This is a genomic window from Flavobacterium micromati (assembly GCF_900129585.1).
In the GTDB taxonomy this organism is placed as follows: domain Bacteria; phylum Bacteroidota; class Bacteroidia; order Flavobacteriales; family Flavobacteriaceae; genus Flavobacterium; species Flavobacterium micromati.
Window position 1 is genome coordinate 230,686 of the sequence record NZ_FQWF01000003.1, and the last position, 91,516, is coordinate 322,201.

A 91,516-nucleotide genomic window follows, 5' to 3' on the forward strand; every position below is an offset into this window, starting at 1 on the left:
TTATGCGAATGGCTGATAAATTTGAAGGAAAAATAACCAAAGATAATGTGCAGCCTTTAATGATGCGTTCGCTTTACAGCATTGGGGAAATGCGCTTTGTGTTTCCTGATGCAGCGATTAAAGGTAGTGTAGATTATAAATCAGATAATGATTATAAAGCCAAAACACATGAAGATGCTTTGACGGTAAAACTTACTGCTGATGGACAAGAAAAAATAGTAACTCTGTTAGGTTCTAAAGGTAAAATTGGAGATTCTAAAACCGTGAAGATTGGGAATATTGACTACACTTTTTTCTATGGAAGTAAAACTTACATTTTGCCATTTAAAATAAAATTGAATGATTTTATTGCAGAGAAATATCCTGGTACGGAAAAAAGTTATTCCGCTTTTGAAAGTAAAGTTACCGTTCAAGATGAAAAATCATTTGATGCCAGAATTTACATGAACAATATTTTAGATCATCGAGGGTTTCGCTTTTTTCAAGCTAGTTTTGATCCAGATGAAAAGGGAACAGTACTTTCTGTAAACCATGATTTCTGGGGGACAACGTTAACGTACATTGGTTATTTTTTACTCTATTTCGCTATGATGGCTATTATGTTTACTAAGTATTCTCGTTTTGCGGATATTAAAAGAAAATTAGAAATTGTCAAAATAAAAAAGGCAAAACTATTGACCATTTTAATGTTGATATTTAGTTTTAGCAGTTTTGCACAGCAGCCAGAACACGATCATGCAGATCATGAAGGCCACGCACATACAGAAGCTGAAGTAGTTCCTGCGCCAGCACAAACCGCTCCTGCAGATGCAAAGCATTCGCAACATACTAAAAAAGTGCTAAGTCAAGATGAGTTAAATGCGTTAATCGAGAAATTTAAAGTACCGCAAACGCACGCATCAAAATTTGGACGACTGATAATTCAAGATGGTGGTGGAAGAATGAAACCAATTAATACCTTTTCATCGGAATTATTGCGTAAAGTAAGCCACGAGAATTCTTATAAAGGAATGAATTCAGATCAAGTTTTCTTGTCTATGACACAATATGCTGGATATTGGATAGAAATTCCTATTATTTACATGAAAAGCGGCAATGATAGCATTCGCAAAATTATAGGTGTTGACAGTAAAGCGAAATACGCTCCATTTGTTGCCTTTTTTGATGAAAAGGGAAATTACAAACTTTCAAAATATTTAGAAGAAGCCTTTAAGGCCGCAAATCCAAACCAGTTTGAAAAGGATTTCATAGAAACGGACAAGAAAGTAAATTTAATGGAATCAGCATTAAGTGGCCGAATTTTGAAAATATTTCCGCTTCCTAATGATAAAAATAATAAATGGGTTTCTTATTTAGAACTCAATGAATCTGGACTGAAAGGCATGGAAATGACGTACACTAAAAATGTCTTGCCATTATATTTTGGTTCTTTGGCCAATGCAGCTAAAACCGGTGATTACAAAACTGCTGATGAATTACTAGAAAGTGTAAACGGTTTTCAAAAACGTTTTGGTGAAAAGGTAAGACCAAGTGAGGAAAGAATCACATCAGAGGTAATGTATAACAAATATGATGTTTTCCAAAAATTACCATACTGGTACATTTTTGCTGCAATTCTAATGCTATTTTTTACCATTCTAAAGATATTTAAGGAAAGAAAATCACTCAATTACATCGTTAACTTTTTGCATGTTGTGATTTTCCTATTGTTCTTATTGCACACTTTTGCATTAATCGTAAGATGGTATATTTCAGGTCACGCTCCGTGGAGTGATGCTTATGAATCTATTATTTATGTAGCTTGGGCAACCATGTTTTTTGGTTTGGCTTTTGATATAAAGTCAAAACTTACAGTTGCATCATCTGCTTTTGTAACCGCTATGATTTTGGCGGCAGCCTACATGAACTGGATTGATCCTGAAATTGCAAACCTACAGCCAGTGCTAAACTCGTATTGGTTGATGATTCACGTGGCAGTAATTGTAGCGAGTTATGGACCGTTTGCCTTGGGAATGATTTTAGGTGCAGTGTCTTTGTTATTGATTATGTTTACCACTAAAGAAAACAAAGTCAAAATGGATTTGAACATTCGAGAAATTACGTATATCAATGAACTAGCGCTTACAATTGGTTTAATTATGTTAACCATTGGAAACTTTCTTGGCGGACAGTGGGCAAATGAAAGTTGGGGACGTTATTGGGGATGGGATCCGAAAGAGACTTGGGCTTTAATCAGTATTATGATTTATGCGTTTGTGATTCATGCTCGATTTGTTCCATCTTTAAGAGGGAAATGGATTTTTAACTTGATGAGTATGTTTGCTTTTATATCCATCTTGTTTACTTATTATGGAGTAAACTTTCATTTAGTAGGATTACATTCTTACGCAAGTGGAGAAGCACATTCGCTAAATTGGATTTGGTATTCAATAGCAGCAATTTCACTAATTGGTGCAATTTCATATCCGAAATATAAAAAATATTATAAAAAATAGAATTTACAATTAAATAAAAAAAGGTTCAACTTTACGGTTGAACCTTTTTTGCGTTGCAATTATTTTACTATTGTTTGATTCTTACCTAATTCATTGATTTTCAAAAGCAGTTAGTCAATCTAAAAGAAAAATAGTGGTAAATCTCATAAAAAAGACTTACGAAAAAAGTTTTTTTTATGTTTTAGAATTTAAACTTTTCCTAACGTGTACAACTGTTCCATTGTAGGACTTACACTTCCTCCAGCAGGTTCCAAAGTGATTCCAAAAGCTTCAGCTTCTTCTGCATTATTGACAGTAAATAGTTTTTGTTCGTTAGAGTCATATTTTTCAAGCAGTCCAATGCTTGTTGGAGTCAGCGGATTTAATTTCAACGCCCAAACTTGGTAAACCATTCCTTCCGGAGGTTTAGGTAATCCGGCAGCATCAATATAAACTACTTTTGTTTCTTGATTCCAATACACTTTTGCAAAAGACTCTGGCGCGACAGCTTGCCCTCCAAGTGAGACAACTGTATTTTTAATATCTCTAACAATTGCTAAAGTGGTTTCGCTACTTTTATTTTTTAGAATTAAGATTTTTAACTCTTTTTCTAATTTTGTTTTTTTAATAGTAGCATTTGCAACTTGTGAATTATTTTGATCTATTTGCATATATTGGAAACCAATGCCTGCAAGTAAAAGTACAGCAGCAGCCCAGCCTATATATTGAGACCAATTTGTAGTTGGTTTCATTTCTACGACTTTAGCATGTTTAAGCTCTAATTTTTCTTTAATTTTTTCAAAATTTGCAACAGAGTGAAATGGAGAAAAGCTTGATGAAAGCGCTACAATTGATTTTTCGATTGCTATGATTTCTTCATTTATCTCTGGGCTACTTTTGGACATGAAAGACACTTCTAGATTTTCAGTTTCACTGAGTAAACCGTAAACGTAAAGTTCTAAAATTCCTGATTCGATATATTCTTTTGTATCCATTATATTTTCAAATAATTACGTAGATCATTAATGCAATTTCTATTCTGAGTTTTCACTGTTCCTAAAGGAATTGCCAACTCGTCTGAAGCTTCTTGCTGTGTATATCCTTTAAAAAAAAGTAAATCTATTATTTGAATGCATTTTGGTTTTAGTCTTTTAACAAATTCGCCTAAACCTATAGTATCCACTTTGTCTGCGAGTTTAGAATTGTTTTCGAAGTGATTTACGAAATTATCAGTCGAAAGGTTTTTTTTACTATTATTAAAATCCTTAGATCGCAGTTTGTCAATAGATGTATTTCGGGCAATATTTAGTATCCAAGTGTAAAATCGTCCCTTACTATCATTGTAAGAGTCAATATTTTTCCAAATTTTAACAAAAACCTCTTGTAAGATATCTTCAGCCTCTTCTCTATTTTTAACTAAAACATTAATAACTGAAAATAAACTTTTAGAATACATATCATACAGATGTGTAAAAGCACGTTCATCTTTTTTATAAATTAATTCTAACAACTCTTCTTGACTCATATTTTTTTGTATATAATACAAACTTATACATTCTATTTTACATATAGAGTACTTTACTGTTGTTACAAATGAATTTTAAACTAGTGGGTTTTTGCGAGAAGTAAAAAAATGGGTTCAATAATTCGCATTTTAAATTTTACTCAAATCCAAAAAAGAAAAGTACTTGATCGTATCGGTAAAATAATAGAAGATACTTTTTATATAAATTCTGAAATTCATCCTCCCACAAATAATTTCTGACTATTAAAGGAACGAAAAACAGTTTGCAATTGAGTCGAGATTGCAAAATGAGTTTATAAGTTATATTTAATTGACTTAACACGTTTTACGCCATTTTTATCAAAAGCAAAATCATTTACACTTTTTAATCTTTTTTAAACCAATTTCTCAGTACATAAAACCAAATTGATTTTCCTAAATTTAAAAAGTTATATTTTAACAGACGTTTATTAAAATTAAATATTGATGAGACAAATAATTGTTTAATTTTAACAAAAAAATTGATATGAAAAATATAATAGCAATGGCGTCTTGCGCATTATTCTTATTCAGTTGCCAAAATCAAGCGCAACCTAAAAAATCCGACAATAATATGAGTGCAGAAAATGTAGTTAAAGAAACAATTTACCAGTATAAAGTAGAAGATTTATCAGGAGATACTTTTGACTTTGCTTCCTTAAAAGGTAAAAAAATAATGATTGTAAACACAGCTTCAAAATGTGGAAATACGCCACAATATAAAGACTTAGAAGCAACTTACAAAGAATACAAAGATAAAGGTTTTGTAATTGTTGGTTTTCCTGCAAATAATTTTATGTCTCAAGAGCCTGGAACTAATCAGGAAATTGCTGCTTTTTGTCAAAAAAATTATGGGGTAACATTCCCAATGATGGATAAAGTTTCAGTAAAGGGAGATGATATGTGTCCGATTTATCAATTTTTGACACAAAAATCTAAGAATGGATTGCAAGATTCAAAGGTAGATTGGAATTTTCAAAAATACTTAATCAACGAAAAAGGGGAATTAGAAAAAGTGATTTCGCCTCGCACTTCAATTACTGATCCAGAAGTAATGAATTGGATCAAAGCATAAAAAAGTAAAAGATTATAAAAAGCGATTTTCGGGAAACTGAAAATCGCTTTTTTTATGTGTTACTTTAATTCTATACTTTTAAAATTTTTCGTTTCTGAAAATTTCTGCTACTGCAGTTTCGTAATTCCGAATGCTTTGTGCTTTTTTAATCTTTTTCAAAACTTTATGAGGATCAGAAAAAGTAGCTGAAAAGTATTCCCATAAATGGTACATTTTCAACAAAATATGAGTTGATCCAGATAGAGATTCACTATAAATTGCGTACAAAGTATCATGGAATGCATTGAATAATTCAATTTTGTTTTCGGGATATTCCTCGGTATTATTTTTAATCATAGTTGGTAAAAACGGATCAGATATTAATCCGCGACCTATCATCCAATGATCAATTGATGGGAATCGCTGTTGCATTTCGTGGAATTTAGCCACTGATGTAATATCGCCATTGTAATACAATTTGTGTTTAGTATTATCAATACACTGCTGAAAAGCGTCAAGATGCACGCCGCCTTTATACAATTGTTTACCAATTCGGGCATGAATAGCGATATTCTTTATCGGATATTTATCTAAAATAGGAAGTGCGTCTAAAATTTCTTCAGTAGTTTCATAGCCCAAACGCATTTTCATCGATACAATTATATCCGATTCATTGTGCGCTCTTTCAAGGACGTGATTTATTTTTTCTGGATTGCTTATCAGTCCAGAACCCATTCCTGATTTAGTGACCATAGGATAAGGGCAACCTAAATTCCAGTTTAATTCTTTGTAGCCCAATTCACGAACATATTTAGCTACAAATAAAAATTCATCTGCATCGTTAGTAATCACTTGCGGGATCACTTCTAAATCGAGATTATTTTCAGGAAGCAAATCGCGTTCGTATGAAGCTTTGATAATCATTTTTCCATTCAACCTGATATATGGCGAATAAAAAGTATCGATTCCTCCAAAAAGTTTATTCTGAGCATTTCTAAAACGGAAGTCGGTAAATCCCTGTAAAGGAGAAGAAAGTAAGGTGTAGTCCATCAAAATTTTAATTGTGCAAATATAGGCTTCTTTTTGCAGTAAGATTTTTTAGAAATAATAAATTTTGGAAATTCTGCAGGCCTTGTCAAGTTTCCTGCAATGTCTTTTTTCCAAGTTCTCAAATTTGATTTTGGAAATTTGGCAATAGTATTTTCTTTCTCGTTAAACTTTATCTGATGTGATCCATTTAGTAACCGCTGGTGCGGCGTAATTATTCATTTGGAATAAAAGATCGTCAATATTATCGCTTACAATAAGCATTTTTTGATTAATTTCTTTCAAAAAACCTTTGTCAACCATTGTTTGCAGCATATTCAATAGCGAATCATAAAAACCATTTATGTTAAGAACCCCAATAGGTTTAGTGTGCAATCCAAGTTGAGCCCAAGTTAGCATTTCAAAAAGTTCTTCCAAAGTTCCAAAACCGCCTGGCAATGCAATTACGCCATCGCAAAGCGCATTCATTTTTGTTTTTCGTTCGTGCATGCTATCAACTAAAATTAATTCAGTTAGCTGCAAATGAGCAATTTCCTTCGATTTTAAGAAATTAGGCAAAACCCCAATGACTTTTCCGCCCTCATTCAAAGCTGCGTCAGCAACTGCTCCCATGAGTCCAACTCTTGCGCCTCCGTAAACAATTTCAATGCCTTGATTGGCAAGTGTTTTACCAACTAAAATTGCCTGCGATGTAAAGATTTCTTCTGTTCCAAGACTGGAACCGCAAAACACTGTTATTCTTTTCATTTGTACTTTTTTGTAAATAATGTTTAAAGTTAGAATTTTTACAACATTCCCAATCAGTTATTATTTGAGGTACTAAAGTATTTACTCTGAATTTGAACTTGATAAATTATTAGGTTTTATAACTATTTGAGTGCTTTTGTGATTCATTTTCCAAGAATGCACAAAAACAAAACAAAATATTCTTGCGCTTTTTATCAAACTAAAGTGACTAAAAGCTTTGCGAATTTGTGACTTAGCGGCAAGAAGAATATTTTATATGTGTTTAAAATTTTTCTTTTCGTATTTTTAAACCCTCAATATTGTTAGTAGAAAAAATTATTCTAATATCAACTGCATAAAAACCGAATCGAGCCAGCGATCAAATTTATAACCTGATTCTTTAATAATTCCAACGGTTTTAAAACCAAATTTTTCATGAAATTCTACACTACTTTGATTTTCAGCATCAATAACTGCCACCATAGTATGTAGCTTCTGGTTTTTCGCAAGTTTGATCAGTTCTGCAAGTAATAATTTGCCAATTCCGTTGCCGTGATATTTCTCATTTACATAAACAGAATGTTCAACGGTAAATTTATAAGCTTCGCGAAAACGAAACTCACTATACATTCCAAAACCAATAACAATTCCTTCTGATTCCGCAACAATAACAGGAAAACCTTTGGCTAATTTGTCTTCTAAGATTAATTTTTGTTGTTCTATTGTTCGTATATTGTAGTCGTACAATGCAGTAGAGTGTAAAATATTGTAATTAATTATATCTAAAATTGCGGGAGTATCTTCTATTTTATAAGCTCGTAATTTGATTTCCATTTGCTGTTTATTTGTTTCAAAAATAATAAAAAACAACTAAAACTAAAGGAAAAAGCATTGCAAGTTTGTAACTTTGTATTTCAGAAAAATGATACAATGATTTACCCAAAAATACCTTTAGCGCAAAGCATAATCGAAATTTGTTTGGCCAAAGGAATTACCACAATAATTATTTCTCCCGGTTCTAGAAATGCTCCTTTAACGATAGGTTTTGTTAACAATCCAGCTTTTCAATGTTATAGTATTGCTGATGAACGTTCGGCTGCTTTTTTCGGAATGGGAATAGCGCAACAAACTAGAAAACCTGTGGTTTTAGTTTGTACTTCGGGATCTGCTTTACTGAATTATTATCCTGCTTTTGCGGAAGCTTTTTACAGTCAGATTCCGTTAATCGTAATTTCAGCAGATCGTCCGCAAAGCAAAATTGACATTGGCGACGGCCAAACCATTCGTCAAGAAAATGTTTTTGAAAACCACTCTTTGTATAACGCAAACTTACTAGCAGATGTCTCTGTTGAAAATGATGTAAAAATCAATGACGCGATAAACATTTCTATTACAAAAAAAGGACCTGTTCACATTAATGCTCCTTTTGAAGAACCTCTTTACGAAATTGTTTCAGAGCTTTCTGTAAATGTAAATAATATTGCTTTCGCAAAAGATACGCAGGAAATTTCCATTCAAGATCTTGCTCAATATGCGAGTATTTGGAATCAATCAACTAAAAAAATGATTTTAGTTGGTGTTAATGATCTTAATAGTATTGATCAAGAAATTAGTAACGCTTTTGCAGAAGATGAATCGGTTGTTGTGATGACAGAAACAACATCTAACTTGCATCACGATACGTTCATCAATAATATAGATACGATAATAACCCCTTTTTCAACTGATGATTTTGAATATTTTCAACCAGAAATACTTGTCACTTTTGGGGGAATGATTGTTTCCAAGCGAATCAAAGCATTCCTGCGAAAATACAAACCAAAACACCATTGGCATATTGATACGCTCAGAGCTTACGACACTTTTGGTGCATTGACTCATCATTTTGAATTGGGACCAAATACTTTTTTCAAAGCTTTTTTACCATTAACAACAGTAATTAGCAGTGATTATTTCGTTAAGATGGATGCTGTAAAACAATTGCGATTAGCAAAACACGAAATCTACTTGTCGAAAATTCCTTTTTCTGATTTTGTGGTTTTTGAGAAAGTAATTCAAAGTTTACCAGAAAATAGTCAGTTGCAAATCAGCAATAGTTCAGCCATCAGATATGCACAATTAATTGATATTAATCCGTTAATCGAAGTATATTGTAATCGTGGAACGAGCGGAATTGATGGTAGTACATCGACTGCAATTGGCGCGGCTGTTGCCAATAAAAAACAAACAGTTTTCATCACTGGTGATATTAGTTTTCTATACGATAGCAATGCTTTATGGAATAGTTACATCCCTAGAAACTTTAAAATCATTCTAATAAATAATGGTGGTGGTGGTATTTTTAGAATTTTGCCTGGACATGAAGAAAGTCCTGTTTTTAATACCTTTTTTGAAACTTCCCATTGTTTGACAGCCGAACATTTGGCAAAAATGTATGGTTTTGATTATTCAATCGCTAGCAACGAAACGAGTTTAACTAGCAGCTTGACGACTTTATATGCTCAAAATGAAAGACCTTGTATTTTAGAAATTTTCACGCCGACATTAAAAAATGATAGTATTTTGCTACAGTATTTTAGGGAGTTGGTGTAGATGGTAATTATCTAATAAAGAGCACGATTGTAATTAATAGGGCAGCTGAATTACTGACATTATGCAATCAGTTCAATTAGTACTGAAATTCTATAATAAAATCCTCCAAAAGACAAATAGTAGCTTCCGTTCATTTTTACTACCTTTTTATGTGATTTTTTATTGGGAACTAAATTAATATCCTATTTTAGTCTTTTTCAAATTCCATAAGTTTTTTTTCATGAAAATAAAGGTTATTATTGTTGATGATGAATTGCATGCTCGTAGTTTTCTAAGAAAATTTTGTGAGCGTTATTATAATGAAAGTATTGAAGTACTTGATGAATGCAATTCAGTAGAAAGTGCCGTTAGATCTATAAAAAAAAATCAGCCTGATTTAGTTTTTTTGGATATTGCTATGCCTGACGAGAATGGATTTGAATTACTAAAGTATTTTGATAAAATCAACTTCGAGATAATTTTTACCACTGCGTACAAAGAATTTGCCATTCAAGCTATAAGAAATAGTGCTTTGGATTATTTAGTTAAACCTATTAATAATGAAGATTTTCAAGTAGCAATTTCTCGTTTTGAATTTAAAAAAGACACTAAAATTGATTTTGATCGATTTAAATTGCTAACAGATAACATCAATAACCAGTTTGTAGATAAGCAAAGAATTGTGTTTCCCACTAAAAATGGTTTTGAAGTAATTCAGGCCAACACTATTGTTTACTGTAAATCTGATGGTTCTTACACAAGTATTCATACCATTGAAAAAGAACATTTTACCTCTAAAACGTTTAAGGAAGTTTGCGAAATACTTGTAGAATCGCACTATATTAAAGTCCATAGAAGTTTCTTAATAAACAAAAATTATATCAAAGGATTTAAAACAGATGACTATAATTTAGAAATGATTACCGGTCATATTATTCCTGTTTCGGATGCATTATTTACAAAAAAGAAGCTAATCGATGCCATTACGAATTAGGTTTTCACTTTGCTTTTTGTTTCTGGCGTTTCAATCTTTGTTAGCACAATATTTCCCTTCAAAAAATTATTCTACAACAGACGGTTTGCCTAATAATGCCGTACGCGCTCTTTTTTTAGATTCAAAAAGTGTATTGTGGATTGGTACAGAAAATGGAGTTGCTATAATGGAAAACGGATCTTTTTTAACTATAGATGAATCAAATGGACTAGGGCATAATAGCTGTTGGGATATTTCTCAAGATGCTAATGGAAAGATGTGGTTTGCGAGTTACGGCGGTGGAGTAAGCAAATATGACGGAAAGAAATTCACCGTTTTTACTACTAAAAATGGTCTACCAGCGGATAAAACTAGAAAAGTATTTCCTTTTAAAAATAAAATGTATGTTGGTACAGAGCAAGGCGTTTCTATTATCGATATCAATAGCCATAAAGTAGTCACGCCAAAAGTTCCCGCTCACAAGGAGGATTTTATTTGTATTTCCTTTTTTGAATATAAAAATGAAGTTTATTTCACATCTATTTTTGAGGGATTATTTAAAATAGATGAATCTGGCAAAACACCGCAGATTATCTCAATTAAGCGGCACGAAAAATCATATTGTTTGGGTCTTTTTGGAACCACTTTATATACCGCTAATGATGGTTTTCTTAGTAAGTTTGATATTCAAAATATTGCGAATGGTAATTGGACTTCTTCTAAATTCGGAAAATCAGTAGTTTGGCAATTTGCGCAAGATAAACGAAATAGTATTTATGCAGCAGCTTGGGGAATTTTCAGCCCTGATGGCGGACTATATCGAATTTTGGATGATGAAATGATTGATGTTTCTGATTTTTATGGAATTGATTCGAAAGTTATCTTGAATGTGGTTTATGATAAAAGCAAAGATATTTTATATGTAGGTTCTAATGACAAAGGAGTTTACGAAGTTCGATTAGATCAAATGATTGATTATAATTCCTTTAAAGGAAAATCAATTATAGATTTTGAAGTATTTAACGATCAAAAGCTTATTTTACATAACAGAGGAATTTCTTTTTTAGATTCGAAAGGAGCGATTTTAAAAACAGTTTTACGTTCTGATTTTAAGAACAGCGAACTTTCTTTCCTTAAAAAAGGGAAAAATAGTGTAAGCAAACAAGGTGTTGAATCCAGAGATTTTGAATTAAATTTTAACATTCCTGCTGATGCGATTGAGTTTTATGAAATGGTAAAGCATAAAAATTCGATCTGGGTTAGCAGTAATATTGGGATCTTTGAAATAAACCAACACGGAAAAATAATTGCGTACATTCCTAAGCATAGTTTGAAATTTGGATTTACTACTAACGATAAATTCATTGAAACCATTACTTATGCAGGAGTCCGAGTGTATGATGACATATATAATTTAAAAGGCAAGCATTATTCAAAGTTCGAAAAAAATACTCCGCAATACATTGTTAAAATTCTGAATAACAATAATAAAACCTATTTGCTTTCTGTGTTTAATGGACTATATGTGTTTCATAACAATCAATTTCAATCGTATTTAGCTGACGGAATTTGGAAAGAGAAAAAATTCAAACACATCACTGTTAATGAAAAAGGGCAGCTAATTTTGGCAGCCGAATTCGGGAATGTTTTTATAGTGGACGACAAAAAATCATTTGAAATTTTAAAAACTATTGCTAAAAAAGACTTGGTTGGAAATACAATTCTATTTCTCGAAGCCTACAAAGATTTCATCCTTATTGGAACTGAAAAGGGCTTAAATATTTATCACAACGGAATAATTAGATTAATTGATAAAGAACAAGGTCTAAAAGATGGTGCGGTTACAACCTCTCAGATTTTTGAAAATCAATTGTGGTTGGGTACTAAAAATGGCTATTATGTTGTTGATTTAGATAAAGTGGTACAGGAACAAATTACAGTTGATGCCATCGGTATTAGCAGTTTGGCAATTAATGGTATTGCACTGCCAAAAGAAAAATACAGGTGGTTTCAATATGCATCTAATAAGTTAGTTTGCGATTATAAAAATAATTCATTTGCTATTAATTTTATTCCAAAAGGACACCTATTTCCCAATAAATTAAAGTATCGTTATCGTCTAAAAAGTAGTAACCGTTGGAGTCCGTATAGTGATAAAACGAATTTGTATTTATCGTATTTGCCTTATGGGAATTACACAATTGAAGTAGAAGTTTTTGATTCGAATGCCGGTAAAGCCACTATTTTTAAGTTGTTGAATATTCAAATTCAGCCGCCATTTTGGTTGACTTGGTGGTTTATTGTGTTGTTTTGCATAGTAATAATTTGCTTTTTGGTTACAATTATTTTACGGTACAAGTTTAAAGCCAAAGAAAAGGCTCGAATCGAAAAACGTATTGCAGAGACGGAGTCGGACGTTTTATTGAATCAAATGAACCCGCATTTTATGTTCAATGCTATTAATACGATTCAACATTTTATTATCAGCAATGATGTCGATAGTTCGCTCAATTTTGTCAGCAAATTATCGGGATTGATGCGTCAAACTTTAGAAAATTCATTAGAAAAGAGAATAACTATTGCCGAAGAAATTAATTACCTCAAAGGCTATATCCAAATTGAAAATATGCGATTTGGTAATCGTATTGCGGTTGATTTTCAAATCGACCCCAACATTGATTGTAGTTTATACAAAATTCCCACCATGACGCTACAACCTTTTGTAGAAAATGTGTTTGTTCACGCCTTCAACGACAATTCACAAGATCCCAAGTTACAGCTTTCTTTTCAAATGAAAACTAATGCAGTAATGGTATGTAAAATCATCGATAATGGTAAAGGGAGTGCATCCTTTACAAAAGTAAAACTTCATAAATCGAAAGGTATTTCATTAACAAAAGAACGGTTGTCACTACTGCAACCTGAAATAGAGAATCCTATCACAATTGAATACTCCGAAACTCAAGGAACAACGGTTTATATTTTGTTAGCTATTTAAAAATTGAGTATTTTAAGAAAGCTCTTGCCAAGATTTGGTAAGAGCTTTTTTAGTTTAAAAACCACAAAAGGGGTTTTGTAAGATAAAAAGGGGTTTTGGTAAGATAAGTAATTGTAAAAAGTATTAGTTTATATTTTTGAAGAACAATTAACCAATCAAAAAATTAAACCCTATGTCAAATTTTTATTGTGAATACTGCGGAACAAAAAGTTCCAGTATATCGAGTTTAACAGGAAGTTCCTGCAGCCGACATCCACTTGGAGGTAATAAAGGCAGGCACAAATTATATGAAGGAAGTGAAAAATCAAAATACAGCTGTAAGTATTGCGGAACCTCATCTTCCTCCATTTCAAGTCTAACAGGAAATTCATGTTCAAGACATCCGAACGGGAGTAATAAAGGGAAACACGCAGCGGCGTTGTAATTACATAAGTTTTCTGAATATAATTTATTTTGTTAACCAAAAGCACATCAATTATGAATGATCAAAATTTTGTTTCAAAGTTTGAAAGAATATATGAAAATACTAATGTTGCATTACAAAATGTTGACACTGCATTCGAAAATTATAATTCTATTTTTTCCCAAGTTGATTATACAGTAGATAAGATAGGAATGATAATCCTTCAAGCTAAAGAAATTGAAAAATCGATAAAAATTATGGATTGTCAAGTTGAAATAATGTGTAAAGAATTTGACATGAGAATCGAAAAATGTAAAATTCAAGCAAATTTAATACAAAATGTTCTGCCGAGCTTTTCTAATACTACAAATTCGATTTTGAATGAAATATTGAATATGGATAGTTATAGTAACGATCATAATTATATAAGACATAGGTCAGAATTAATTGGAACTTTACGGAGCACATCTGATAATATTACTAATATGGTAATAACTTTTATGTCAATTTAAAAAAAAAGGTTATGAGTTATACAATACAAGAGAAACTTAAGGGTTTAAGGACGGACATTGATTTGATAGAAAAGGAAATAATTATTATTTCTGAATTGGCTGCTGAAGTTTCAGAAAAATTTCAAGGTTTAGCAAATAATATTCAAAATTTATCGGGTATTGTCGGTTTTTTTGCAGGTAGAAAAGCTGGAGGTGCTACTAATTTAATTGGAGGAGCTATTGGATTCTTTGGGGATATCTATGCTGGGATGAAACATGATGAGGCACTTGCTAAATTAGCTCCGAAAAAGTTAGCCTTATCAAGAGCAAAGTTGGAAACAATTACAAATTTTCGAGATTTACTTGATAATAATAGTGAAAATTATTGGAAATTATTCCTTGTAGAAGCTAACAGACAATACAATACTGATCAGCAAGATGAATTTGTTATGCTTTATGGTGAATCGTGCAACGATGCATTCTACCTCTTTGTTATGAACTTTTATCTGATTCAGGTTTGTGATTATATGTTAGAACAATTTAAATCTTGGGGATGGTCAAACGGAAAAAATGACAGCACCACTGCTGTAAAACCAAATAAAACCTATGTATTAGAAGAGATTGTAACAAATGTAATTTTGCCTAACACCAGTTTTCTCGAAGCTGTGTCAAGTAAAGAGTCAAGTGGCGGAATTTGGTTAATGTCTCAACACGAATCTCTTTTCGCAGTTTTATTGCAAAAAATAGTAAGTGAAGCAGAGAATGATGACGCAAATAATAAAAAAAGGGTAGCCAATAAAAAATCTTTTATTGCTTTAAAAAAAGATTTAAAAGCAATGAAAAATATTGAAAACGAAGATCCTGCTATCTGGTTAAAAGGAAATAAAGTTTATCAACAAGCCAACTCCGTGTGCAAAATTACTTCAATAAATCACTATTTATTTAAATATTTTTTTATTGGAATATTTTGCTTTTTATTATTGCCAATTACGGAAATATTAGATTACGATTTATCATACATATATCAAAAAGTCGTTGAGAAATTAATATTGGCTTTATTTGTAGCATTAATTTTGAGTGGTGTAGCAAGAATTTTACTTTGGGCTAAAGAAAGCGATGATGGAAGTAAATCAATCTATTACTACATATTTTATTTATTTATTTCTGTTTTCACTCTCGGTTTGATGCCTATTTTAATTTTTAGATATCAGAAAAAAGAAAAAAATTATGGTATATTTTTAGTTCAATTAAACGGAACAATAAATAGTTGATTAAGCGGATAATCTGTAGAGTTAAAAAAACAATTGTCTTCAATCGAAGATTTAAATGAAAACGAACAAGAGCACATTGAAGAGTATCAGGAACTTCTAATAGATGGTAGTATATCTGATAAAGAAAGAAAAATGTTAAACAGAATGGCTACTAGGCTAGCTATTCCAGAGGAAAGAGTGAGTGAATTGGAAACCATTTACACTTAAACTATTTCTTTTTTTAGAGAAAAGATTAAATTAGTTAAGCCTTTAACACTAATAGTTAAAGGCTTTTGTTGTTCAATAGACAGAACGAGGCGTTCATCACTTTAAAATAGGTGTTAACAAAGTGTTTAATGAAAATGGAAAGAGTTGTTTTATTTTTGTGTTCCAAATCATAAGGTGTTTTGCTGCTGTTTTAAAAAAAATAATAGCGACAATTCAATCTTATTCAAATCACACAACTATGCTACCACTAAAAAAAGGTCTTAAAGTTATTTCATTTACATTAAGGATTTCAGCTGTAATATTGCTAATCTCTTTTGGAGTATTTTGGCTTTTGGATATACTATTCTCAAACATAAATTATCAGAATGAAGGACCATATTGGCTAGCTTGTATCTTTATTATTTTTGGAACCTATAGCTTTTTATGGAAGCAAATTATCAGGTTTACTGGATTTAATGAAATCATAGAATTAGAAAATTAAAAGTAAAACTACTTTTTTTGATATACTATTTTCCTTGTTCGTTGAGTGGGATAAATTCTTATTTAAATTTTTGGGTCTGAAAGCTCGATAACTGAAATAAAATTATTATTTATCAGTATAAGAGAAAAATTAATTGAGAAGTACATATCCAATTTGATAGAGAAATGTGGTGTAAATTAAAAAATTCGGCTTTTCTCTCTATAATAGTTACTAAGCGGCAATTTTTGTGCTGACAATCCATCCAACAAATTAAAATAAATGTGCAAAAGTATTATTGAAGATTTAAATGATGTCTATAAAAAAAGCGTTTGCCCAAGCAAACGCTTTTTAGTTTTATAACTATAATTTTTATCTAATCGGCACTGGAAAAACAGCCAAACTAGAATGTCCGAATTCATCAACGCTCTGTACGGCGAAGAAAAAATTATCTTTGGAATAAGGGATTTCTGCTTTTATGTCTTTTACAAAAATTGTTTTTTCCCAGTGAGATGATGCTGTTTCTCTAATCAAAATATTATAACCATAAACTGGTTTGCCGGCTGGAGCTGTCCAGAGTAAAGTCGAAAAATTAGTCAAGTCTTTTACTTCAATTCCTACGTTTGTTGGCGTTTTTGGTGACCAAGCCAAATTACTGAAAGTAGCCAAATTAGAACAAGTTACTTTTTTCATATATTCGAAATCCATAAATTCAGGTAAATCGCCGAATTGTACGCTATTTTCTTTTCGAACGTCTTGATGTTGGTGATTGTAGTTTTCATTCATTTCGCAAAAACGAATCGCCGTAAACCCATTTTGACTAAAAGGAGTATGATCGCCGCCTCGTAAAAAACGATCGTTGCGATATACCAAATTGATGTCTAATTGTTCTACATATTGATTGGTAACCGTTTTTATATATCGCGCTAATTGTCTTGACGGACTGTCGTTATCGCGATTAGTTGACTTACGCATTTTGGATTCGGCTTCTGTTTCCAGATACGGAATAGTTTCGCTAAAAACACGAACTTGGGTGTTGTCTCTAAGTAAAGTTCCGCTAGACAAACTGTTTCCTATCATGTCATTATTGATCATAGCGACTACATTCCATTTTCCTTCTTTCGCAACATCCGCTAAATGTTTTGCGCCATATAGTCCTTGCTCTTCGCCCACTACGGCAACAAAAATCAAGGTGAATGGAAATTCTCTTTTGCTCATAATTCTGGCAAGTTCCATCATTGCTGCAACTCCAGAAGCATCATCATTTGCACCAGGAGCATCAATTTTAGAATCCATTACATCCGAAGCACGAGAATCTAAATGTCCGCTAATTATTAAAACTCGATCATCTGTAGCATCAGTTCCTTTTAAAGTGGCCATTACATTCCCAAGCTGGGTATCAGCAGCAATACGGCGTCCATCAGCTTTTATCGTAAAGAAATCAATTTTAGAGGTCAATCTTCCATTAGATTCAAGCGCGTATTTGTCAAACTCTGATTTAACCCAGCGTTGTGCTGCTCCAATTCCACGAGTATTGCTCTTAGTGTCGCTCAATGTATGTCTCGTTCCAAAAGTTACGAGTTTACGAACAGTGGCTTCCATGTTTTCCGATTTCACTTCAGAAATCATTTTTTTTATTTCGGGATCATCAACGGTGGTTTGCGCAATAGTAAATTGGGAATTTAAGAGTAATAGAAATAAACAGACGAGTGAAGTTGTTTTCATTTAAGTTTTTTTTAGTTGCCCAAAGTTAATAAAAAATGATAATAAACTTTCTCAGGTACAGGATTTAGCATTTGTTGAGCATTTAAATTTAAAAGGTATTTTTTTTAGGTTTTTTATTAGAGTCCAAGAGAAGCAATCATGCGTTTTAGGTCCAGCTAATGCATACAGTTAAACAAAATTTGCTTTCTATCAAAATTTTGTGTTCCTAAGAAAGAACCATCAAATACAAAAGCAAAACTTATCTGTTTTTCTATTTCTTCTACGGATTTAAAAACTACCTTATTTGTTTTCAATATTTATTTAAGGAAAGCGTTGTAAAAATAAGTTTTCTATTGCAGCCCCGATAGAAGCAAGTATCCTGCGCTTTTGGGCGCAGATACTGCGAATAGCGGGAGAGAAAGTGAGCTGAATGACAAATTTTCTGCTCCTAAAAATGAAAAATCAATTTGAATATTCAAAACTTATGAGAATTTGCATATTTTGCTTTTCAAAATGGTATAACTCAAATACCGTAATCAATTTTTGAGTTATTTATTCCAAAACTTTTTTTACTCTTGCAACAGTGTCCAGTTTTGACAAAGTCAATCTTACAATACTATCTTCTTCGGCCAGTAAATCATGCGGAATATTAGCATCTAGAGAGATTAAATCTCCTGTTTTCAATGTCATTTTCTCACCTTCTGCACCAAAAGTTATCCATCCTTGATGAATTTCTACGGTGATAGGATAGCCTGCTTTATGTTCTTTCATCAACTGACCTTTTCGAAACAATATTCTAATCTCCTTTGATGTTTCTGTTTCCATCATGACATCAATGGCAACTTTATCTTCATTGTACTCGAGTTCTTTTCTTAGGGAGGCTGTTTTCATTATCAATATTTTTAGTAATTTTTAAATATTTTTTAATAATGCGAAGGTCAAGAAAATATGGTTCTAGCAATATAATTGATGCAAGCTTCGCTACTTTTAAAGATAGGTTTTTATAACGCTAAAGTAAAATTATTCGTCAATTAAATCTTTGTACCTTTGCATTTGATAAAGTTAGAAATGACTAAGAATTTAAGAAAATGATTGAAATAGGAAAATACAATACGCTTACCATTTTACGGGATACCAAAGTGGGTTTGTTTTTGGGAAATCCCGAGCAAGATCCTGAGGGAATTCACGATATTTTATTACCCAATAAATATGTACCAAATGATTTTGAAATAGGCGAGGAGCTCATCGTTTTCGTATATTTAGACCATGAAGAAAGACCTGTTGCTACAACTCTAGAACCTTATATATTGCTGAATGAATTTGCACTTTTGCGTGTGAATTATACCAATCAAGTGGGTGCTTTTATGGATTGGGGAATGGAAAAAGATATTTTAGTTCCGTTCAAAGAGCAGGCGCGTCCTATGGAAAAGGGAAAACGCTATTTAGTGTACCTCTACATGGACGAACAAACAAATCGATTAGTTGCTTCAAGTAAAACCAATCAGTTTCTTAAAAATGAAGAGCTGACTGTAGAAAAAGGCGAAGAAGTTGATTTGATAGTTTCGCATATTACTGAAATTGGAATTAATGTAATCATAAACGAAAAGTATAAAGGACTGATGTATAAGGATGAAGTTTATGATGACGCCATTCGTACGGGCGACCGAATGCGAGGTTACATTAAAACGATTCGTCCCGATAATAAAATTGATGTCGCATTGCAAATTCAAGGTTATGAAAGTATTGAACCAAATGCAGATAAAATATTAGAGGAACTTAGAGCCAGCAGAGGTTTTTTGAGATTGACTGATAATTCACATCCAGAGGATATTAAAACGGTTTTGAAAATGAGTAAAAAAACGTTTAAAAAAGCGGTTGGTGCTCTTTATAGGGAAAAATTAATCGAAATTAAGGAAGACGGAATTTATTTGGTAAAAGAATAAAAAAAGAAAGACTAATCGGAAACGGTTAGTCTTTCTCCCTTTAATGCTAGTTTAGAATAGTTTATCCTAACCGCAAAAAAAATCAAATTAAAAGTTTTTTGTCATCAAATTTTAAACCAACTGTCGTTTCGTTATGCATCTAAGTTCACAGTTAACCAATGGTTTTTTTTATTTATTGAAAGTTTATTTTCTAAAAATAATTTTATTAATGTTTCGCTTTTGCAACAACAAGAAAAATAAATCTTTTACTTCAACCGTAGGTGTTACTTTTTAGAAATTGCTAAAATGGCAATTGATTTTTTCGTTAACTCGGTTTTAAACGTTCTTGCAATCTTATGATTAATTAGCATCGTCGAAAAAGGAGCGACATCATTTTTAATTGTACTCAATGCATTCTTCTTTTAGGTTAATAAATCGTTTTAGGATCACCAGTTAATAACATAAATAAATTCTATTTATCTTATTAACCTGTATTAAAGTTAATAACAAATACAATAGACGACTGTTAAAATTTTCATTTTATATTGATTTTTAACATTCAAAACCCTTTCATCAGAGAAGGATTACCGTAAGGATTGTGTGCAAGAATAGCTATAGTGCAAAAAATGATTTATTTTTACGGTAAAATAATTTAAAGCTATAATAATGGATTGGATTACCGCTAAAGAATACGAAGATATCACTTATAAAAAGTGCAATGGCGTGGCTAGAATCGCTTTTAATAGACCCGATGTACGCAATGCTTTTCGTCCAAAAACAACTGCCGAACTTTATAACGCTTTCTATGATGCTCAGGAAGATACGTCTATAGGTGTTGTTTTGTTATCTGCAGAAGGACCTTCTTCTAAGGATGGCATTTATTCTTTTTGTAGCGGTGGCGATCAAAACGCACGTGGACATCAAGGATACGTAGGCGATGACGGCCAGCACCGATTGAATATTCTCGAGGTGCAACGACTAATTCGCTTTATGCCAAAGGTTGTAATTGCAGTTGTTCCTGGTTGGGCTGTAGGTGGCGGACATAGTTTGCATGTAGTTTGTGATTTAACTTTAGCCAGTAAGGAACATGCTATTTTTAAACAAACAGATGCGGACGTTACTAGTTTTGATGGAGGTTATGGTTCTGCTTATTTAGCTAAAATGGTGGGCCAAAAGAAAGCAAGAGAGATCTTTTTTTTAGGTCGGAATTATTCTGCACAAGAGGCCATGGATATGGGAATGGTTAATGCGGTAATTCCGCATGACGAATTAGAGGACACAGCTTACGAATGGGCTCAGGAAATTTTACAAAAATCTCCAATGGCAATCAAAATGCTAAAATTTGCAATGAATCTTACAGACGACGGAATGGTAGGACAACAAGTATTTGCTGGAGAAGCAACACGATTAGCTTATATGACTGAAGAAGCTAAAGAAGGTAGAAACGCCTTTTTAGAGAAAAGAAAACCGAATTTTGAGAAAAAGTGGCTGCCTTAAGGTAGTGGTCAGTGGTCAGTATTTAGTGATCAGCGGCAGAGGTCAGTGTTCAGGGATCAGTTGCAGAGGTCAGAAAAGTTAGTGGTCAGTGGCAAGTATATAGTGATTAATTTATGCTATACAAATTAATTAAATAGTTCTAATCACTGCAATAAAATCAAACGATACAAAATAAATTAGCGCTTTTGTGCCTTAACGGCAAAATTACAACCTACCGTTGCTCATAAAACGAAAAAATTTGTCTTAGCAGTAAAAATAAAACTATTAAATGGAAAATTTTACAAACGAAACGATTGATACAACCCAACTTCCGAAATTTGAAGAAGTTATTTTCACACCGCTTCATTCGAAGTATTTTACGGTGGTTGTAATCAATTTGGTAATAATTATTGCAATATTAATGTTGGTTCCCACTGTGTTCTCTTTCTTCAGACCTGAACTGTTCTCGGGGAGATTGTGGTTAATTATTGGTGCAATACTTCCTGTAGTTTTTATTTGGATAACAACATTTTCAATATTAGGATATAAAAGAAAAGGCTTTGCTTTTAGAGAGCATGACGTGCTGTATAAAAGTGGCGTAATCGCAACAAATACAATCGTAATTCCTTACAATAGAGTCCAGCATGTAGCTTTACATGAAGGACTAATTTCGCGTTATTTAGGTTTAGCCAAAGTAGAAATTTTTACCGCTGGTGGAAGTTCGAGCGATCTTGAAATACCTGGAATTGATAAAGAACAAGCCGAAAAGATTAAGCAATTATTAATGGGTAAAATTCAAAAACAATTGTAATGAGTACTGATTTTAGTTTGCCTCAAAGACAATCCGTTGTTGGGATTTGGGTTTTGTTTTTTTACTCACTTCAGCGCTATGGTCGCGCATTTTGGCCTATAATTTTAATTTACGCTTTTAGATTTAATGAGGTAAATAAAATTTATTTAGTTCTTTCATTAGTCGCCGTATTTACTGCGATTGGAATCATTTCTTATTTGAAATACCTAAACTTTACATTTGCTTTAGATTCTGAAAATAAAGAATTTATTATTAATGAAGGCATTATTAATAAAACTAAGACCGCGATTCAGCTCAATAAAATCCAACAAGTAAATATCAATCAATCATTTATTCAACGATTAATAGGTGTTTACGAACTTAATGTTGATACAGCAGGAAGTAATAAAAAGGAAGGTGCTATAAAAGCTATTTCCCATAAATTAGCTTTAGAGTTGAAATCGCGTTTATTAGACAACGACCTGAAATCAAGTTATATCAATAGTGAACTTATTTCTGAGGACGACTCTACAGCTGAATCTGTCGATGTTCTACAGCCTTTTCTAAAAATCAGTTTTTTAAGTTTGTTGAAAGTTGGTATCACTTCTAACTATGGACGAAGTATTGCATTATTGCTATTGTTTTTTAGTACTATTTACGAGAATTTTTTAAAGTTTGGAGATGATGATGATGTTTACAAAGAGAAATTTGGAGATTACATCGATCAAAATCTAGTATTGCAATCGATACTTTTGTTCATTTTTTGGTTGATTTTTATTGTTTTAATTGTCAATATTTTTCGAACAATTTACAAGTATTATAATTATGTTATAGTTCGGCAAAATGGATCTTTACTACTATCCTTTGGATTAATAAGCACTAAAAGCACTATTTTAAAACCTGAAAAAGTTCAAATCGTCGTTAGTTCAAGAAATTTTTTCCAAAAGAAAATGGAAATTTTAGAACTAAAAATTAAACAAGCAACAAGTGGTGAAAAAGAACAAAGTAGTTCAGCCATAGAAATTCCTGGATGCAGTGAAGCGGAAGGAAATGAGATTTTAAATTTATTATACCAAAAGATTCCTACCAAAGGTTTAATGTTGAAACCCAATTGGCGTAAACTTATTTTTTCAATATTTCTAACAATAGGATTACCTTTGTTCGCGTTCATCGCAATTGGATCTTATATTGATTCTTCTATTTTTGATTATGCTTTTTTGGCTCCAATTTATGTGATTTGTATTGGATTAATTCAATATTTTAAATTTGTAAATAATAGATTATTCATTAACAAAGATTTCATTATTAAGCAAAGCGGGGCTTGGGACGTGAAAAAGGAAATAATTAAACCCAGCAAAATTCAAGCGGTTTCAACTTCACAACTTTTTTGGCATAAAAAATTAAATATAGGGTCGGTAATATTGCATACTGCTGGTGGAGATATTGCTTTTCAATTAGGAGATTATATCGTATTAAAGCAGTACATCAATAAATGGTTGTATGAAATCGAAACTTCTGATAGCAATTGGATGTAGTTTCAAAAAAACTAAAAAAGAAAATTTACCATAAAGATTAAAATATAAATAAAAAGAAATGAAACATTGGATTGAAGCAGCTCGATTAAGAACATTGCCATTATCGGTATCGGGAATAATTGTTGGAAGTATGTACGCGTTGGCAAATCCAACAGAAAATATCTTGACACCAACAGAAGTTTTTAATTGGCGACTTTTTGGTTTTGCTATTTTAACTACGTTAGGTTTACAAATACTTTCAAATTTTGCAAATGATTACGGCGACGGTTTGAAAGGAACAGATAATGATGATAGAGTAGGTCCAAAACGGACTATTCAAAGCGGTGTAATTTCTCCAAAAGAGATGAAGCGCGCCATAATTATGACTTCATTTTTGACGTTGCTTTCTGCTATTTTATTAATTTATTATGCTTTTGCCGATACAAATATCGTTTATTCATTGTTCTTCTTAGTGCTTGGTATTTTAGCGATTGTTTCAGCAATACGTTACACAGTGGGCGATACAGCTTATGGATATAAAGGATTTGGCGATTTATTTGTCTTTATATTTTTTGGGTTGGTAAGTACTTTAGGAGTCAATTTTTTATATTCAAAACAGTTAGACGCTATATTATTTTTGCCAGCAATTGCAATAGGATTATTGAGTGTTGGCGTTTTAAATTTGAATAACATGCGAGACGAAGCATCGGATAGAAAATCTAATAAAAATACGATTGTTGTTAAAATTGGTGGAGCTAAAGCAAAAAAATACCATTACTTTCTTATCATTTCAGCAATGATTTTGATCGTTTTATTTGCAGTATTGAGTGATTTTAACTTTGATCAATACCTGTTTTTACTGGCTTACATTCCTTTGACTAAACATTTAATTACCGTTAGTAAAAATCAAGAGCCTAGATTGTTAGATCCTGAATTAAAAAAATTAGCGTTGAGCACCTTTGCACTTTCAATTTTGCTGGCACTCTGTATGATTTACTTTTTTTCGGATCTGATTGTAAATACAGTGATGGGCGGAAGATAAAGTAGTTTGCGACAGAAAGAAAAATTTAAAAATGGAATTTACTTTTAATATCGACATAATTTTTGAAATTAATTATTTCTCCAAGCTTTTATGAAGACTTATAAACGAATTAAAATCAAATTACATTAAAAAATCTGCAAATCTGCGGTGAAATTTTGCTTATCGCTAAATTCAATAACATTTAACAAAACACAAAAACATGAAAATAACTTTCTACGGTCATGCTTCATTAGGAATTGAAATTGGTGGTAAGCACATTTTAGTTGATCCTTATATTACTGCTAATCCAAAAGCGGCTCACATTGATATAAGTAGCTTAAAAGCTGATTATATCTTGCTTACGCACGCACACGGCGATCACATTCTTGATGTTGAGACAATTGCTGGTAGAACGAATGCAGTAATTGTTTCTAATGCTGAAATTGCTGGTTATTATGCGTCAAAAGGCTTTCAATCTCATCCCATGAATCATGGTGGGAGTTGGAATTTTGATTTTGGAAAAGTAAAATATGTGAATGCTATTCACTCCAGTTCGTTTCCTGATGGAAGTTATGGAGGCAATCCCGGTGGTTTTGTGATTGAGGGCGAACACAAGAATATATACATTGCTGGCGATACGGCGCTAACAATGGACATGAAACTGATTCCCCTGCGTACAAAACTTGATTTGGCTATCCTGCCAATAGGAGATAATTTTACAATGGATGTTGAGGATGCAATTATCGCTTCGGATTTCTTAGAATGTGATAAAATTCTTGGTTACCACTTTGATACTTTTGGGTACATCGAAATCGATCACGAGGATTCCATTCGTAAATTTTTCAATAAAGGAAAAGATTTAATGTTACTAGAAATAGGGAATTCGATTGAGTTGTAATTTTTTTTTGGAGCTATTCCAGCTCCCGACGCTTTGGGACGTTTCAATCTTTTATAAAGCTTCCAGCCTTTAGCAGGCTGGGAGCTTTATAAAAGGATTTCCACTTTAAACGGAGTTCACTGAATACCAAATAAATGAAATTGTAGTGAAGTAATCTGGGATAAAAATCTCGTTAATCAACAACATGAATATTAAAAAAGAAATTTTTCTATTATTTACAGCAATAGTATTTCAGTCTAGTTTTGCGCAAAAAGACGGTTATTGGGACAAGACACGAGCGACAACCGAAGAAATTACGGTTTCTGCTCGGGACAGAATTATAATAAAAACGCAAGATTTTCCGGAAGGAACTACAGAGGTCGTTTTTAGAATTACACTTTTAGACAAAAACCAGCAAATGGCAAATAGCTTAGTGTCGGTTTTAAAAGCAATTCCAGATCCCACAGGAATCAGCCAAGGTTCAGCAGGAGCGGTTTTTATTCTATCAAAAATTTCTGGAGATGATAAATGCAAATACGCGGTATTTTCCAACGAAAATTTGGCAAATAGCTACAAACAAAATGGAAAAACAGATGCTGCTTGCTTAATTCAAGACGCGCCTGTAAGTAAAGATGCAAAGTTACTTTCAGCAGATAAATCTCCTTGCATGAAACTAAATGCAGCAAATTTATGGTTTGGTTTTGAAAGCAAGAATTGGATCATGAATCAAAAAGTCGTTCTTGAAGTTGTGCCATGGGTGGATAACAAATTGAGTCGGGGTTGGACTGCTGAAAATAGAAAGTTAATTATTGATCAATGTAGAACATCCAACTTAGCTCAGAAAATGAGCAATTCAGATGATTTTTGCGTTTGCATTCTCGACAAAATCCAATCAAAGTACAGTTTTAAGGAATTCCAAAAATTATTGGCTTTGGAGCGTGCTAAAGCGTTTAAAGATTTTGGCGATAGTTGTTTTGGCGAAAGCAATCTCTCAAAAAGTATTTATGATGATCTGCGCAAACAAGCTTCAAGTTTAAATAGGAAAGGAAAGTACGGTGAAGCTATTAAAAATTTTATAACGATAATTAATGACGGAAAAGCAACTGCTTTGGATTATAATGCGATTGGTGAGAATTATCTTTTAACGAAGCAATATGGAAAAGCGATTAAATTCCTTAAAGCAGGCGAGAAGCTTGACGATACAGAGTTGTTGCTTAAATTAAATTTGGCACACGCCCATTTATTGAATGATGATTATGCTTTGGCGAAAGCGATTTACAAAGAATACCAATCTCAAAATGTTACCGATAGCTTGAGTTGGACGCAGAAAATAAAACAAGATTTTGGACTGTTTAAAAAAGTGGGAATCCAAAATAAAGATTTTGAGCGGATTTTGCGGATTTTTGATTGACGTTTTTTTTAGTGCTTAGTTTTTAGTTCTTAGTCCTCAGTCCTCAGTTTTAGTCCTTAGTTGTCAGTCCGTAATATTTTTTTTGGAAATGAGACTTAGATCTTATTCAAAACTCTTAGACCACTATTTAAAAACCTTTACGAATCCTTTAAAATTTTTATTAATTTTTGTGGTTTAAAAAAATATGAAAGCAACTTATCATAAATACATTCTTAATTTCAAGCGCCCCTCTGGTACTTCACGTGGGGTAATGAATACAAAAGAAACCTGGTTTATTATTTTAGAACAAGACGGAAAAAAAGGAATAGGCGAGTGCGGTATTCTGCGAGGATTGAGTATTGACGATCGACCTGATTATGAAGAAAAATTACAGTGGACTTGTGCTAATATTCATCTTGGTAAAGACTTGCTCTGGGAGGCATTATTAGAGTTTCCATCAATTCAATTTGGAGTCGAAATGGCGTTTCAATCTGTAGCAAGTGAGACTCCTTTTTTGTTGTTCCCTTCGGAGTTTACTGATGGTAAAAAATCAATGGAAATCAATGGTTTAGTTTGGATGGGTGATGAGGCTTTTATGAAGGAACAAATTGAAGAAAAACTAGCGGAAGGTTTTCGTTGTATCAAACTCAAAATAGGAGCTATAGATTTTGATAAAGAACTGCACTTGTTGCGGTTTATTAGGCGGCATTTTACTCCGGAACAAGTCGAAATTCGGGTTGATGCGAATGGTGCTTTTAATTTAGATTTAGCTTTAAATAAAATAACGCAATTAACTGAATTTGAGTTACATAGTATTGAACAACCTGTTGCGAAAAACAATACTAACACTATGGCAGAGTTGTGTAAATTGAGTCCTTTACCTATTGCTTTGGATGAGGAATTAATCGGCGTATTTAATGAAGAAGATAAAGAGAAATTATTAGTAAAAATCAAGCCTAAATACATCATTTTAAAACCCAGTTTTGTAGGTGGCTATCGTGGAACACAACAGTGGATTTCAGTGGCTGAAAAGCACAAAATAGGTTGGTGGATTACCTCAGCTTTAGAAAGTAATATCGGTCTGAATGCAATTGCACAATGGACATTTTTACAACGGAATTTAATGCCGCAAGGACTAGGCACGGGCGGACTTTACACAAACAATTTTGATTGTCCTTTGGTTGTTTTGGATGGGGAATTGTGGTATGAAAAAAAATTGAAATGGGAGTTTGATTTTGAGTTCAAATAGTGGTAATCATGGTTTTAACAATGATATAATTTAATGGTAATTAGCGAATTTTAATTGCGTCAGTTTTCTCATTGATGATTTAGGTTTTACAAGCAAATTGCAATGTAGAGAATAAAATAATAAATTTTTAGCTAGATGGGAAAATTCAGTGCTCATAAAATTTCGTTTTATTTGCTTAGTAAAAGATTAATTACAAATTTTTATTTTAAAGGGCAAGATTTGGATTTTTGTAGTACAACAACGAACATTTACTGCAAATTATTTAAGTATTAAAAAATAATTAATACTATTCATGTTTTGAATTTACATTTAAAAAGAATTAAAATTTGTCAGGTTGAGCACAACATCATGATTGTAATGAAATACCAAACGTTGCTTGTAAATCGAACGTAATCTTGACTGCGCTCGATTTGACAAAAACATGACAGTAATTTCATAGACTATTTGGCATAATACAAGGCTCTAATTTAAAATTACAATTTATAAATAAAAAAAAGGATAGCATTTTGCTATCCTCTAACTGTTTTGAATTACGGTAAAGTCTTAAAATTACTCAAGTCTTGAACATTGTGAATACTGTTATCAATCGATTTTTCTGTTTTTTTAGTGACAACGTTGGTAATCGCAAGTTGAAGCAAAGTACCTAAGACTTTTTTAAAAATATTAGGCGTTGATCCTAGTAAAACTTTTTTTGTCAAATATCCTGTTCCAATTCCAACAATATTGCTAACAACACTTCCTTTAAAGTCAGCTGTGCTAGTCAACTGATTAAAGGAGCGTTTCAATATATTTATTGGTTTTAAATGCTCATATGTATTACGATATTGCTCTTTTAGCAGGTCTAATTGTCCCGCTTGTTGCATTTTCAATAATTGTATGGCTTCTTGTAAAGTTTCGGTGTGATTGATGTTGTTCATACTAATTTTTTTTAAGCATTCTAACAATAATAAAATTTCGGATAGGGGTTTTAAGTGCCTTATCTTTTACGATATATAAAATAATTGCAACGAGTAAATAGAAACTGGAAACGATAAAAAAACCATAGTATGCTTTCCCTAGAAATTCTCCCACCCACAACGATAAACCGATGTTGAATAAAAATGCAAATAAAACAAAAACAATAGAAACCACTATCCGAGAAAGCAGTGATGATGTCACATCAGCGGCCTTATCGACTGCTTGCAGCTTCATCAGTTCAACTGTTGTCCTAGTATATTCTTCTGCTTTTTCAAAAAGCATTTCTATTGTTGATGTGTTATTTTCCATCTTAAAAATATTGTGCACTTATCTTAAAATTAGTCAATTGAAAAATAAATTAGCTATTTTTAAATTCATTTTTAGCATCATTGAATTGCGATTTACTTTCAGAAACGAAATCTTCACCCTGGCTTTTTGCCTCCTTGAATTTAGATTTTCCTTCTGCAACTATATTTTCTCCATCTTTCCAAAGCTTTTCATACTTATTAGTAATAGATCCTAAAAGAGTGTCAAGTTTATCTTTTAACTCATCTGCATAATCATTACTCTTGTCCATTATTTTTTTGCGTGTGTCGTCGCCTTTGTCAGGAGCAAAAAGAACTCCTAATAACGCTCCTATAGCTACTCCACCCAAGACTCCTAAAATTATTTTATCTGATTTCATAATGTTATTTATTAATTGTTGATTAAATTAAACGCTTCTACCAGAAATTAATCTGAAAAGAATTGCAATTACTGCAATAACAAGAAGCACGTGAATAATAGATCCTAGGCTAAAAGCGAAAAATCCGATCGCCCAAAAAATTACAAGAATGACTGCGATTGTATAAAGTAAATTTCCCATGTTGTTTGTTTTTAATGGTTATTAATATAGAAATTGTCGTTAATATTTAAATTTTTCTGCCTTGTATTACTCTAAAAAGTATAGCGATTAATGCTATGACTAATAATATATGAATGATCGAACCCACACTATAGGCAAAAAATCCAATTGCCCAAAAAATCACTAAGATTACGGCAATAGTATAAAGTAGATTACTCATGATTTCTAGTTTTAATGAATAACTTCACTTAGTTTAGTCTCAAACCGATGTATGCGCTTAAAACACTATTTTTAGCATCCGATGAGAAAAAAGCATTGTCTTTTCCTAATTTTGTTAATCCGTAATTATAACGAACTCCAAAGTTTAATGCATCTAAATCGATTCCAAGGCCACCAGCTAGTCCAGCATCAAACTTGTTGAAATCATTAGTATCTAATTCTCTTTGTGAAGATCCAAAATTGGAATCATTAGTTGTTCTACCACTTACCATATAAGCTGCGTACGGACCAACGTGGATATTAAAGTTTTCAGTAACGTTCATTACTAATAGTATAGGGACTTCAATATAGTTTACATTAAATTTTGCCGTTCCTTGTGCAAATGCATTGTTGTAAACAAGTTCTGCTCCTTTAGTCGTATAACTAATCTCTGGCTGAATTGCTATACTATTTGTTATCGGAAACTTTGCATATAGTCCAGCATTAAAACCAGTAAGCACATTGTTATCATCTACATTGTCTGTGTAAAGATTTGAAAAGTTAAGACCACCTTTGAAACCAAACGAAGCCACTTTATCTTGGGCTTGAGCACTGGTGAAAGTAAATAGGCTCATTAAAGCAGCTGCGAAAATTAAATTTTTTGATTTTTTCATTTTTGTTATTTTTTTGTAGATTTATTACGTTACAAATATCTACATCTTACATAGGGTTTTTGTTACAACACTTTTTTATAATGTTACAAGATTCACACATGAGGTATTATTGTTTCCTGTTTGCTATAACAAAGCCATTTGTCAATGATTATTAAAAGGGCTGATCTTTTAAAAACAGCCTTAGTATTTATTTATTATCTACCGTAAAATTTTTCAGCGAGCGACCTAAATCGTCCATATCGCGGTTGTATTCTTTTTTAAATGTTTCCCAATCGTCGCTCGCCTCATTCTTATAAGTATTAACCTTTTCTTTAATTTCTCGGTTTTTTTGTTCCAAATCATTAATTTTTTTAGCGTATTGCTCGTCCATCGATTTTCCTGTTCTTTTCATCTGCATTTTAAGATCAATAATTCGTTTTTCATTTTGTTCGACTGTAGCGTTGGTACTTTCTTTAAATGATTGCCATTCTTGTTCTGTTGCTGTTTTTCTAGCATTGGCTAATTCTGTTTTGGCCTCATCTAAATCAGTTTTGGCCTCATCAACATTTTCCCGTGCTTCTGCTTCTTTTTTAGTTGAATCTTGACAACTTGTTATAAATGTGGTTGCTAATAAGGCAACCGATGCAAATTTTAAAAATGATTTTTTCATGATAATTAATTTTGTTTAATATTATTTTACTGTTTTATTAGATCGATTTTAAGCTAGCAGAATGGTATTTATTATTTCTAGATCTTTTAATTTTGAAGACTAACCAATTAAAAGTAGAAAATTTTATTACAAAGCTCATTCGCATTTTTATAAATTGTTTCAGAACTTTTTACACTTTTCGCTTCATTTATAGCTAAATTCAGACTACTCAAACTGTTCCCCACAACAGTTTAAAATGAGTAGTCTAAGATTTTAGCAAATTTATTTTTAAGCATAGTTCCTTTTATTCATGTTTAAGACCATATTTAATAATGATATTTTTTAGTGACTGAGCATAATCCACCAAAGCTTTATTATTTATGTCGGGGCTATTATCAACCGGAATTGCTAATGGTGTTTCGTCTAAATATTTTATAAGTTCTGGATACTCATTTCGTATCATTGTGGTGATTTCTAAAATTTCTTGGTTTAATTGTTCCTCTGTTTTCATAGTAATTATTTTTTGTGGATAAATGTAGTTAGTGTTTCCAAAAACGCTCTACAGAACTATTCCTTGTTTAAATTAGTGACATAAAGGATCCTTTTTCGATTGGACTCACAAAGAATCATTTTCGACTCCAATTTTAAGTTCTTTTTTCATTTCAATTTCTTCTAAATCAGCTTGTTCATCTTGTTTTTTTTCTTCTCCTTTCTTCTTTTTCTTGAAATAACCTCGCAATAAAAAGTTATTCTTTGCCGCTTCAATTACTTCATTCATTCCTTTCGTTGCAGTTTTTACATTCGTTAATGATGAATCGATTACTTTTCCCAAACGCTGATCACTAACTAATTTTGAAAGTGCTCCCTTTCCATCGTTCATTTTTGTTGTGAATTTTTTAAATTCCTCTGTGCTATTTTCAAGGTTTAAAGCTGTTTTTTTAATGCTATTACCAAATTGCTCATCAGAAACTAATTTAGATAATGCACCATTTCCGTTATTCATATTATAACTAAATGTGGCCAGTTCAGTTGAAATTATGGCCGCATTATCGACGCTTTTTTTTACGCTTACCAACAAATCATCCATTTCTACCGATTCTTTTGACACTATATTATCATTATCCTCGACAACTATTTTTGAAATTTTTCCTGCTGAGATCGTTAAAACTTTATCACCCATCAAACCATCAGAACTTATGCTGGCAATGGCGTCCTTCTTAATGAATTTACGCACTTCATCTTTTATTACTAGTTTAATAACTACCGAAGAATCAGTGAGAAATTCTATTCCGTCAATTGTTCCAATATTAATTCCCGATAAACGTACGTTGTTGCCAACTTCGAGCCCGTTAACTGATTTAAATTTTGAATTCAATTCAAATGTAGATCCAAACAGATTTTTTTGTTTTCCAATAAAATATATCGTGCCTATAAATAACACTAAACCTATAATTACAAACATTCCCAGTTTCCACTGGTATCCAGTTTCTTGTTTCATTTTCTTATTATTAAAAATTTATAGAAAAAAAGATCGAACCCATTCATCATCGCTTTTTTCTAATTCATCGTACGTTCCTTCGGCATAAATCACGCCGTCTCTTATTATCATCAGTCGGTTCCCTGTAAATTTGGCGCAAGCCATATCATGTGTAATTATGATTGATGTAGTTTTATACTTTTTTTGAATCTCTACTACTAACTCGCTTATTTCCCTTGAGGTGATTGTATCTAATCCAGTTGTAGGTTCATCGTATAAAATGATTTCGGGTTTAAGAATTAAAGTTCGTGCAAGACCAATTCTCTTGCGCATACCGCCTGATAATTCAGATGGCATTTTATCAATAGCTTCGATTAAACCAACGCTTTCAAGAATATCCTTAATTTGCTCCTCAACTTCATTATTTGAAAGCTCTACTGAATGACGTTTTAAAACAAAACCTAAATTATCTCTAACACTCATCGAATCGTATAAAGCAGCATTTTGAAAAAGAAAACCAATACGAACTCTTGTTTTGTTCAACTCGGTATTATCTAGTTTGGTTATATCAGTACCAAAAACATTAATTTCTCCTTTATCAACTTGGATAAGACCAACAATACATTTGATAGTAATTGATTTTCCTGAACCTGACTTTCCTAAAATAACAAGGTTTTCGCCTTTTTTCACAGTAAGATTTACTCCTTTTAACACTTCATTTTTCCCAAATGATAGATGTAAGTCCTTAATTTCGATAACAGGAATAGTCGCTTTTGCAACAGCAGCATTTTTATTGTTTGTAATTACATTTTCCATATTATATTAATAGATCCGTTAATTGCACTGCAATCATATCAATAATGAATATGCTAAGTGATGCTGTAACTACAGCAGAATTTGCCGCTTTTCCAACGCTTTCAGTTCCATTTGCCGCATTGAAACCTTTATAGCAACCAATCATTCCTATAAAAAATCCAAAGAAGAAGGTTTTAATAGTAGCCGGAAAAATATCTGAGAACTTAATCGATTGTAAAACTTCGGCTAAATAACGATATAGACTAACTTCACTGTGAATATTCATCCCCATATAACCGCCTAAAATACCAACGGCATCAGCGTAAAATACAAGTATAGGAATCATTAATGTAGTTGCTAATATTCTAGTCACTACTAGATATTTAAACGGATTTATGGCCGAAACTTCCATAGCATCAATTTGCTCGGTAACCTTCATTGAGCCTAGTTCAGCACCAATTCCTGACGAAACTTTACCTGCGCAAATTAGTGCGGTGATAACCGGAGCTATTTCCCTAATAAGCGATAATGCGACCATGCTAGGAAGCCATGACTCTGCGCCAAACTTAGCAAGCGTAGGTCTTGATTGCAACGTAAGTACTAAACCCATTATAAAACCTGTAATAGTAACTAACGGCAACGACTTATAACCTATAATGTAACATTGTTTAACAAATTCCTTCATTTCGTAAGGAGGTTGAATCGCTTCTTTAAAAAAACGAAGTGAAAACAAGGTAACATTCCCCACATCCTCGCCGATTTCCTTGAAGTACTGAATTAAATTTTCTTTTTTTTCAACAAATGTTGTATTCATTTAGAAATCAATATTTAATTTATTTTTACATTTTACTAAACTATTTATCGTTATGGTTGTCAATCATGACTTTACGCTTTGTTATTTCCATTTATAAAAATAATTCGATTACAGGTTTTTGACAAAGACATAACAGTTTTTATTTCTGGCAAAAGCATACCTCAACCTGCAAATTATTTTATTAATGAATGCTTTTCGAGCTTAATAATCCTCGCGACACTTACTCTAGACCAATTTAAAACTGCACTATTTTAATGCTCTTAAATTTGTAAACTATCAATAAGTACGATGGCCGCTAAAAATTTTTTGTCGTTAATATGATTTGTTTTGCTGGTTGCTGCGTATTTTGGTCATTTTCGGCTGTAATAAATATTTTTACTGGTTTAAAAGAAGTGACCGTTTCAAATTTAGCTTTGAGTTTAGATGATATAAATCCTTTGTCGCTCTCTATTTGACCTATGTTTTTATAAATACGATCCTCTGTTTCGACCCAAACCAGATAAACTTTTTTAGCTGGTTGCAGGCGATTAACCTCGGCAAGATTTGAGATGCTAATACTTATAGCGTAATTATTATTATTATCTTTTTTTAGAGATACGTTACCTTGTGCGGCTGGAACAACGGTTGATTCTTCAAAAGGAATATTTTTTTCACATGCAAAACAAATTGCAACTAATGCTATCAAAGCAGTAATTCTACTGAGCTGTTTTAAAAAAGAGCGTAATGATTGATTCATAATTATTCACATTAAATCCTCCTCAAAATTAAATCTTAAAGCAGTAAGAAATGTTACATCAAAAAAAGTATAATTTATATTATTTACACATCGATTATTCCTTTTGTATTGCGAATATTTTAAAGATTAAAAATCCACTTTATCTCATAAACTTTTGATGATTGCGCTATTTTAGTTTACGAGTGTTAACGATTATTGTTATTAACGTTTGGCAAATATTATTGTAAGCTGTAAATTTTAGTCAACCACCGTATATAAAAAAGGGCCGTTGTTCCCAACAGCCCTCAACTAACTAAATAAAAACCAAACCTAACTTTCTTATTTTAGTAACTCATTTTCAGTTCTACCCTTCTATTTTTTGCTCTACCTAAAACTGTTGAATTTGTTGCAATAGGTTTGGTTTCTCCAAAACCTATGGCGGTAATCCTAGTTTCAGCAATTCCTTTTTGGGTCAAATATTCTTTTACTGATTCCGTGCGTTTTTGAGATAATTCTAGATTTAAAGCATCGCTACCGTTGCTATCAGCATGTCCTTCAATTGTTAAATTGGACGCATCGTACTTATTGATTATAGCTAATAATTCATCGAGTTGAACTAATGAACCTACCTTTAATTTAGCGCTGTTATTTTCAAAGAAAATTTTACTTCCTAAATAAGTAATTCTTTCAATATCTTTTTTTGCAATTTCAGGACATCCTTTATTTTCTATTGTTCCTTTTTCGGTAGGACAGCGATCATCATTATCAGCTACTCCATCTCCATCTTCATCAGGACAGCCATTTAAGCTTGCAGAACCAGCAACATCAGGACAATTATCAATTCCATTTTCAACACCGTCATTATCAGTATCCATTGGACATCCGGTCGCATCAACTTTTGTTCCTGATTTTGTATCTGGACATTTATCAGCTGAATCAGTTACGCCATCTTTATCCAGGTCTGGACACCCATTCAAAGAGGCTAAACCTGCAACATCTGGACACTTATCTAAATAATCAGCTACTCCATCTTTATCTTTGTCAAGCGGACAACCATTTTCATCCACACTTACACCAGCAGGTGTATTAGCACAAATATCTTTGCGATCTCCCACGCCATCATTATCTGCATCTTTTTTATCGCCTAAATTAAAAGTTAGCCCTGCCATATGCGACAAATACGCATCTTTTTTCCCGTTATCATCAATACCATCTCTCCGATCTTTATTTGAAAAACTGAAAGTTTCTTGCAAATTTAAAGTTATAACATCAGTTAATCTGATATTGATACCACCACCAACAGTAGGAAGCGCATAATCAATTAGATCTTTGTCAAAACTTAAATCTTTATCAAACAAAATTGCGCCAACTCCTGCAAATACGTATGGTCTCAATATTGATTCTGATCCCGTCATATTAAATCTCAAATTTAATGCTACTGCATTAAAATCAGTGTTGAAGCTTCTTGCAGTACCATCGTTATAGCCTATTGTTCCTTTGGATGCCAAAAAATTTAAATCAAAGTAACGACCTAAGTATCTGGAAACAGAAATTCCTCCAAAGCCGTAATATGCTTTATCAGTTTTATAAAAATTGTTTCCAAGATCACCTTGATACTGGGTGACACCGCCGTGAAGACCAATATTCCATTTTTTATCTTCGGTTTGACCTTGCGTTAGGAGTGTAAATGCTAAGCATGAACACAATAAAATAATTTTTTTCATCGTTTGTCTTTTTATAGTTTAATCTAGATTCAATAAGTATGAGTTACGTTTTTAAATAATAATTTTATTCTAAATATCTTCGTAACTTCCAAGCCATTGTTTCATGGTCTAACATCAATCTAGTGAGGAAATCTGCTGTTCCAGTATCTTTATTGTCCTCTTCACTACTATCAACATCTTTGCGCATTTGAACAATCATAGTTTCATGATCAGCAATTAATTCTTTTAGCATATCTTTTTGCTCAGGATATTCATTTGGAGACTCCTTAATTACCGTTAGATCAGCAAATTCTTTTAGGGTTCCAATAGTTTTTCCACCTAATTTTCCAATACGTTCGGCAGTTTCATCTATTGCTTTTTCTAATTTTTTATATTGCCCTTCAAACAAAAGGTGAAATTCCATAAAACTTGGTCCATAAACATTCCAATGGAATTTTCTTAATTTTACGTACAAAGTCATTTGATTTGCTAAAGCAGAACTTAACATTGAGATACCATTTTTTAAATGCGCTTCCGTAATTCCAATTTTTACTTTCATAATTAATAATTTTTCAATTTATATTATTTTTAAAGTGACCATTTACATTTGTGCGTATTTAAAATCTCATCACAGAAGTAAATTTCTCAACAAAGGTCATTTGAATAGGCTACAAAAGCATTATATTATTATATAAATAAGTTGCAATATTCACATGTATTTCTTATTAAAAAACTTAAAATCAATGAGTTAATAAAATAATAATTCGCTGATAGTCTTATCATAAACCCATCAAACAAATAAGCGTTTAAAATTGCTTTTTAAAAGCTTAATTATTTAACTAGCCAAAAAATTATCTGGTACTAAAATTTACTTTTATATATTGGATAATCAGTATATCCTTTTGAGTCAGCAGTGTAAAAAGTTTCTTCATCGAGATTGTCAGCTAAAGGCAAATTGTTTTTGAAACGATTCACCAAATCTGGATTATTGATAAAAGGTCTAGCAAAAGCTACTAAATCAGCTAATCCACTTTCCAAATCTGTTTCTGCACGATCGATATCATAGCCACCAGAGAGAATTAGATTATTTTTAAAATTATCCCGAATCACCTTTTTTATTTCAAGTGGAACTTCTGGCGCACCCATGGCGGAATGATCAACTAGATGGATATAAGCAATATCAAGTTTATTCAATTCTCTAGATAAATAATCATACGTTTCTTGAATTTCAGAATAATGCGGCATATCACTTGCCACACCGTAAGGAGAGAGACGAATACCTGTTTTATCTTTTCCAATTGCGTGTGCAACCGCTTCTACAGTTTCTAGTACAAATTTGCAACGGTTTTCGATACTTCCCCCGTATTCGTCAGTTCTAATGTTACTTATTGGTGAAATAAACTGTTCTAGTAAATATCCATTTGCACCGTGCAATTCTACACCGTCGAAATTAGCAAATAAAGCATTTTTTGCGGCAGAAATATATTCGGTTTTAGCATGAATTATATCTTGCAAACTCATTTCATTTGGTACAATAAATTCTTGTAACCCCTTTTCATCGGTGTACATTTCTCCAGCAGCTTTTAGTTGAGAAGGCGCAAAAATCGTTGCATCTTTAGGCATATTCAAAGGATGGCTTATTCGACCACAATGCATCAACTGCACAAATATTTTACCCTCTTTTTCATGAACTGCATGAGTAGTTTTTTTCCAGCCTTCGACTTGTTCAGCATTAAAAATCCCAGGTATTCTGGGATATCCTAAACCATTTGCTGATGGCGAAGTGCCTTCGGTAATAATTAAACCAGCTGCTGATCGTTGTTGATAATATTGAGCCATTAACTCATTAGGAATATTATCAATAGCGCGCGATCTAGTCATGGGAGCCATCACTATACTATTTTTTAGTTCGATGTTGCCTATTTTTTTTGGTGTAAAAAGTTTGTCAGTTTTCATATTTTCAAAATTAAATTTATGTTATTTTAATCTCGTTTTGCAAAACTATTGATCTTATAAAGAATAGCGAAGAGGTTCAAATTATCACAACAATTATACGTGCTCTATAAAAAAAAAAATGGTAGCTCAAAAACTGCACTACCATTTTACTTTATTGATTTTTACATTGGATCCGAAAGTCCGCTGACGCGAATTAATTTCTTATTCACAAATTCGTGTATGCCTAACTCTGATAATTCTCTCCCGTAACCTGAATTTTTAGTTCCGCCAAATGGCAAATCGGCTTGTGTCCATGTAGGATGATTTATAAAAACCATACCAGCATCTATCTTACTTGCAATACTCTCCCCTCGATTTATATCTTGCGTGAAAATAGAACAACCTAAACCGTAATCAGAATCATTTGCTAGAGCAATAGCCTCTGCTTCATCTTTTACTCTATAAAAAGAGGCAACAGGCCCAAAAATCTCTTCATGATAAGCCAGAATTCCTGGTTTTAAGTCGGTTAATATTGTTGGTTCTACAAAAGCTCCTATTCTATCAGACCGTGTTCCGCCTATTAAAATCGTAGCACCAGCATCTACTGATTCTCTAATTTGATCAATAATATGTACAGCTGCTTCTTCGCTACTCATTGGACCCAGTTCAGTTTTTGGATCCATTGGATCACCTACGATGAGGTTTTCCATTTTTTCTGTAAATTTTTCAAGGAATTCATCAGCAATAGCTTCAACTGCAATAAATCGTTTTGAAGCCACACAACATTCGCCATTGTTGTTAATACGTCCTATAACAGCCCACTCAACTGCTTTATCAATATCAGCATCTTCAAGTATAATAAAAGCATCATTACCGCCTAATTCGAGTACTGATTTTTTTAAATATTTTCCAGCTTCGGCGGCAAAAGAAGCTCCTGCGGCCTCGCTTCCAGTCAATGCAACGCCTTTTATCCTTTTATCTGAAACTAATGCCGAGGCTCTCTCTCCTGATATATATAAATTAGTATATAGTCCATTTGGCGCGCCAGCCAGCGTAAATAAATCTTCAATCGCAGCAGCGCATTGCGGAACCATAGAAGCATGTTTTACAAGAACCGTATTTCCTACCATAAGGTTTGGCGCCGCAAATCGAGCCACTTGGTAGAAAGGAAAATTCCAAGGTTCCACCCCAAAAATAACACCTAAAGGACTATTACGAACGTAAGCACTCCCAAATTCGGGATCTAAATGTTTATCGGCTAAAAACTCTTCGGCATTTGTTGCATAATAATCAAAAATAGCCGCACTTAATTCAATTTCGCCTTCGGCTTGAGCAATTAATTTACCCATTTCTAAGGTGATAGTTGCAGCTAACTTTTCTTTGTGCTCTCGCAGCAATGAAGCCACCTTATGCAAGATCTCGGCACGTGGTTTATAAGTTGTTTGTTTCCAAGTTGAAAATGTTTTCTCTGATTGTGCTATTAACACATCAATTGTTGTATCTGTCATTTCGTCAAATGTTTGTACAACTTTATTTGTAAAAGGATTAACGGTTTGAATAGCCATTTTTTTGTTTTTAAATGAATTAATAAAACGTATTGCTAATGCTATTTTCAATTTATTTAATTGAAAATACTGTAATTCTGTTTTGCACGCGGCAAATTAATGCAGCATGGAAAATTGTTTTAGAATAAAAAAGCGATGTTACAAAGTTCAACTTAATTAGAACAAAGAATTTATACAATCTCTTTTAGTAGTTGTAATATTCACATATTAACTTGATAAAAATGGTAATGATACCTTTACTACATGATAGAATTATTAGCGGTACAGACTTCTAATAATTTCGATTTTTAATTGCGGTCTCGTTTAATTGGGATTTAAAACAGATTGATAATTGGAATATTATGAGTCGCTCAATAACAAAATTTGATCAACCGCTCGAAAAATAATTTTATTTTATAGGGGTCTTATAAATGTTTTAAAATCAATAAATTAATTTTTAGAGAAATCATTTTAATCGTACAAAGGGAAGTGATTTGTAGGCAACTGTAAAAAGTTCATACAACTTGATTATCTTCAATTCAAAAATTGTGATTATAAATGTAAAAATTAAAAAATAGCAAATTCAGGAATTTTATGGATTAAAATAGCTGGTTTTGAAATGAGCTAACTACATGAAATTTTGATTTCGAAAATTTGAAGTAATGATAAGTATTAACAATTAGAACGTAAAGAAAAATTAATTTCAACTATAATTCTTTGTCTACTAAATGTTGTTAATTAGTAAACTCCCTAATTTTATTTAAAAGTAGTTGCGTATCTAAAGGTTTTGCTATGTAGTCATTCATTCCTAAACTTTGACATTTTCCTAAATCAACTGTTGTTACATCTGCAGTTAATGCTATTATTGGCGTTGTTATTTTCATCGTTTCACGAATATATTTTGTTGCGTCATACCCATTCATCGTTGGCATTTGCAGATCCATCAGGATAATATCATAGGTTGATTTTTGTAACATTTCGATCGCAATTTGACCATTACTAGCAATATCATATTCTAATTTAAAATCACTCAAGATCGTTTTCATTAATAGCTGATTTATAATTACATCTTCAACAATTAAAACCTTTACATTATTCAAAGCACATTGTAATTGTTCTGCATTAATTACTTTTTGATCTATAATTGTAGTTTTTTGAAAGGGTAGAGTGAAACGAAAAGTAGTTCCAATATCAATTTTACTTTTTACTCTAATGTTTCCTCCCTGAGCGGTCACTAATTGTTTTACTATTGCTAGTCCTAATCCTGTTCCACCGTGTATTCCTGCAGTTTGATTGTTAGCTTGTTGAAAGTTTTCAAATATCAAATCGATATTCTCTTTTGGAATTCCTATTCCAGTATCTGTGATTATGAATTCAATTATTACTTTGTCTTCATCTTCAAAAACTAGATCAGTGCTAACAGTTATTCTACCGTCACTGGTAAATTTTAATGAATTACTTACTAAGTTTAAAATTATTTGTTGCAATCGAACTAAATCACCTGAAAGAATCTCTGGAATATTTCTATCGAAATGTGTTATTAATTTTAAATTTTTCTCCTCAATTCTTGTCTGAAATAATTTCAACATAAGCGCAATTGCCTCTGTAATTTTGAATGGTTTTTTTTCAAAAATCATTTTTCCTGCATCAACCTTGGCTAAATCGAGTATGTCATTTATTAAAGCAATTAATGTATCTCCACTTACTTTTATGGCGTTAAGGAATTCTATTTGCTTCTCTGATAAAGCAGTTCGCAGCAGTACGGCGGTGAATCCAATAATAGCATTCATAGGCGTGCGAATTTCATGACTCATATTAGACAGAAATTGTTGCTTTGCTATAGTTGCACTTTGGGCAGTGACCGCAGCTTCCTCTGCTATTTGAGTCGCAGTTTCTGCTATTGTTTTTGCTTCAATAAGTTCTGCTTCAAATCTTTTTTGATCTGTAATATCTCTGGTAACAAATACTAGACCTTGAACTGTTCCTTTGTCATCTTTATAAACCGAACCATTAAGCAAAACGTCAGTCAATTTACCGTTTATGTGACGTAATTGTAGCGGAGCATTAGTGACTAAACCATTAGCGAGTACTTCTTGATATGCGCCAAATGCTTTCTTGGGTTCCGAAAAATAACTAAAATAATTTGAACCTTTTAATTTTTGACGTGTTTGTCCCGTGCTGTTGATCATGGCATTATTCATGTCAGTAATTTGGCCTTCACTATTTACCGTTGTCAACGGATCAAGACTTGCTTCGATTAAACTCAAAGAAAACTTTTCTTTGATGTAGTAATGAGAACGATCAGTGATGTCTTCGATAGCAAGAAGGATTAGTTGCTCACTGCTCGATTTTTGAATAATTAGATGCGCATTTAACAACATTATTTTTTCACCTATCCCCGAAAATGTTTGTGTCACTTCAAAATTTTCAAAACTTGTATTATCAAAAATGATTTCATGCAACACCTCGCGAAGTTTTTTTATGTTCCATTGTTTATCCCCCAAATCAAATAGGATTTTCCCTTCAGTTTGCTCTTTGTTAACTTGGAATTTTTTGTAAAACGATTTATTTGCTGAAATTACCTTAAAATTCTTGTTCAAAACAAGCATCGGCTCGTGAATAGTTGCGATAATAGCCTCCGAATATTTGTAGGATTCTATTAATAAACCATGCCGTTTTTGCAATTCTTGGTTGGTACATATCAGTTCCTCATTAGTAGCCTCAATTTCCTCTTTTGATGTTTCTAATTCTTCGTTTAAAATTTGAAATTCTTCATTTGACGATACAATTTCTTCGTTTGCCGCTTGTAATTCCTGATAGAGATTTTCTTGCGTTTCAAAAATTGAAATCATCTCAGCTCTCACATTACTGAGCTCATCAGTGAGTTTTTTTATTTTTAAATCTTTGAGTGTGGTACTACTCTTTCTACTTAAATTAGCATTATTAAAATTTTCAAATTCCTCCTGGGGTTTGAATACAATTAGTAACAATGGTTCATCCCATTGAATTGATAGTAAACTCACTTCAAAAGACAGTAATCGTAAAACCGATTGCACTTTTATTTCAAAACCTGTTTTAATAACTTTTTGCTTTGTTTCAAAAACAGTTGTTATTGCGTTTCTGAGTTCAAAAGCAAACTCTGGTCTGGCCATTTTTAAAATATTAAGACTCGCTTTTCCAGTTGAATGTTCAAGATAAGAGGCTATATCACCCCTAAATTGCAGAATTTCCATGTCCTTATTAATAACCGCACAAGCGGGCATATAACTTGCCAATAAAGTGGAATCAATTGCGTTTTCAATATTTTCCTGACTTACACTGAGAATTTTAGAAGTAAGACTTATTTTTTTATTAGTAAGGTTAGATCGATTAAAACGTGGTATTAATTCAGGTATTTTTTTTACAGCTAGATTATTTTTTCGGGAATAAATTTTAAAATTATCATTAATTAATGTAAAAAGGGGAGAGGATGTGCCAATACTTTCGGATTTTCCTAACATTAAATATCCCGTATTTTGCAATGCAAAATGTAACGAAGAAAAAACTTTTTTTTGTGCAACTGCATCAAAGTATATAAGGAGATTACAGCAGCTAACAAAATCCATTCTAGAGAAGGGAGGGTCATGCAAAATATTATGAGGCGCAAAAACACACATTTCCCTAACTTCCTTTACGATCTGGTACGTATCGTCAGTTTTTGTAAAATAACGACTTAAATATTTTTTAGGGACAGTTTTAACTTCACTTTCATAATAGTTTGCAGCTCGCGCAGCTGTAATTGCTTTTTCACTTAAATCTGTTGCAAAAATTTGAACGGGAATTCTAGTAGCAGTTTCCCGCTGGATTTCGGCAATAATCATTGCGATAGAATAGGCTTCCTGTCCTGTAGAGCACGCTGGCACCCAAATTCTTAGTGATTCATCGTCATTCTTGCTTTTGAGAATTTTTGATAGAATGTTGATTTTTAAATATTTAAAAGCATCTTTTTCCCTAAAAAAACTTGTGACATTGATCAAAAGATCGGTGTATAGAATTTCAACCTCATTATTTTTTTTCGCTAAAAGCGATACGTATTCGGGTATGGTTTCGATTCCATATTGTTTCATTTTATGAATAATCCTTCTTTTGATCGTAGGTAATTTATAATGGCTAAAATCTACCCCCGTTTCTCTTACTAGCAATTCAAATATCAAATCTAAATTACCTTTCTGGTTTATGTCTGCAACTTCATTTTCATCGCTTTCATTTTCGTCACTTTTGTAGTCAATACTCTCATTTTCAAAACCTTCAATTTCGGTACTTTTATTATCTATGCTTTCATTATCGGTTTTTTTGTTAGAAGGCATTCCTACTTTGCTTATTTTAACGATTTCTTGAGCAATAAGATCTGGAGATAAAATAAAATCTACACTGCCAGATGAAATGGCTGAATTAGGCATACTTGTAGCTTTTGCAGTTTCATCTTGTGCAAAAGTTACACCACCAGCATCTTTTATTGCTTTGAGTCCAATCATGCCGTCATTTGCGTAACCAGAAAGTACGATTCCAATTACGTCTTCATGATGCGTTTCGGCTAATGTGGAAAAGAGAATATCAATAGAAAGGGTAGGACTATTTTTCTTAATGCGTGGAAGCAGTTGAATGTGACCATTTACAACTTTAATTATTTTATTTGGTGGAATAACATAAACGGTGTTAGGTTCCATTTTTTCCATATTATCAATTTGCTCAACTTTCATTTGGGTAATCTTTGAAAGAATTGGAGTCAATAAGCTTTTATGGTTTGGACTCAAGTGCTGCACATAAATAAAAGCCATTCCAGTATCAGTAGGTAAATTTTTTAATAGTAAACTAAAAGCTTCTAAACCTCCTGCTGATGCACCAATAGCAACTACAGTAAACGGATGTTGACTACTTTTTTCATGAACTATTGCTTCAGAAGCAACTTTTTTTGCAGATGGTTTCATGATATGAAAACTATTTTTTAGTTTTTGATTTAAAAAATAAAGTAAAACTGGATTTATAATTATTATTTATTAGAGAAAAGTAGTAATTGATTTTACATGCGATCCATATACCAATTCAATTCTTTCTCCATTTTTTGATATTTAAAAATACCGCTGATTATTTGTTGCATTCGAAAAAAAGCAGTTTCACTTTTTACGACATAGTCTAATGCTTTATGGTGCAGGCAATTTACAGCGACTTCAATCTTATCTTGGGATGATAACATAATTACTGGAATGTCATTATTAATTTCTTTTATTCTATCTAAAGTTTCAAGACCATCCATTGCGGTAGATATTATTCCATCTAGACGGTAATCTAATATTATCACATCAGGATTACTAGGTAAGTTTGCAACGCAGAGTTCTCCTGTTGAATATGTTTCAACTATAAAATCAGCATTTTCTAAAAATAGAATTTCTAGCGACTTCAAAAATAAGGCGTCATCGTCTACTAAAAATAATTTTATTTTATTTTCATTATTCATTATATGGTGATTTTAATTTTTTGTAATTCTTGTTGTAACTCTTCACACGCCTGCAAACAAACTTTTTCTAATTGCAAAACTAAATTATTAATTTCATCAATGTCTCCTCCAGCAATAGATAAATCTTGGATTTTCTTGGTTAATATTTTATGATCATTGCTCATTCCTACAATTGCGAAAGACGGTATGATTTTGTGCGCAGAAGCATTCAATGTAATCCAGTTTTTTGAAATTAAATTTTGCTTTATTGAATTAATTAAAACCGGAGTTTGAGACAAATATAATTCAATCATTTGAATCATTAAATTAGGATTTGACTTGGTTATTTTTTTTAAATACGTAAGATCGATACAGTTAACTTTTTCAACTAAGATTTGTTTTTCTTGAGCATTATTTTTTCTCTTTACTTTATGTTGAGGTTTTTTGACAACTTCTATTATTTTACTAAAAAGAATGCGCTCATCAATAGGTTTAGCTAGATAATCGTCCATTCCTACTTCTTTGCATTTTTCAAGATCAACAGTTGTAACATCAGCGGTGAGAGCAATTATAGGAATTTTCGAGTTTAATTTATTGCGTATGTGTTCTGTAGCTTCAAATCCATTCATAATGGGCATTTGTAAATCCATCAGTACAACATCAAATTGATTTTCTTTTAATTTTTGTACCGCTATCTTGCCATTTTCGGCGCATTCATATTGAAATCCAAAATCATCAAGAAGCGTTTTCATCAACAATTGATTTAATGGTATATCTTCTACGATTAATACATTTATATTTTTTACTATAATCTCAGTTTCCATGTTATGTTTTTCGATTTCGGTTTCGATCTTGGTTTTTTCAAAAGGAAGTGTAAAACTAAAAGTAGAGCCGCTACCTTCGTCGCTTTTTACATTGATTTGTCCACACTGAGGCTCTACTAATTGTTTAACAATAGCTAGGCCTAATCCAGTACCGCCATATAATCTTGAGGTGTGACTTGAAGCTTGTTGAAAATTTTCAAAGATATTTTCTAAACGATCTTCAGGAATACCAATTCCTGTGTCAGTAACTGCAAATTGTATAATAACTTTTTCGGCATCATCATACACTAATTGCGCGCTCACGACAATTTTACCTTTTAAAGTAAATTTTACCGCATTACTTACTAAATTTAAAATAACTTGATGCAGGCGCAAAGGATCACCAATAAGAAATTCCGGAATTTTGTTATCGTATTCCCTTCTCAATATTAAATTTTTTTCTTGTATTTTGGCTTCAAATAAATTTAGCATTGATGAAATAGATGATCTCATATTGAAAGCTATTTTCTCAAATGTCATTTGACCAGCATCAACTTTAGCTAAATCTAGAATATCATTTATAAGCACAATCATTGCATCTCCACTCATTTTTATTGCTTCGAGATATTCGGTCTGTTTTTCTGTTAAATCAGTTTTTAAAACCACTTTTGTAAATCCAATAATTGCATTCATGGGAGTCCGAATTTCATGACTCATATTAGACAAAAATTGCTGTTTTGCTTGAACAGCATTTTCGGCGATGGTTTTCGCTTCCTCAGCTATCTCTGTAGCTAATTCTGCAAAAACTCTTGCTTCGATAAGTTCCGTTGCAATTCTTTTTTGCTCTGTAATATCTCTGGCTACAACTACTACACCTACCACTTTTCCATCTTCATTTTTATAAACCGATCCGTTGAATAGTACATCAGTAAGTTTGCCATTTTTGTGACGAAGGGTAAGCGGAGAATCATTTACAGATCCTTTTTCGAAAACTTTGCGATATACTTCCTGCGCTTTTTGTTTCTCTGTAAAATAATTAAAAAAATCAGAATTAGTCAGCGCTCCTCTTGATATACCAGTATTATTTACAAATGCTTCATTCATATTAGTAATTTTTCCTTTAGTGTTGATTGTCACTAAAGGATCTCGGCTTGCTTCAATTAAACTTAAATTGTATTGTGAATCTAGCGTTGCAGTTATATTTAGTTCTTTTAGTTCTTTACTTTCAATTTTCCATTTTTCTTTTTCCTCATTTCGTGATGCAAGTTCTTTATTAATTTTTATTAATTCATTAGCACGTTTCTCTTTTTCGTCAATCTGAAAAGCTAATTCTTTATTTGCTATTATCAATTCGGCAGCTCTTTTTTCCTTTTCACTATTTTGAAAAGCCAGCTCTTCGTTTGCGAGAAGCAGCTCGTTAGCAATTTTTTCTTTCGCTTTGCTTTCACTAAGTAGTTTTATGTTAATGACTAATAATTCCTCCGCTCGTTTTTCTTTTTCATTGTTTTGAAATTTAAGTTCTTTGTTGGCAACTGCCAACTCAGATGTTCTTTTTTCTTTTTCTTCATTTTGAAGTGCAACCTTATTATTAGCAATTTGTAAATCTAATGCCCACTTTTGCTTGTCAATAGTTCTAGCCACAACGACTACTCCTTGTACTTTTCCAAGCGGATCTTTATAAACAGCACCATTGAAAAGTACATCTGTAAGATTACCATTTTTGTGTTGGAGCGTAAGCGCAAAATCTTCTATTGCATTGTTTTCAAAAACGTAATTATAAACGTCCTGTGCTTTTTGTTTGTCTGTGAAAAGATCCACAAAATGGGAACCATTTAGTATTGTCCGGGTATAACCCGTAACATTTACTAAAGCTTCATTCATATCCATTATTTTTCCTTCGCTGTCTATTGTTATTAATGGATCAAGACTTGCCTCAATCAAGCTATGAGAATATTGCGCTGCTAATTTTTGGGCCGTAGAATCTGTTGCTTCTGTAAAAAAACCATGCGAAATTCCCTCTTCATCTTTATAAATCGAAGCACTGTAAATAACATCTTTTAATTTACCGTTTTTGTGTTTGACCGTGAAAGGGTAATTTTCTATGAATCCGTTTTCAAAAACATGTTTCCACTCTTTTTTAACTTGCACTTGTTCCATAAAATGATCTGAGAATGAAGAACCAATGATAGCGTCACGTTCAATTCCAATATTTTGGATCGATGCTTCATTTATATCTATGATTTTTCCTTCGGCGCTTATAGTGATGAAAGATCCTTTAGTGTCTTCCATTATTTCTTCGGATGTACTAATATCTTTGTTTTTCATTATTCCTTAATATTCCCAATTTCTTCGATTGGATTACGTCTTTTGTCTTTTAACTTTTTAAAATGGGAAGGAGAAAGTCCTGTTACTTTCTTGAATTGACTTGATAAATGTGCTACACTACTGTAATTCATTTTCCAAGCAATCTCCGTTATATTAAGTTCGCCGTAAATAATGAGTTCTTTTATGCGTTCTGTTTTGTGAGAAATTATAAATTGCTCTATTGTAGTTCCTTGGACTTCTGAAAATAAATTAGATAAATACGTGTAATCATGATTTAATCTTTGACTTAAATGATCCGAAAAATTGATTTTAATAGGTTCAATGGAGTGGTGAACCATTTCAATAATTACATTTTTAATTTTTTCGATCAACATTGATTTCTTATCATCCATCAATTCAAGACCTGAATCTAGCAGAGCTGCTTTCAAAATATGTCTTTGATCCACAGACATATTTTCCATGATTTCGACTTCTCCTAAATCAACAACCACGAAGTGAAGTTTAAGCTTTTTTAACTCTTCTTTGACCGCCATCTTGCAGCGGTTGCTTACCATGTATTTTATATATAGCTTCAATTGGTATCAGTTTATGGGTTAATTAAAATTAAATATACACTTTATAAAATTAATTTTAACAATTGTTAACCTTTTGTGAAAACATTATCAAATAGAAGTGTATTGCCAAAACGTGAATACACTATTAATTATACCTATTAAAGTAAAATTTTGATGAAAAAAAAAACGATTTTTTATTTGCTGTAAAGACAAAAAGCCACGGATTTTTTACAAAATTATACTTTAGATCTGCCGTATTGCGGAAAAAGGCCTTTTTATGTTCACTTCTTTTTCCCTCATATAATTAAATTTTCAAATTTTTATTTTCAAATTTAATACGAACTATTTTGCAAATTGGATAGATAAGAACTTTTTTTTGAATTAATTTCCTATAACAATACTTAAAAATTCAATTTTTGGGATTTATTGTATCATTTGCAAAACCAATATTTTTAGTTAATCAATTTTTAAAAATGGCAATTTTCAAATTAATATTTAGAAAGACGAGAAAAACATTTGCTAAACAAAAACTTTTAGAAATTACTATCTCAAATTATTAAATAATATTTTTTAGTATATTTTTATATTAACGTTTTATCTTACATTAAAAATTTGTTTAAAAATGTAAATGGTTCAATATCTTTGAATTATAAATATAAAAGTTTAAAATTTTTAAAAGATATTATTCAGAGTAAGAAGCGATAAACAATTCCCACTTAATTATTTAATTTAGTGGAAAAGTATTAATCCAATCTAATGATTTTATAGAGGACACTTTATTTTCCGAATTCATAATCACTCTAAGTTCTTTATTTGCTACTTTTTTAGAATATGATGCTTTATATCTAAAAATGGTTGATTGATCAGTATTATTTTTATATGCTTCAACTAATTCTAGATCTATAAAAGATCCGTAATATTGACGAAAACGCGTACACGTTTTTGATAAACTGGCTTCAGTGGTGTTTTTAAGTACTGATTCGGTTGCTTCATCAGGCGTGAACGCCTTGAATTTTGAAGTATTGCAGGTCATCAGCACTCTTTTTCCTAACTCGTAAGCTTTTGTTTTTTGCACATCATTAATATCAGCTGGGGCTAACTTTGACATTTTTGTCACTGAAGATTCATTTGTTTTTCCTAAAATATTTTTGGATTTACAGCCGATTAGAAGAAGAATACTTATTACAATAATTAACTTTTTCATGTGTAGATAATATTTAATTTTTATTGGTCCTGATAACAATTGAGAGAAATTCGCATATCTTCATCGGTGTTTGCGACCAAATCTAGTTCATGCTCATTTCATAATCTATTTTATTTTAAGTAGGATATTAGGGTCAGGACAATTTTGTAAATAGTACTCTTGATTTTTATTGCTACAAACCCCAGGATAGTCACCAGAAATATGTTCCATTTCTCTAATAATTTGGAAATGTAAATGCGGTGCGTAATCTCCGTTCACGGTAGCATCTCCAAGAGTTGCAATTTGTTGACCTTTATTTATTGGGGTTCCTATTTTTAATGTACGTAAGCTTTCAACTGATAAATGACCATAAAGTGTGTAAAACTTTTGTTTTTCTATAATATGTTCTAAAATGATTGTTGGTCCATAATCTCCTAAACCAATATTATTATTGAAGCTATGAATAATACCTTCGACTGCCGCTAAAACTGGCGTTCCTGCTTTAATCCATAAATCTAAACCAATATGAATGTTACGTTCATTTGTTTTGGTTTCATTAAAGATGGTACTCCTCTTATATAAATTTCTAATTTCAAAATATCCTCCAAAAGCTACTTTTGCATTATGTTTTGCTAAATAATTTTCAATATAATTTTCAAAATCAGTTGCGTTCTCAAGTTTAAGATTTTTTAAATCTTCGTTCGTAACTGATAAATTCAAAGGTACATAGTGCTTATAATCTATTGTCGCGTCTATCACTTTTACGTTTTCAATTTCGTGTAAGATTGTTTCTAATACTTTCATTTTTTCCTTTAATTTTTTTTTAAACATTAAATTTAAATAAAAAATGCCAGCATAAAAAATTTTACGCTGGCATTATAACATGAACTTTACAATTATTTCACAATGGTGGAAAGTTAAGAATAATTAAAATAAACAAAAGATTACAATTTATTCATATCAATTGCATTTATTTTAAAAAATCACTTTACTTTAGTACATACTTGGATACTTTGCGGGATTTACCTCGTTTATCATTTCGTAAACTTTCTCATAAATATCTTCGGCTGATGGTTTAGAAAAATAATCACCATCGGTACCATACGCGGGTCTATGCTCTTTTGCGGTCAATGTCTGCGGCTTGCTGTCTAAATACTTGTAAGCATCTTGTTGCTCTATAATTTGCTGTAAAATGAAAGCCGAAGCACCACCAGGCACATCTTCATCAATCACTAAAAGTCTATTGGTTTTCGCTACACTTTTTACTATATCTTGATTTTTATCAAATGGAAGTAATGATTGTATATCAATAACCTCACAATCAATACCAATTTCCATTAATTCTTTGGCCGCCTGTTGAACTAATCGCAACGTTGAACCGTAAGAAACTAATGTGATGTCCGATCCTTCTTTTAAGGTTTCCACTACGCCAATAGGAGTTTTAAATTCTCCATAATTTAAAGGCATTTTCTCTTTTAAACGGTAGCCATTCAAACATTCAATCACTAAAGCAGGTTCATCGCATTCTAGTAAACTATTATAAAAACCAGCAGCTTGTGTCATATTTCTCGGGACTAAAACATGAATTCCTCTAATAGCATTGATAATCATTCCCATGGGAGATCCCGAGTGCCAGATTCCTTCTAAACGATGACCCCGTGTACGAATGATAAGTGGTGCTTTTTGTTTACCAAGGGTTCTATATTGTAATGTGGCTAAGTCATCACTCATAATTTGGATTGCGTATAATAAATAATCCAAATACTGAATTTCAGCAATTGGGCGCAGACCTCTCAAAGCTAATCCTATTCCTTGGCCTAAAATGGTTGCTTCCCGAATACCAACATCAGCAACGCGGAGCTCTCCATATTTTTCCTGCATTCCTTCCAATCCTTGATTGACGTCGCCAATTGCTCCAGCATCCTCACCAAAAATTAAGGTTTCAGGGTATTTTGTAAAAATAGCATCAAAATTGTCGCGCAAAATCATTCGGCCATCGGTATCTTCTTTGGCATCATCTGCATATTGAGGAGCAACCTTTTGAACAGAAAAAACATTTAAATCGGTTTCAGAAAATAAGTTGCTACTAAAATTCTTCTGCGTTTTTTGAGTGTAATTTTTAATCCATTGAGAAAGTTCAGTTTTACTTGATTCATTTATGATTAGTCGCAAAACTTTTCGCGCAGTGATCAGAATTTCTTTTTTTATCGGTGCTTTGATTGCAGTCAATTCTGCTGCTAGTTTTAGAATTGCTTCTTTATTATCGCTGCTAGTTGCAATTTTTTGTAAAACTGAAATTAATTCTTTTTGTTCTATTGTGATAGGATCTAGGAAAGCATTCCAAGCGGCCTTTTTTCCTTCTAAAACATCTTTTTTAGCTTGTGCATCGATAGCATCTAGTTCTTCAGGAGATGCTATATTTATAGCAATCATCCACAATCGCATTTGACGAACACAATCAAATTCTTTTTCCCATGCTAATCTATTTCCATCCTTGTAACGCTCATGTGATCCAGAACTAGAATGTCCCTGTGGTTGCGTTAATTCATCAACATGGATTAAAACGGGAATATGATTTTCTCGCGCAATGTCAGCTGCTTTCTCGTAAGTAGCAACTAATGCAGCGTAGTCCCAGCCTTTTACATTTAAGATTTCATAACCGTTTGTATCCTCTTCTTTTTGATATCCTTTTAGTATTTCTGATATATTTTCTTTAGTGGTTTGATGTCTTGCATGCACTGAAATTCCGTACTCATCATCCCAAACACTCATTACCATAGGCACTTGTAAAACTCCGGCAGCATTTATTGTTTCAAAAAACAACCCTTCGGATGTGCTAGCATTTCCTATTGTTCCCCACGCAATTTCATTACCTTCATTAGAAAAGTTAGCTGCATTTGGTATTCCTGTAACCTGTCTGTATATTTTTGAAGCTTGCGCAAGTCCTAACAATCTGGGCATTTGGCCAGCTGTAGGAGAAATATCTGCACTTGAGTTTTTTTGTTGTGTTAAATTTTTCCAAGAACCATCTGCATTTAAGCTATGTGTGGCAAAGTGTCCGCCCATTTGTCTTCCGGCTGACATTGGTTCTTGTACAATATCGGTGTGGCCATATAATCCGGCAAAAAACTGCTGAATATTTAATTCACCTATTGCCATCATAAAAGTTTGATCACGGTAATAACCAGAACGGAAATCACCGTTTTGAAAGGCTTTGGCCATTGCTAATTGTGGCACTTCTTTTCCATCCCCAAAAATTCCAAATTTTGCTTTCCCAGTTAGTACTTCCTTGCGTCCAAGTAGGCTGCATTCGCGACTTACCATAGCAGTAGTGTAATCCTTTAAAACTTCGACTTTGAAATCTTCAAATGTCAGCGCAGAGGTGGTTTTTTCTTTTATCATAATTGAAAGTGTAGCTTTATGGCACAAATTTACTTAAAAAGTACCTATTTTCATAGTTCAATGTAAAAATAGAATTAAAAATTTGTATTTTATTCTGAGTAAATGAACTTTATTTTTTTACTTAATGTAATTTTTACTGCGTTTAATTATCAATAATACAATATCTAAGTTATTTTACAAGAGATTAAAACCATTTTCGATTAAAAAGATTAATTAACGTCCTTGGCGAAAAAGTAAAAATAAAACGAATTTTTTCGTTATAATTATTTTGCGAAATTTCCCATCCGTTACTTGAATATACTGGAAAGTAGAGTTCAAAATAATCAGTCACCAAATTGAGACGAATACCGCTATCATAGACAAATTTAGTATTATTGCCTCCATTTTTTAGCATACCAACATCGCCATAAACCTCAATCCAATTCCAGATGCTGTAACTCGCATTAAAACTTGTAATCCATCGATTCGCAAATGGAGTGGCAATTTTGGATTTGAAACCACCTTCAGCGATAATATATTGCTGGCTAAAAAGTCCAGAACTCTCTGATCTACCTAAATAATTGTAATCAAAAAGATAATCTGTTGGTCGGTCAAGCGCAAAACTAAAAAAATCAGATTGCGTTCTATTGTATAAAAAATTTCCAGCGTAAAGTCGTAAATTAAGTTGACGATTGTCTTCAAAAAGCCTGCGGTACTCAATTTCTCCCGTTACTTTTCCGAAATTTCCTGAAATTTGAACGTTAGAAACAAAGTTAAAGTGATTTGTTACCTCCGTTTTTGTATTAATATATCTCGCATCAAATACCGAATAATTTGCTGGAGAATTATCTAAAATAAACGCACTTTGTTCTCTGTTTACAATTATTTGTCTAAATGAAAATAATTGTTTGCGATTGTCTCTAAAATTTGGCTCTCTAATACGCAACTGTATAGACGGATTCAATCTCAAGTAGGAAGCATCTTGAGCGTAATGAAAATAGGAGCCACTTATAGAATATCTAGCGTTATAAAAAGTGCTGTTTCTAATATTTTGATTGACTGCAAATACAGCCGATCCAGATAAATTATTTGATTTAGTAGAGTAGGAGGGGTTGATGTCATAAATAAATGGTTTCTCCAATATTGTTTTATTATGCAATCTAATTCCTGGTGTTAGACCATCATACAAATTGTAATAAAAGGAAGGTACATATAAAACTTGATTGTAATATGGATCTTCCAGATCTTTCATAAAAACAAACTTAATAGGACGATTATTAGGAAAAAACCCTTCTAGTTTTTTCCAGTTGTTCCGTAAGTTGTATTCTGGAACTTCATTCTTTAAATTGAGGACAAGCTTATCAATATTGTTTCTAGGAATTGTAAAAGTACTGTCACATTCTTCAATATCGAGCCATTGCTTGTAAACGATGACGCCTTTATTTGTACCATAAATAGGAACAGGAATTGGCGCAGCTGTTCGATTTATGACCGAAAAAGTGATGCTATCTTTAGTTTTTGTAACATTAGAAAATTTATAATCAATGATTGTTCTTGAGTTAATAATGCTACTAAAAAACCAATTGATATTTTTACTGGTATTCGCTCTTAAAATAGATTCAAAGTCTGTTCTTGAAACTTGTACCTGTTGATTTTTTTTATAAAATTCTTGTATGCTATTTGCAACAGCATTATTTTGTAAATAATCATCTAGAAATCGTAGACTTGACCCTGCACGATATTTACTTGCAATTTGTTCGTTGAATTTTATCAAGCTATTTTTTGGATCGCCCAGAGCTTGGTCTAGATTTCTTCTCGCCATCAACATATAAAAATAACTGTATTGACTATTAAAATCAATATTAGCCAAATTGAAACTTTTTAGTAATCTAATTTTAGAGGCACTTCCAATCATTTTAGTGTCTGGATGATGCTCGTCAATATATTTCATCATTGCATAAACCTGAATACCATCATAAATCCAATTGTCTTTTCTTGGGTTCAAATGTAAACTTGTTTTCAAAAATTCGTTCAAATAGGTTTTTAAAAATTTTATTTCGTAGATAAATTCATCAGGAAACGGACTTAAAAATGATGGCAACTGATTGAGTCCATAAAAGGGATTTCGTTCATAATTGACTTGAGAAATAACTAATTTTTCATAAGGATAATCACCGATCAAATTTTTAGAGAAATTTACAACTCGGTCTATAATAATTGCTTTCTGAATTTCATCTAATTTATTGTCTTTCAAATCAGTTTCGACCTCGAGCTCTTCATTTTTATAGCTTACAAAATCAGATTTTGGCGCTATTATTAAACTAAAGTCAGTTCTGTTCTTACCAGATAATCGATAATTAGTAAAACCATCAATTGCGGCAGATTTTTCACTCGCTAAATCTGATGTAGCTGCTAGTGACGCAGGGATTTTTAAGTCTATTTCAAAATCGGAAATACCATTTGCAATATCGTCCAGATTGTTGTTACTATTTTTAACGAAAGCGTTATTTTCATAACGGGCCGGCATAAGATACCAGTTTTTTAAGTGAAAACTTCCGTTTGATGCGTAACCATATCTCGTAAATTTATCGCTAGGTATTTTTATTTTATAGTTAAGAGTAAACGTTAGCTGCTGTTTTGGAAGTAGTTGCTCATTTAATTGGACGATAACTAAATCAGGATTTTTTTCTGGTCTTTGCCAAATTAATAATCGCTGATCGGGAGTTGTAATATTTAGATTATTGGTACTTCCTCGCTCAGATTCTTTCGCTAAGTGGAAACCACGATAAAATTCGTCTGAAAAGCGTTTGGCTAGTGGAGTATTTTTAACCGAATATGCATTATTCCAGTCATTCAGTATAATAGTTTTTAAAGTATCATCAGACTGGTTAAAAAACGTAATTTCTTGCTGAACACTCAGTGTGTTTTTAGTTGGGTTTAATTCCACATCCATTTTAATGCTGTGCTGCGCATATTGTTTCGTGGAGGAAATAAAAACAATAATAAAAAAGCCAAATTTATATAATACTTTCAAAAAAAGAGGATTAGGATTGTAAATACTAAATGTACTTATTATTCGACACAAATGAAAAATCCGAATGTTAAAAAAAGCTGTCGGTTTAGACAGCTTTTATTTAAAAATTGGGGGATAGATCGTATTTTTTGTAAAATTTGTTGATAATTTCGACAACTTCATCTTCAGTATCAACAATCTTAAATAAATTTAAATCATTAGCACTTACAGTACATTCTTTTTCCACTAGGACTGTTTTTATCCAATCCATTAACCCTGACCAAAAACTTGTTCCCACTAAAATAATAGGAAATCGTGCCACTTTTTTAGTTTGAATTAAAGTTATGGCTTCAAACAATTCGTCCATTGTGCCAAAACCTCCTGGCATTACCACGAAACCTTGCGAATATTTGACAAGCATTACTTTTCGAACGAAGAAATAATCAAAGTTCAAGTTTTTATCTTTGTCAATATATGGATTGAAATGTTGTTCAAAAGGCAATTCAATATTCAGGCCTACAGATGTTCCGCCACCTAAATGTGCTCCTTTATTCGCCGCTTCCATAATTCCAGGTCCACCACCTGTAATCACACCATAGCCCGCTTTACTGATTTTAAAGGCAATTTTTTCAGCTAATAAATAATTTGGACTATCGGGTTTTGTTCGAGCCGAACCAAAAATACTTACGCAAGGTCCTATGCGTCCCATACTCTCGTAACCATTAACAAATTCGGCCATAATTTTAAAAATCGCCCAGCTGTCATTCGTACGAATTTCGTTCCAAGTCTTTTGCTTTAAGCGATCTTGGATCACTCTATCCTCATCATTATCAAAATCTTCTAATCTCATGTTCTAATATATCTTTTAATTTTATTTTTTTTTTTGGAGCTTCATCCTGTTTTCCGTTTCAATCTTTTGAGCTATTGGTTTTTTTTCTAGGAAATTACAAGAGCTTCCTTTGGTCGCTTTGTACTTTCAAGAAAAAATTACCACTAGTTCAAAAGGATTTTCACTGCAATCAGGGCTAAAACCAATCTACTAAAGTACTTCTTTTTTTTGCAATGTCGCTGTGTGATTTTGTAAAATTAGTGCTTATTTCTTTTTTTTAAATACAATCACAATTCTATAATGTTTTAGCAAAATCATTTGAATCAAGTACAGTATTAGAATTGTTTGTAATTAGTAAGATAAATTAATGATTTTATCCTCTTGCATTTTTTATCTGGCAATAAAAAAGTTGGATTAATTGCCTCAGATAATGGATTATGTGTTAGTTTAAAGCAAGATTTATTGCACAGTGTATAGGAGGTCGCTTTGGAAGGTTTAAAGTAAAAACTATTTATCCCTACATGTCCTCGATAAATTAAAAAATGAAGTTCTAAAAAATTATAAAAATGAGACTGATGTTACAACTTTGTTAAACTAGCAAACTGCAAAAATAGATTCAATACATTTGATAAAAAATTCACATTATGAAAAATTTAATACTAATTATTTTCTTTAGTTTTTTTACCAACGCTATATGTGCTCAAGAAACAAAGAAAAACCAAAAAGCAGTGATAAAAACGAATATTGAGTGTGATCATTGCAAAGAATGTGAAACTTGTGGAGGGAATTTTCGGTCTAATATGCTAAAAATAAAGGGTGTAAAGATGTATGAACTTGATGAAAAGAATATGACGATCACTGTTTTTTACAATACCCAAAAAACAAATTTGGAGACTATCAAAGGTGCTATTTCCAAAATGGGCTATGACGCTGACGAAATTAAAGCTGATGCTACAGGATTGGGTCAACTAGACGATTGCTGCAAAAAAGTATAGATGTAAAGTTAGATTTAAGAATAAACGAATGCGCGATTTTTGATATAAAAAGTAACTGATTACTCATGAATGATATTTAAAGATTTACAAAGATTAGTAAATACTTTGTGAGTATTTTTTTATATAAAAATCTTTTTAAGTAAATGAAATCACTAAATACCGTCACTTGACCTTGTTCACTAAATCTAAAAATAATATCCCAATAACCTAGTCAACGACATGATGTAAATCTAGCAATGTGATTTTTATTGCTACATTTTAATTCTACGTCATTTTGTTCCCAAATTCTTTTATAATGTAATGCTCTAATTCAAGCATTACATTGTGGAGATCATGTTTTATTCTGAGATCAGGAATTCTATACACTCTTAATTGTAAGGAGCAAAGATAATCTTCTCTTTGCTGGTCGTATTCTTCTTTTGTATTGTGACAGGAACCGTCGATTTCGACAACTAGTCCAAGGGTTTTGACGTAAAAATCAACAATATAATTACCTATAATTCTTTGTCGATCAAAATCTATATTCCAAAATTTTCCTTTATGAACTTGTAACCAAAAAATTATTTCTGATAAAACTCCTGCTTTTCTTAATGCTCGAGCTCTCGTTTTTAGTTTAATGTTATATGGTAAGTTTGTAACGAAATTTCGATAGATGGGATTAGTGTTAATGTAAGCTGTGATTTGGTAATCGTTTTCCATAAGTTGCTTTTTTCACGAGACAAATTTTTTATTTTAGTGTGGGTAGTAGTTGTGAGTGAATTTAGGGAAAAAATAGGAATATTTTGTTGTTGAAAGAGAAAAACCACCCCGCCCTACGGGCACCCCTCCAGCGGAGGGGAGGTTAGAACGGGTATTTTTGAGAATAATTTAATTATTTAATAGCGAAAAAACCACCCCGCCCTACGGGCACCCCTCCAGCGGAGGGGAGGTTTGAACGGGTATTTTTGAGAATAATTTAATTATTTATCAGCGAAAAAACCACCCGCCCTACGGGCACTCCTCCAGCGGAGGGGAGGTTTGAAGGGGTGTTTTAGGAATTATTTAATTATTTGACAGCGAAGAAACCACCCCGCCCTACGGGCACCCCTCCAGCGGAGGGGAGGTTTGAAAGATTGTTTTTAGGAATTATTTAATTATTTGACAGCGAAGAAACTACCAAGCCCTAATGGCACTGCTCCAGCGGAGGGGAGGTTATGCTAATTCTTTTTTTAGAAACTGCGCTGTGTAACTTTTTTTGCTTTTAGCGACTTCTTCCGGAGTTCCTTTAGCTATTAGTTGTCCGCCGCCTTTTCCGCCTTCTGGGCCTATGTCAATAATGTAATCCGCTAGTTTAATAACGTCCATATTATGTTCAATAATCAGGATTGTGTTTCCTTTATCAACTAACTTATTAATCACTTCCATCAAAACTCTAATGTCTTCAAAATGCAATCCTGTAGTGGGTTCATCGAGAATATAGAAAGTATTTCCCGTATCTTTTTTGCTTAATTCTCCTGCTAGTTTGATGCGTTGTGCTTCACCACCAGATAGCGTTGTGCTTTGTTGACCTAGTGTAATATATCCCAAACCCACATCCTGAATTGTTTTTACCTTTCGGTAAATCTTCGGAATCAATTCAAAGAAAGGGACAGCTTCATCAACGGTCATGTTCAATATATCAGAAATTGATTTTCCTTTGTACCGAATTTCTAATGTTTCTCGATTAAAACGTTTTCCTTGGCAGGTTTCGCATTCGACATAGACATCAGGTAGAAAGTTCATTTCGATAGTACGAACACCTGAACCTTCGCAGGTTTCACATCGCCCGCCTTTTACATTAAAACTAAAACGTCCTGCCTTGTAACCCCGAATCATACTCTCTGAGGTCATCGTAAACAGATTTCTAATTTCAGTAAAAACTTCGGTATATGTAGCGGGATTTGAGCGTGGTGTGCGACCAATTGGACTTTGGTCAATATCAATAACTTTATCGATATGTTCCAATCCTTCAATTTTTTTGTACGGCTTAGGTTTTTTGACGCCATTAAAATAATAAGCGTTCAAAATAGGGTATAGCGTTTCATTAATCAACGTTGATTTTCCACTTCCGGAAACTCCTGTAACGCAAATCATTTTGCCCAAAGGCAACTCAATCGATACATTTTTTAGGTTATTTCCTGTTGCTCCAGTTAGTTTTAAAAACTTGCCGTTTCCTTCTCTGCGTTTCTTTGGAATTTCAATTTTCATTTCGCCATTCATATACATTGCTGTAATGGTATGGTGTTTTAGGATTTCGGCGGGCGTTCCTTTACTGATGATTTCACCACCATATTTGCCTGCTTTTGGTCCAATATCGATCACATAATCAGCACGTTCAATCATGTCTTTGTCATGTTCCACTACAATAACTGAGTTTCCTAAGTCCCGCAATTGCTCGAGCGAATGAATTAATTTTTCATTATCTCTTTGGTGCAAACCGATACTTGGTTCATCCAAAATATACAAAACGCCAACTAGCTGCGAGCCGATTTGAGTCGCTAAACGGATGCGTTGTGCTTCACCACCAGAAAGTGATTTTGAACTTCGGCTTAAAGCCAAATAATCCAAACCTACGTTCATCAAGAAATTCAATCTATCTTTAATTTCTTTGATTACTTCGGTCGCAATGCGTTTTTGTTTATCAGATAAATGATTGTCAAGGTCATTGAACCAAGCCGTCAAATCCGAAATGTCCATATCGCACAATTCGGTTATATTTTTTTCGTTTATTTTGAAAAATAATGCTTCTTTTTTTAGACGAGAACCTTCACAAACAGGACATTTAATCTCGTCCATAAATTCCTTAGCCCATCGCTTTATGGAAGTGGAATTACTTTCATCAAACTGATTTTTGATAAAATGTGATATTCCTTCAAAATCAATTTTGTAATCGCGAGCAACGCCTAAATCTTTCGAATTAATTGTAAATTTTTCTTTTCCACCATTCAAAATCATTTCCATCGCTTCGGTGGGAATTTTTTCGATAGCATCTGTTAATTTAAAATCATATTTTTCTCCTATGATTTCAAGTTGCTTGAAAATCCAAGAGCTTTTATATTCGCCCAAAGGCGCAAAACCACCTGCCTTAATTGTCATTTTCGGATTTGGAACAATCTTTTTAACATTGATTTCATTTACAGTTCCTAGACCGTTGCAATGATCGCAAGCGCCTTTTGGAGAGTTGAAAGAAAATAAATTGGGTTCTGGATTCTGATATGAAATTCCAGTGGTTGGACACATTAAATTCCGACTGAAATAACGCACTTCATTGGAGTCTTGGTCCAGAACCATCAATACATTCTCACCGTGATGCATGGCAGTATTAATGCTTTCCGATAGTCGTTTTTCGTTTTCCAGACTATTATCAATGACCATTCTGTCCACTACAATTTCAATATCGTGTGTTTTATAACGGTCCAACTTCATTCCAAGAGTAATATCTAAAATCGCATTATTCACACGAACTTTTAGAAAACCTTGCTTGGCAATTTGCTGAAAAAGTTCGGCATAATGTCCTTTTCGGGCTCTAATAACAGGCGCTAAAATGTTGATTCGTTTTCCTGTAAAATCTCGTATAATTAAATCTTTGATTTGCTCGTCAGAGTAGGAGACCATTTTATCTCCAGTATTGTAACTATATGCATCTGCTCCACGCGCGTAGAGCAAACGCAGAAAATCATAAATTTCGGTAATTGTTCCCACAGTAGAACGAGGGCTTTTGCTAGTTGTTTTTTGTTCAATGGCAATTACTGGCGAAAGCCCATCAATTTTATCAACATCGGGACGTTCTAAACCACCCAGAAACTGCCTTGCATAAGCCGAAAATGTTTCCACGTAACGACGTTGACCTTCAGCATAAATAGTATCAAAAGCGAGAGAGGATTTTCCAGAGCCTGAAAGGCCAGTGATTACAACTAATTTTTCACGAGGAATGGAAACATCTATATTTTTAAGATTGTGAACGCGAGCACCTTGAACTTCAATAGTATTGTCTTTGTCTAACATAATTTTTTGCAAAAACGCAAAGTTACTATTTTGATTTGTTCTATAGTTACAACAGTTTAAAAGTTTATGTTAAAGATTAATGCGAATTAGGTTGGATCATAAGTCCATAAACGTTTATTTTTGAGAAAAATGTTGTTATGAAATGAGCATAACCTAGATTTGGTCGCAAACACCGATGAAGATATGCGAATTCCATATTCCAATAAAAAACAAATATTATCAAAATATGAAAACAAGGATTGGAATTTTAGGAGTAGGCGGCGTGGGAGGTTATTTTGGAGGTCTATTGGCAAAAGCATATTCCAAATCCAGTTCTGTAGAAATTATATTTATCGCAAGGGGTGAAACGCAAAAAACAATCTCAAAAAACGGGTTAAAAATTGTAACGGATAATGATGAAATAGTCGTTTTTCCAGATGTAGTTTCTAATGATCCGCAAGTAATAGGAAAGTTGGATTTTTTAATTTGCGCAACAAAAACGTATGATATTGAGGAAAGTTTATTTTCGATAAAAAAATGTATCACAAAAAATACAGTAATTCTCCCCTTGTACAATGGCGTAGATGCACCAGAGCGCATTAGTGTTTTGTTTCCTGAAAATGAAGTTCTGCAAGGATGTGTTTATATTGTTGCAATGATTGTTTCTGCTGGTGTGATAAAAAAAATTGGAACCTACGAGAAACTATTTTTTGGTTCCCCAACTGCACCAATTTCTATTTTAAATAAATTGCAATCCATTTTTGCGAACGCGGGAATCGAGAGTTATTTGGTTGAAAATATTGAAGAAACTGTTTGGGAAAAATTTGTTTTCATATCTGCATTGGCTTCAGCGACTTGCTATTTAGATCAAAATATTGGTGAAATTTTAAATGATAAAAAAAGCAGATTGTTTTATGTTGATTTATTAAATGAAATCACAATGCTTGCTGCCGTAAAAGGATTGAATTTGCCGCAAGATATCGTAATGCAAAGTATCCAGAAACTCGAAAAGTCACCACTTGATGCAACATCTTCGATGCATAGAGATTTAATAGCAGCAAGTAAAATAGAATTGGCTTCATTAACAGAATTTGTTGTCAATGAAGGATTAAATTATGAGGTTGAAACTCCAACTTATCAAATGGTGTTGGACAAATTGACTCTTATTTAACGATGATGTTTTATTGGTATGAAATGCAATCGTTAACAGTTTAACGTTTTATTTTTCAAATAAGATTTTGTTTTTAAAAATATTGAAAGTTAAGATGTTGTCTGGTTTTGCTTTTATGCGATAATGGCATTGTAAAAAAATATATAAGTTGGTTTGGACCTTTTAAAAATTTAAAATTATTTAGATTTTTAATTAGAATTATTTCCCAATACAAAAATTCGCAAATATATTTCCCAGTAATTCATCATTACTCACTTGCCCTGTAATCGTGCCAAATTGATACAACGCTTCCTTAATATCTAGCGCCATTAAGTCGCTAGAAAGATTGGTCTCTAAACCAAATTTCACTTTCGTGATTTCATCTAAGGCTTTTAGTAAGGAATCGTAATGTCTGGTATTTGTCACAATTGTTTCGTTATTGCGCAAAGCGCCGGTATTGACAAATGATAGTAATTTATCTTTAAGATCTTCAATACCAATATTCTCTTTGGCAGAAATTAGTAAAATATTTGGGATTTGAGATTGGAGATTTTCAATTTGGTCCTCTGAGAATAAATCCTTTTTATTACCGATAATGATTAATGGTTTCAACGGAAATTGGTTCTTAATTTTCTCAATTTCTAGCTGCACTTGCTTTACATTTTCAGCGTTTAATGTTCCTCCTTTTGGCGTAAGCGGACTCAAATACACAACCACTTGTGCTTGCTCGATTTTTTCAAATGTTTTACGAATACCAATGCTTTCTACAACATCTTGGGTTTCTCGAATTCCAGCCGTATCTATAAATCGGAATCCAATACCGCCAATAACCAGTTCATCTTCAATCGTATCACGGGTTGTGCCCGCGATTTCCGAAACTATGGCGCGTTCCTCATTTAACAAAGCATTCAAAAGCGTTGATTTTCCTACGTTTGGTTCGCCTACAATAGCAACGGGTATTCCGTTTTTAATAACATTTCCTACGGCAAATGAATCGATTAAACGTTTTAAAACAAACTCAATTCGGTTTAATAATTCATGGAATTGAGTTCTATCAGCAAATTCTACATCTTCTTCTGCAAAGTCCAGCTCGAGTTCGATCAACGAAGCAAAATTCAATAATTCTTCCCGCAGTTTCGCAATTTCATTCGAGAAACCACCACGCATTTGCTGCATCGCGATTTGGTGCGAGGCTTCATTATCTGACGAAATTAAATCGGCAACGGCTTCTGCTTGTGATAAATCTAGTTTACCGTTCAGGAAAGCGCGTAGCGTAAATTCGCCTGGATCAGCCATTCGACAACCCTTCCTTAGAAGTAATTGTATGATTTGTTGTTGAATATAGGGAGAGCCATGACACGAAATTTCTATAGTATTTTCACCAGTATAGGAATTTGGCGCTTTAAAAATAGAAACTAAGACTTCGTCCAAAGTTTTAGCCGCATCCATAATATGACCCAAATGCAAAGTATGTGTTTTTTGAGTTGTTAACACTTTATTTTTGATGGATTTAAAAACAGTGTTTCCTATAGCAATGGCCTGTTGTCCTGAAATCCGAATTACGGCTATAGCTCCCGCTCCAGAAGGCGTTGCAAGTGCAACTATTGAATCATTAGGTATCATATTTATTTTTCAATTTTATACAAAAGTAACTAAAATAGCTATGGCCACAAGCATGAAATTAGGAAAGCATTTGTTTTCTGATCTGACTGAAAAGTACGCTAAATGATAATTATCATATTACTTTATTTTAAATTTTGTAATTTTATCTAAGCATTAAGTTCTAAAACAATAAACATGTCAAAAAAAATATTGTTTCCCACCGATTTTTCAGTCGCATCAAAAAATGCATTTATTTATGCCTTGCAATTGGCTGATAGTATTAACGCTGAAATAGTAACTATTCACGTTTATGAACCCCCACAAGCTCATTTTGTAAATGCAGTTGCCTACTTGCATGAGATTTATGATGTAACTGAACTTGCTACATTTGAAAATTATAGAGATGAGGTTCCTGCTCTTAGAACCGTTGCCGAAGTTAATAACTTAGGTCACATCAAAATGAGTCACGTTTTAATTGCTGGAGACACCGTTTCTCAAATCAGAAAAATGGCAGAAAATGATTATTTTGATATTGTGATTATGGGAACTAAAGGCGGAACCAGTTTTAGAGAATCGGTTTTTGGTACGGTTGCCACCAAAGTTATGAATGAGGTAAAATCATTAATTCTAGTAATTCCAGCAGATTGTAATTATCAAGCAATTAAAAAAATATTGTTTTTGACACAATACAAATCAGTAGACACTGAATCTTTTAAAAAAATAGTATCTTTTTCTAAAACAGTCAACGCCCATTTAGATTGCTTACGGATAATTTCTTCACATGATAATGAGGCTATTGATGCTAGAGAAGATTGGAAACAATTAGCAGATTCGGAAACTGTTAACTTTCACTTAATTGAAGGTAGTGATACTGAGGGATTGACTTTAGAATTTATAAAATCAAATGCAATTAACTTAGTTTCGATGCACGTTTATCATAAGAATTTTTTCGAAAAATTTTTTGAAACCAGTATTTCTAAGAAATTAGCACTTCACATAAACATTCCACTTCTAGCCATTCACGAATAATACATGATTTCAAAATTAATTTTAAACTAGTTAGAGATTAACTTGAATTTCACCAAATAAATTTACACCATTTAATATTTCGATAAGATGAAAAAAATATTGTTTCCAACTGATTTTTCCGATACTGCTACAAATGCTTTTGTGCACGCATTGGAATTTGCAAAAAAGGTAAATGGTGAAATTGTTTTATTACACACATTTAATTTACCAATTTATGACAACCAATTTTTCCCTGAAAATTATGCATTAATTTATGAGTCGCTCGAGCTTTCGCAATTTGAAATGTTTAAAAATGAAATTCCAAAACTGCGCGCCATCGCCGAAGAACGCAATTTGGGTTCGATCAAATTATCGCACCGATTATTAGACGGTGATCTATTGCCTAATATAAAAAAATCGATCAAAGATGATGCTATCGATTTTGTTGTCATGGGAACTTCAGGTACTACCGGATGGGAAGCATTTTTCATTGGTACGAATGCAGGCTCTGTAATTTCTGGAATTAGTGTACCAATGTTATGCGTTCCAATAAAAGCGAAATTTGAGAAAATAAAAATTTTAGGATTTACCACTCGTTTCAGACCCAAAGATAAAAAAGCACTGAAGATGGTATTGAAAATTGCTAAAAAATCAAATGCTAAAGTTAAATGTCTTTATGTAAAAACAGATGAATCAGATGTCTCGGCCCAAACAATAGCGCAGTGGGAAGAGGAATTTGCTGCTGAACCTGTAGATTTCTACGTTGTTCAAAACGATGATGTAGAAGCGGTAATTATAGATTTTGTTATGTACAAAGAAGTTGATATTTTGACTATGCTTACTTATAAAAGAGGTTTTTTTGACAGCATATTTAATCCAAGTTTGACAAAAAAAATCGCAACGCACAATGAAATTCCTATTTTAGCAATTCCTATTGAATAGAATTGTTTTTGTGATTTAAAATTACAATTCCAATGATTTTTGTCGGTGTAATTTCCATAGACTTTTGCACGCGATTTTGCTTACATTTGTATTTCATCAATTTGGACAATGGAAATTTACAAAACAAAAAAAGACGCTTATTCAGTTCAATTAAATACAATTATTAAAAAGTACAATAGCGTGAGCTTTTTAAGGCTTATCTCGATTGTACTTTTTTTTGTTAGCATCTATTATTATCTTAAAACAAGTTCAATTTTATTTACTGCATTGTCTGTATTACTATTTGTTAGCTTTTTAATTTTAATGCGTGTGCATTCCAAATTACTTTTTAAAAAGCAAGTCAGCCAAGCTTTAGTACACATTAACGATAACGAGATTTCGTATCTAGAGCGAGAGAAAATTCCATTTGAAAACGGACAAGAATTCATTAATTTCCAGCATCCTTATGCCTACGATTTAGATATTTTTGGAGAACATTCGTTGTTTCAAAATGTGAATAGGACGGCCACTTTTATTGGTAAAAAAATATTAGCAGAGAAAATGTTAAGGCTTTCGCCAAATGACGAAATTCTTAAAAATCACGAAGCGGTAAAAGAGTTGACGATAAAATTTGACTGGCGTCAAGAGTTTCTGGCTTTCGCTAAAATAAGTAATGATAGTCAATCCAATTATCAAACTCTTCTAAAATGGAGTAGGTACAACAGCACACCTTTATCTCCATTTACTGTCTTTCTTTCCTATTTTTTACCCGCAGCCTTTATTGGTGTTTTGATTGGTTATATTGTTACTTCCAACTTTACTCTTATCACGATTTTAACCTACTTATTTGTTTTAAATCTTATTGTTTTGGGTCGGTTTATGAAGCGAATTCAGTTTGAAATTGCTAATTCTTCAAACATTGATAAAACAATTGCACAATACAGTTTGCTGTTAAGAAAAATTGAAGACGAAACATTTGTATCTGAAAAATTGATCAATTTACAGCAAAAACTGACTTACAAAAAGGAGAATGCTAGTGTACATTTTAAGAAATTATCGTCTTTATTTTCAAGTATGGATACCATTAGTAATCTAGTAACAGCTGTGCTTTTTAATGGTACTTTTTTATATAATCTTCATGTTTTTAAATCATTAATTCAGTGGAAAAATGATCACGCAGATACATTAGAAATTTGGCTGGAAGTAATTGGAGAACTTGAAATGCTGAATAGTCTGGCCAACATGGCTTATAACAATCCAGCTTATGTATATCCAACATTAAACGATAATTTCAAAATTGATTTTGCTGATTTAAGTCATCCATTACTAAATGAAAACACAAGAATAGGAAATGATGTGCGTTTTTATCCTGAATCTTTTATGATCTTGACCGGTTCTAATATGTCGGGAAAAAGTACTTTTTTAAGAAGCTTGGGAATTAATATGGTCTTGACAGGAATGGGTTCGCCTGTTTGCGCAAGTCATGCAAATGTGCATCCTTTGCCGGTATTAGTGTCGATGCGTTTATCCGATTCATTATCTGACAGCGAATCGTATTTCTTTGCTGAAATTAAACGCTTAAAGCAAATTATGGACGAATTGGAAAGCCAACCCGCATTTGTATTATTAGATGAAATTTTGCGCGGGACAAATTCTGATGACAAACGTAATGGAACAATCGAAGTAGTCAAAAAAATAATTGCTAAAAAAGCAATTGGAGCCATTGCAACTCATGATATTGAAGTTTGCTTAACAACAAATGAATACCCAGAAGTTTTAACAAACAAATGCTTTGAAGTTGAAATTATCAATAATGATCTACACTTTGATTACAAATTAAGAGATGGAATTTGTAAAAATAGAAGTGCGACTTTTTTAATGAAAAAAATGGGAGTGATTTAGGGGAACGAGGTTTGAGGTACGAGGGTTGAGGTACAAGGTACGAGGTTTGAAGTACGAGGTACGAGATTTGAAGTACGAGGTAAAAGATATGAAGTAAGAGGTACGAGGTTTGAAGTACGAGGTTAGAAATAATTGAGATGATAGAAAAAACACTTTTTTATTTACTCCAATTGTCACGCTGGAAGCGTCTCTGCTCTCTAGACTTATTACATTTGTCACGCTGGAAGCGTCTCAATGCTCGAGATCTACTCCCATTGGCACGCTAGAAACTTCTCATTCTGCGGGAAGGACTCCAATTGTCACGATGGAAGCGTCTCAATCCTCGAGATCTACTCCAATTGTCACGCTGGAAGCGTCTCAATATGCGAGAGCTACTCCATTTGTCACGCTGGGAGCGTCTCTGCTCTCTAGACTTATTACATTTATCACGCTGGAATGCTCCCCCAAACTTTACTCCATTTGTCACGCTGGAAGCGTCGCTGCTCCCCAAACTTATTACATTTGTCACGCTCGGATGCTCCCCCAAACTTACTCCATTTGTCACGCTGGAAGCGTCTCACTTCGCGCGCGCAACCAAATCGAGACCCTGCACCAATAAAAAGAAAAGATAAAAATTTCGGAAATATTTTGACTTCAAAATAAATACAATTGATATAAAATGTAGTTCATAATTATCAAAAAAAAGCCGTTTTGAGAAATCAAAACGGCTTCTTTAGTATAAAAATGGTTTGGTTAATAGCGTATTTTATAAAAAAATTAATCAATTATAAGCCTAGTTATTCAGCATTACTGGCATAACTAGCATGGTAACTGTTTCACCTTCTTCTAATCCATCTACTGGAGTTAGAATTCCAGCTCTATTAGGCAATGACATTTCAAGCATAATCATGTCTGACTGTAAGTTGGTCAACATCTCTGTCAAGAAACGGGAGTTATAACCTATTTGCATATCGTCGCCTTGATAATCACAAGTCAATCTTTCTTCCGCTTTATTTGAATAGTCAATATCTTCAGCAGAAACATTCAATTCAGCACCAGCGATTTTCAAACGAATTTGGTGTGTTGTTTTATTCGAAAAAATAGCCACACGACGCACAGAACTCAAAAATTGAGAACGTTCAATCATTAATTTATTAGGGTTTTCTTTTGGAATTACCGCTTCATAATTTGGATATTTTCCGTCAATCAAGCGACACATCAAAATATAATTTTCAAAAGAAAAAGTAGCATTTGAATCGTTATATTCAATTTTTACTTCTGTTTCAGATGATGTTAAAATATTTTTTAAAATAGTCAAAGGCTTTTTTGGCATAATAAAATCGGCCACTTGAGATGCTGTAACATCAGTTCTTGCATATTTAACTAATTTATGTGCATCTGTTGCGACAAAAATTAATCCTTGTGGAGAAAACTGAAAGAATACACCTGACATTACTGGTCGTAAGTCGTCATTTCCGGCAGCAAAAATTGTTTTGCTTATCGCTGTTGCCAAAACGCCAGCAGGAACAAGCGTTACCGATGGATCTTCTAAATTTACTGATTTCGGGAATTCATCGCCAGGAGCATACGCTAAAGCATACTTACCTGAATTTGAACTAATTTCTATCGTGCTATTTTCTTCAACTGTAAATGTCAACGGTTGCTCAGGAAAAGTTTTTAGGATTTCAAGAAGCAGTTTTGCAGGAACGGCAACGCTACCTTTGCTTTGCGAGTCAATATTTAAAGTAGCTGACATTGTTGTCTCCAAATCAGAAGCTGAAACGGTCAATACATTTTGGTCTAAATCAAATAAAAAGTTATCTAGAATAGGCAAAGTATTACTGCTGTTGATAACATTTCCTAAAACTTGCAATTGCTTCAACAAGTACGAACTCGATATAATAAATTTCATTTTTTTTGTTTTATTTTTTAACGTATTATTCTCATTCCGAAAATCGATACATTTTACAAATATATTGTAAACTATTCGAGTTTCGAAACTTTTTTATTAACATCTACTTGCTGTATTTTCTTTTGCGAATAAAAGTAAACATTGCCCCAAAAAGTAGTAAAATCAATATTGGCAGACCGATAGTTATCATTTGAGTGCGAGTGTAATTTTGATAGACTTTTTCTTTATCCAATAAAGGCAAATCTAAATCTTTTCCACGAATGTTAATAAGTCCAGTGTCATCTAGTAAATAATTAACGCAATTCATCAAGAAATCTTTGTTGTCATATAGGTTTCCAGATCGTTGGTCATATCCTAATTCTACTGGTTGCATGTTTTTGTCCAATTGATTTTTGATCAAATCACCATCAGCAATTACAATCATTTTGTTATTTATTCCTGAAGCTTTGTAAGTTTGATAATCAAATGGTAAAACCCTATTTTCAAACATAGAGCGGAACGAGCCTTCTAATAATACTGCCATTGGAAAGTTTCCATTTTTTAGATAGTCGCTCGCAGCAGTTTCCTCTGAAACACTGTTCAAATTTATTTCCGCAGGAGTTCCTATCTTTTTAGAATAAGGTGACGATTGCAGCAGAATCGTTTTCTGGATTCCGTTTTTTAAAGTATCTATCGGATTAGCAAAGTCAAATTTGATTCCGCCTAAATTTTTTACTATCGGATGAGCACTGCTTGGATAAACTTGCGGTGCAAATTTCCAATTAAATTGCTGGTACTGTGTCGCGCTTCCTTGCTCTCCTGTAGCTAATTTTATTGGACTTCCTTGCTCGTCTTTGATAATATCAGGATTGATTCTAATACCATATTTAAAAAACATATCATTCAAATTCAAATCTCTTGGATACGCTAATGTGCTGCCAGATGAATTGTACAAGCTATCCATTTCAGCTGAGACTTGGTCTATCAGCCACAACGTTTTACCGCCGTTAATAATAAATTGATCTAAAACCTGTTTTTCAGCATCTGAGAAATTTTCTGTTGGTTTTGCAATGACGGCTAAATCATATTTTTCTAAAGCTTGTAAGGTTACAGCAGGATTTTTAGCGACAGAATCTAATGTAAAAGGGCCAATAAAGTAACTTTCTCGAACTTGCAATAAAAATTTTGCCATCAAAATATCCTGTAACTCTCCATTTCCTTTGATTATTGCAATTTTCTTTTGCTTTGCTTTAGTAATTTTATTTAAGCCTTCAGCAATTGAATATTCAAGATGTTGAACAGACCCAACTACTTTGTCAGTAGTAGAAGCGCCCATAATATTTTTTAATAAGGGAATGTTGACTTCCTTATTGTTGTAAACTGCAATTGCCCAAGGGAAAACCATCTCTTGTGATTGTTTTCCTTTATCATCAACTGTTATGTTGATAGGAGTTAAACCCTTGCTATACAACTCTTTTATCTGATCCATGCTTTCGTCTTTGTTTTCCAATGGATTTACAAATTCGAAAATTATGTTTTTGTTATACGCCTGAAATTCTTCCAGCAATTGTTTCGTTTCCTGCTGCAACCTTTTGAATTCAGCTGGCAAATTCCCTTGCATATAGACCTTTATAAACAGAGGATTTTCAACCTGCTTGATAATATTTAAAGACGTTGTTGAAAGCGTATATCTTTTATCTTTTGTCAAATCAAATCGATGAAAAAAGGAGTTCCCGATTAGGTTTATAATCAATAAAACAGCAATAATAATTACAACTGATTTTAAGTTATTTTTTTTAGCTGTTTTCATTACGATTTAAATGATTTTAGATTATAAACTGTAAACGAAAGAAATACTACCGAAATACTGACAAAATAGATAATATCTCTAGTATCTATAACACCTCGGCTCATACTTTTATAATGATCTTGCATTCCTAAAGCCGAAATAACAGTCGAAAATGAAGGTAAAACAGTAGCCAAACCCTCAAAACCAAAATACAGAAAAAAGCATAAAAACACAGCAACTATAAAAGCAACAATTTGATTTTCGGATAGCGTAGAAGTGAAGATTCCAATAGCAGAATAGCCTGAAATTAAAAATAATAATCCAAAATAAGAACCAATAGTGCTTCCCATATCGATATTTCCCTCCGGCAATCCCAAACCGTAAATGACCCAAACATAAATGAACGTTGGAATAATTGCCATAATGATTAAAAGTAGGGCTCCAAGAAATTTTCCGCTAACAATTTGCCAAATACTCAGTGGTTTTGTCAATAACAATTCAAGTGTTCCTTGTTTTTTTTCATCAGAGAAACTGCGCATCGTTACAGCAGGAATCAAGAAAATTAGAATCCAAGGTGCAAGCGTAAAAAACGGAGTCAGATCAGCAAAACCGGTATTTAAAATATTGTATTCACCTTCAAAAACCCATAAAAACAAGCCGTTGATGATGAGAAAAATGGCGATAACCAAATAACCTATTGGCGAACCGAAAAAGGATTTTATTTCTCGTAATATTATTGATTTCATATTTAATTTTTTTGCCGCAAAAGCGCAAAGACATAATTTTTTTCTTATTTAATACTTGCGAGTTTATCCACACTCCAAGCTTCAGGTTTATCATTGAACAACTTTTTTGTAAAACTCCAAACTTCATTAAAAAGTTCCGAATTTCTATAATTTTCCAAATCATTTTCGGTTTCCCAATAACTATAAGTAAAGAAAATACTTTTGTTGTTTTTATCTTGATACAATTCTAGAAAACGATTTCCAGCCGCATTTCTTATTTTATTTTTTACTAATTCGAAGTTTTCTAAAAAAGCAGGAATCTTTTCCTCGTGAAAACTCATTTTAACTATTCGTATAAACATTATGATTTAAGATTTAGGATTGCTGATTCTTGATTTCAGATTTTAAAAGTACAAATTGAAAATTTTCTCTTAATTGAAATTTGCCACATATTTTACATGTAATTAAATCTCCCATTGTCAAGTCAATTCTATCGGATTGATAGTTTTTTAAAAAGAAATTAAAACGATGAATTTTGTTTCCAAAATCCTTTGAAAGAAAGTTGATCAGAAAAGATAAAATATATTTAACAATGAATAAAGGAATGAGTATTAAGGATATGATCGACCAAATAGTTATATTGAATTCGCATTCACTTTCAAAATGTTTATCATAATCAAAATTAGTAAAGTCTAAATTATTTTGTATTACAAAATCATGTAACAAATAATAATTATCATCACCAAACAAAAACAAATCATTTGCAATTTTTGATTTGGTGTTTATTTTTTTTTCTCCAGATTCTTTGCAAAGTAATTGATACACTTCTCGATAATTCTGCCTCAAATTTTTAAAACTTATGTTTATAATTGTTTTCATGTAATCTGCTTTTTATATCTGAAATCTTCAATCGTTAATCTTCAATCTAAAATCAAAAACTCTCAGCGAAACAATATAGTAATAATCGATTTATGATTCAACCCAAGCAAGCTAGAAGCTGATCCCACTGTGGAAGGATTGCTCCTAAAAACGGCAATTTCAAGAAAACCTGCTTCATTGAAAATAGCTAATTTTTCTCCTTCATACGATTTGATAGGATATTTTTCAGAGGTTGCGATCGCCGAATAATTGGGTAGTATAGTTTTTATATTTTTTGTTTTTAATTCAATTTCATAAGGTCTTCCTTTTGCAATTTGGATAAAATATTCTTTTGTAATGTTGGTAACTAAATTACCAAAATGATCTATATATATTACATTTCCTTTTAAGGAATTTCCATCTTCGGCGGCTATTGCTTGAAAAGAAGTTACTTGTTTTAGCGTATTAATTTCTCTACCAATAATATTCATTAAACCGCCTCTTGCAAGGTGACATGCTACTTTTACAAAAACATCAAGATCAGCTGAACCAGTTAGCAAACGATCGTGAATAGTAATAACCACGATTTTTTGTGGAAGAATCTTTTGCGAAAGCATACTTAAAATGCCATTATCAGCCGCAATAAAATAATGATCATTCCATTGCATAACTATGTGCTGGTTCTCTTTATTAGATTCCATATCCACGCCAATGATGTGAACAGTTCCTTTTGGGAAACTAGAATAGGCAGCGCTGATGATATAACTTGCTTCAGCAATATTGAACGGATCAATTTCATGCGATATATCAATAATTTGTACCTCAGAATATTCCGATATAATTTTCCCTTTCAACGCACCTACAAAGTGGTCTTTCAAGCCGTAATCTGTAGTTAGCGTAATTATTGACATAAATTTGTTTATAACTATAGTATTGTGTAAACTTAAATTTCATTAATTTTGAGAAGTGCAAATCTAATAATAGTAAATTCAAAAAAAGCAAAAAAGACATTACAAATTAAAATTAATACCACAATCAACATAAACAGTATTACTTTCAAAAATAGAAATATTTAATTTAAAACAACATCATTTGAACGAAAGGATAATTGAGCTCATAGACATCGCTCCAAAAGAATTTTGGGGTGCTCAAGACACTCATCTTGAATCGATAAAAAAATATTATCCCAAACTTAAAATTGTCGCCCGAGGAACAACCCTAAAAGCTTTTGGTGAAAAGGAAGTTTTAGACGAGTTCGAAAAACGTTTTCAGCGCTTAATGCTCCATTTTACACGCTATAATAATATTGATAGTAATGTTATTGAACGCGTAATTCTTGGTGACGCACAAGAAGAAAAGAAGTTCCATGGTCATGACAAAATTTTAGTGCACGGCGTGGGTGGCAAAATTATAAAGGCTATGACGCCCAATCAGCAGTTGCTGGTTGACAACATCGAAAAAAATGATATGGTTTTTGCTGTAGGTCCAGCTGGAACTGGCAAAACCTACACTGGAGTTGCAATGGCTGTTAAAGCACTCAAGGAAAAACAAGTCAAACGTATTATTTTAACTCGTCCGGCAGTAGAGGCAGGGGAGAACCTTGGTTTTCTTCCCGGCGACATGAAAGAAAAATTAGATCCTTATATGCAGCCTTTATATGATGCTTTGCGCGATATGTTGCCAAATGAAAAATTAGAGGATTACATTTTGAAAGGAATTATCCAAATCGCTCCATTGGCATTCATGCGCGGAAGAACCCTCGATCATGCGTTTGTAATTTTAGATGAAGCTCAAAATACAACCCATTCCCAAATGAAAATGTTTTTGACTCGTATGGGGAAAAGCGCTAAGTTTATGATTACCGGTGATCCAGGTCAAGTCGATTTGCCACGAAGAACTATTTCTGGACTCAAAGAAGCACTATTAGTATTAAAAGATGTCGAGGGCATAGGGATAATATATTTAGATGATAAAGATATTGTTCGCCACCGCTTAGTCAAAAAAGTGATTGACGCTTATAAACAAATTGAAAATAATGATTAAACAAAAAAGGCTTTGCAAGAAGCCTTTTTTGTTGAAATAAATTTATATAATTGCAACTTTTAAGATTGTGATAGAATGTTATTCTGTCATATCAGAAAAATTTGTTAAAAATTGTATTACAAAAAATTAAATGATTCTAAAAGAAAATATTAAAGTAATAATCACCGATTTAGATGGAACACTGCTGAATTCTAATCATAAGATTTCAGCATACACGAAAGCTATTTTTCAAGAATTACACCGTCAAAATTTTATAATAATTGTTGCAACTGGTCGTCATCATTTAGATGCAAAACCTCTTGTGTCAAGCTTGGAAATTCCACTTTATTTAGTAACGTCTAATGGTGCTCGCATACATTCTCCCAATAATGAGCTTCTTTTCTCTTTTGATATGGACAGCGACACCGTCAAATCTGTTTTATCTTTAGAAATTGATCCAGAAATTACTACGGTTTTATTCAGGGAAAATATTTGGCAAACGAATAAAAATAATGAAAAATTAAATGAGTTCCAACCTGAAGTAAACTACCATGCTGAAGTGGTTGATTTTACAATTTTGGAGGATTTTAGTGCCATAAAAGTATTTTTTACTCACCATGATCATCAAATATTATTGGCTTTACGAAATCAAATTTTAGAAAATCATTTAGATGTTTTTAACCACGCTTTTAGTCTCCCATTCTGCTTAGAATTCATGGATAAAGCAGTTGATAAAAGTTTTGCAATTGCTAAAATTTTAGAACTTGAGAATTTTACTTTTCAGCAGTCCATTTCTTTTGGCGATGGATTTAACGACGAAAAAATGTTAAAAGCAACGGGAAAGGCATTAATAATGGGAAATGCGCCTCAAAGTTTAAAGGATGAGTTGCCGCATCTTGAAATTATTTTATCAAATGATGAAGATGGAGTCGCTAAATATCTTTCTGAAAAAATAATTCAGGATACCAAATAGCCAAATCAAAAAAAATAAAAAATAAATATGTACAAGAAAGTAATCTTATCCTTTTGTGTTTTCTTTTCAATAGTTGTAAATAGTCAATCCTTAAAGTTAGAGGAAATAATGAAAGGCAACTCATTTATTGGCGAACAGCCAGAAAATGAAAGATGGTCTGTGGATGGTCAAAAAGTATATTTTGATTGGAATCCAAATAATGATTTAGCATCAAGTACGTATTATTGGAAAAAAGGGATGACAAAACCTGAACTTGTTTCGCCTATTGAAGCGGCTTTTTCAAAATTGGATTTTAAAAAAACGTCTAATCCTGATTTATTTTACTACATCGATAAAGGTAGATTATTCTCGTATTTCCCTAAAAATAATTTATCCAAAAAGTTGTTCCAGCAAAGCAATCCTATTTCTAATTTACAGATAGGTTTTGATGCTGGAGTAATTTACTTTAGACAAAACGATAATTTATTTCAATTTAACACAAATGAGGGATCAATTATCCAACTTACAAATTTTAAAAAAGGAAAATCTGACGAAGTTGCAAAGGAAAAAGAGTCGTTTTTAAAAACCCAGCAACAAGAATTGTTTCAATTTGTAAGAGATCAAGAGGCGTTAAAAAAATGGAATTTGGCTAAAGAAAAAATAACAAAATCTGATTTCCCAAAATCTTATTTTTATGGAAAAGACAATTTAAGTAATCTGAAAGTTGATCCAAAAGGGAAATACATAACCTTTAGATTAACAGAAGATTTCGAACGAAAAAGTGAAAAGATGGAACGTTTCATCACCGCTGACGGTTACAATAAAATTGAAGATACTAAACCTAAAGTCTCCATCACAAATTTAATACCAACCAAATTTGGTATCTACAGTGTTGCAAAGGACTCTGTTTCTTTTGTGAATTTTTCGACGCTAAGCCATATTCAGGATGTGCCAAAATATTTAGAATTATATGAAAAATCGAAAATAGCTGAGAAAAAAGATAAATTAATTGTAGTTCAAGAACCTGTTTATAATGAAAATGGAACTTATGCTGTTTCTGAAATTAGAAGTCAAGATAACAAAGATCGATGGATTGTCACTTTGAATTTAGAAAATGGCACTTTTCAAGAAATAGAATATCAGCACGATGAAGCATGGATTGGCGGCCCAGGAATTCCTTCTAGCTCTTTCGGTCGTGGAACCCTAGGTTTTCTAAGTGATAATGAAACTGTTTATTTTCAATCAGAAGCAACTGGATATTCTCATTTGTACACTTACAATTTAAAGTCAAAAAAGAAAACACAACTGACCAGAGGAGAATGGGAGGTGCGAGATGTAAATTTGGCAAAAGACAAAAAATCATTTTACCTAACAACCAATACAACGCATGCTGGAAACAGAAACTTTTATAAACTAAACTTGTCAACTTTGATTTTAGAACCACTTTTAATAAAAGATGGTGCTCATGAAGTGAGTTTGTCTCCAGATGAAAGCAATTTGCTGGTACGATATTCATATAAAAATCAGCCATGGGAATTATATATTGGCGATAATAAAAACAATCCAAATCTAAACCAAATAACATTTTCCACAACTGAAAGTTTTAAGTCCTACAAGTGGCGAGAGCCAGAAGTAATTAGTTTTACAGGGCAAGACGGAACCAAGGTGAATGCTCGATTGTATAAACCAGAATCTAGTAATTCTAATAAAGCGGCAATTCTTTTTGTTCATGGTGCAGGTTATTTACAAAATGCTCATAATTATTGGAGCAGTTACCACCGAGAGTATATGTTTCATAATTTATTAGTTGATTTGGGCTACACTGTTTTAGATATTGATTATCGAGGTAGCGATGGTTATGGACGAAATTTTAGAACAGGAATTTATCGTTTCATGGGAGGCAAAGATTTAACAGATCAAATTGATGGTAAAAATTATCTTATTCAAAATCACGGGATAGACACTTCAAGAGTTGGAATTTATGGCGGATCGTATGGAGGATTTATTACACTTATGGGAATGTTAACGACTCCAAAAGAATTCGCATCTGGCGCTGCATTGCGTTCCGTGACTGATTGGGCGCATTACAATCACGGCTACACGGGCAATATTCTTAATTTTCCTGAAACCGATCCTGATGCGTACAAAAAAAGTTCACCTATATATTTTGCTGATAATTTGCAAGGAAATTTATTGATGCTTCACGGAATGGTAGATGATAATGTAGAATACAAAGACATTGTTCGTATGTCACAACGTTTTATTGAATTAGGAAAGAAAAACTGGAGTCTTTCTGCATACCCTGTTGAAGCACATGGTTTTAAAGAAACGTATTCTTGGGTTGATGAATATAGCCGAATCTTAGATTTATTTAATAGTACACTGCTTAAAAAGTAACCTAATTTTGACAGGAAAAAGAAGTAGATATATCGCAGATTCGGTGATTTCTTAGTAGTAACTTTAATTTTATTAGCTTTTTGCTAAAATACTTTACAAAAAGAAATTAAATTCGTTCGACAGCGCGTATTAACGTATATTAGAATCTGTAAATCTGCGGTGAAAAAGATGATTCGTTCTTTCTGAATAATGCTAAACAATTTTGTGTAGCGTTTTAAAACAACCTATTTTTGCAAAAACAACAACACAACAACTACGAAAAATGAATAGTACAATAACGACAACCGACTTTAATTTCCCCAATCAAAAATCAATTTACAGAGGCAAAGTAAGAGAAGTTTACAATATCGACGACAATCTTTTAGTTATGGTTGCCACCGATAGACTTTCGGCATTTGACGTTGTTTTACCAAAAGGGATTCCGTATAAAGGTCAAATCCTAAACCAGATTGCGACAAGGTTTATGGAACTGACCGAGGATATTGTACCAAACTGGTTAGTTGCAACACCTGATCCTAATGTCGCTGTTGGCCATTTGTGCGAGCCTTTCAAAGTTGAAATGGTAATTCGCGGTTATCTTTCTGGTCATGCGGCGCGGGAATACGCTCAGGGTAAAAGAGAAATATGTGGTGTAAAAATGCCTGATTATCTAAAGGAAAATGATAAATTTCCAGAACCAATCATAACACCAACAACCAAAGCCGCTAATGGCAGCCATGATGCTGATATTTCTCGCGAGGAAATTTTATCTCAAGGAATTGTCACTGAAGAAAATTATGTTGTTTTGGAAAAATTTACAAAAGATTTATATCAAAGGGGAACGGAGATCGCAGCAAGTCGAGGATTAATTCTAGTAGATACAAAGTACGAATTTGGAAAAACTAAAGAAGGTGTAATAGTTTTAATTGATGAAATTCACACTCCTGACTCTTCGCGTTATTTCTATGCTGAAGGATATCAAGAAAGACAAGATAAAGGCGAAGAACAAAAACAACTATCAAAAGAATTTGTTCGCCGATGGTTAATTGAAAATGGTTTCCAAGGACTAGAGGGACAACAAATTCCTGAGATGACAGATAAATACATTGAAACAGTTTCTGACAGATATATCGAATTATATGAAAATATTCTTGGAGAGAAATTTATAAAAGCTGATATTTCTAATATAGAGGAAAGAATCGAAAAAAATGTGATAGAGTATTTAGAAAGCAAATAAAATTCAAGAAGTAAACAAAAAACCGCAATTCAAAATAACAAGAATTGCGGTTTTTCTTTTTTTAAACTTACTCAGGGTATGATAATTTAATAAATTGTGATTCATAACAAGCGATCCAATAATCAACGGATATTTTTTGGGTTAGTTCTGCAATTAAATCAAATGGAATTTGATCAATTTTTTTAAAGCGAATACAACTTTTCCCCATGTCTAATTTTTGATCACTATGTTTTGCAAATTCGGCAACAAACCAATTTAAAAGTTCTGGATTACTATAAATTCCTAAATGATATAGAGCAATAAAATTTTTTTGAGAAGCAATATTTATAAATGGTAAAGGTAGTTTTGGATTGCAGTGATAACCTTTCGGATAAATAGAATGAGGAACAAGAAAACCAATTGTCCCATAACTAATTTGTTCTATAAAACCATTTGGAATATTTTCTAGAATTGTTTCCCTAAGTTTAAGAAAAGCCACTTTCCTATCTTCACGGATTTTAGACAAATAGTCATTTAGTGTAATCTCTGATGTTTTCATTTTACTAACTGTTTTAGTGAATTTAAACAAAAAAACGCAAATCAATAACATGATTGCGTTTTTTTTTAGAATTTTTCATTTGAAATATCCAACTTAAAGTTAATTGTTCATTGTAAAATTTATTTAAAATAGGAAAAAGTGTCGTCGTTTTCTAATTTTAGTAATGTTTCATAAATCAATTTAATTACATTTTCAACATCATCACGATGCACCATTTCTACAGTTGTGTGCATGTAACGTAGCGGAAGAGATATCAAAGCCGAAGCCACGCCGCCATTGCTATAAGCAAAAGCATCAGTATCAGTTCCCGTTACACGAGAAGAAGCTAAACGCTGAAAAGGTATTTCCTTAGCAATTGCCGTTTCTAATATCAATTCTCTTAAATTATTTTGTACCGCTGGTGCATAAGTTACTACCGGACCCTTTCCTATTTTTGTTTCTCCTTCAATTTTTTTATCAATCATTGGAGTAGTAGAATCATGACAAACATCGGTAACAATTGCTACATTTGGTTTAATAGTTTTGGTAATCATTTCGGCACCTCTGAGTCCCACTTCCTCCTGAACAGAATTTGTAATATAAAGTCCGAAGGGCAATTTCACTTTGTTTTCGTGCAATAAGCGTGCTACTTCGGCAATCATAAATCCACCCATCCGGTTGTCAATGGCTCGACAAACAAATTTGTTTTCGTTTAAAACCATGAATTCATCAGGGTAAGTAATTACACAACCTACATGTACACCCATTTTATCAACTTGCTCTTTAGTTTCGCAACCAATATCGATAAATAGATTATCTACTTTGGCAACTTCCTCCTTGGCCCGATTACGAGTATGAATGGCAGGCCACCCAAAAACACCTTTTACAATTCCGTTTTTAGTGTGAATATTAACGCGTTTTGAAGGTGCGATTTGGTGATCCGAACCGCCGTTTCTAATTACATAAATTAGTCCATCGTCAGTAATATAGTTTACATACCATGAAATTTCATCGGCATGACCTTCTATTACTACTTTGTATGGAGCGTCTGGATTTATAACTCCTACGGCAGTTCCGTACGTATCCGTGATAAAAGTATCAACATAAGGTTTTAAATAATCCATCCATAATTTTTGCCCTTCACTTTCATATCCAGTTGGCGACGCATTATTAAGATAGTTTTCTAAAAAGTCAAGTGATGACTTCTTTAATATTGATTTAGTGCTCATAAAATTATTTTTTGCTAAATTATAAATTCAAGTAATAATATACTCAATTAATCGTGATTTTAACGTCCTGTTTTAAAATAGTATTAATTGTTAATAAATGGTTTTTGATATTTCATTAGTCATTTTTAATAAGTAAAATCTAGGCTATTACAAAGGCAATAGTGAAAATAATATTTTAGAAAGCCACTAACAATAGTTGCTATCTTTTTTGGATTTTTGTTTTACCATACGTTTTGCTGTTATATTTATTATCTTTTCTCTAGTCAAAAATAAAGAATTATTTTATAATTTTTTATGTTGGCTGAGACTTCAGATCCACAAATTTTATTTTGAAATATCACTAAAAGTGGGTATTGTGTAAGAATAATAATAAAACGTTCTTTGTAAAAAAATATTTACTGATTATGTTATTTTACACAGTTGTTCATTTGCTTGATAATGCTTTTTGTAAAGAAAATTTTTCGGTAGAACTAATAAAAAAATTTAGGATTAAAACCTGCTGAGTTTTATCTGGAGATTAACAAATTAAAGTTTTTTGTGGTACTAAAAAAATCTGTTTTGTTAAAATTTGATCAGATTCGATGATATTAAATATTTGTTTCCACACAATGTGGAAAACTATTAAACTCATAAAATTCCAAAGTATACATTTACAAAATTAAGAATTACTGATAAAAGTGGAGTTCAAAAACCACTTAAAATGACGAGAAGTATTCTAAAAATTGATATAATTTGGAGACTAATAGGAGATAAAGTATGAAAAAGTTATTTGTTTTAATTGCAATTTTAGCAATATTTAGTAGTCATTCACAATCTAAAATAGTGAAAAAGTAGGTTTACTAAATTTATTTCTAAAATTGAAGGAGATTTGAATAAGGACAATATTAAAGACATTGTCAAAGTTCAGAGAGATCCGAGAAATGGAGATTATAAAACGGCTATTTTCTTTGGAACACCTGATGGCAAATACAAATTAATATGCTACAATAGTTCCCTTTTGGCTTACTCAGATAATAGAACGGAAGTTGAAAGTTATCCTTATTTAGAAATTAAAAAAGGAATATTAATTTTAAATTATGAGTTGCTAAGAGGTCAACATAATTATAAATTTAGATATCAGAAAGGCAGTTTTGAGATGATAGGTTACAACAGTACATCTTCTGATGGTTATGGTTATTTGGAAAAACAAGATGCAAATTTATCTACTAAAATAAAAATCACAACTTTTGAACGATATGATGTTGAAAACATAAAACCTAAAGTAACGACAGAGCGGTTGACGATTAATAAATTACCTATTTTTCAGACTTTCAATCCCCAAACATTTAATTATTAAAGTTTTGATGTGGATACAATAAACGAGATAAAAGGCAAAATTTACAATTAAAAAGAAATGCGATGCAAAATTATATAAGCACAAAAAAATAGTGAAAACATGAAAAATTTTAAAGTAATTTTTGGAGCAATTCTATTTAGCTCGTTCAGTTATGGACAGCTTCCAGTGATAAATGCTAAAATAAATGGTAAAAAACTTGTATCCTGGGGTTTAAGACCAGTGGAATCTAATGATGGTCCGGCTGAACAATGGACAATGCCCAATCAGATGTGCGAGGGGCCTGAAAGAGGCAATGTTAAAGCCTCTACAACTTTATCATCACAGGGGAAAAGTAAATATTTAGCCAGTTATGTTTGTGACGATGATCCTACGACCGCGTGGGTGGAAAGCAGTTCTGACTACGGAATTGGCGAGTTTTTAGAAATAAATAATTGGCAAATATTGGGTGGCAATGTAAGAGAGTTATCAATTTTAAATGGATATCAGTCTTCAAAAACTGCATGGCAAAATAATTCAAGAGTTAAAAAATTCAAGGTTTCTTTGAACGGAAAAGACATTTGCATTTTAGATTTGGCAGACGTAATGGGTGTTCAAACTTTTAAATTACCAGCAAAATGGGCCCGAGGTAATTTTAGATTTACAATAGTAGAAGTATATAAAGGAGACAAATATAAAGACACTGCGATCTCAGGGATGTTTAGTTGTGGGGGTTAATCGTGAATATTCTATTATTTTAGAGAAAAAAAGAAATAGTAGGCTGGAACATATTTTAGGGCATTAAAATAAAAGATTGATAGAGTTGTCTTGTTAACAGCCATAAAGAAAAAGTGGAGTTCAGAAACCACTTTAAAAAACGAACGTATTTAAAAAGAATAAGAAATTACAAAAATGAAGAAACACTTACTAGTATGGGGACTAATAATCAGCTCGGGAACAGTTGCTCAAGCACAAGACAAACCTGTAGATTTAAAATTTAGAAGAAGTTCTTTACATACAATGGTCATCGAATCGGATAAATTTCCCAAAAAGGAAATTGTTCTTAAAGCATTTAATAATGCTCCTTTTCCTGAGAAGTATAATGATCATCAAATAAGCCAAAAATCCTTCAATCCAATTAATTATCCTTTGACCTCTGAAGAGAAGGCCTCTATTTACAAACCTTCAAAACTTGGTGCATTTGCCACTGGTTTACTTGAAATAGAAATGGATTCCGTTTCAAAAGAGATGCCACTCAGAATTGAAAAGTATCTTAAAAAAGAAAAAATCGCTAACAAATTAGTAGCTAAGTGGTTTGATAGACAAGGTGATGGAAGTTTTGATTCTAAGTTAGTTGAGGACAGAGGGGTGTTTAACGCCTCATTTCTTGAAACAAAGGCGGCTCAAAATTCGTCTGACGGTGAAGCACTTCTCAGAACTGCTGGAGAAGCATTAATTGACAATACATTTATAGTAATAAATAAATTTAATTTTGTGGCTAATGAACCAATAGCCCGAGCAATCAGAGATGCAGCAAAAATTGTCGCCGCGCAAAAAACTCCAGCAATGCTTTTAGATAAAGCGAACAAAGGAATTGATGCTGTTTATGAAAAAACAAAAGAGGGTTACTCTATTTGGGCTACATCATATTTATATAAGTTAGTGTGGGATAAAACTACTTCTGATACCTTTTACAAAGATCTTTGGATAGATAAGACTGCACTAGATCCAAAAAAGAAAGTTGCGTTTGATACTTCAGATTTGTTTCAACTAGAATTTGTTGGTGAAGAAAGCGCAACTGGTTTGGTGACATTTTCATTATCTGAAAAAAGAACGGAAGATCAAATTATTGAACTTTCTACCGTACGGATCATTGACAACGTATATGCTAAACTTCAGAAAAAATATGACGTGTTCAAAACAAAAACTCCGCTTTACTCAGGTGATCCAATTACTGCTAAAATTGGTAAAAAAGAAGGCTTAGAGGGTGGTGAAAAGTTCGATGTTCTTGAGCAGAATCAAGATCCTAAAACAGGATTGATCACATATAAAAGCGTAGGAACTATCAAAGTTGAAAAAGATGCGGTATGGGATAACACTTTTAATCCAGATGATAACTTGGTTCCTGTTGCTGGTAACGTTGAGACTGAAAATAAAACTAATATTGATCGTACCACGTTTTCTGGAGGGAAAAAGTTTTATCCAGGTATGCTTATTAAACAAATAAAATAATTAGCGAGCCCTTTCAATCACAAATTATGGTTGAAAGGGTTCTTTTCTATTAAAAATAAATAAATGAAAGATATTTTGAAGAAAACTGTAATTGTGTTTTTAATGATTTTTGGTTTTACATTATCGAGTACCGCACAAGCTAAAAAAAAAGCAGATAAAGCAACTGAAGATTGGCGTTATGAAATTGATGCAGTTCAGACTGGCACTCAAGGAAACTATTTAATTAAAGTATGGTCCTATTCTAAAAAGCCTGAGGTTGCAATTGATCAAGCCAAAAAAAATGCTGTTCACGGTATTATTTTTAAAGGGTTTACAGGTACTCAGTCTGTCCCAGGTCAGAAACCATTAACCAACAATGTAAATCTAGAAGTAGAAAAAGAAGATTTTTTTAAACCTTTTTTTGCTGATGGTGGCAAGTATATGAAGTTTGTTTCCATGTCTACTGACGGTGCCGTTGCAGCAGAGGATAGAATGAAGGTCGGAAAAGAATATAAAATAGGAGTTATAGTTTCAGTAAATGTTGCTAACTTGAGAAAGGACTTAGAGGAAGCAGGGATTATCAAGTCTTTAGGTGCAGGTTTTAATTAATTTAAAATAATTAAAAATGAAAATTAGTATAAAACTGATTTACGGTTTAATTGGCGGATCACTTTTGCTTTCAAGTTGTAATTCATCAAAAATAACTGCAGGCAATTATCCATTAAAAACCGAATGTATTAGAATTGAATTAGATGGTTCTCAATCTTTGATAGCATGGGGAAATGGCAGTAATAGAGCGGCTGCTATGGAAAATGCTAAAATTATAGCAATCAGGGATGTGCTTTTTTATGGTATTAATGATGGTAAATCAGGTTGTAATTTAATACCAATAGTATTAGAAGTAAATGCACAAAATAAACAGGAAGCCTACTTTAGTAAATTTTTTGCCTACAAGGGTGAATATGATAATTTTATTTCTATCAAAAAGGAATTAAAGTCACTGAAAGTGGCTGTTGATAAAAGCGTAACCTATGGATTAGAAGTTCGTGTATTAAGGACAGAATTAAAACAAAAAATGATTTCTGATGGAATACTTAAAATTTAATTGTAAAATGAAAAATAAATATTTAAAAAATGTTATCACTAAAGTAATGTTTTTATTGTCAACAACATTAATGTTTTCACAAGCGATAAACAAACCGTCTATAATGGTTTTTCCCGATGATATCTGGATGAACTCAAACGGATACATGAAGGAAGTGGATAATCAAGGAGAAAAAAAAATGGTACCTGATTATTCTGCGGCGTTGTTAAATGTTGAGCTAGGTCAAGTTATAACTAATGTCGAAAAATTAATGTTGGAAAGAGGATATCCACTTGAGAATTTGTCTCAAACATTAAAAAGTATTCAAGACGGAAATGCCCTAAAAAGTATGGAAACGAGTGAAGATGGGAATAGTGTTCAACAGGGAGATAAAGATTTAATATTAAACACAGCACGACCACATTTGATTTTGTATGTATCATGGTCTGTTGAGTCTAAAGGACCAAAAAAAGCAGTTACTTTTTCTTTAAAAGCTGTCGATGCTGGATCTAACAAGCCCGCAGGTGCAGCAAGTGGTACTGGAAATGAATTGATTGGAGCATCGTTACCTGTAATGTTAGAAACAGCTGTTTTATCTCATATTGATAATTTTAATTCCCAATTAATGATCTATTTTGAAGATATGTTTACAAAAGGTCGAGAAATCACAGTTGAAATTCAAGTTTATGAAAATTCTACTAAAAAACTGAATAGTGAAATCAACGAGGATGGAGATGAATTATCTGATGATATAAAGAAATGGTTTAAATCGAACACTGTAAATGGAGCCTTTACTTTGGGGCCAAAGACTTCAACTTTAATGCAGTTAACAAGTGTAAGGATACCTCTAAGGGACGCGGAGGGAACAGCTTTTAGTGCAGATGATTTTGGAACAAAATTAAGAAAATATATGAAAAAAACATATCAATTGTCTTGTTCTACGTATCCAATTGGAACTGGAAAAGTCGTTATGGTGATTGGAGGTAAAAGTCTATAATTATATAATCAAACAAATGATATGAAGAAAATTATTTTATGGAACATTCTTATAATGTGTTACAGTTTTTCTTTTGCTCAAAATGAGAAAGGAAGTGCAAATGACATTGCTAGAATTACTTTAGCAGCTTTTGTGCCGCAACAAATAGACAAAATGCCTGATGCAGCGCGAAGTATTTTAGCAAATAAGTTAAGCCAAATTGTCACGCAAAACGGAATGGGTGGATCGGCATATAATCAAAGGTTTATTATTACGACTAATGTAAATGTGATTAGTAAGGATTTGACTCCAACCGCTCCCGCAATGACGGCTTTTGTTTTGGAAGTAACATTATTTATTGGTGATGGAATTGAAGGAACTAAATTTTCAAGTACGTCAATCATCGTGAAAGGAGCTGGTGAAAATGAAACCAAAGCATATATTTCAGCAATAAAGAAAATTAGTCCAAGTAATATTAGTATTCAAAGCTTTGTAGAAAATGGTAAATTAAAAATTATAGAATATTACAATAGTAAATGCGACTTTATTATTAAAGAAGGTCAAACCCTAACTAGTCAAAATAAATTTGACGAAGCTATTGCGACATTAACAAATGTTCCTGAAGTGTGCAAAGGTTGTTATGACAAAGCTATGGATGCCGTAGGGCCAATTTATCAAAAACAAATTGATAGAGATTGTAAAATAAAATTACAAGAAGCAAATACAAATTGGAATGCCTCTCAAGACACATACGGCGCTGACATTGCGGGACAATTTCTAGTTCAAATTGATCCAAATGCTGCTTGTTATAAAGAGGCACTTGCATTATCAAACAAGATTGCACAAAGAGTTAAAGAAATTGATCAGAGAGATTGGAAATTTCAATTGAAAGAACAACAGGATGACATAGACCTTAAAAATGCAATAATAAAAGCAGCTCGAGATATTGGTGTTGCTTATGGTAATGGGCCAAAAGCCACTATTGTTAAATATAATATTATCGGTTGGTGGTAGCAGGACTTTAGCGTTTATCATATCTTGTTAAAAAAAGAGTTAAACTTGTATTTTAAAAGTTAAACTCTTTTTTTTGACTTAAAATAACATCATCAGTCCTTTAATTATATGGATTGCAATTTACTAATTGATATTAATCAATTAATTTAAAACAACTAAAAAGCGTTAGTATAAAAAATTGTTTCACTATTTTAGTCAAAACCGGTTAAATCTAATTTCTTAACGACAGAAATTTTATTTTTTTTAATTTAAATTATAAATTTGGCATCACAGTTGAGTAGATATTGTATAATTTTGACAATAAATATTTGCTTTATGAAGTTAATTAAATTCTTTATCTTTTTTCTTTTTAGTATTTTCTCAATTAATGCTCAGGTTATCCCCCAAGATACTACAAAAATAGACTTTGAATTAGATGAAAATTATATTTTAAATGACACTATTCAGCTGCCAGAGATATTAGTGTCAAAAGAAAAAATGGATCCTGAAGCGAGAAAGCAATTTTTGATTCTTCAAAATCGGGTATATGTAACTTATCCCTATGCAAAACTGGCTTCTGAGCGATTAGTAAATTTAAACAAGGGAATGTCAAATCTTAAAACCAACAGAGAGAAAAAGAAATATTTCAGCATTATTGAAAATTATTTAAACAATGAATTTGAAGCCAAATTGAAAAAATTGTCGAGAAGCCAAGGGAGAATTTTGGTAAAACTTATCCACCGTCAGACTGGGAGCACTACTTTTGCTTTAGTTAAAAGTCTTAAAAGCGGTTGGAAAGCTTTTTGGTCTAACACAGCCGCGAGTATGTTTGACATAAACTTGAAGACAAAATATTCTCCATACGATATAAATGAGGATTATTTGATTGAAACCATTTTAGTACGGGCCTTTGAATCGGGTAGATTACAAAACCAGAAACCTGCATTCATTATTGATTATGAAAATCTCAATGAATCTTGGTTGTCCAAAGCTCAAAAAACGAATTAAACATTTATTGCTTGGGCTTTCTACATAATTTCCCAACATATTTCACGTTTGTAAATCTTAGATTTTCATCAACCTGTACCTGCGATTTTAACCATAATATTTTAATTTAATTCCCATCCAAACCCCACGGTTGCGACCGTAAGATTTCGATCACCACCCAAACACACCCCACGGTTTCAACCGTGGCATTTTCATCAACCTATCGTCGATGATAGCTGTAATATTTTCATTTATCCTTTCCCAACCATACCCCACGGTTTCAACGGTGGCAATAACATACGATCAACGCCCATACCCCACGGTTTTAACCGTGGGATTGCAAACGCGATGATTAAAGTTTAAATCCTCTGCAGCCTCTTCGCGTTATCCGTTTCAATCTCTCGCTTATTTGCCTATTTTTCTACCCTTATAAAAGGAGCTTCTTTTAGTCGCTCTTTTATAAGCAGGAAAAAATGGGCAAATACGCTCGAGGATTTCCACTACTACCACGGCTAGGGCAGGGGAGTTAAAAACAAAACTTGGTTTTCAAAAACAAACAAACGGCAACACGCACAACACCAACGCATTAAAAAAAACATTTAAAATAATCAAATAAAAAGCTTGTAGAAGCCAATAAACGCACTACTTTTGCACCCGCAACAACGCAGACGTTCTTACTACATTATTGAAAAGCGAAACTAAATTAGGTTGAAAGATTTAAAAAAAGATTTGCCAGATATAAAAGAAGTAATTACCTTTGCCACCCGCTTTGCTGGGGCAAGTTCTTAGACAAAT

The 91,516-nt window shown here is 32.5% G+C and carries 78 protein-coding genes (1 of these 78 cut by a window edge); 35 read left to right on the plus strand and 43 right to left on the minus strand.

Annotated features, from left to right (window positions below; genetic code table 11):
* Positions 1-2,495, plus strand: the 3' portion of a protein-coding gene (gene ccsA, locus BUB42_RS04745; protein ID WP_073017722.1) for a cytochrome c biogenesis protein. Its footprint begins 739 nt before the window's first position; only the last 2,495 of its 3,234 coding nucleotides appear in the window; its start codon lies off the left edge, out of view; its stop codon occupies positions 2,493-2,495.
* Between the two features lie 188 nt (positions 2,496-2,683).
* Here ccsA and BUB42_RS04750 read toward each other — a convergent pair whose 3' ends face one another.
* Positions 2,684-3,469 carry an anti-sigma factor gene (locus BUB42_RS04750; RefSeq protein ID WP_073017724.1) on the minus strand — a complete coding sequence of 262 codons (786 nt, stop codon included), beginning with the start codon at positions 3,467-3,469 and terminating at the stop codon, positions 2,684-2,686.
* Positions 3,469-3,999: an RNA polymerase sigma factor gene (locus BUB42_RS04755; RefSeq protein WP_073017726.1), complete on the minus strand. Its 531-nt coding sequence runs from the start codon at positions 3,997-3,999 to the stop codon at positions 3,469-3,471. Before BUB42_RS04755 ends, BUB42_RS04750 begins: the two co-directional genes overlap by 1 nt.
* A 505-nt stretch (positions 4,000-4,504) precedes the next feature.
* Here BUB42_RS04755 and BUB42_RS04760 point away from each other — a divergent pair.
* Positions 4,505-5,092: a glutathione peroxidase gene (locus tag BUB42_RS04760; RefSeq protein WP_073017866.1), complete on the plus strand. Its 588-nt coding sequence runs from the start codon at positions 4,505-4,507 to the stop codon at positions 5,090-5,092.
* A 78-nt stretch (positions 5,093-5,170) separates the two neighbouring features.
* Here the strand turns inward: BUB42_RS04760 and BUB42_RS04765 are convergent, their stop codons facing one another.
* From BUB42_RS04765 to BUB42_RS04775, 3 genes are all read right to left on the minus strand, one after another.
* Entirely contained in the window at positions 5,171-6,121 is a 951-nt protein-coding gene (locus BUB42_RS04765; protein WP_073017728.1) for a tRNA dihydrouridine synthase, read from the minus strand.
* A gap of 162 nt (positions 6,122-6,283) precedes the next feature.
* Positions 6,284-6,865 carry an LOG family protein gene (locus BUB42_RS04770; protein ID WP_073017730.1) on the minus strand — a complete coding sequence of 194 codons (582 nt, stop codon included), beginning with the start codon at positions 6,863-6,865 and terminating at the stop codon, positions 6,284-6,286.
* 315 nt (positions 6,866-7,180) lie between these two features.
* A complete protein-coding gene (locus BUB42_RS04775) occupies positions 7,181-7,678 on the minus strand; it encodes a GNAT family N-acetyltransferase (RefSeq protein ID WP_073017868.1) in 498 nt (165 codons plus the stop codon).
* Positions 7,679-7,774: 96 nt separating this feature from the next.
* Here BUB42_RS04775 and menD point away from each other — a divergent pair, with 96 nt between their 5' ends.
* From menD to BUB42_RS04810, 8 genes are all read left to right on the plus strand, one after another.
* Positions 7,775-9,436: a 2-succinyl-5-enolpyruvyl-6-hydroxy-3-cyclohexene-1-carboxylic-acid synthase gene (gene menD, locus BUB42_RS04780; protein WP_073017870.1), complete on the plus strand. Its 1,662-nt coding sequence runs from the start codon at positions 7,775-7,777 to the stop codon at positions 9,434-9,436.
* 220 nt (positions 9,437-9,656) lie between these two features.
* Positions 9,657-10,409, plus strand: a complete 753-nt coding sequence (locus tag BUB42_RS04785) for a LytR/AlgR family response regulator transcription factor (RefSeq protein WP_073017733.1) — start codon at positions 9,657-9,659, stop codon at positions 10,407-10,409.
* On the plus strand, positions 10,393-13,386 hold the full coding sequence (locus BUB42_RS04790; RefSeq protein ID WP_073017735.1) for a sensor histidine kinase: 2,994 nt from the start codon (positions 10,393-10,395) through the stop codon (positions 13,384-13,386). The genes BUB42_RS04785 and BUB42_RS04790 overlap by 17 nt, the downstream gene beginning before the upstream one ends.
* 172 nt (positions 13,387-13,558) lie before the next feature.
* Positions 13,559-13,810: a hypothetical protein gene (locus tag BUB42_RS04795; RefSeq protein ID WP_073017736.1), complete on the plus strand. Its 252-nt coding sequence runs from the start codon at positions 13,559-13,561 to the stop codon at positions 13,808-13,810.
* 53 nt (positions 13,811-13,863) lie between these two features.
* Entirely contained in the window at positions 13,864-14,301 is a 438-nt protein-coding gene (locus BUB42_RS04800; protein ID WP_073017738.1) for a hypothetical protein, read from the plus strand.
* A gap of 11 nt (positions 14,302-14,312) precedes the next feature.
* Positions 14,313-15,551, plus strand: coding sequence for a hypothetical protein (locus BUB42_RS04805; protein ID WP_073017740.1), 1,239 nt, complete (start codon positions 14,313-14,315; stop codon positions 15,549-15,551).
* Positions 15,552-15,584: 33 nt separating this feature from the next.
* Positions 15,585-15,758 (plus strand): hypothetical protein, encoded by a 174-nt coding sequence (locus tag BUB42_RS16385; RefSeq protein ID WP_170857187.1) that lies wholly within the window; start codon positions 15,585-15,587, stop codon positions 15,756-15,758.
* Between the two features lie 238 nt (positions 15,759-15,996).
* Positions 15,997-16,239 carry a hypothetical protein gene (locus tag BUB42_RS04810; RefSeq protein WP_139257284.1) on the plus strand — a complete coding sequence of 81 codons (243 nt, stop codon included), beginning with the start codon at positions 15,997-15,999 and terminating at the stop codon, positions 16,237-16,239.
* 348 nt (positions 16,240-16,587) lie between these two features.
* Here the strand turns inward: BUB42_RS04810 and BUB42_RS04815 are convergent, their stop codons facing one another.
* A complete protein-coding gene (locus tag BUB42_RS04815; protein ID WP_073017744.1) occupies positions 16,588-17,940 on the minus strand; it encodes a M20/M25/M40 family metallo-hydrolase in 1,353 nt (450 codons plus the stop codon).
* Between the two features lie 531 nt (positions 17,941-18,471).
* Complete coding sequence (locus BUB42_RS04820) at positions 18,472-18,810, minus strand: cupin domain-containing protein (RefSeq protein WP_073017745.1); 339 nt, start codon at positions 18,808-18,810, stop codon at positions 18,472-18,474.
* 197 nt (positions 18,811-19,007) lie between these two features.
* Between BUB42_RS04820 and BUB42_RS04825 the strand changes: the two genes are divergently transcribed.
* From BUB42_RS04825 to BUB42_RS04860, 8 genes are all read left to right on the plus strand, one after another.
* Positions 19,008-19,862: a CvfB family protein gene (locus BUB42_RS04825; RefSeq protein WP_073017747.1), complete on the plus strand. Its 855-nt coding sequence runs from the start codon at positions 19,008-19,010 to the stop codon at positions 19,860-19,862.
* Between the two features lie 645 nt (positions 19,863-20,507).
* A complete protein-coding gene (locus BUB42_RS04830; RefSeq protein WP_073017749.1) occupies positions 20,508-21,338 on the plus strand; it encodes a 1,4-dihydroxy-2-naphthoyl-CoA synthase in 831 nt (276 codons plus the stop codon).
* Positions 21,339-21,606: 268 nt separating this feature from the next.
* On the plus strand, positions 21,607-22,128 hold the full coding sequence (locus BUB42_RS04835; protein WP_073017751.1) for a PH domain-containing protein: 522 nt from the start codon (positions 21,607-21,609) through the stop codon (positions 22,126-22,128).
* A complete protein-coding gene (locus BUB42_RS04840) occupies positions 22,128-23,642 on the plus strand; it encodes a PH domain-containing protein (RefSeq protein ID WP_073017753.1) in 1,515 nt (504 codons plus the stop codon). The genes BUB42_RS04835 and BUB42_RS04840 overlap by 1 nt, the downstream gene beginning before the upstream one ends.
* A 58-nt stretch (positions 23,643-23,700) precedes the next feature.
* Positions 23,701-24,663 (plus strand): 1,4-dihydroxy-2-naphthoate octaprenyltransferase, encoded by a 963-nt coding sequence (gene menA / locus BUB42_RS04845; protein ID WP_073017755.1) that lies wholly within the window; start codon positions 23,701-23,703, stop codon positions 24,661-24,663.
* Positions 24,664-24,862: 199 nt separating this feature from the next.
* Positions 24,863-25,540 carry a metal-dependent hydrolase gene (locus BUB42_RS04850; RefSeq protein ID WP_073017757.1) on the plus strand — a complete coding sequence of 226 codons (678 nt, stop codon included), beginning with the start codon at positions 24,863-24,865 and terminating at the stop codon, positions 25,538-25,540.
* 184 nt (positions 25,541-25,724) lie between these two features.
* Positions 25,725-26,930 carry a tetratricopeptide repeat protein gene (locus BUB42_RS04855; RefSeq protein WP_073017758.1) on the plus strand — a complete coding sequence of 402 codons (1,206 nt, stop codon included), beginning with the start codon at positions 25,725-25,727 and terminating at the stop codon, positions 26,928-26,930.
* 184 nt (positions 26,931-27,114) lie between these two features.
* Positions 27,115-28,158: an o-succinylbenzoate synthase gene (locus BUB42_RS04860; protein WP_073017760.1), complete on the plus strand. Its 1,044-nt coding sequence runs from the start codon at positions 27,115-27,117 to the stop codon at positions 28,156-28,158.
* A 530-nt stretch (positions 28,159-28,688) separates the two neighbouring features.
* Here the strand turns inward: BUB42_RS04860 and BUB42_RS04865 are convergent.
* The 25 genes from BUB42_RS04865 to BUB42_RS04975 all read right to left on the minus strand — a co-directional run bounded on the left by BUB42_RS04865 (position 28,689) and on the right by BUB42_RS04975 (position 58,024).
* Positions 28,689-29,075 carry a hypothetical protein gene (locus tag BUB42_RS04865; RefSeq protein ID WP_073017762.1) on the minus strand — a complete coding sequence of 129 codons (387 nt, stop codon included), beginning with the start codon at positions 29,073-29,075 and terminating at the stop codon, positions 28,689-28,691.
* 1 nt (position 29,076) lies between these two features.
* Positions 29,077-29,424: a hypothetical protein gene (locus BUB42_RS04870; protein ID WP_073017763.1), complete on the minus strand. Its 348-nt coding sequence runs from the start codon at positions 29,422-29,424 to the stop codon at positions 29,077-29,079.
* 49 nt (positions 29,425-29,473) lie between these two features.
* Positions 29,474-29,800, minus strand: a complete 327-nt coding sequence (locus BUB42_RS04875; RefSeq protein ID WP_073017765.1) for a YtxH domain-containing protein — start codon at positions 29,798-29,800, stop codon at positions 29,474-29,476.
* A 27-nt stretch (positions 29,801-29,827) separates the two neighbouring features.
* Positions 29,828-29,980 (minus strand): lmo0937 family membrane protein, encoded by a 153-nt coding sequence (locus BUB42_RS16195; protein ID WP_139257287.1) that lies wholly within the window; start codon positions 29,978-29,980, stop codon positions 29,828-29,830.
* 46 nt (positions 29,981-30,026) lie between these two features.
* A complete protein-coding gene (locus tag BUB42_RS16200; RefSeq protein WP_139257289.1) occupies positions 30,027-30,179 on the minus strand; it encodes a lmo0937 family membrane protein in 153 nt (50 codons plus the stop codon).
* Between the two features lie 28 nt (positions 30,180-30,207).
* On the minus strand, positions 30,208-30,831 hold the full coding sequence (locus BUB42_RS04880; RefSeq protein WP_073017767.1) for a porin family protein: 624 nt from the start codon (positions 30,829-30,831) through the stop codon (positions 30,208-30,210).
* A 187-nt stretch (positions 30,832-31,018) separates the two neighbouring features.
* Complete coding sequence (locus tag BUB42_RS04885; RefSeq protein WP_073017769.1) at positions 31,019-31,480, minus strand: sll1863 family stress response protein; 462 nt, start codon at positions 31,478-31,480, stop codon at positions 31,019-31,021.
* 283 nt (positions 31,481-31,763) lie between these two features.
* Positions 31,764-31,970, minus strand: a complete 207-nt coding sequence (locus tag BUB42_RS04890) for a hypothetical protein (RefSeq protein WP_073017771.1) — start codon at positions 31,968-31,970, stop codon at positions 31,764-31,766.
* 105 nt (positions 31,971-32,075) lie between these two features.
* Complete coding sequence (locus BUB42_RS04895; protein ID WP_073017773.1) at positions 32,076-32,957, minus strand: MlaD family protein; 882 nt, start codon at positions 32,955-32,957, stop codon at positions 32,076-32,078.
* An 18-nt stretch (positions 32,958-32,975) separates the two neighbouring features.
* Positions 32,976-33,752: an ABC transporter ATP-binding protein gene (locus tag BUB42_RS04900; RefSeq protein ID WP_073017775.1), complete on the minus strand. Its 777-nt coding sequence runs from the start codon at positions 33,750-33,752 to the stop codon at positions 32,976-32,978.
* A gap of 1 nt (position 33,753) precedes the next feature.
* Positions 33,754-34,545 carry an MlaE family ABC transporter permease gene (locus tag BUB42_RS04905; protein ID WP_084118285.1) on the minus strand — a complete coding sequence of 264 codons (792 nt, stop codon included), beginning with the start codon at positions 34,543-34,545 and terminating at the stop codon, positions 33,754-33,756.
* 295 nt (positions 34,546-34,840) lie between these two features.
* Positions 34,841-35,281, minus strand: a complete 441-nt coding sequence (locus BUB42_RS04910; RefSeq protein ID WP_084118286.1) for a hypothetical protein — start codon at positions 35,279-35,281, stop codon at positions 34,841-34,843.
* A 323-nt stretch (positions 35,282-35,604) separates the two neighbouring features.
* The gene (locus tag BUB42_RS04915) at positions 35,605-36,984 is read right to left on the minus strand and encodes an OmpA family protein (RefSeq protein ID WP_073017777.1); all 1,380 of its coding nucleotides are present in this window, start codon (positions 36,982-36,984) and stop codon (positions 35,605-35,607) included.
* Positions 36,985-37,048: 64 nt separating this feature from the next.
* Positions 37,049-37,522, minus strand: a complete 474-nt coding sequence (locus tag BUB42_RS04920; RefSeq protein WP_073017779.1) for a Dps family protein — start codon at positions 37,520-37,522, stop codon at positions 37,049-37,051.
* Between the two features lie 302 nt (positions 37,523-37,824).
* Entirely contained in the window at positions 37,825-38,919 is a 1,095-nt protein-coding gene (locus tag BUB42_RS04925) for an alkene reductase (RefSeq protein ID WP_073017781.1), read from the minus strand.
* Between the two features lie 161 nt (positions 38,920-39,080).
* Positions 39,081-40,463, minus strand: coding sequence for an NAD-dependent succinate-semialdehyde dehydrogenase (locus BUB42_RS04930; RefSeq protein ID WP_073017874.1), 1,383 nt, complete (start codon positions 40,461-40,463; stop codon positions 39,081-39,083).
* Positions 40,464-41,176: 713 nt separating this feature from the next.
* Entirely contained in the window at positions 41,177-45,409 is a 4,233-nt protein-coding gene (locus BUB42_RS04935) for a CheR family methyltransferase (protein WP_073017783.1), read from the minus strand.
* 92 nt (positions 45,410-45,501) lie between these two features.
* Complete coding sequence (locus BUB42_RS04940) at positions 45,502-45,936, minus strand: response regulator (RefSeq protein ID WP_073017784.1); 435 nt, start codon at positions 45,934-45,936, stop codon at positions 45,502-45,504.
* Positions 45,936-49,043, minus strand: a complete 3,108-nt coding sequence (locus BUB42_RS04945; protein ID WP_084118287.1) for a PAS domain S-box protein — start codon at positions 49,041-49,043, stop codon at positions 45,936-45,938. Before BUB42_RS04945 ends, BUB42_RS04940 begins: the two co-directional genes overlap by 1 nt.
* Positions 49,043-49,597 (minus strand): helix-turn-helix domain-containing protein, encoded by a 555-nt coding sequence (locus BUB42_RS04950; protein WP_073017786.1) that lies wholly within the window; start codon positions 49,595-49,597, stop codon positions 49,043-49,045. The genes BUB42_RS04945 and BUB42_RS04950 overlap by 1 nt, the downstream gene beginning before the upstream one ends.
* A gap of 724 nt (positions 49,598-50,321) precedes the next feature.
* On the minus strand, positions 50,322-50,801 hold the full coding sequence (locus BUB42_RS04955) for a hypothetical protein (protein ID WP_073017788.1): 480 nt from the start codon (positions 50,799-50,801) through the stop codon (positions 50,322-50,324).
* A gap of 105 nt (positions 50,802-50,906) precedes the next feature.
* On the minus strand, positions 50,907-51,584 hold the full coding sequence (locus BUB42_RS04960; protein WP_073017878.1) for a peptidoglycan DD-metalloendopeptidase family protein: 678 nt from the start codon (positions 51,582-51,584) through the stop codon (positions 50,907-50,909).
* A 189-nt stretch (positions 51,585-51,773) separates the two neighbouring features.
* Positions 51,774-54,182: an alpha-ketoacid dehydrogenase subunit alpha/beta gene (locus tag BUB42_RS04965; protein WP_073017790.1), complete on the minus strand. Its 2,409-nt coding sequence runs from the start codon at positions 54,180-54,182 to the stop codon at positions 51,774-51,776.
* Positions 54,183-54,366: 184 nt separating this feature from the next.
* Positions 54,367-57,114, minus strand: coding sequence for a gluzincin family metallopeptidase (locus tag BUB42_RS04970; protein WP_073017879.1), 2,748 nt, complete (start codon positions 57,112-57,114; stop codon positions 54,367-54,369).
* A gap of 181 nt (positions 57,115-57,295) precedes the next feature.
* Positions 57,296-58,024, minus strand: coding sequence for an LOG family protein (locus BUB42_RS04975; RefSeq protein WP_073017793.1), 729 nt, complete (start codon positions 58,022-58,024; stop codon positions 57,296-57,298).
* Positions 58,025-58,647: 623 nt separating this feature from the next.
* On the opposite strand from BUB42_RS04975, the gene BUB42_RS04980 reads away from it, so the two are divergent.
* Positions 58,648-58,998: a heavy-metal-associated domain-containing protein gene (locus BUB42_RS04980; RefSeq protein ID WP_073017795.1), complete on the plus strand. Its 351-nt coding sequence runs from the start codon at positions 58,648-58,650 to the stop codon at positions 58,996-58,998.
* Between the two features lie 264 nt (positions 58,999-59,262).
* Here BUB42_RS04980 and BUB42_RS04985 read toward each other — a convergent pair whose 3' ends face one another.
* The gene (locus BUB42_RS04985; RefSeq protein WP_084118288.1) at positions 59,263-59,697 is read right to left on the minus strand and encodes a DUF559 domain-containing protein; all 435 of its coding nucleotides are present in this window, start codon (positions 59,695-59,697) and stop codon (positions 59,263-59,265) included.
* Positions 59,698-60,189: 492 nt separating this feature from the next.
* Positions 60,190-63,021 (minus strand): excinuclease ABC subunit UvrA, encoded by a 2,832-nt coding sequence (gene uvrA / locus BUB42_RS04990; protein WP_073017797.1) that lies wholly within the window; start codon positions 63,019-63,021, stop codon positions 60,190-60,192.
* A 226-nt stretch (positions 63,022-63,247) separates the two neighbouring features.
* On the opposite strand from uvrA, the gene BUB42_RS04995 reads away from it, so the two are divergent.
* On the plus strand, positions 63,248-64,171 hold the full coding sequence (locus BUB42_RS04995) for a ketopantoate reductase family protein (protein ID WP_073017883.1): 924 nt from the start codon (positions 63,248-63,250) through the stop codon (positions 64,169-64,171).
* 198 nt (positions 64,172-64,369) lie between these two features.
* Here the strand turns inward: BUB42_RS04995 and mnmE are convergent, their stop codons facing one another.
* Positions 64,370-65,773: a tRNA uridine-5-carboxymethylaminomethyl(34) synthesis GTPase MnmE gene (gene mnmE / locus BUB42_RS05000; RefSeq protein WP_073017799.1), complete on the minus strand. Its 1,404-nt coding sequence runs from the start codon at positions 65,771-65,773 to the stop codon at positions 64,370-64,372.
* A 174-nt stretch (positions 65,774-65,947) separates the two neighbouring features.
* On the opposite strand from mnmE, the gene BUB42_RS05005 reads away from it, so the two are divergent.
* From BUB42_RS05005 to BUB42_RS05015, 3 genes are all read left to right on the plus strand, one after another.
* Positions 65,948-66,781 (plus strand): universal stress protein, encoded by an 834-nt coding sequence (locus BUB42_RS05005; RefSeq protein ID WP_073017801.1) that lies wholly within the window; start codon positions 65,948-65,950, stop codon positions 66,779-66,781.
* Positions 66,782-66,868: 87 nt separating this feature from the next.
* On the plus strand, positions 66,869-67,702 hold the full coding sequence (locus BUB42_RS05010; RefSeq protein WP_073017803.1) for a universal stress protein: 834 nt from the start codon (positions 66,869-66,871) through the stop codon (positions 67,700-67,702).
* 108 nt (positions 67,703-67,810) lie between these two features.
* Positions 67,811-69,583, plus strand: coding sequence for a MutS-related protein (locus BUB42_RS05015; protein WP_073017805.1), 1,773 nt, complete (start codon positions 67,811-67,813; stop codon positions 69,581-69,583).
* 772 nt (positions 69,584-70,355) lie between these two features.
* Here the strand turns inward: BUB42_RS05015 and dnaN are convergent.
* The 6 genes from dnaN to BUB42_RS05045 all read right to left on the minus strand — a co-directional run bounded on the left by dnaN (position 70,356) and on the right by BUB42_RS05045 (position 75,736).
* Positions 70,356-71,474, minus strand: a complete 1,119-nt coding sequence (gene dnaN, locus BUB42_RS05020) for a DNA polymerase III subunit beta (protein WP_073017807.1) — start codon at positions 71,472-71,474, stop codon at positions 70,356-70,358.
* A 103-nt stretch (positions 71,475-71,577) separates the two neighbouring features.
* On the minus strand, positions 71,578-73,263 hold the full coding sequence (gene gldG, locus BUB42_RS05025; RefSeq protein ID WP_073017809.1) for a gliding motility-associated ABC transporter substrate-binding protein GldG: 1,686 nt from the start codon (positions 73,261-73,263) through the stop codon (positions 71,578-71,580).
* Positions 73,263-73,988, minus strand: a complete 726-nt coding sequence (gldF, locus tag BUB42_RS05030; RefSeq protein ID WP_073017810.1) for a gliding motility-associated ABC transporter permease subunit GldF — start codon at positions 73,986-73,988, stop codon at positions 73,263-73,265. Before gldF ends, gldG begins: the two co-directional genes overlap by 1 nt.
* 44 nt (positions 73,989-74,032) lie before the next feature.
* Positions 74,033-74,329 (minus strand): putative quinol monooxygenase, encoded by a 297-nt coding sequence (locus tag BUB42_RS05035; protein ID WP_073017812.1) that lies wholly within the window; start codon positions 74,327-74,329, stop codon positions 74,033-74,035.
* A 13-nt stretch (positions 74,330-74,342) separates the two neighbouring features.
* Positions 74,343-74,846 (minus strand): hypothetical protein, encoded by a 504-nt coding sequence (locus BUB42_RS05040; RefSeq protein WP_073017813.1) that lies wholly within the window; start codon positions 74,844-74,846, stop codon positions 74,343-74,345.
* Positions 74,847-74,908: 62 nt separating this feature from the next.
* The gene (locus BUB42_RS05045; protein WP_073017815.1) at positions 74,909-75,736 is read right to left on the minus strand and encodes an SAM hydrolase/SAM-dependent halogenase family protein; all 828 of its coding nucleotides are present in this window, start codon (positions 75,734-75,736) and stop codon (positions 74,909-74,911) included.
* A gap of 181 nt (positions 75,737-75,917) precedes the next feature.
* On the opposite strand from BUB42_RS05045, the gene BUB42_RS05050 reads away from it, so the two are divergent.
* The 4 genes from BUB42_RS05050 (at position 75,918) to BUB42_RS05065 (ending at position 81,412) form a co-directional block, all read left to right on the plus strand.
* Entirely contained in the window at positions 75,918-76,868 is a 951-nt protein-coding gene (locus BUB42_RS05050; protein WP_073017817.1) for a PhoH family protein, read from the plus strand.
* A gap of 130 nt (positions 76,869-76,998) precedes the next feature.
* Entirely contained in the window at positions 76,999-77,820 is an 822-nt protein-coding gene (locus BUB42_RS05055; RefSeq protein ID WP_073017819.1) for a Cof-type HAD-IIB family hydrolase, read from the plus strand.
* 27 nt (positions 77,821-77,847) lie between these two features.
* Positions 77,848-80,196 (plus strand): S9 family peptidase, encoded by a 2,349-nt coding sequence (locus tag BUB42_RS05060; protein WP_073017821.1) that lies wholly within the window; start codon positions 77,848-77,850, stop codon positions 80,194-80,196.
* A 262-nt stretch (positions 80,197-80,458) separates the two neighbouring features.
* Positions 80,459-81,412, plus strand: a complete 954-nt coding sequence (locus tag BUB42_RS05065) for a phosphoribosylaminoimidazolesuccinocarboxamide synthase (RefSeq protein ID WP_073017822.1) — start codon at positions 80,459-80,461, stop codon at positions 81,410-81,412.
* Positions 81,413-81,479: 67 nt separating this feature from the next.
* Here the strand turns inward: BUB42_RS05065 and BUB42_RS05070 are convergent, their stop codons facing one another.
* Together BUB42_RS05070 and BUB42_RS05075 are read right to left on the minus strand one after the other, a co-directional pair.
* Positions 81,480-81,950, minus strand: a complete 471-nt coding sequence (locus BUB42_RS05070; protein ID WP_073017824.1) for a DUF1801 domain-containing protein — start codon at positions 81,948-81,950, stop codon at positions 81,480-81,482.
* Positions 81,951-82,069: 119 nt separating this feature from the next.
* Positions 82,070-83,158, minus strand: coding sequence for a M42 family metallopeptidase (locus BUB42_RS05075; RefSeq protein ID WP_073017825.1), 1,089 nt, complete (start codon positions 83,156-83,158; stop codon positions 82,070-82,072).
* A gap of 868 nt (positions 83,159-84,026) precedes the next feature.
* Between BUB42_RS05075 and BUB42_RS05080 the strand changes: the two genes are divergently transcribed.
* From BUB42_RS05080 to BUB42_RS05115, 8 genes are all read left to right on the plus strand, one after another.
* Entirely contained in the window at positions 84,027-84,494 is a 468-nt protein-coding gene (locus tag BUB42_RS05080; RefSeq protein ID WP_073017827.1) for a hypothetical protein, read from the plus strand.
* 99 nt (positions 84,495-84,593) lie between these two features.
* Positions 84,594-85,208, plus strand: a complete 615-nt coding sequence (locus tag BUB42_RS05085; protein ID WP_073017829.1) for an NADase-type glycan-binding domain-containing protein — start codon at positions 84,594-84,596, stop codon at positions 85,206-85,208.
* Between the two features lie 174 nt (positions 85,209-85,382).
* Positions 85,383-86,702 (plus strand): hypothetical protein, encoded by a 1,320-nt coding sequence (locus tag BUB42_RS05090; protein ID WP_073017831.1) that lies wholly within the window; start codon positions 85,383-85,385, stop codon positions 86,700-86,702.
* Positions 86,703-86,765: 63 nt separating this feature from the next.
* The gene (locus tag BUB42_RS05095) at positions 86,766-87,290 is read left to right on the plus strand and encodes a hypothetical protein (protein ID WP_073017832.1); all 525 of its coding nucleotides are present in this window, start codon (positions 86,766-86,768) and stop codon (positions 87,288-87,290) included.
* A gap of 16 nt (positions 87,291-87,306) precedes the next feature.
* Positions 87,307-87,786, plus strand: a complete 480-nt coding sequence (locus tag BUB42_RS05100) for a hypothetical protein (RefSeq protein WP_073017834.1) — start codon at positions 87,307-87,309, stop codon at positions 87,784-87,786.
* A gap of 7 nt (positions 87,787-87,793) precedes the next feature.
* Positions 87,794-88,762: a DUF6175 family protein gene (locus tag BUB42_RS05105; RefSeq protein WP_073017885.1), complete on the plus strand. Its 969-nt coding sequence runs from the start codon at positions 87,794-87,796 to the stop codon at positions 88,760-88,762.
* 21 nt (positions 88,763-88,783) lie between these two features.
* The gene (locus tag BUB42_RS05110) at positions 88,784-89,755 is read left to right on the plus strand and encodes a hypothetical protein (protein WP_073017836.1); all 972 of its coding nucleotides are present in this window, start codon (positions 88,784-88,786) and stop codon (positions 89,753-89,755) included.
* A gap of 315 nt (positions 89,756-90,070) precedes the next feature.
* Positions 90,071-90,742 (plus strand): DUF4294 domain-containing protein, encoded by a 672-nt coding sequence (locus BUB42_RS05115; RefSeq protein WP_073017838.1) that lies wholly within the window; start codon positions 90,071-90,073, stop codon positions 90,740-90,742.
* Positions 90,743-91,516: the final 774 nt, after the last annotated feature.

Coding starts and splice junctions, on each gene's coding strand:
- BUB42_RS04750 (WP_073017724.1), bottom strand. CDS start 3,469: ATGGATACAAAAGAATATATCGAATCAGGAATTTTAGAACTTTACGTT.
- BUB42_RS04755 (WP_073017726.1), bottom strand. CDS start 3,999: ATGAGTCAAGAAGAGTTGTTAGAATTAATTTATAAAAAAGATGAACGT.
- BUB42_RS04760 (WP_073017866.1), top strand. CDS start 4,505: ATGAAAAATATAATAGCAATGGCGTCTTGCGCATTATTCTTATTCAGT.
- BUB42_RS04765 (WP_073017728.1), bottom strand. CDS start 6,121: ATGGACTACACCTTACTTTCTTCTCCTTTACAGGGATTTACCGACTTC.
- BUB42_RS04770 (WP_073017730.1), bottom strand. CDS start 6,865: ATGAAAAGAATAACAGTGTTTTGCGGTTCCAGTCTTGGAACAGAAGAA.
- BUB42_RS04775 (WP_073017868.1), bottom strand. CDS start 7,678: ATGGAAATCAAATTACGAGCTTATAAAATAGAAGATACTCCCGCAATT.
- menD (WP_073017870.1), top strand. CDS start 7,775: ATGATTTACCCAAAAATACCTTTAGCGCAAAGCATAATCGAAATTTGT.
- BUB42_RS04785 (WP_073017733.1), top strand. CDS start 9,657: ATGAAAATAAAGGTTATTATTGTTGATGATGAATTGCATGCTCGTAGT.
- BUB42_RS04790 (WP_073017735.1), top strand. CDS start 10,393: ATGCCATTACGAATTAGGTTTTCACTTTGCTTTTTGTTTCTGGCGTTT.
- BUB42_RS04795 (WP_073017736.1), top strand. CDS start 13,559: ATGTCAAATTTTTATTGTGAATACTGCGGAACAAAAAGTTCCAGTATA.
- BUB42_RS04800 (WP_073017738.1), top strand. CDS start 13,864: ATGAATGATCAAAATTTTGTTTCAAAGTTTGAAAGAATATATGAAAAT.
- BUB42_RS04805 (WP_073017740.1), top strand. CDS start 14,313: ATGAGTTATACAATACAAGAGAAACTTAAGGGTTTAAGGACGGACATT.
- BUB42_RS04810 (WP_139257284.1), top strand. CDS start 15,997: ATGCTACCACTAAAAAAAGGTCTTAAAGTTATTTCATTTACATTAAGG.
- BUB42_RS04815 (WP_073017744.1), bottom strand. CDS start 17,940: ATGAAAACAACTTCACTCGTCTGTTTATTTCTATTACTCTTAAATTCC.
- BUB42_RS04820 (WP_073017745.1), bottom strand. CDS start 18,810: ATGAAAACAGCCTCCCTAAGAAAAGAACTCGAGTACAATGAAGATAAA.
- BUB42_RS04825 (WP_073017747.1), top strand. CDS start 19,008: ATGATTGAAATAGGAAAATACAATACGCTTACCATTTTACGGGATACC.
- BUB42_RS04830 (WP_073017749.1), top strand. CDS start 20,508: ATGGATTGGATTACCGCTAAAGAATACGAAGATATCACTTATAAAAAG.
- BUB42_RS04835 (WP_073017751.1), top strand. CDS start 21,607: ATGGAAAATTTTACAAACGAAACGATTGATACAACCCAACTTCCGAAA.
- BUB42_RS04840 (WP_073017753.1), top strand. CDS start 22,128: ATGAGTACTGATTTTAGTTTGCCTCAAAGACAATCCGTTGTTGGGATT.
- menA (WP_073017755.1), top strand. CDS start 23,701: ATGAAACATTGGATTGAAGCAGCTCGATTAAGAACATTGCCATTATCG.
- BUB42_RS04850 (WP_073017757.1), top strand. CDS start 24,863: ATGAAAATAACTTTCTACGGTCATGCTTCATTAGGAATTGAAATTGGT.
- BUB42_RS04855 (WP_073017758.1), top strand. CDS start 25,725: ATGAATATTAAAAAAGAAATTTTTCTATTATTTACAGCAATAGTATTT.
- BUB42_RS04860 (WP_073017760.1), top strand. CDS start 27,115: ATGAAAGCAACTTATCATAAATACATTCTTAATTTCAAGCGCCCCTCT.
- BUB42_RS04865 (WP_073017762.1), bottom strand. CDS start 29,075: ATGAACAACATCAATCACACCGAAACTTTACAAGAAGCCATACAATTA.
- BUB42_RS04870 (WP_073017763.1), bottom strand. CDS start 29,424: ATGGAAAATAACACATCAACAATAGAAATGCTTTTTGAAAAAGCAGAA.
- BUB42_RS04875 (WP_073017765.1), bottom strand. CDS start 29,800: ATGAAATCAGATAAAATAATTTTAGGAGTCTTGGGTGGAGTAGCTATA.
- BUB42_RS16195 (WP_139257287.1), bottom strand. CDS start 29,980: ATGGGAAATTTACTTTATACAATCGCAGTCATTCTTGTAATTTTTTGG.
- BUB42_RS16200 (WP_139257289.1), bottom strand. CDS start 30,179: ATGAGTAATCTACTTTATACTATTGCCGTAATCTTAGTGATTTTTTGG.
- BUB42_RS04880 (WP_073017767.1), bottom strand. CDS start 30,831: ATGAAAAAATCAAAAAATTTAATTTTCGCAGCTGCTTTAATGAGCCTA.
- BUB42_RS04885 (WP_073017769.1), bottom strand. CDS start 31,480: ATGAAAAAATCATTTTTAAAATTTGCATCGGTTGCCTTATTAGCAACC.
- BUB42_RS04890 (WP_073017771.1), bottom strand. CDS start 31,970: ATGAAAACAGAGGAACAATTAAACCAAGAAATTTTAGAAATCACCACA.
- BUB42_RS04895 (WP_073017773.1), bottom strand. CDS start 32,957: ATGAAACAAGAAACTGGATACCAGTGGAAACTGGGAATGTTTGTAATT.
- BUB42_RS04900 (WP_073017775.1), bottom strand. CDS start 33,752: ATGGAAAATGTAATTACAAACAATAAAAATGCTGCTGTTGCAAAAGCG.
- BUB42_RS04905 (WP_084118285.1), bottom strand. CDS start 34,545: ATGAATACAACATTTGTTGAAAAAAAAGAAAATTTAATTCAGTACTTC.
- BUB42_RS04910 (WP_084118286.1), bottom strand. CDS start 35,281: ATGAATCAATCATTACGCTCTTTTTTAAAACAGCTCAGTAGAATTACT.
- BUB42_RS04915 (WP_073017777.1), bottom strand. CDS start 36,984: ATGAAAAAAATTATTTTATTGTGTTCATGCTTAGCATTTACACTCCTA.
- BUB42_RS04920 (WP_073017779.1), bottom strand. CDS start 37,522: ATGAAAGTAAAAATTGGAATTACGGAAGCGCATTTAAAAAATGGTATC.
- BUB42_RS04925 (WP_073017781.1), bottom strand. CDS start 38,919: ATGAAAACTGACAAACTTTTTACACCAAAAAAAATAGGCAACATCGAA.
- BUB42_RS04930 (WP_073017874.1), bottom strand. CDS start 40,463: ATGGCTATTCAAACCGTTAATCCTTTTACAAATAAAGTTGTACAAACA.
- BUB42_RS04935 (WP_073017783.1), bottom strand. CDS start 45,409: ATGAAACCATCTGCAAAAAAAGTTGCTTCTGAAGCAATAGTTCATGAA.
- BUB42_RS04940 (WP_073017784.1), bottom strand. CDS start 45,936: ATGAATAATGAAAATAAAATAAAATTATTTTTAGTAGACGATGACGCC.
- BUB42_RS04945 (WP_084118287.1), bottom strand. CDS start 49,043: ATGAAAAACAAAGATATTAGTACATCCGAAGAAATAATGGAAGACACT.
- BUB42_RS04950 (WP_073017786.1), bottom strand. CDS start 49,597: ATGGTAAGCAACCGCTGCAAGATGGCGGTCAAAGAAGAGTTAAAAAAG.
- BUB42_RS04955 (WP_073017788.1), bottom strand. CDS start 50,801: ATGAAAAAGTTAATTATTGTAATAAGTATTCTTCTTCTAATCGGCTGT.
- BUB42_RS04960 (WP_073017878.1), bottom strand. CDS start 51,584: ATGAAAGTATTAGAAACAATCTTACACGAAATTGAAAACGTAAAAGTG.
- BUB42_RS04965 (WP_073017790.1), bottom strand. CDS start 54,182: ATGATAAAAGAAAAAACCACCTCTGCGCTGACATTTGAAGATTTCAAA.
- BUB42_RS04970 (WP_073017879.1), bottom strand. CDS start 57,114: ATGGATGTGGAATTAAACCCAACTAAAAACACACTGAGTGTTCAGCAA.
- BUB42_RS04975 (WP_073017793.1), bottom strand. CDS start 58,024: ATGAGATTAGAAGATTTTGATAATGATGAGGATAGAGTGATCCAAGAT.
- BUB42_RS04980 (WP_073017795.1), top strand. CDS start 58,648: ATGAAAAATTTAATACTAATTATTTTCTTTAGTTTTTTTACCAACGCT.
- BUB42_RS04985 (WP_084118288.1), bottom strand. CDS start 59,697: ATGGAAAACGATTACCAAATCACAGCTTACATTAACACTAATCCCATC.
- uvrA (WP_073017797.1), bottom strand. CDS start 63,021: ATGTTAGACAAAGACAATACTATTGAAGTTCAAGGTGCTCGCGTTCAC.
- BUB42_RS04995 (WP_073017883.1), top strand. CDS start 63,248: ATGAAAACAAGGATTGGAATTTTAGGAGTAGGCGGCGTGGGAGGTTAT.
- mnmE (WP_073017799.1), bottom strand. CDS start 65,773: ATGATACCTAATGATTCAATAGTTGCACTTGCAACGCCTTCTGGAGCG.
- BUB42_RS05005 (WP_073017801.1), top strand. CDS start 65,948: ATGTCAAAAAAAATATTGTTTCCCACCGATTTTTCAGTCGCATCAAAA.
- BUB42_RS05010 (WP_073017803.1), top strand. CDS start 66,869: ATGAAAAAAATATTGTTTCCAACTGATTTTTCCGATACTGCTACAAAT.
- BUB42_RS05015 (WP_073017805.1), top strand. CDS start 67,811: ATGGAAATTTACAAAACAAAAAAAGACGCTTATTCAGTTCAATTAAAT.
- dnaN (WP_073017807.1), bottom strand. CDS start 71,474: ATGAAATTTATTATATCGAGTTCGTACTTGTTGAAGCAATTGCAAGTT.
- gldG (WP_073017809.1), bottom strand. CDS start 73,263: ATGAAAACAGCTAAAAAAAATAACTTAAAATCAGTTGTAATTATTATT.
- gldF (WP_073017810.1), bottom strand. CDS start 73,988: ATGAAATCAATAATATTACGAGAAATAAAATCCTTTTTCGGTTCGCCA.
- BUB42_RS05035 (WP_073017812.1), bottom strand. CDS start 74,329: ATGTTTATACGAATAGTTAAAATGAGTTTTCACGAGGAAAAGATTCCT.
- BUB42_RS05040 (WP_073017813.1), bottom strand. CDS start 74,846: ATGAAAACAATTATAAACATAAGTTTTAAAAATTTGAGGCAGAATTAT.
- BUB42_RS05045 (WP_073017815.1), bottom strand. CDS start 75,736: ATGTCAATAATTACGCTAACTACAGATTACGGCTTGAAAGACCACTTT.
- BUB42_RS05055 (WP_073017819.1), top strand. CDS start 76,999: ATGATTCTAAAAGAAAATATTAAAGTAATAATCACCGATTTAGATGGA.
- BUB42_RS05060 (WP_073017821.1), top strand. CDS start 77,848: ATGTACAAGAAAGTAATCTTATCCTTTTGTGTTTTCTTTTCAATAGTT.
- BUB42_RS05065 (WP_073017822.1), top strand. CDS start 80,459: ATGAATAGTACAATAACGACAACCGACTTTAATTTCCCCAATCAAAAA.
- BUB42_RS05070 (WP_073017824.1), bottom strand. CDS start 81,950: ATGAAAACATCAGAGATTACACTAAATGACTATTTGTCTAAAATCCGT.
- BUB42_RS05075 (WP_073017825.1), bottom strand. CDS start 83,158: ATGAGCACTAAATCAATATTAAAGAAGTCATCACTTGACTTTTTAGAA.
- BUB42_RS05085 (WP_073017829.1), top strand. CDS start 84,594: ATGAAAAATTTTAAAGTAATTTTTGGAGCAATTCTATTTAGCTCGTTC.
- BUB42_RS05090 (WP_073017831.1), top strand. CDS start 85,383: ATGAAGAAACACTTACTAGTATGGGGACTAATAATCAGCTCGGGAACA.
- BUB42_RS05095 (WP_073017832.1), top strand. CDS start 86,766: ATGAAAGATATTTTGAAGAAAACTGTAATTGTGTTTTTAATGATTTTT.
- BUB42_RS05100 (WP_073017834.1), top strand. CDS start 87,307: ATGAAAATTAGTATAAAACTGATTTACGGTTTAATTGGCGGATCACTT.
- BUB42_RS05105 (WP_073017885.1), top strand. CDS start 87,794: ATGAAAAATAAATATTTAAAAAATGTTATCACTAAAGTAATGTTTTTA.
- BUB42_RS05110 (WP_073017836.1), top strand. CDS start 88,784: ATGAAGAAAATTATTTTATGGAACATTCTTATAATGTGTTACAGTTTT.
- BUB42_RS05115 (WP_073017838.1), top strand. CDS start 90,071: ATGAAGTTAATTAAATTCTTTATCTTTTTTCTTTTTAGTATTTTCTCA.